This window comes from Ruegeria sp. ANG10 (assembly GCF_040705255.1).
In the GTDB taxonomy this organism is placed as follows: domain Bacteria; phylum Pseudomonadota; class Alphaproteobacteria; order Rhodobacterales; family Rhodobacteraceae; genus Ruegeria.
The window spans coordinates 1-115,343 of record NZ_JBFCVU010000004.1; the positions used below are offsets into that span (position 1 = coordinate 1).

Here is a 115,343-nt window from a genome sequence, read left to right on the forward strand (position 1 = left end):
GACACTGCTTATGCTCTCCCATGATCCCCATCGGATACTGGACAGGCATCTCCCAACCCGCAAAATCAACCAGCTTACCTCCCAACTCAACATGAAGATCGTAGAGAGGAGTGCGTTTCGGTTCGGTCATAGCTGTAGCCTTTCAATCAGCGGGACTGGTCACGGACAACCATGACGGTGCAATGCGCGTTGCGTACGACACGGGCCAGGTTCGGGCCAATCTCATAGTTTGGGAAATCGCCCTTGGTCGACGCCATGACGATCAGATCGAAGCCTTCCTTATAGGCAAGCTTCAGGATTTCGCGGTAGACGCTGCCTTCTTCGACATGCACAGGCACGTCTGCGGCGTCGGCATGATCCAGAATGGCCTGAACCGCATTGCGCACGTGGTCTTTGGCGCCCGCGCCATAGTTGGCGGGTAGGTTCGGCAACTGGATGATCTCGGGGATGACGGCGACAGCATGCAGTTCGGCACCGTAGAACTTTGCTTGTTCCAATGCGGTCGGCAGGGCCAATTTCCACGAGCGTTCGTCAGTGTGGTCAATAGGCAGCAGGATTTTCGTGGCCATCACGTCTCTCCTCGAGATATGGAATTCTGTTTCAAAGGCGGGGGGCCGGGCTGGCCCCCCGTTTTTTCTCGGGGCCGGATTACTCGGCTGGCGAGCCGCCCGGTTCTTCTGATTTGCCGCCTGAGGCAAAGAACTCTTTCGTCAGTTTGAAGACGATCGGGCTCAACAGGGCCAAGGCGATCAGGTTCGGGATGGCCATCATGGCGTTCAGCGTATCCGCCAACAGCCACACAAAGCCCAGATCCGCAGTTGCGCCGAAGTAGATCGCGACGATCCACAGGATGCGGTAGGGGAGCAGGGATTTGACGCCCAGCAGGAACTCGACGCATTTCTCGCCATAGAACGACCAACCCAGGATGGTGGTGAAGGCAAAGATCGACAGCGCGATTGCGATCAAGTGACCGCCGCCCGGCAAAGAGGTCGCAAATGCCAGCGAGGTCAGGGCAGCGCCCGATTCACCCGAGGTCCATGCGCCGGTCGAGATGATTGCCAGACCGGTGATCGAGCAGACAATGATGGTGTCGATGAACGTACCCAGCATCGCGATCAGGCCCTGATTGACCGGACCTTTGGTCTCGGCTGCTGCGTGTGCGATCGGGGCCGAACCAAGACCGGCTTCGTTCGAGAACACGCCCCGTGCCACACCAAAGCGGATCGCGGCCCATACGGCTGCACCGGCGAAACCACCTTCGGCCGCTGATGGAGTGAAGGCATAGGTGAAGACCAGCGACAGCGCGTTGCCAATCTCGCCGATGTTGATGATCAGAACCAGCAGGCCAGCGATGATGTAGGCAATTGCCATGGCCGGAACCAATTTACCGGCAACTGCACCAATGCGAGTGATGCCGCCCAAGATAACGGCTGCGGTCAGGACCATCAGAACAACACCGGTGACAGAAGTGTTCACACCGAAGTTCGATTCCAGAACCTGTGCCACACCGTTGGCCTGCACGCCGTTACCGATGCCGAAGGCCGCGATTGCGCCGAACAGGGCAAATGCAACGCCCAGCCAGGCCCATTTTGCGCCGAGGCCGTTCTTGATGTAGTACATCGGGCCGCCGACAAAGTTGCCCAGCTCATCTTTTTCACGGTATTTCACCGCGCAGACGGCTTCGGCATATTTGGTGGCCATGCCCACCAGGGCGGTCATCCACATCCAGAACAAGGCGCCCGGACCGCCCAGGAAGACAGCAGTGGCCACACCGGCGATGTTACCCGTACCGATGGTCGCCGACAGCGAGGTCATCAGCGCGTTGAACGGGCTGATCTGCCCATCGCCTTGACCTTCACGGCCTTTGAACAGCAGGCTGAAGCCCGTGCCAATGCGCAGGATCGGCATAAATTTCAGCCCCACCTGCAGGAAGAAGCCGACGCCAAGGATGAGAACCAGCATCAACGGCCCCCATACGACGCCATTAATGGCCCCTACAATTGAATTTAACGCTTCCATGGTTTCCCTCCCAATAGCGTTAGGTTTATGCCCCGGCAGCAATGGCCCGCTGGCGGGCTTGCTTGAGGGCGGCAAAGTCTTCGTCCGCGTGGAACGAGGAACGGGTCAACGGAGTGGCTGACACGTGCAGAAAGCCCTTGGAGCGTGCGATTTGCTCCAGTTGGGCGAATTCGTCCGGAGACCAGAAACGATCAATCGGGTGGTGTTTCGCGGTCGGTTGCAGGTATTGCCCGACCGTCAGAAAATCGACCTGAGCCGCGCGCAAGTCATCCATCACCTGCCGCACGTCGTTCAGAGTTTCTCCCAACCCGACCATCAGGCCGGACTTGGTGAAAATTTCGGGGTTGGCGCGCTTGGCATCGTCCAGCAATCGCAGCGAGGCATAGTAGCGCGCGCCAGGACGCACCGACGGGTACAGGTGCGGAACGGTTTCCAAGTTGTGGTTGAAGACGTCCGGGGCGGCGTCGAACACGACATCCGCCGCATCGCCTTTGCCCAGAAAGTCGGGGGTCAGAACCTCAACCGTTGTGCCCGGATTTTGGTGGCGGACGGCCCGGATGGTCTGAGCGATATGTTCAGCCCCGCCATCGGCCAGATCGTCCCGGTCCACGGAAGTGATCACCACATGGCGCAGGCCCAGCTTCTTCACCGCCGCTGCGACGCGGCCCGGTTCAAATGCGTCCAATGCATCGGGACGGCCGGTGGCAACATTGCAGAAGGAGCAACCGCGAGTGCAGATCTCGCCCATGATCATCATGGTGGCGTGGCGTTTGGACCAGCACTCGCCGATATTGGGGCAGGCGGCCTCTTCACAGACGGTCGCCAGATTGTGGTCGCGCATCAAGCGACGCGTTTCGTAATATTCGGCGCTGTCGCCCTTTTTCTTACGAATCCACTTGGGTTTGCGCGGGATGACACTGTCTGCCTTCTTGGCCTTTTCGGGGTGGCGTGGGCGAAGCTGGATGGTCATCTGGCAGGTCCCTTTTAGGCGTGGATTGCGCGACCCATGGCGTCAAGGCAGGCTTCTTTGACCGCCTCGCCCATGGCTGGGTGTGCATGACAAGTGGTTGCGACCTCGGCGACGGTGGCGCCCTTGGTCATGGCCAGAACCAACTCGGCAATCAGGTCTCCTCCGTGAGCACCACAGATGTGGGCGCCCAGGATTTTGCCGCTTGGGTCCGCCAGAACCTTGACTGCGCCATCGGTATCACCAGTCGAACGGGCGCGCGAGTTGGCCATGAAGGCGAACTTGCCAACCGAATACTCGGTGCCAGCCTCTTTCAGCGCTTCTTCGGTCAGACCCACCGAGGCAACCTCGGGGTCGGTATAAACGACGCCCGGCACAGTGTTGTAATCAACGTGACCAACTTGACCTGCCAGAGTTTCCACGCAGGCGACGCCGTCTTCTTCGGCCTTGTGCGCCAGCATCGGGCCGGGCACGCAGTCGCCGATGGCGTAGATGCCGGGAACCGAGGTTTGGAACGTCTTGTCGACCTCAATGAAGCCACGCTGGCTTACTGCAACGCCCAGCTCTTCCAGGCCCAGCCCACGGGTGACCGGCCGGCGGCCAACGGCGATCAGCACCTTATCAGCCTCGATCGCTTCTTCCTTGTCCTTGCCGACGCGATCAACGGTCAGCACCAGACCGGTATCGGTCTTTTCGACCGTTTTCAGCGCACGACCCAGCTGGAATTTCAACCCGCGCTTGGACAGAGCGCGCTGCGCCAGCTTGGCGATCTCACCATCAATGCCGGGCAGAACGCGGTCTAGATACTCGACCACGGTGACCTTTGCGCCCAAACGGGCCCAAACCTGACCTAGCTCCAGTCCGATCACACCTGCGCCGATCACGACCAGATGCTCCGGTACGCTTTCCAACGCAATCGCACCGGTCGAGCTGAGGATGTCCTGCTCGTCGATCTCGATCCCAGGCAGCGAGGTCGGTTCCGAGCCGGTGGCGATCAGAATGTCTTTCGCCTGATAGACATTATTGCCTACTTTGACCTGCCCGGCGGCGGGGATGCTGGCCCAACCTTCGATATGGTCTACACCGTTCTTTTTGAACAAAAACGCGATGCCTTTGGTCAGGTCGCCTACGATCTTGTCCTTGCGCCCCATCATCGCGGGTACGTCGATGCTGGCCCCCTCGACCGCAATGCCGTGGGAGGAGAGATGTGCAAGTTCGGCATACTTGGCCGAGGAGGTCAGCAACGCTTTGGAGGGGATGCATCCCACGTTCAGACAGGTCCCGCCAAGTGCCCCGCGCCCTTCGACACAGGCCACTTTCAGTCCAAGCTGAGCCGCGCGGATCGCAGCGACATAGCCGCCCGGTCCGCCCCCGATGACAATCAGATCGTAGGTCATGGCGTTCTCTTTCAGTAGATCGGGTGGCTCGCGCAGAGCGCGCGCACTTTTGCACGGGTCGCTTGTTCAACGGCTTCGTCCCCGCCGGGGTTCTGCGCCAGCGCGTCCAGAACGTCACCGATCAGGTGGCCGATCTGCTTGAATTCTTCGGGGCCAAAGCCACGGCTGCAACCGGCCGCAGTACCCAGACGAATACCGCTGGTGATGGTGGGTTTTTCAGGGTCACCGGGCACGCTGTTTTTGTTGCAGGTAAAACCGGCACGCTCCAGCGCGGCTTCGGCGTCTTTACCGGTCACGCCAACTGGGCGCAGATCCACCAGCATCAGATGGTTTTCTGTGCCGCCCGAGACGATGTCGCAACCGCGCGCCATCATTACGTTGGCCAGAGCCGAGGCGCTGTCGACCACGCGCTGCATGTACTCTTTGAACTCGGGCTTCTGTGCTTCGCCAAAGGCGACTGCCTTGCCTGCGATCACGTGCATCAGCGGGCCGCCCTGCAAGCCGGGGAACACAGCCGAGTTGATCTTTTTCGCCAGCGCTTCGTCGTTTGTCAGGATGATCCCACCGCGTGGACCGCGTAGGGTTTTATGCGTGGTCGACGTTACGATATGCGCGTGGCCGATGGGCGAGGGGTGCAGGCCGGTCGCAACCAGCCCGGCGATATGGGCCATGTCTGCCAGCAGCCAGGCACCAACCTCATCCGCAATCGCGCGGAAACGGGCAAAGTCGATTTTCTGTGAATAGGCCGACGCGCCTGCAATGATCAGTTGGGGCTTTTCGGCCTTGGCCAGTGCTTCGACCTGATCATAGTCGATCAAGCCGGCTTCGCTCAGGCCATACTGGATCGGACGGAACCATTTGCCGGATTGCGCCGGTTTCGCGCCATGGGTCAGGTGGCCTCCTGCGTCCAACGACATGCCCAGAATAGTGTCGCCGGGGCTGAGCAGCGCTAGCTTGACCGCCCCGTTTGCCTGCGCGCCTGAATGGGGCTGCACGTTCGCATATTCGCAGCCAAACAGCTGCTTCAACCGGTCGATGGCTTCCTGCTCGACCTCATCCACATATTCACACCCGCCATAGTAACGGCGACCGGGATACCCTTCGGCATACTTGTTGGTCAGCACCGAGCCCTGAGCGTCAATCACAGCCTGAGAGACGATGTTTTCAGATGCGATCAGCTCGATCTGTTCGGCCTGACGTGCGCCCTCGCGTGCAATCGATGCAGCAATGGTCGGATCGGCCTGTGTAAGCGACGTTTTGAACATGGTCATCTCCTCTGATTTCGAATCTCCGGTCCGAAACTAAGTTTCCTATAGTGGAATTGATTCCCTTAAAGCAACATAAATTTCTTATTCGTGAAGTTGCGTGCAACTAAGGGAATATGTAACCTTTGATAGAACGGGGAGATTTTTATGGGCGAAGACCAAAGAAACGAAGGTGTTACACCAGAAGAGCTGGATGACGGTGCGGCCTTGGGGCGTTCCATCCGCGACGCGCGTCGGGAAAAAGGCTGGACACTGGAAGAAGCCGGGCGGGCGGCAGGTATCGGTCGGTCGACCCTGTCGAAGATCGAAAACAATCAGACCAAACCCAGTTTCGAGATCGTACGGCGGCTGACGCAGGCGCTGGATCTAAACCCGCCACAGCTTTTTCTTCAGTCGGGCCAATCAGGCATAAACGGCCGACGGGACTATACCCCCAAGGGGCAGGGTGAGTTCCGCGAGACTGCAACCTATCTGCATGAATTGCTGTGTTCGGATCTGACAAGCAAACGCATGCTGCCTTATGTTGCCACGATCCGGGCCCGCGATATTTCGGAGTTTGACCCTTGGATTCGCCACTCGGGCGAAGAATTTATGTATGTGCTGAGCGGTGAGTTGATTTTCATCTCGGAACACTACCGCCCTCTGCTGATGAAAGCGGGTGATTCACTGTATTATGACAGCAGCATGGGGCATGGCTGTGTGTCGACCAGTGAAGAAGACGCTCAGGTTCTATGGGTGTCGCTGGAATAGGAGACGCATTTAGAAAACCTGGCGTTACCGCAGTTTATTACCTTTCCGGTGTGGCTTAGGTTTCGCACGCGGAAGAACTAAAAACCCAGCTTATGGAAATTTCAATTTTGGGATCAGACGTCTTGGGATGGACCGCTAAAACCTGCTGTGATCCTATGCTGTCGCGGTTTATGAACAATCTATGCGGTCAACTTCGTATATTGTTATTTTCTTAGCGGCCACTGCCGCCAGCATCGGCCTGTATCTGGTGTCCTACCAATACTTCCTATCCGAGGAGCTTTCGAAAGCGCAGGGTCGGCTTTCTCTCTACCACAGCTCGGTGAACGGCGAACTCGACCGGTTTTCCCATCTTACATATGTGCTGTCGCAAGATTCCTATGTCATCGGAACGGCCGAAGGAGACAGCACCGGAACTTTGAACCGACGGTTCGAGGATTTTGCGGCGCAGGCGGGGCTGGATGCGATCTATCTGATGGATGAAGACGGGATCACCATTTCCGCATCGAACTACCGCGACATCGGCAGCTTTGTGGGACAGAACTATGCCTTCCGCCCCTATTTCCAAACCGCCCTCGCGGGCGAGCAAGGTCGGTTCTATGCGATTGGCGCGACAACCGGATTGCCGGGCTACTTCATCGCCAATGTAGTGCTGGATAGCGGGGCCGATCCAACTGGCGTAGTTGCCATCAAGATTGACTTTTCCGACCTTCAGGAAAGCTGGAGGAATTCTGGCGAACAGGTCTTGCTGGCAAATGAGGACGGGGTTGTTCTTTTGTCTTCGAACCCGGATTGGCAGTACAGCGTGCTAAATCCCCTGACGCAGCAGCAACAAGACAAGATCCGGCTGGCGAGACAGTTTCCGGGACAGACCCTTGACCCATTAGATTGGACCGAATTGCCGGGTGATCAAGTCAGGATTTCGGGCGCAAGACGCTTGCATCTGGCCACCACCGACCTGCCGCATGGGTGGTCGCTGCACTATTTTGCTAGTGACGACCGTGCTGTAGCGCGAAGCTGGCTTGTGACGGCGATTTTTGTCCTTTTGGCCGGGCTCGCCTTTATCTTTTTCCAGATACAACGCGCGCGGCGCGTGAGCTTGGCCCTGGCGCGGTCCGAGCAAGAAGAAGCAATGCTGCGCGAGGCGAATGAACGGCTTGCTGTCGAAGTTGAAGACCGCAAAACAGCCGAGCGGCGTCTCAAACGCACGCAGGGAGAGTTGGAGCGTGCAAGCAGATTGGCCGCCCTGGGGCAGCTCTCGGCCTCTGTCACTCATGAACTGGGCCAACCTATTGCCGCCATGCGCAATCATCTGGTTGCAGCCGAGATCGGGGCGTCCGGCCAATCCACGCTCACGCGGAAAATCGGCAATCTTGTTGATCGAATGGAGGGTATCACGCGCCAACTGCGGTTCTTTGCGCGGTCAGAAAGCGAAGTTTTCGGCGACGTGGAACTTTGTAACTCTGTCAATGCTGCGCTGGCCCTGATCGCTCCAAATATCGAGCAGGGAAAGGTGAGAATATCGCATGATACACCGCACGGTCCTGTTCTTATCCGAGGTATTGCCCTGCGCGTAGAACAGGTCATCACCAATCTTTTACGCAATGCCATAGATGCAACCGAAGCAACGGAAGAACCTGAAATCCATATCAATGTGTCGGTTTCCAATGATGTGGCTGCGCTGGAAATTCAAGACAATGGGCACGGATTGGGGGGTGCAACGCTGGCTGAGCTGCAGGAGCCATTTGTGACCACAAAAGAAAGTGGGCGTGGTATGGGCTTGGGGCTGGCCATTTCCGCCAGCATTGTCAAAGATCACAACGGCACCATCACGGCCCGGAACCGGGATGGCGGCGGAACCGTTTTCCGTGTCACCTTCCCAATGGCCTTGAGACCGGAAGAACCGAAAGAATGACACTGCAGCAACCCTTCAATGTTCTGGTCGTCGACGATGACAAGTCGATGCGGCAATCTCTTGTCGAGCTGCTTGAAGCTGCGGGTTGGACAGTCAGCGCCGTGTCGCGGGCAACGCAGGTTGCCGAATATCTGACCAATGCCACGCCAGATGCCATCCTTTCGGATGTGCGAATGCCTGGCATGTCAGGCCTTGAGTTGTTGGCCAGCTTGGACAAACGGGTCGCGCCACTGGTGGTTCTCATCTCAGCACATGGCGATATACCAATGGCGGTGCAGGCCATTCAGGACGGTGCATATGGGTTTATCGAAAAACCCTATGAACCGCGGCGACTGCTTACCGTCCTGACGCACGCGGCCGAGCAAAATCGCATGCGCAAAAGCAACGCACGGCTGAAGGACAGGCTTTTAAAACTGTCCGGGCTGGATCGCATTCTGCTTGGCGAGACGGACGCTATTGCAGCATTACGGCAAGAGGTTCTTGATCTTGCGGATACCTCTGTCGCTGTCCTGTTGCAGGGGGATACTGGAACCGGAAAGGAACTGGTTGCCCATGCTTTGCACGATTTGGGTGGTTCGCCAGATGCGCCGTTTCTTGCCCTCAATTGCGCAGCTTTGTCGCCCGATACGTTCGAGGCCGAAATGTTTGGCGTCGTGGGCGTATCGGATGGACGGCTGGTGGCGGCGTCAGGCGGAACCTTGTTTCTGGATGAAATCTGCTCATGCCCGCTTGCAGTACAGGCCAAGTTGCTAAGGGTCCTCGAAGACCAACACGTGCTGCCTGTGGGCGCAGTCACCCCCACGCCGGTGAGCTTCCGGGTTATTTCAGCGACTAACGAAGACGTGGAATTGGCGGCCGAGGAGGGGCGATTGCGCCAGGACCTTTTGTTCCGGTTGAATACGTTCGTTTTGACCTTGCCCCCGCTGCGCCAGCGAAGGGATGATCTGGTTCTTTTGGCAACGCATTTTCTGAACGAATACGCTCAGGTTTACGAGATTGATGCGCCCGAACTTACTCAGGACGATCTGGCCGCCCTGCTTGCACATGACTGGCCGGGCAATGTGCGTGAGCTACGCCATGTCTGCGAGCGACGCGTTTTGACCGCCCGCCGCGGCAGCGGGTCGCTGACGCAGGCAATCCAAAGCGATCAGCACTTTGAAGATGTCCCGGATACATTGCGCGAAGCGGTTGCCGCTTTCGAACGCGAGCTTATCGGTAAAGCTATCAAGGCGCATAAAGGCCGTATGGACGCCGCCGCCGAAGCTCTTGGGATCGGACGTCGCACGCTCAATGAAAAGATCGTCAAGCTTGGCTTGGACAAAGAGGCGTTGTTGTAGGCGAAACCACCCTGCGGAAATCCGCAGGGCACTTGGAATACTGCCCGCATTTTCCTTCATAGTCAGGCTGCACCGCGTTCTGAATACTCCGCCCAAACGAATTGCGTGATCTGGGAGGAGCCACTATGCGCAAACACCTTAACCGGGCGGCCATCGCCGCCCTGTCGCTGACCGTCGCATCCGAAGCACTGGCTGTTGAATGGAATGTTTCCCTGTGGGGCAAGCGCCGCGCCTTTACCGAGCATGTCGAGAAACTTGCCGAACTGGTAAACGAAAAGACCAATGGCGAGTTTACCCTGAACATCAGCTATGGCGGATTGTCGAAGAATAAGGAAAACCTCGACGGTATCTCGATCGGGGCTTTCGAAATGGCCCAGTTCTGTGCCGGGTACCACCGCGACAAGAACCCTTCGATCACCGTTTTGGAGTTGCCGTTTCTGGGCGTGACTTCGCTGGAACAGGAGGTCGATCTGTCGATGGCCGTCTATCAACACCCGGCCGTGGTCGAGGATCTGGCACGCTGGGACGCGACTCTGCTGATGCCGTCGCCTTTGCCGCAATACAACCTTGTGGGGGTTGGTGAAGCGCCGAAATCTCTGGCCGATTTTGAAGGTCTGAGCGTGCGTGCCACTGGCGGCATCGGTAAGGCGATGGAAACCGTCGGCGCGGTTCCAACGTCGATGTCTGCGTCCGAAGTGCGACAGGCGATGGACAGCGGCATTGTCAAAGCCGTCAGCTTTGCGCCCCATGCGCATATGTCGTTTGGCACCATCGAAAACGGCACGTGGTGGACCACAAACCTGAACCCCGGCACCGTCAACTGCCCGGTTGTGGTGAACACGTTGGCGCTTGAAGACCTGTCTGCTGAGCATCGTGAGGCGCTGATGGGATCGGTTGAAGAAGCACTGAATCATTACGTGGACCATTACCAGAGCAAAACGATGGAAGCCTGGGGCCCCGAGCTTGATCAGCGCGGTATCGAGCGAGTGACATTCAGTGACGAAGAAATCGCCGCCTTCAAAGAGGCCGCAGCATCACCCGCTGCGGAGGCCTGGATTGCCGAGAACACCGAACGCGGCCTGCCGGCACAAGAACTCTATGACCTGGTGACAGGCAAGATCGCCAGCGGCAGCTAATCCACTCACTTCCCGGCGGCGGCCAAATTGTCGCCGGGAACCTGTTTTTCTGACAGCGGAGCATTACGATGGCCGGGTCCTCTTTGGTACTGTCCGACGACAGCCTACTCAGCAATCTCGATCAACGCCTTTACAAGCTGGAAGGCATCCTGGCCCTGATAAGCGGTTTTGCGGTGTTTTCGCTGATGTTGATGGCTGTGGTCTCTGTCGGCGGCAGGAATTTCGCCAATGCCCCACTTCCAGGGTATGTCGACTGGATCGAACAGGCCATGCCGCTGATTGCGTTCATGGGCATATCCTACACGCAGCGCGATGGCGGCCATATTCGAATGGATATGGTCGTGGGCTCGCTTAAGGGGCGGGCGCTGTACATCGTCGAGTTTGTAACGACTGCTATCATTCTGGCGCTTATCGTTTTGCTGATCTGGGGAAGCTGGGCGCATTTTGCACGCAGTTTCGACTTCGGCGCCCCGCTATGGAGCCGCGACAGTTCCATCGATATCGGCATCCCCCTGTGGCCAGCTAAATTGTTGGCGCCGGTGGCCTTCAGTGTTCTTTGTCTAAGGCTTGTTCTTCAACTTTGGGCCTATGCCCGCGCAATCCGCCATCCTGAGCAGTCGCCTGTCGCCGTCCCGCTTATCGCTGATGCCGCGACCCAGGCCGCAATGGAAGCCGAGCATGTCTCGGGCCACGACAACTGAGGTAAATTCTGATGGAACCCATTGAAATTGGTCTGATTGTATCGGGTGGTATGCTTGTTCTTGTGGTGCTGGGGATGCGCGTGGCCTTTGCCGCGGCGACTGCTGGCATGGTTGGTTTGATCTGGATCTTTTGGGCCAAATTTGGATACGACCCGGCGCGGTTCGGCAAAGCGGTGACCGTGGCTGTCAAAACCGCCGGGCAAGTACCGCATTCCAAAATCTCGAGCCAGGCGCTGAGCCTTATCCCGACCTTCATTCTGATCGGATACCTCGCCTATTACGCGGGCTTGACCAAGGCACTGTTCGAAGCCGCCAAACGATGGTTGGCTTGGGTGCCCGGTGGGTTGGCGGTATCAACCGTATTTGCAACCGCCGGGTTCGCAGCAGTGTCGGGGGCTTCGGTTGCCACTTCGGCTGTGTTTGCCCGCATCGCCATCCCCGAGATGTTGAAGATTGGCTACGACAAGCGCTTTGCAGCAGGCGTTGTCGCGGCCGGTGGAACCTTGGCCTCGCTGATCCCGCCCTCGGCCATTTTGGTCATCTATGCGATCATCGTGGAACAGGATGTGGGCAAGCTGCTGTTGGCTGGTTTTATTCCGGGCATGTTTTCAGCTGTGATCTACGGTCTGCTGATCATTGGCATGGCCGTAGTGATCAAAGATTTTGGTCCAGCCGTCAAAGGCTTTACGTGGAAAGAACGGTTCCTGTCGCTGCCGCCTGCATTGCCCATCGTGATCGTCGTCGTGACCATCATCTTCTTTGTCTACAACCCATTCGGAGGGGATGCCTGGGGCACGCCGACCGAAGGCGGCGCAATCGGAGCTTTCGTGGTGTTCCTGATGGCGCTGTACCAGGGCATGCGCTGGTCTGAACTGAAAGATGCACTGTTAGAAACAGCCAAGCTGAGTGTCATGATCTTCACCATCATCTGGGGCGTGCTGGTCTATGTTCGTTTTCTGGGATTTGCAGAGCTGCCAAATGCGTTTTCCGACTGGATAACCTCGCTTGAGATGTCGCCTATGCTGATCCTGATCTGCATCCTTCTGGCTTATGCTGTTCTGGGCATGTTCATGGACGCGATTGGGATGTTGTTGCTGACACTGCCGGTCGTTTACCCAGCTGTCATGGCGTTGAACGGCGGTGAAGCTGTCAGCGCTGCTGAAAGCACATTCGGGATGTCCGGCCCAATGTGCGCGATCTGGTTTGGCATTCTCGTGGTCAAAATGGCCGAGTTCTGTTTGATCACGCCGCCCATCGGATTGAATTGTTTTGTTGTTGCCGGGGTGCGCGACGACCTGAGCGTTCAGGACGTTTTCAAAGGTGTGACCCCGTTCTTTCTGGCAGACGCAGCGACAATCGCGTTATTGGTTGCCTTCCCGGCAATCGTTCTGTGGCTTCCCGGTCAGGTTTGAGCGGCCATTGAATTGGATGCGGCAGGTGTTCGCCTGTGAAATCGGATGCAAATGCAGCCTGCTGGTATAGCAGGCTGCGTCGGCTTCGGTTCTGCAACAAAATGAGCTTTCGCCGCGATTGAACGCAACTCGGCTTATCTGAATTCTTAAGCCGAAAGGGGTTTGCTCTCGCCAGTTTAGTTTTCGCCTTTTTTGCGGTGCTATGGAGTCTTTTGAGCCCAAGGTTGGCGCCTCATACGCCTTCAAATACGCAATTGACAATTTTGGACGCGGTTTTACAAAATTGGCCATGACGCAGCCAATTGACCGTAAGCTAGACATCATTGTTTTGGTGAGCCCGCATTTCAATGTTTCGGCGACGACGTCATTTGTAGATCCTTTCAGAGTCGCGAATTACCTAACGGGATCGTCTCGATTTTCTTGGACTTATGCCTCAGACGCCGGCGGCTTGGTTGAAACCAGCAGCGGATTGGTCGTTGAAACCATCCCATTGGCTGACGTGATGGGGCGCAAGCCTTGGCTAGTTCTTGTAAGTACCAGTTGGACACCTGAACGTCATGGAACACCTCAGTTCAAGGTCGCGCTTCAGAAATGGGAGGCAGGTGGAGTAATCGTCGGTGGTTTGGATACCGGTGCGATTGTTCTTGCGACGGCTGGGTTGCTCAAAGGCAAAACCGCGACGGTTCACTACGAACATATCGATGCCTTTGCAGAAATGGCCCATGACACGACCGTTTCAGAGAATATGTTTGTTACGGACGGCAGGATTTTCACGTGTTGTGGGGGATCGGCTGCAACCGATCTAGGGTTGCGATTTGTACATTCTGTCGCGGGTGAAAGTATTGCCAATGCGTCTGCGCGATACCTGTTTCATCATAATGTGCGCGGTGAAGGCCAGTCTCAGAACCCCAAAGACGCAGAGCCGTTGGGCTATGTCACCTCTGATTTCGTCCGGGATGCGATTGATCTGATGGAGGCGCATTTGGAAGCCACTTTGTCGATCCCTGAAATCTCGGCGCAATTGAAGATCTCGCAACGACAGCTAAGCAGATTGTTCCGGCAATACGTTCAAAAGTCGCCGGTCGAGTATTACCGTGACATTCGCCTTGATCGCGCGCGTGGATTGGTGACGCAAACCGAGCTGAAGTTCAGCGAGATCGCAGAAGCATCCGGGTTCAACGGGCAGGTTCACTTCAGCCGGGCCTATCGCAAGCGCTTTGGCCTGACGCCAAGTGCCGACCGCGTTGAAGGCCGTACGCCGTTTGAGTTTCGCGCTTGGCCGATGTTCAAGCCTGACATCAAGTCCGAAGGTGTTGAGTAACCTTTTGCATGGCTGTCAGCATCTTGTCACGTTGTACTGACAACTCTTCTGTGCTTTGCCCTTGTGCTTGTGCTGTGATGCCGTCGACCAGTTTTTGAATTACTTCCTCATCAAGACGAGGATCGCCCAGATCATCCCACCAGCTGTTGAACGTGTCTTTGAAATGGTCACAAAAGGCCTGCAATCCACCGTCACCTGCGCCCAAATGAAACAAGGTCGTCGGACCCATCGCTGCCCACCGTAATCCCGGTCCGGCCCACATTGCCGTATCGATGTCTTCGACACTGGCGACACCTTCGACCGCCATATGCACGGCCTCGCGCCAGACTGCGGCTTGCAACCGGTTCGCGACATGCCCAGGCATGCCCTTCTTGATCCGGATCGTGACCTTGCCAATGTCTTTGTAGAACGCCTCGGTGCGGTCCAAAATATCCGAACCTGTGGCGGCGTTTGCTGTCAGTTCGACCAGTGGGATAAGGTGAGGTGGGTTAAACGGATGACCTAAGATCAGTTTTCTTGGATCGCGCCATCCTTCTTGCAAAGCTTCCAGCGTCAGACCTGAGGTCGAGCTTGAAACTATTGCGTCACAGTTCAACTCTGGCTCGATCTCCGCATAGATCGAATGCTTGATCGGCAACCTCTCTGGCACGTTCTCTTGAATGAATTGCGCGTTTCGCACCGCCTCGGCAGCGGTCGGCACAAAAGTGATCGCATCACGGGTGGCGCGGCCAGTTTGGCTCAAATCCTCTAACGCAGGCCACGCCTTTTCGATGTATTTGCGGACCGATGCCTCGGCGTTCGGATCGGGGTCAAAGACAGTCACGCTTCGGCCTGAGGCGAGAAACAGCGCCGCCCAACTAGCTCCGATGACGCCAGCGCCAAGGATAGCAGTACTTTGAATTTCTGACATCAGAATAGTCCTGGATTAAGGGGCGAGGCCGCCGTCATGCCGCCGTCCACAGTGAACAACTGTCCGGTCGCAAAAGACGATTCGTCAGAGGCCAACCACACAGCCATCGCAGCAACATCGGCAGGTTTGCCAAAGCGTTTGACCGCGTGGCGAGCCAGCGCATCGGCTTTAGCCTTTGCCGGGTCTTGGGCGAGGTCGAACCCTGCGTCCAGCATTCCCGTCTCGATCCATCCCGGGCAGATCGCATTGCAGCGCACCGCTGGTCCATGGTCTACTGCAATTGAACGAGTGAGCCCATGAACAAAGGCCTTTGACGCATTGTAGAGCGCCATTGACGGGTCCGCGACATTGCCCGAAATCGAACCGATGTTGATGATCGAACCACCCTGAGACATTTCTGGAATAAAGGCGCGGCAACAGTTAAAAACGCCTCGCGCGTTTACGCCCATCACCAGGTCCCAATCCGCGTTCGAGCTTTCGGTCACAGTTTTTTCGACCTGAACGCCGGCGTTGTTTACAAGGATATCGGTCCCACCGACAGTCCAGACGATCTGTGCAACTGCTTCGGGGTCGCAAACATCCAGACTGTACCAAATCACGCTGTCCGACAGATCATCTGGTCGGGGGCCGCGCCCGCAGGTGGTGACAGCAGCCCCTTCAGCCACGAACGCCTCAACAATGCCGCGTCCAATCCCTTGTTTGCCGCCTGTCACAAAGGCGCGTTTACCAGCCAACCGCATCAGTGTGCTACCATCACATGACGGATCGCGGTGTAAGCATCCAGCGCATAAATCGACATATCACTGCCCGTGCCCGAACCTTTCATCGCGGCCCAGGGCATCTCGGGGGTTGCAACCCCGTGCGTGTTGACCCACGTAAACCCGTAGCGCAGTTTGGACGTCATTTGCATCGCGCGCCCGACATCTCGTGTCCAGACCGATGAGGCCAGCCCATAGGGCCCGTTGTTGGCGATCTTCAGCGCCTCTTCTGCGTTAGAAAAACGCGATACCGTTATTACGGGGCCAAAGACCTCATTGCAGGCAATCTCTGCGTTGTTGTCGACATTGGCGATAACAGTGGGCTGGTAGAAAAACCCATTTTCGTCCCCATTCGCCCCGCCGGAAACGATTTCAGAACTGCTGCGCGCGCGGTTCACAAAACCCGCAACGCGGTCCCGCTGAGCGGCAGAGACAAGGGGGCCCATTTCTGTTCCTTTGGCTTTCGGCGCACCGATCTGGATCTGACTGACCTGATCGGCAATGGCGGCCACAAGCTTGTCGTAGACATTTTCTGCAACCATCACGCGGCAAGGCTGTGCGCAGTCCTGACCGGCGTTGAAGTAACTGCCAAATCGGATCGTCTCGGCCACAGCCTCAAGATCAGCATCATCAAAGACTATAACCGGCGCTTTGCCGCCAAGCTCCAGATGAACATGTCTAATCTGCTGGGATGCAGCCTGCATTGCAGCCATGCCAGTCGCCGGAGATCCCGTAACGCTGATCCCTTCCATCTGTGGGCTGTTCATCAAGGCATTCCCGACGTTGGGCCCGCGACCGTGGATCACGTTCAGCACGCCTTTTGGCACAACGTCTTGCAACAATTCAGCCAATCGCAGAGTCGAGAGAGGCGTGATCTCGGACGGTTTCAACACAACAGAACATCCCGCCGCAATTGGTGCGGCAATCTTCCAGGACGCCATCATCAGCGGGTAATTCCAGGGCGCGATCGCCGCAACGGGGCCAATCGGATCACGCCGGATCATCGACGTATGACCCGCGACATACTCACCAGCAGCAGACCCCATCATGGTGCGTGCAGCACCGGCAAAAAAGCGAAACACATCAATCGTCAGCGGCATCTCATCATCAAGAGCTGACGGCCAGGGCTTGCCCACATCAAGGCTTTCAAGTTCGGCCAACTCCTGACTGTTCGCCTCGATAACATCGGCTATTTGTAGCAAGATCGCAGCGCGTTCTGCGGGGGGCGTGGCCGAAAAGGTCTCAAATGCCTCTGCTGAACCGCGCACTGCTGCCTTGATCTGTTCATCGTTGGCTTCATTTACCTTTCCGATAACTTCGCCCGTTGCAGGGTTCAGGACATCCAAAGCCTCTCCTGCACCTTCAACCACTTCGCCGTTGATCAACATTTTTGTTTGCATATGCGTCTCCTCAGAACCCGACCTGATCGCCGCCTTTAAGCGCGAGCCGCGCGCGCGCCTCAGCCGGAGTGGCGACCGTAAGACCAAGGCTTTCAATGATTGTTCGGATGCGCGTGACTTGTTCGGCATTGGATTTTGCCAACTCACCCTTGCCGATGAACAGGCTATCTTCGAGTCCCACGCGTAGGTTGCCGCCCCGCATGGCGCTTTGGGTCGCAAAAGGCATCTGGTGACGTCCAGCGGCAAGAACCGACCATTCGTAATTCTCTGCACCGAACAGCTTGTCGGCCGTGTTGTGCATGTGGGTTAGATGATCGGCATCCGCGCCAACACCACCCAAGATGCCGAACACCATCTGAATGAAAAAAGGCGGTTTGATCAGGTCCTGATCGACGAACCATTTGACGTTGTAGAGATGGCCAAGGTCATAGCATTCGAACTCGAATTTGGTGCCATGATCTCCACCAAGTTTTTCGATGGCGTAACGAATGGTTTTGAAGGTGTTGGGAAAGATAAAGTCTTCCGTCATCTCCAAAAATGGCTTTTCCCAATCGTGCTGAAACTCGGTGTATTTTTGCAGCATCGGAAAGATGCCAAAGTTCATGGAGCCCATGTTGAGCGATGCCATTTCTGGGCTTGTTGAGGTCGCCGCCAACAGCCGCTCGTCCATCGACATGCCCAAGCCGCCGCCGGTCGAGACATTCATCACCACATCGGTGGACTGCTTGATTACAGGCAGGAATTGCTTGAACAGCTCAGGTCGTGGGTCGGGTTTTCCAGTTTCCGGGTGCCGCGCGTGTAAGTGGATGATCGAAGCACCCGCTTGTGCCGCTTCAATACTGGCCGTCGCGATCTCGGCTGGCGTAATCGGCAGATAGGGGGACATTGACGGGGTATGGATGCCGCCCGTTGGCGCACAGGTGATGATTACGGGTTTGGGCATCAGAGCTTCATCTGCTGCACTTGTGCAGACAGCCCCCCATCCAGAACCCACAACTGGCCAGAGGCGTATCGCGCTTCGTCCGAGGCAAGCCAGTTGACCAGGTTTGCAATATCCGTAGGTGTCCCGTAGGTGCGCGTCGGATGAACATCGCGCACGGCCTGTTGCAGCGTTTCAATATTGCCGCCGCCACCACCAGATCCATCCCCGTTAAAGAAGCTCTGCAGCATTGGGGTGTCGATATAGCCGGGGCAAATGGCGTTCACACGGATACCTTCAGGACCATGGTCACAGGCCATTGCACGGGTCAACGCGTGTACCGCACCTTTCGTTGCGCAATAGGCCGCAAGGCCGGGATCTGCAATGAACCCATCGTAGGACCCGAAGTTGATAAGGCTTGCGCTGTTCCCCGTTTTCGCCGCTTCGCGCATCAACGGGATGGCGTATTTCGAGGTCAGGAACGTGCCAGTGGAATTTACCGCAAAGCTTTGGTTCCATTCCTCCAGCGTGGTTTCCTCAACCGTTTTTTCGATCTCGATCCCGGCCGCGTTCACAAGAATGTCCAGTTTGCCATGTGCCGAGCGCACATGATCCATTGCGGCAATCGCGTCTGACTCTTGCGTCACATCCAGTTTTACAAAATGGCTGCCATCGTCGTCATGTTGGTCCAATGACCCTTCCGGTGTCAGGTCAGCGGCAAATACAGTTGCACCTTCTCTTAGGAATCGCGCGACAATCGCACGCCCGATACCTCCACGCGCGCCAGTCACAAGGGCGATTTTTCCGTTCAGCATCATTGGTTTTAATCCTTCAGCGGCGGATAGCGATAGCGGCTCGCGGCCACCGTCCAATCCATATTGTTGCGTACGTACTGCTGGCTGGCGTCTGACGGCGGGTTATAGTCCCAAGGCTCGCTGGCACCGGCCTCCATCGCCGCATGCAGCGCGCGGCGCGATTTTTGCGTTGCAATTATCTTGTCGCGCAAATCACTGCCGTCCCAACGTTCGGTGACTTCGGTAGCAAACCGAGTGGCTGCGTCCGCATAGTCAGGATCCGAAGCGACGTTTTTCGTTTCCATAGGATCAGCGCTTAGGTCGTAGAGTTGAGGTGGATCGCTGTCGCAGTGAATATACTTCAAGGGACCGCGCCGGATCATGATCACGGGATAGCCCGTCATTTCAGCACAATATTCACCGATAGCTTCATCGACCGGGTCGTCTTCGCCCCGTGCCAAAGGCATCAAGCTGCGACCGTCGATCGGTTCTCCGATCATAGTCTCGTCACCACCACCAATGTCGATAAATGTCGGTAGTAGATCGACAAGCGACACGGCATTCTGCACGGTCCCAACAGCAATGCCCGGTCCGGCCATGACCAGTGGAACGCGTGCCGAATGCTCGAAGAAGTTCATTTTGTACCAAAGCCCACGCTCGCCCAACATGTCGCCGTGGTCGGCCGTGACAATCACAATGGTGTTGTCCAACTCTCCGGCCTCTTCGAGGGTTTGAACCAGCTCTCCGATTTTGCTGTCGAAGTAGCTGACATTGGCCAGATACGCACGGCGCGCGCGGCGTATTTCTTCGTCGGTCAAGGGCACATAAGACGCTTCAATCCCATCCATCAAACGGCGCGAAAACGGGTCCTGATCCTCCAGCGCGGGCACAAAGGTGGGCATGTCAATGTCGTTGTCCGCATACAGATTCCACCATTCTGGTCGGGTCACATACGGATCATGCGGGTGGATAAAACTTGCCACCATCGCAAAGGGCGCATCGTTCCCAAGCGCCTTGTCGCGGGCCAAATCAAAAAGCCAACGTTTGGCAGCAAAGCCCACCTCGTCGTCATAGTCGATCTGGAAGGTTGCATGGGCCAAGCCGCTTTCCTTGACCGTCTGCATATTGTGATACCACTTGTCGATCCGCTCGTCGGGGGCCTCCCAATCTGGGGTCCACGCGAAATCTGCCGGGTAGATATCGGTCGTTACCCTGTCTTCGAACCCATGCATCTGATCCGGGCCAATGAAATGCATTTTGCCGGAAAGGCAGGTGCGGTAGCCCAGCGATTTGAGGTAATGCGCAAAGGTTGGCACCGATGCCTTGAATTCGGATGCGTTGTCATAGGCTGCAATGCGGCTGATATGCTGACCCGACATAAAGGCAAACCGTGAAGGCGCGCAGAGTGGGGAATTGCAGTAGGCGGCATCAAAGCGCATGCCGCGTGCCGCCAGCGCATCAAGATGCGGTGTATTGGCGATCTTATGCCCATAAGCCCCAGTGAAGTGCGGAGCCAACTGGTCCGCCATGATCACGAGGATATTTGGCCGCGTCACGCAGCACCTTTTGCATAAGCATCCAGGACCAAACCATGGAAGTGATGTACGGCGTGCTCAGACTTGCCGGACCCATCAGGGTCATTGACGATCCGACCTTGGGTGAACGCAGGTGTGTTCATCCCGCGCTGCACACTTTCGACAAGGCTTATGTCTTCGACCTGAAGAACTTCGTCCAGATAGCGAATTGCATCCAACTCCATCGCGTCAGGTTCTGGCGTCTCAAGGAAGAAGTCGTAGGTTTCTAGCGTTCGGTCTGGCCCGACAGGGATGATGTTCAGCACGATCATGCTGGACCGTCCCGGATACCGCATCAGGCAGGTGGTTGGGTAAAGCCACCACACCGCATGGGTTTTGACAGTGGCATTCGACACGTCATAAGCGGTATTTGGGCTGGTGCCCGCGTCAGCCATGTGGCTGGAGTAAATACCGTAGGTTGTGACCTTGTAGGTATCCATATCCACGAGGTCACAAAAATCCTTATGTGCCGTAGGGCAGTGATAGCATTCCAGGAAGTTGTCCACGACGTTCTTCCAGTTCGACTTGATGTCATAGGTCAGACGGTGGCCAAAAGTGAGTTTATCCACATCCGGCGCCCAGTGACGCACCTCGGTTTCCAAATTTCCGGATTGGTCTGACAAAGAGGCAGCCGTCGGATCCAAATTGACGAAAACAAAACCGCAAAACTCTTCGACTTGCACTTCGTCGAGACAAATCTCGTCTTTGCTGAAGTCTTCGAGGTTTTCGGTATGTGGCGCACGTGCCAATTGCCCGTCAAGCTTATAGACCCAAGCATGATAGGGGCACATGATCCGTGTGGTATTGCCTTCGCCAGACAGCAATTCGTGCGCACGGTGCTTACAGACATTGTAAAAGGCGCGAAGTTTGCCTTCTCTATCACGCACAACGGCAATGGGTTGGCCGGCAATATCCACCGTTACATACGATCCTGGCTCACGCGTTTTCTCGACATGACATACCCATTGCCAGGTTCTGGACAGGATTGAGCGAAGGTCAGCGTCAAACCATTTGCCCTCGGTATAGGCAGCAGCCTGCAACGAAAACGAGCGTGATGGATTAGCGTGATAGCCAAATGAAATCGTTTCTGAATCAGTCATGTCGCCCCTCCCAAGGTAGGTTAATCCTACTTCAGGTGAATTTTGGAGTTATGCGAAATTAGCCGATTTTTTGATTTTATTCGCCAGAGCAGGATAGGCTGCATCCTTGAGTGACAGGTACTTGGATCAAGGCAAAGTAAACGACGGGCATTGGCGTTCGGGGCGCTGGTAAAATCTGTCGCGAGTTGGGGTGGTTTGGCAACCAAGTGCCAAGTTGCCTGGGGCGTTTTCTGTGAAGTCGCATCCAAATTTGCCATCGGATCTGGTCAGCCGAGTACGGTTGACCAAGAGAAGAGCAAATCATTTTCGGAAAAGGTGGCTGGGGTGGTAGGATTCGAACCTACGATACACGGTACCAAAAACCGCTGCCTTACCACTTGGCTACACCCCAACGGTGAGGCGCTGTCTACGATTGTTGGTTGGAGGGTTCAAGGGCTTTCGAGTGAAAAAAACTGACTTGGAGCAAAATTTTTTTGCCACGCTCCCGACGGTTCAAATTGGAGAAAATTCCGGTCATGGATTGCCTATCTGGAAAAGGATTTATTGGTCACAAAGCCAATGGGAAAGGCCAGAAACCGTTGAACACGGCCTTTCTGTCCGAGGGGCGGCGGGTCTTTCACCCACGCTCTGAGCAGCGTTTTGAAGCTGGGAAACACATTGATCCGGAAATTCACCCCGGAATTGCAAACGCCTTTCATTCGCAGAAAATAACATCTAAAATATTGAAATTAAATTATAAAAATAACCAATCAGGTTGCAGGATTTCTAGAAAATACGTAGCAATGCAAATGCACTGGTACCCCGCGTTACAGGAGACGAAGATGAAGCTGAACCCGAATGTCGCAGAAGCACTGAACCGTCAGATCAACAGTGAGCTTCAGGCATCTTATATCTACCTTGCCATGGCCGCATATTTTGAATCGCAGGACCTGCCAGGATTCGCGCAGTGGTTCCGCGGCCACTCGGATGAAGAACAAACACATGCCATGCGTATCTTCGATTTTTTGGCGCAGCGCGGCGGGAGAATCGAACTGGAGGGTATCGACAAACCCAAGATGGACTATGACTCGCCGGTCGAGGCACTGGAATATGCGCTTGCCAATGAAGAAAAGGTCACAGGTCAGATCAATGCGCTGTTTGAACTGGCGCACGGGGTCAAGGAATACAGCACGCAAAACATGCTGAACTGGTTTTTGGCCGAACAGAACGAAGAAGAAGACTTGTTTGGCAAGATTCTCGACAAGACCAAGGCCGCCAATGGCGATCGGTGGAACCTGTTGCTGTTGGACAAGGATATGGGCGCACGACCCGCTCAGGCTACGGATTAGGCGGCGGGGCGGCTGCGGTCGCCCAGTTACTCGCGGATTTCAGAAGGGTCGACTCCCCACAGGCTCGATTTCCGGGCCCAGCCGCGATAGCCGCCAGCAGAGATTTGGCACCAGTCCAGGCTGCAACTGCCCAGGCGCGCCACCACCCCGGATTCAAATTGGGCACTGACCTGCGCGTTTGGATCGGGGCTGGCATAGACAGGCAGCATTTCGGATTCGATCAATACAGTGCGCACGCCGGAAAGGAGGGCATAGTGAACCCATCCGCCGGCACCGTCACGGTCCTGAACCTTGCGCCAATTGCCGTATTCAGCCGTGATTTGCAGCGGCATGCCGCGCCGTTTGAACACCCAGTCGATTCGATGTGTTAACGAAGGACCACGCCGAACATTGCCCTCGGCGGCTTTCATCGAAACATATCTTGGCAATGGCAGGTTGGTCACAGGGCCGCGCGCATCCTGTGCACTGGCGGCCAAAGTGCCCAGCACAAACAGAAATACGGACAAAACCACCAGAAGGCGGCGTTTTACCGATAGAAAACCACTCACTGACTGCCTGCTCTTGTGCCTGTTGATTTGGTTCCGAAAAAAGGTCGTCTCAATGCGTTGGGGTTCTTGTGCCCCGCCTTATCCTGCGCCACGATGCCATGGCGCGCGAAGGTTTGCAAAGCGATGGGAGGGCGAAAGTGCCAAGAGAACGTCTGAGTGTTGTTGTAACGCGACGGTTGCCCGAGGCAGTGGAAACCAGACTGAGCGAGTTGTTCGATGTCCAGCTGCGCGAGGAAGACACCCCCATGTCGCGCGAAGAGCTGGTCGCAGCAGTTCAGGGCGCAGATGTCCTTGTCCCGACGGTTACCGACACAATTGATGGCGGTTTACTGGGGCAGGCGGGTGAAAACCTGCGTTTGATCGCCAATTACGGGGCCGGTGTCGACAATATCGATGTGTCGACGGCGCGGCAGCGAGGCATTCTTGTTTCCAACACCCCCGGTGTGCTGACCGACGATACGGCCGATATGACCATGGCATTGATCCTTGCGGTCACGCGGCGTTTTCCCGAGGGCGTTGGCGTGATGCAACGGGGAGATTGGAGCGGCTGGGCGCCGACCGCGCTGTTGGGCGGGCGGATCGGTGGTCGACGCCTTGGTATTCTGGGCATGGGTCGGATCGGCCAGGCCGTGGCGCGCCGTGCCCGTGTCTTTGGAATGCAGGTGCATTACCACAACCGCCGCCGACTGCGCCCCGAGATCGAGGACGAGTTGGAGGCCACCTATTGGGAAAGCCTAGATCAGATGGTCGCCCGTATGGACGTCCTTTCGATTCATTGCCCGTCGACCCCGTCGACCTTTCATCTGATGAACGCGCGTCGGTTAAAGTTGCTGAAGCCCTCGGCGGTTGTCATCAACACCTCTCGGGGTGAAGTGATTGACGAGAATGCGCTGACGCGTCTGATCCGATCGGGTGATATTGCAGGCGCAGGGTTGGATGTTTACGAACATGGCACTCAGGTAAACCCGCGGTTGCGGCAATTGCCCAATGTTGTTTTGCTGCCTCATATGGGATCGGCCACGTTGGAAGGGCGGATCGAGATGGGTGAGAAAGTTATTATCAATATCAAGACCTTCGAAGACGGGCATCGCCCGCCGGATCAGGTTGTGCCATCCATGTTGTGACGCAGCCGCGCCGAAGGAACATTTTTTCAGGAGGATACGATGCGACAAAATCTGATTTCGGGATTGTTTGTGACGGCGTTGACCTTTGGCGGGGCGTCCTTTGCGCAGGAAACAGCAGATGCGGTAGCACCAGAGGGTGCCTCGGAAGGTCAGGTTCAGGGTTTGACCGACGAAGTGATTGCCTCGCTTGAGGCGAAGATGGCCGGTCAACCGGTGACCTCGCCGAACTGGATGGTTGCTGCGGCGAACCCGTTGGCTGTTGAGGCCGGTGCCAAGGTTCTGCGGGCCGGAGGTTCGGCGGCGGATGCAATGGTCGCGGTGCAAGTCGTGCTGGGGTTGGTCGAGCCGCAATCCTCGGGCCTTGGCGGCGGCGCGTTTCTGGTTTGGTATGACGCGGCAACTGGCAAGTTGACCACGCTGGATGGACGAGAGACGGCCCCGCTGGAGGCAAATCACCGGCTGTTCCACGATGAAAATGGCGAACCCTTGCAATTCTACGATGCCGTGGTGGGCGGACTTTCAGTCGGTACGCCCGGTACGCCTGCGTTGCTGGAAGAGGCGCACCGGCGTTGGGGACGCAGTCCGTGGCCCAGCCTGTTTCAGGACGGCATCACACTGGCGGATGAGGGGTTCCTAGTATCTCCGCGATTGGCCACTTTGGTCGAGGCAGATGCTGAGAGGCTATCGCGTTTTCCTGTGACGGCCGAATATTTCCTGCCCGGTGGTGAACCATTGCAGCAAGGTCAACGGCTGATGAACCCGGGCTATGCGGACACGTTACGGCTGTTGGCCAGCGAAGGCTCTGCCGGATTCTACAGCGGTGAAATCGCCGCCGGTATCGTCAGCACGGTGCGCGGTGCGCCGGGCAATCCCGGCGTTCTCTCTGGCATCGACCTAGCGCTTTATCAGGTGATCGAGCGGGAGCCAGTCTGCGCGGCCTATCGCACCTATGATGTTTGCGGCATGGGCCCACCTTCGTCCGGTGCGCTGACGGTTGGCCAGATCCTTGGCATGTTGGACGGGTATGATCTGGCCGCGATGGGCCCCGAGGAAGCGCGTGCGTGGCATTTGATTGGTGATGCGTCGCGTTTGGCCTTCGCGGATCGCGGTCGGTACATGGCCGATCACGACTATGTGCCGATGCCCACGCAGGGTCTGGTCGATCCCGCCTATCTGTCTGAACGCGGGCAACTGCTGGGCGGCGAGGGCGCGCTGATCGAAGCGACCCCGGGCAATCCAGAGTTCGACCACGCGTCGAACTGGGCGGATGATGTCTCGCTCGAGTTGCCCTCGACCTCGCATATCTCGATCGTCGACCAATATGGCAACGTACTGTCGATGACCACGACGATTGAAAACGGGTTCGGCTCACGGTTGATGACCAACGGGTTCCTGCTGAACAACGAACTGACCGATTTCTCGTTCAAAACCCACAGCGATGGTGTGCCGATTGCCAACCGGTTAGAGCCCGGCAAGCGTCCGCGCTCGTCGATGAGTCCCACGATAGTCATGCAAGATGGCAAGCCGGTGCTGGCCATCGGATCACCCGGCGGCAGCCGCATTATTGGCTATGTAGCCAAGTCGATCATCGCCTGGGCCGATTGGGATATGGATGTGCAACAGGCGCTATCACTGCCGCATCTGGTCAATCGCTTTGGAACTTATGATGTGGAACAGGGCACCGCAGCCGAAGGGTTCTCGGACCCGCTGATCGAATTGGGGTTCGAGGTGAACCCGCGCGATCTGACGTCGGGCCTGCATGCGATCGAAATCGGAGAGGTCCTGACCGGCGGTGCCGATCCGCGCCGCGAAGGCATCGCGCTGGGCGAGTAAAAGGAAAAATACATGGTGCAGGCAGCAACGTTGCCGCGAAACGAGGCCGGGATTGAAACGGCTGTCGGTATTCTAAAGCAGAAATTCGGTGACCGCCTGCAAACTGGCGAGTCGGTCCGAGAACAGCACGGGCATACGACAACCTGGATCAACAATCAGGCCCCGGACGCGGTGGTTTTTCCCCGTTCGACCGCGGAAGTATCCGAGATTGTCAAAACCTGTGCCCAGCACAAGGTGCCGGTGATCGCCTTTGGCACCGGCACATCGCTGGAAGGGCATGTGAACGCCCCGGCGGGTGGTATCTCGGTCGACCTGAGCCAGATGAATCAGGTGCTGGCCGTGCATGCCGGCGATCTGGATTGCGTTGTGCAGCCGGGTGTGACGCGCGAAGACCTGAATACCCATCTGCGCGATCAGGGTCTGTTCTTTCCCATCGACCCCGGAGCCAATGCGTCGCTGGGCGGGATGGCGGCAACGCGGGCCTCGGGCACCAACGCGGTACGCTATGGCACGATGAAGGACAATATCCTCAGCCTTGAGGCGGTGATGCCCGATGGGCAGATCATCCGCACCGGCCATAGGGCGCGAAAGTCGTCAGCTGGGTATGACTTGACCCGCCTGTTGATCGGGGCCGAAGGTACGCTGGGCATCATCACCGAACTTACCCTGCGCCTGCAGGGCATCCCGGAGGCGATCACCTCGGCCCGGTGTTCCTTTCCGACTGTTGATGCGGCCTGTCAGGCGGTGATGATGACGATCCAATACGGCGTGCCCGTGGCCCGGATCGAGTTGCTGGACGAACTGTCGGTCAAGGCCGCCAACGCCTATTCCGGGCTTAGCCTGCCAGAAACGCCTTTGCTGCTGTTGGAGTTCCACGGATCGGAATCCGGCGCGGTTGAGCAGGCCGAAACCTTTGGTCAGATCGCCGACGAGTTCGGTGGTACGGATTTTGCCGCGACCTCAACAACGGAAGAGCGCAACAAGCTGTGGCAGGCCCGGCATGATATGTACTGGGCCAGCCTGCAACTGCGTCCCGGAGCGCAGGGGATTTCAACCGACGTCTGCGTTCCGATATCGCGCCTGGCAGAATGCGTCACCGCGGCCCGGGATAAGGCTGAAGAGCTGGGCCTGATGGCACCGATTGTGGGGCATGTGGGGGACGGGAATTTTCACACTCTGCTGTTGATCGACATGGACAACGCCGATGAGGTGGCGCGGGCGGATGGGTTTGTCGGGTGGCTGAACGATCTGGCCATCTCGATGGAGGGCACATGTACTGGTGAGCATGGAATCGGTCAGGGCAAGCGGCCCTATCTGATCAAAGAACTGGGTGCGGCGGTCAGCTATATGGATGCAATCAAAAAGGCACTGGACCCGGACAACATCATGAATCCGGGGAAAATCCTGTCGAATGCAGATTTCGACCATCTTTAAAATTTCGGACTGAAAGCCACAAGGCTGCCCAAATTCCATTCTATCTTTCGCAAAAATGAGCAGCGATTGATTTTGGATTATCAGATGGGCATTTTGCGGATTTTTGGTTTTATGGTGGTTGTAATTTCGACTATTGCAGGCCTTGATTATTACCAACAGGGCAAAAAGCATGAAGGCACTTTGTCTGTCAGTGGTTATGTCGAAACGATCAAGCAACGTTTTGCGCAACAACAGGAAGAGCGTGAGGCCAAAGCCGTCGAACGTGACCGGAAGAAACGCTGGAAAGCTGGGTCGAAATCTCATCTTCCAGCGGTCGGTGCAGGTTGGGCACAGTACGAGTTGACCGAGACGGGCAGCGATGCGGTCGATACTGTGATTGTGGGATATAGTCCGGCTCCTCTGATGAGTTCGATAACGGACACGGCTGAGCTGATGCGCCTGAGAACTGCGGGCAAAGAAGGGATTTTGCGCAAGCTCAGCGAAACGGGGTTGGTCTATGCCAAAGGCGGCGAGGTCGCCTGGTTCGACATCAGCCTCAAGCCAAAATCGGCGCGCAATACGCTGGCGGGCATGGCCCTTTCGCGGCAGCAAAATTTCATGTCGCTTACCGCGATCAAAAAAGGTTTTGCGGTGATTGACGGTGTCGCATTCGTGGAAATCATTCAAGACATGACCGATCCCACCGACGCTTTGGACTATCGCAAGATCACCGGACGGATCGGGATCGACGAAGAGGTCGTGATCCGGATGAACACCAATGCCAGTGACGCCACGATCCTAGAGCTTTTGGAGGCCGTCGACTATGCTGCCCTCAATTCTTTGCTGACCTACCCATCGCTTGTGGTAGGGCAAGGCGTCTCGGTCTCGAAAGAGCGTCAGCCCGAAGTCGCCGAAAAGATGGATCAGCTTTATACCGAAATGAAGCTGGTTCAGGAAAAAACCACCGATGAAAAGCTCAAGAATCTGGATGTCGCTGCGGTGATGGTTAACTCGTTGACGGCCTCGGATTTCAACAGCGATGGCATCATGGATATTACCGGGGGTGAGGTGTTCGAAAATCAGGACATCCTGCAAATCGGGTATAGCCGGGCGCAAAAACTGCTGTTGGAATCTGATCAGCGTCAGGCGGCATTGGCAGAAGAGGACGAGGCCGGAGGGGCGGGGTTTTTCAACAGGCTGAAAAACAAGCTGCCAGCTTTCGCGGCGCCTGAGTACAAGGATACGGCAGTGAAACCGGCTCCGAAAAAAACCTCGCAACCAGTGCGCGTGCACAAGGGCGGGTTGGGGACGTCTTGCGCGCAGGTTGGCAGCATCAAGCGGTGTTCAGCCTCGGGGCAATAACGCCAATCACGAGGATTCCGCAGTCTGTTTACAGCAGCGGGTCGTTTTTTTTCTCTCACTGGTCGGATGAATGTCGCGCCGGGTGCTTCAAATGCGCCATATGGTGTCAACTGAATTCAAGGGGAGACGCCCGGTTATGAAAACCCAAGTCAAAGCATTGGTTGTTGGCGGCGGCGCCGTTGGGACCTCGATTGCCTATCATCTGGCCAAAGCGGGTTGGGATGATGTGATGTTGATAGAACGGGATGAGCTGACGTCCGGCTCCACCTGGCATGCCGCTGGCCTGCTGCCACTGTTCAATATGTCCTATGCGACAACTCACATCCACAAGTACTCGGTCGATTTTTATAAGCAGCTTGAGGAAGAGACCGGCCTGAACGCGGGCTTCGCCGTTGTTGGCAACCTGCGCATGGCGCAGACGCAGGAACGTATGGACGAATACATGCTTTATGCGTCCACCGCCGAGACCTGCGACGTTGCATATGAATGGCTGACCCCGGACCAGATCAAGGAACGCTGGCCGCTGATCGAGACCTCGGACCTGAAGGGCGCGATCTATCATACCGAAGACGGCTATATTAACCCCGCCGATGTTACACAGGCCATGGCAAAAGGCGCCCGCCAGCGTGGCGTCGACATCGTGCGTAAGATGCAGGCCGATGCCTTCCATTGGAACGGCAGCCATTGGGAAGTCACCTGCACCAAGATGGTGGAAAAGGGCGGCAACCTCATTCCTTCGGATGAGCAGATTGTTATCACCGCCGAGCATGTCGTGACCGCTTCCGGAAACCATGCGCAGCGCACAGCCAAGATGCTGGGCATCAAAATGCCCGCGATCCCAGTCGAGCACACCTTTATCGTCATGGACAAAGACCCCGAGCTGGTCAAATGGCGTGAAGCTGGTAACCCCGAACACCCTGTTGTCCGTGATGCTGACAACGAATCTTACGCTCGCGAGGAACGTGGCGGTTGGATTCTGGGTATCTACGAACACGGCGCGCCCGCGCAGTTCGAACACGGCGTTCCGGACAGCTTCCGCGCGGACCTGTTCCCGCTGGATCTGGACCGCATTGCTGATCAGTACATGGCGATGGCTGAGCGTGTGCCATCCTGTGCCGAATCCGGCCTGAAAGACGATTTCAACGGCCCGATCTGCTATACCCCCGACGGCAACCCGCTGGTTGGCCCCGCTCCGGGTCTGCGCAACATGTGGCTGGCTGAAGGTTTCTCGTTCGGTATCACCGCGGCCGGCGGCACCGGCTATTATCTGGCGCAGATGATGGTCGATGGCGAGGCCGAAATCGACATGGCCTCGCTGGACCCCAAACGTTACTCGTCCAACTGGATGACCACCGAGTTCGCGGCCCGAAAAAACGAAGAGTGCTATGAGCACGTCTACATCCTGCACCACCCTGATGAAGAGCGTGAAGCCTGCCGTCCGCTGCGGACCGTTCCGGCCTATGATCGCCAGAAGGCGCGCGGCGCGCAGTTCGGCTGGGTCAACGGCTGGGAACGCCCGAACTATTTCGGCCCGCTGGACGCGCCGGACAACTTTGACAAGGAAAGCCGTAGCTTCCGCCGTGGTGGTTGGTGGCAATATGCCGTCGAAGAGGCCAAGGCGATCCGCGAAGGCGTGGGTCTGGTCGACGCATCCGCGTTTACCAAGCATGTCGTCAAAGGCCCGGGTGCGACCCAGTTCCTGGATTGGTTCACCTGTAATAAGCTGCCTAAGGTTGGTCGGATCAACCTAACCTACGCGCTGACCTCGCAAGGCACCACCCGAACCGAATACACCATCGTCCGCAATGGCGAGAATAACTATTACATCGTCTCCGCCGGTGCCTGGACCGAGTATGACGCCGACTATCTGCGCAAGGCGGCCGAGGACAAGATGGAGGAGTTCGGTTACATCGAGATTCAGGACGTGACCACGCAGTGGGGCGTTTTTGCCATCGCCGGACCCAAGTCGCGTGACGTTCTGAAAGATGTCATCAAGGACGCCGATCCGGAAACCGCGCTGTCCAACAAACGTTTCCCGTGGCTGTCGGCGCGACAGATCGAACTGGGTATGTGCCCGGTCAACGCGATCCGCGTGGCTTATACTGGTGAGCTGGGTTGGGAACTGCACCACCCGATCGAGATGCAGAACTACCTGTTCGACCTGCTGGAGAAAGCCGGTGAGAAGCACGGTATGAAGCTGGTAGGTGCCCGCGCCCAGAACTGGCTGCGTCAGGAGAAATCCTATCGCGCCTTTGGTACCGAACTGGGCCGCGACGCGACCCCGCTGGAAGCTGACCTGCCGCGTTTTGTCGACCTGTCCAAGGATTTTCACGGCAAAGCCAAGCTGGAAGAAACTGGCGTACGCGTCAAATGCTGCACCTTGCTGATCGACGGACCGGACGATGCCGACCCGTGGGGCCGCGAGGCGCTTTATACGCCAGAAGGCGAGCGTGTGGGTCGACTGACCTCGGGCGGTTACTCGGTGGCGTTCGAGAAATCCATCGGCATGGGCTATGTGAAGCCTGAGATGGCGGTTGAAGGCACCAAGCTGAAGGTCAAAATTCAGGACAAGCTGTGGGATGCGGTCGTGACCTGCGACAGCCCCTATGATCCGAAAAACGAAACTATCCGCAAGGACGGTTAAACCAGAAAAACAACAGGCGGCGCGAAGGTGCCGCCTGTTTTACTATTGGCGCGGCTTTTCCGCGATAAAGGCTAGATTGTTCGCAGGCATCTCGACAATCTCGACAACGGTCAGGTTCTGCGCGCGCATAAACCCGGCAACGTCGTCGTCATTCTTGTACCCGATCTCAGCGTCTTGCTGGACCAGAGCGTCATGGAAGCGCTGGTCGCCATCGCTGGTCAATTGTCCGGAACGTTTGAACGGCCCGTAAAGGATAAACCGCCCCTCGGGGGCCAGCGCTTGCGCGGCCTCGGACACCAGCGTTTGTGTTTCCGGCCAGCTGATCAGATGCACCAGATTAATTAGGACGATCAGGTCCTGACCTGGGAAGTCTGCGTGCCAGCCTTGCGCTGTAGCGTCCAAAGCCACCGCGTCCACAACGTTGGGCAGATCGGCAGCATAGGCGTTGACGCTGGCGCGTCGTTCGGCCTCGACCTCGGTCGGTTGCCAGGTGAGATCGGGCAAACAAGTAGCAAAAGCGCTGACGTGCTGGCCAGTTCCGCTGGCAATTTCCAATGCTTTGCCTGCCTTGGGGGCCCATTCCATCAGTAGATCACTCAATACCTCGGCATTGCGGGTCGCGGCAGGGGCGATTAGCCGCCCGTCCTGACCTTCGGTGGCAACGCTGGCGTTTGAGGGGAGGGTTCGTTTGCTCATCGACGCAACCTTTCCGGGCTGAGGGCAGCTATGGTTTCAGGGTCCAGTTCAGATGTCGCGCCGGTCGTCAGATTAGAAACCAGTTGCGACGCGGCCGGAGAGGTCTGGAACCCATAGCCACCCTGACCCGCAGACCAGACAAAGGACGGATCAGACGGATCGGGCCCCAAGACCAAAATACCATCGGGTGCAAAGCTACGCAGTCCGGCCCAGTTCGTCTCAACCCGGGTGACAGGCTCGGTGACCATCTCTTCGTACCGGGCCAGACCTTCGGCCAGCACCATATCATCGGCATAAGCATCGTGTGGCGGTACGGGGTCGGCCTCGGACGGGGAAACCAGCAGCTTGCCTGCATCTGGCTTGGCATACCATGTCTCGCCCGCACCCAACATCATCGGCCACCCGCGCACGTCATGCCCCCCCGGGGCGGGCAGACGCGCCATAGATCGGCGCTTGGGAACGATCCCGATCGGGGCGATCCCGGCCATCGCGGCGACCTCGTCAACCCACGGACCGGCAGCATTGATCACAACGCGGGCCTCATAAATTTCCCCGGCCTCGGCGACCCAGTGTTTATCCTTGCGAATGGCGGTAACCTTGGTCTTGGTCAGCACGTCCCCCCCATTGCCGCGAATGGTCCGGGCGAAATCTTGTAGCAGCCGATCCGTGTCGATATCGAACGCCCCGCTGCTGAGCGCTGCAAAACCAAGAGTATCTGGGTTCAAGATAGGCACGCGGTCAAACGCCTGAGCCGTGGGGATCACTTGCATGGACAGCTCGACGGCGTCGCGTTCAAAGATGTCGCCCTGATCCTTGTGACCAACCAGCATCAGGTCACGGGGCGTCAGATAACCGCCATTCTCAGCCCGCATAAACGCCGCACTGGCCCTGTTCAGCGCGACCACCGAGGGTGGGCCATAACTTTCCTCGAACAACGCCGCGGACCGGCCCGAGGTGTGATAGCCCAGAGCCTCCTCAGCCTCGAGAACGGTCACCTGCCCGTGGTAAGACAGGCGCGCGCCGGCGCTCAGACCGGCGATTCCGCCGCCTATGACAAGGAAATCAATCATATGCCTCCTTTTGACCGCGTACATTTTGCGATGTTTACCAGTGCGATGCGGTCGTCCGAACTCTAAGCAGGCTTGAATTTGCGCATCAACCCATCCAAACAAGTAACTAGCAATAACAGGAGGGCAGGGTGAGTACCGCAGATCTACACCCGATGGCCACGGGGCATATTCCGTCCTACGTGACCCAGGCGGACGGCAGTGATTTTCTTTTGACGTTCATGTTTGTTTTTACCGTTTTGGTGATTGTTCTGATCGGGGTTGGATATTTCACCCTGCATTCGATTCCCGAAAAGATAGCGCATGAATCCAACCACCCTCAGTTCCAGTTGGTCGGTATTCTGGCCCTGTTGGCGCTGTTCACCCATAACGGATTGTTCTGGGTCGCCGCCATTTTGGTGGCCGGCTTCCAGTTCCCCGATGTGGCCGCGCCCCTAAGGGCAATCGCGGATGCAATCCGATCTCTGGGCAATCAACGCCCCGAGGAAACTGACCCAACCCAATCCACCGAAACCACCGCGCAGCAGGAGCACTAAGATATGCTTGAGACATTGATGTGCGCGCTGGTGACGGTGCTGCCCGATTACCTGTTCCGACGCTATGTGCAGGGTAAACGGATCGGGCATGAAATCACCCTGTTCACCATGTGGTACGAACTGCGCTGGGGTCTGACCACTTGCGCCATTCTGGCGCTGACGGTGATCACCACGCTGTTTTATTTCCATCCGGCCAGCAAAACCGCGGCCTCGTATTTCCGCACCGTGACGATCCTGCCGCAACTGGGCGGGCGTGTATCCGAGGTCTATGTGAAGAACAATGAAGCGGTGACAGCCGGACAGCCGATCTTCCGGATTGAGGATTTCACACAGAGAGCCATGGTCGAGGCCGCACACGCTGAAATTGCCCAGGTTCAGGCGTCGCTCAGGGTGGCGCAGACCGATCTGGCCGAGGCTGAGGCTGGCATCGCTGGAGCGCGGGCTTCGCTGGATCAGTCGCTTGAGGATCTTGAACGCAACACCACACTGCGGGACGAAGGGTCCAGCGCCGTGCGTCTGGCCGAGATTGACCGGTTGGAAAATCTGGTTGCCGAGCGTGAGGCACAATTGCGGGCCGCCGAGTCACAGCGCGCAGCAGTCGTGCAGCAGATCGAGGAGTTGATCCCCGCTCAACTGGCCAGCGCCAACGCTCAGCTGGACGCTGCCCTGACCGAGCTGGACAAAACCGTGATCAGCGCCGGGGTCACTGGCCGGATTGAACAGTTTGGCCTGCAGGTCGGCGACTATGTCAGCCCTCTGTTGCGTCCGGCAGGTATCTTGGTGCCGTCACACTCGGGCCATGATCGGTTTCAGGCCGCGTTCAACCAAATGTCGGCGCAAGTCATCAAACCAGGAATGATCGGAGAACTGGGTTGCATGACGAAGCCCTTTACCGTGATCCCGATGGTCGTGGTTGAGGTGCAGGATGTTATCCCCTCGGGCCAAATCCGCCCGTCGGACGAACTGCGGGATGTGCAGGCCAATACCAATCCCGGATCAATCCTGGTGTATATGGAGCCTCTGTACAAAAGCATGGCCGATGACATCCCGCCGGGCAGCAACTGTCTGGCCAATGTCTATACCGACAATCACGAACGGTTGGAGCATGAGGATCTGGGTTTCTGGAAATCTGCGACGCTGCATGTGATCGACACGATCGGCGTTGTTCATGCCGCAGGCCTGCGCCTGCGTTTGATCCTGATGCCGGTGAATACGCTTGTGCTGACCGGTCATTAAACCAACCCCGGTCGCGCCTTCAGTTAGATGCGCGGCCGGGTGTTTTCGTCTCGGTTAGCGAGGCGTAGGAATAGGCCAGAACGCAAGCTGCGAAGCCTGCCACAAACCCGAATACCATGGTGTATGAGTTGCTGAGGGCATAGACGGAACTGCCCAAGGCCATGCCAACCGTGCCACCCAACAGTTGAAACGTCATGGATATCCCGCTGGCCTGCCCGTGCAGATCCTGTGGCACGGCAAGCATGATGGCCCGTCGGGGTGGGACAAACAGGAACGGTACGCAACACCCCCACAAAACATAGCCAGCGAAGATCGGCGCGGTGACTTCTAGATGCATTCCCAACGCAACCAGTACGATGGCCAGTGTCCCCAACGCCGTGCCCGTCAGCGATGGGCCGCGCGTGCCAAACCTGTCGGCCACCTTACCGGCCAATGGGGCCACGAAGATCTGCGGAAACGCGATTGGCAAAAGGGCGGCCCCGGCGGCCAGCGGTGAAAAGCCAAGTTTGGTTTGAAAATACGACGCGCCGAACACAAACAGGGCAATCTTGCCGAACTGCGCGGTGAACAGGATCATGTTGGACGCAGCGAAACCAGGTTTGGCGAACAAGGAAATGACGATCAGCGGTGTGCGAATGCGTCGTTCCACCTGAACAAACAGGGCCAACGCCGAAAGGCCCACAAGCAGTGCCATAATCACCTCGGGCTGGGCCCAGCCCCGATCTGGCCCCTCCATGATCCCGAACACCAGCGCAGCCAGACCCGGCACCAGCAACAACAGACCCTTCCAGTCAAACCCAACTTCAGGCTGGTGTGGTGGATCACGCCAGTTGGCCCAGGCAATCGCGGCAACAACCAGAACAATTGGGGGGTTGATCCAGAAAATCCAGCGCCACGACAGGTATTCGGTCAGTATGCCTCCAACCAGTGGCCCCAATGACAGAAAGACTGTCCCGATGCTGCCGTACAGACCAAGGGCGAGACCGCGTTCCTTTTCATCGAAGGATTGGATCAGCACCACCATCGACAAGGGAAAGATCAGCGCAGCACCAATGCCCTGAACCGCGCGTGCGGTCAGCAGCGCCAGGCCGCTTTCGGCAAAACCTCCCAACGCTGAGGACAGGCCAAAGATTAAAAGGCCCACGCTCAGCAAAACCCGGATGCCCAAAATGTCGCCCAATCGTCCCGCAGCGCCGGCAAAACAGGCCAACACCAAAAGGTAAATATTGACCACCCAATGCGCATCCAACCGCGACAGGTTTAGTTCGGCCCGGATGGTGGGCAGCGCGACACTGACCACTGTTTCATCCAGCAATATGACTCCAAGAATGGCCCCCATCGCGCCAAGTATCCACCAGCGGCTGCGGTCTTGTGCCTTGGTTTGCATCGGTTTTTCGTTCCGCCGTTGATGGATCACTGGCCCCATCAGGTCTGGTGCCGACGCGTTCGTCAAGGCGCACTCCAACAAAAAAGGGCCAGCCAAATGGCCAGCCCTTCGGTGTGAGTGTAGTTTGGTTTACTGCGGAATGTCGCCTTCCAGCCCTTCGACATAGAAGTTCATGCCCGCCAGCGTACCGTCATCGGCGGTCTCGCCCTCGGCCAACCAGTCGCTGCCGTCCTGCTTTTTCAGCGGACCCGTGAAGGGGTGGTATTCACCTGCGGCCATGGCGGTCTTCATCGCCAGTGCTTCTTCTTTGACGTCGGCGGGAACGGCGTCCGAGATTTCGCCAATCTCAACCATGCCTTCCTTGATGCCGTCCCAGGTGTTTACGGTTTCCCACGACCCATCCATGACAGCCTGGGTGCGCGCGATGTAGTAGGGCGCCCAGTTGTCAATGATCGAGGATACGCGCGGCTTGGGGGCGTATTCGCTCATGTCCGAGGCCTGCCCGAAGGTGATCACGTTGCCCGCCTCTTGCGCGGCCGCCTGTGGCGCGGTCGAGTCGGTGTGCTGCAAGATCACGTCAGCGCCCTGTTCGATCAGAACGGTGGCGGCATCCGCCTCTTTGGCGGGGTCAAACCAGGTGTAGGCCCAGACGATTTTGAATTCGACGTCCGGGTTTACCTTTTTGGCGTGGACATAGGCCGAGTTGATGCCGCGGATCACTTCGGGGATCGGGTAGGACCCGATGTAGCCGATGATGTTCGACTCCGTCATTTTACCAGCGATGTGGCCCTGTACGGCGCGGCCTTCATAAAAGCGGGCCGAATAGACCGAGACATTGTCGGCTGTCTTGTAACCAGTTGCATGCTCGAACTTCACGTTCGGGAACTTCTTGGCCACGTTGATGGTCGGGTCCATATAGCCGAACGAGGTGGTAAAGATCAGGTCAGCCCCTTCAAGAGCCATCTGCGTCATCACACGTTCGGCGTCGGGCCCTTCGGGCACGGATTCCACGAATACGGTCTCAACCTTGTCGCCAAAATGCTCTTCGACGGCCAGACGGCCCTTGTCGTGTTCATAGGTCCAGCCGCCGTCGCCGACGGGGCCGACATAGACGAAACCGACCTTGGTTTTGTCTTCGGCCAAGGCGCTTGTCGCCAGACCCAGCGCCATGGCGGCGCTTGTCAGAAGTGTAGTGAATTTCATGTGTTACTCCCCAGATTGGTTTGGTTGGCCCCTAGTGCGAGGCATGGAAGGTTCGGCCCAGTGAGGCAGGTGCGCTGCTCTTGTCGGCCGAAAGGATCACAAGCACAAGGATCGTGATGATATAGGGCGACATTGCCAGATACTCGACTGGAATGGCAACGCCCGCCGCCTGCAAATTAAGCTGCAACACCGTGATTCCGCCGAACAAATAGGCACCCAGCAAGGCGCGCCATGGCTTCCAGCTGGCGAAGACCACCAGCGCCAGGGCGATCCAGCCGACACCGGCCGTCATGCCCTCGGTCCACTGCGGGACGCGGATCAGGCTGATATAGGCTCCGCCGAGGCCCGCGCATGCGCCACCGAACAGGATCGCCATGATGCGGATCTTGATGACCTTGTAGCCCAAAGCATGCGCCGCATCGTGGTTTTCGCCCACCGCGCGCAAGATCAAACCGACGCGGGTGTATTTCAGAACGGCCCATACGGCGGCCGTGAGCGCGATACCGACATACAGGATCGGGTCATGCTGGAACAGGATCGGGCCTATCACCGGAATATCGCTGATCAGTGGGATGTGGACGTCACCCATGCTGGGCGGTTTGATACCCACATAGCTTTGGCCCAGTAGGGCGCTGAAACCCAGGCCAAACAGGGTCAGCGCTAGACCACTTGCAACCTGATTGGCCAGCGCGAACTGCGTCAGAAGGACAAACAACAGCGACAGTACGGCGCCGCCGATGGCTGCCGCAATGAACCCCAGCCAGGGCGAACCGGTTTCGACCGAGATCGCAAAGCCGCTGATCGCACCCACGATCATCATGCCTTCGACGCCAAGGTTCAGGACGCCTGCTTTCTCGACCACCAGCTCTCCGATTGCAGCCAGCAGCAACGGGGTTGCGGCCACCATCAGCGAGGCGATCAGAAGTACGGGATTGATTTCACCTAGATCCATGGGTCACGCCACCTCGCTATGGGCCGCACGGATGCGGTAGTTGGTCAAAAGGTCGAAAGCCAGCAGGAAGAACAGAAGCATCCCCTGAAACACCTGAATGGCAGCGGCGGGCAGACCCAGCTGAGACTGCGCGATTTCACCGCCGATATAGGTCAGCGCCATCAAACCTCCAGCCAGCAGAATTCCAACCGGGTGCAGACGGCCCAGAAAGGCCACGATGATCGCGGTAAAGCCATAGCCGACGTTAAAATCGATGCTGACCACGCCCGATGGGCCGGACACTTCGAACATCCCAGCAAGCCCTGCCAGCGCGCCGGACAGACCCAGACAGAACAGGATCAGTCGCGCCGGGTTCACACCTGCGAATTTCGCAGCCCGGGGGGCCTCGCCGGTCAGGCGGATGTGGAAACCCAGCATATGCCGGTTCAGCAGGACATAGGCAAAGATCACAGCGATCAGAGCGGTCACAACGCCCCAGTGCATCCCTGATCCGGCGATCAGTTCCGCATTATGTGCGCTTTCATAAGACTGCAGGTTGCGCGAGCCGGGAAAGCCGAAGCCTTCGGGGTTTTTGAGCAGGCCCAGCGAGACCGAGGCCAACATTTGTTCGGCCACATAAACCAGCATCAGCGAAACAAGGATTTCATTGGTGCCGAAACGGACCTTTAGAAAGGCCGGAATGGATGCCCACAGCCAACCACCAAACGCGCCGGCGATTACCATGATCGGAAAGATGTAGAATGCGTCCAGCGGATAGAAGGCTAATCCGGCCCCGGCGCCAAAGATGGCGCCCATGATGTATTGGCCCTCGGCTCCGATATTCCAGATACCTGCGCGGAATCCCAGCGACAGGCCAATGGCGATCAGCACCAAAGGCGCGCCTTTTACCAGCAATTGCGGACGGTAATAAAAGGCGAATTCTCCGAACAGAGGTTCCCAGAAAATGGTGCCGATGGCTTCGATTGGGTTCTTACCCAGAATGGCGAACAGAATGCCGCCAAACACCATCGTTGCCAGCACCGCTACCAATGGGGTGGCATAAGACCACGCCTTGGACGGCTGCGGCCGTTTCTCCAACACAATCATCCGCTCATCCCCCTGATTTCTTTATTTTGTAATGGGTTAGACATGGGCCACCTCCATGCCATGTGCGCCGCCCATCATCAGGCCGATCTCATCCACGGTCAGGCCAGTTGTGGTGCGCGGTGCGCTCAGGCGCCCTTCGTTGAGGGCGGCAAAGCTGTCCGAGATTTCCATTAATTCATCCAGATCTTGGCTAATGCAGATGACTGCGGTTCCCTTGGCTGCCAAGTCCAGAATGGACTGTCGGATCGAGGCTGCAGCCGCCGCATCCACGCCCCAAGTGGGCTGATTCACCACCAGAACGTCGGGGTTCTGCAACACTTCGCGTCCAATCACGAATTTCTGCAGGTTGCCACCAGACAGCGACCGCGCCGCATTCTCTGGCCCCGGTGTGCGGACGTCGAAGGCACTGATGATCTTTTCAGCGAAACTTTTGGTTTCCGACCACTTTAGAAATCCGTTGTTTTCCAACCCTTCGCGCACCGAACCGGTCAGCAATGCGTTTTCGGTCAGGCTCATGTCTGGTGCTGCAGCATGGCCCAGCCGTTCTTCGGGTGCCGTCAGCACGCCAAGCTTGCGTCGGGCCGTTGGCCCCAGCTTACCGATCGGCTGGCCGTTAAACTTGATGGCATCTGCTGTTGTCTGGATTTCACCGGACAGCACGCCCAGCAGTTCATCCTGACCATTGCCAGCCACACCGCCGACCCCCAGAACCTCGCCCTTACGGACTGTCATGTGAACGTTTTTCAAGGCCGTGCCGAATTCCGACGGCGATGGAACCGACAGCCCGCTGACATCCAGCGCTACGTCGCCAAATTCACGACCCGAGCGTTCCGGTGTCTGTAATGTTGAGCCGACCATCATCTCGGCCATATCCCGCGCCGAGGTTTCAGCAGGCACACACTCACCCACGTTCTTGCCCAGACGTAGAATGGTAGCGTGGTCGCACAGCGTACGGATTTCTTCGAGCTTGTGCGAGATATACAAGATCGAGGTGCCCTCGGACCGCAATTTGTTCAGCGTTTCGAACAGGATTTCAACCTCTTGCGGGGTCAGAACCGAGGTCGGCTCATCCATGATCAGAAGCTTGGGGTCTTGCAACAGACAGCGGATGATCTCGACCCGTTGACGTTCGCCTGCAGACAAGTCACCGACGGTGCGGAACGGGTCTAACGGCAGACCATAGGTTTCCGATACTTCGCGGATACGCGAGGCCAGATCGCCCATCGGCGGCGGGTTCTCCATCCCCAGCGCGATATTTTCGGCCACGTTCAGCGCGTCAAACAACGAGAAGTGTTGGAACACCATTGCGATCCCGTCGGCCCGCGCGGCGCGGGGTTCCGGTGGCGCAAACGCCTGACCGCGCAGCAGCATCGTGCCACTGTCGGGCTTGACCAGCCCATAGATCATTTTGACCAGCGTGGATTTGCCCGCGCCGTTTTCGCCCAGCAGGGCGTGAACTTCACCCTCACCGATGTCAAAGGACACCTGATCATTGGCCACGACGCCGGGATAGGCCTTGGTCAGCCCCTGTAAGCTTAGCAGTGGAGTGGTCACGCGCTCAGGTCCTTCTTCAATTCGTTCTGCCGAGTGGGACGCAGCAGGTCTGCTGCAACGCCAACGGCGATCATTTGCGGGTGTTTGCCCAAACCGGGGTCGCCGATTGGGCAGGTGATCCGGTTAATTCGTTCGGGCATATGCCCCAGCGCCGCCAGCCTGGACCGGAATCGCGCCCATTTCGTAGCCGAGCCGATCAGTCCCGCAAAGCGGAAATCGTGTGAAAGCAGCCGGTTGCACAATTCCAGGTCCAGATTGTGGGAATAAGTCAGCACAAGATGTTCGGCATTGGGTGGCGCGTGGCGTACCAGTTCGGCGGGTTTTGCAGCCGGAACCGGTGTTACGCCTGCTGGGATCGTGTCTGGAAAACGCTCAGGCGCAGTGTCGACCCATGTGATGGCAAGGTCAGGCAGCGGGTGCAGAACATTCACCAGCGCGCGACCGACATGGCCTGCGCCCCAGATCCACAGATTGCGGGCCGGTTTGTGTACCGGTTCAACCATCCAGCCGTCGACCAGTTGCGGTTCGGGCGCGATGCCCTGACCGCGCGCAGCCGCCAGCAGGCGTTTGACGGACAGGGGCATGTCACCTCCCGCTGCCGTTCTTGCGATGACCGTACCGTCCAGCGCGTCCACCGCGTTGGCGTCAAAGACTTCGCTAAACAACGAGACCGCGCCGCCGCAGCACTGCCCCATGTCTGGGCCAAGCGCATGATGCGTCAGGCGCGAGGATACGATTTGGGTTCGTGCGGCCTGGGCTGCTTCGTATTCAAGTACGCCACCCCCGATTGTACCGCTTTGCCCATCCTTCCAAACCAGCATAGCGGCCCCTACCTCGCGCGGGGATGATCCCTTGATCCCGGCGATGACCACCCGGACTACTGTTCCGTGAGTTTTGACCGCCTCCCTCAAAGCCTTCAGGTCGAATCCCATCAGATGCCTCCCTTCACCCTTTGGACGCCGCGCCAGACTTCTTCGGCCGTGGCGGGCGCATCCAGCGCCGGGTAGCTGTCGCCACAGGCCGCCACCGCATTCGACAGTGCAAGCCAGGCGGAAATGCCCAACATAAAGGGCGGCTCACCCACTGCTTTTGAGCGATAGATCGTGTCCTCGCGGTTCTGACCGTCCCAGAGTGCTACGTTGAAGATGTCGGGCCGATCCGAACAGGCGGGGATTTTGTAGGTTGACGGCGCGTGTGTGCGCAGGTTGCCCTTGCCATCCCAGACCAGTTCTTCGGTCGTCAGCCAGCCTGCGCCTTGCACATAGCCGCCTTCAACCTGCCCGATATCCAGTGCGGGGTTCAGCGACGCACCCGCATCATGCAGAATATCGGTGCGCAGAATGCGGTTCTCTCCGGTCAATGTGTCGACAGCAACCTCGGTGACCGAAGCACCATAAGCAAAGTAGTAAAACGGACGGCCCCGGCCCTTGATCCGGTCCCATTCGATCTTGGGCGTCTTGTAGAACCCGGTTGCCGACAGACTGATCCGCCCTTGATACGCCAATGCAGCGGCTTCGGCGAAGGTATAACGCTCTTCGCCGACCGAGACATGGCCATCCGTGAAGATAACGCTGGACGGATCAGCCTGATGCCGTTCGGCCAGATAGTCAGCCATTTGATCGCGGATCGTGTCGCACGCGGCCTTCACCGCCATGCCGTTCAGGTCACTGCCCGAAGACGCTGCCGTGGCAGAGGTATTCGGCACCTTGGCCGTGTCTGTGGCGGTGATCTTCACCAACTCGAGCGGGATGCCGAAGCGCGAGGCCGCAACCTGCGCCACTTTCTGGAACAAACCCTGACCCATCTCGGTGCCGCCATGGTTCAAGTGGACCGAACCGTCCTGATACACATGCACCAGAGCACCCGCCTGGTTCAGGTGGGTTAGTGTGAAGGAAATCCCAAACTTGACCGGAGAGAAAGCGATGCCTTTCTTGACCACGCTGTTTTTGGCGTTCCATGTTTCGATAGCCGCTTTGCGCGCGGCATAGTCGCTGGATTTCAGCAGCGCTTCGGTCATGCCGTGCAGCTCGAAATCTGTGACTTCCATGCCGTAGGGCGTTGTATTTCCGCCTTCCGGCACCGGGCGGACGGGCGGAGCGGTCTCAACCTGTTCGACGGCACCCAAGCTTGTCAGATCCTCGTGCGGATCGACGCGTTCCAAAGGACGCTTCGCCAGATGTTCAGGTTCCATGGATGGGGTATGGGCGGGGTCGTAATAATTCCGGCGGCGCAGTTCGATCGGGTCCAGACCCAATTCATAAGCGGCATGGTCCATGACCCGTTCAATCGCGATCATGCCCTGCGGACCGCCAAAGCCGCGATAGGCGGTGGCGGATTGGGTGTTGGTCTTCAGCCGGTGGCTTTCAATCCGTGCGTTGGGCAGCAGATAGGCATTGTCCGAATGCAGCATGGCACGATCTGCGACCGGCAGGGACAGGTCCTGCGCCCAGCCGCAGATGGCGTATTGCAGAAAGGATACGCCCTGAATATGGCCATGCTCATCAAACCCGGCGCGATAGGAAATCCGGAACGCATGGCGCTTACCAGTGATGACCATGTCATCGTCGCGGTCATAGCGCATCTTGCAGGCCTTGCCGGTTTCACGCGCGGCAATGGCACAGGCCACGGCCAGCGCGTTGCCCTGGCTTTCCTTGCCACCGAACCCCCCGCCCATCCGGCGGGTTTCGACCCGGACGGCGTGCATCGGAATACCCAGAGCATCGGCAACCTTGTGCTGAATCTCGGTTGGGTGTTGGGTCGAGGAATGCACCAGCATATCCACGCCTTCGTTCGGCACGGCCAGTGCGGCCTGACCTTCCAGATAGAAATGTTCTTGCCCGCCGAGTTCAAAGCCGCCTTCGATCACATGGGCCGCGCCTGCGATAGCGGCATCAGCATCGCCCTTGGCATAAATGCGCGGGCCTTCCTCAAACCGGCTGTCGGCGGCAAGCGCCTCTTCGACTGTCAGGATCGGGGTTTCTTCGTCAAAGTCGATCTTGCCCAGCCGCGCGGCCTTGCGGGCAGCCAGATGGCTGGTGGCGACCACCAGAAAAACGGGTTGGCCGATGCAATGAACGGTGCCGTCCGACAGTAGAGGCTCATCATGGATCGAGGGCGAGACATCGTTGGCAAAAGGCAGGTCTTCGGCCGTCATGACCATCTCGACGCCTTCGGCTGCTTTGACCGCAGACAAATCCATCGCGGTGATCTTGCCCTTGGCAATCGGGCTCAAACCAAACGCCAAATACAGCGTTCCCTTAGGTGTCGGAATGTCGTCTACGTAGCGGGCGGTGCCGGACACATGTAGCGGCGCTGCATCGTGGGGGAGGGGTTTTGTCACGCTCATGCCGACACCTCCAGCACGTTGGTCACGTGGCCCTGATCTTCAAGGAAGTACCTTTCCAGCAGCGCCTTGGCCGTCTCAAGCCGATAGGTGGCCGAGGCGCGCATATCCGTCATTGGCGTGAAGTCATCGTCAAACGCCACCATCGCGGTTTGCACCGTTTCACGTGTCCATGGCTTGCCGTTCAACGCGGCCTCGACATGTGACGCCCGTTTTGGGACGCCCGCCATGCCGCCATAGGCAATGCGCGCCTGATCGACGACGCCATCTGAAACGGTGATGTTGAAACATCCACACACGGCCGAGATGTCCTGATCGAACCGTTTGCTGATCTTATAAGCTTTCAGGCGATCCGTCTGACGGGGGAAGCTGACGGCCTCAACAAATTCGCCGGGGCTGCGGTCTTGCTTACCGTAGTCGATGAAGAACTCCTCGAGCGGTATCGAACGGCGGTCGTTGCCCTTGCGCAGATGCAGGGTGGCATTCAAGGCAATCAGCGCGGGCGGGTTGTCCCCGATGGGTGAGCCATTGGCGATGTTGCCACCAACGGTGGCCGCGTGGCGCACCTGAACGCTGGCATAACGGCGGATCATCTCGGCGTACGAGGGATGCAGATCGGTCAGCGCCTCGCCCATGCGGTTCATATCGACCATTGCCCCAAAACGAATTTCATCGTCCGTTATTGTGACTTCTTTCAGATCGTCGCAGCGGTTCAAGAAGATCACCGGATCAAGATCGCGCAATTGCTTGGTGACCCACAGACCTACATCGGTTGCGCCCGCGACCAAAGTGGCATCTGGGTGTTCGGCATAGACCGCGGCCAATTCGTCAGACGAACTGGGCAGCATGGGCATCGTGGCAGGCGTAGAAACAGGTTCGTCCTTGACCCAGACGGGCACGGGGTGTTCTTCGGCGGCTTTGGCCGCGCGGATGATCGGGGCGTATCCGGTGCAGCGGCACAGGTTCCCCGCCAACTGCGTGTCATGGTCCTTTGCGCCGCTTGAATGACTGGCCACCATCGACATCACGAAACCGGGGGTGCAAAAGCCGCATTGCGATCCATGCAGATCCACCATGGCCTGTTGCACCGGATGGGCTTCGCCATTGGGGCCGCTTGCACCTTCTACTGTGCGTACTGCTTTGCCGTGCAGTTGCGGTAAAAACAGAATGCAGGAATTCAGCGCCTTGGCACCGCCTTCATCTGTGACCATGACGGTGCAAGCCCCGCAATCACCTTCGTTGCAGCCTTCCTTAGTGCCGGTCAGGCCTCGATCCTCGCGCAGCCAATCCAGCAGGGTCGCTGTCGGATCAACGTCCGCCAGTTCCACTGTCTCTCCGTTCAGAAGAAACGTGATATTCATTCGAGAAACCCGTCGCCTTACCCAGTTGCGCCCCTGTGGCCCTCCTTCGATGCGACGTAGAAAGAGTGGCGGGCGGAAAGCTTGCCATTAGATGTTAGAAACAGGGCAGGTTCTCTGGCAAGAAAAACCGCCTATAGGATATACCATTAGGACCGTTTTGCGAAAAAATACCGGGTTTCTGTAGTATTCAGACGTCTGAAATTAAAGTGTTTTCTGTCAATCCAATGAATTTCTGCCCGAAGCACCTTCTGTAAAAACCGAACAATCGGTTTTGATTTTTTAAGCTTCCAAAAGCATCGGTTCCCGCTTTTGCCGCGCCGCTGGCTGGGATAGCCTAGGCGGTATGAGCAGCACCACACGATTCATTCACCTCCGCGTTCACACCGAATATTCCCTGCTGGAAGGCGCCGTTCGGCTGAAAAAACTGCCCGCGTTATGCGAAAAAATGGAGATGCCAGCCGTCGCCGTGACCGATACGAACAGCATGTTCTCGGCTTTGGAGTTTTCGGTCACTGCAAGCGGGGCAGGGGTGCAGCCGATCATGGGGTGCCAGGTTGATCTGACCTATGTGCAGGCGCAGCCAGGTGAAAAGCCGAAAATCCCGGCTCCGCTGGTGCTGCTGGCGCAATCCGAGATTGGCTATGAAAACCTGATGAAGCTGAGTTCCTGTCTTTACGTGGACAAGGGCGGACAGCTTCCGCAGGTCACCTTGGAAGAACTGGCACAGCACTCGGACGGTCTGATCTGCCTGACAGGCGGGCCGGACGGGCCGGTGGGTATGTTGCTGCAGCAAGGCCAACTCCCGGCCGCCGAGGCTTTGGTGGATCGGTTGGCGGGCATGTTCCCGGATCGTCTTTACATCGAGTTGCAACGCCATCCGGGCGAGGGCGGTCAGCCCGAGGCCGAACACCTGACCGAGCGTGGGCATGTCGAAATGGCCTATGCCAAGAACCTGCCGCTGGTTGCCACCAATGATGTCTTTTTCCCCACCTCGGACATGTACGAGGCGCATGATGCGCTGATCTGTATTTCCGAAGGGGCGTATGTCGATCAGCAGGACGGACGCCGCCGTCTGACTGCGCAGCATTACTTCAAATCGCAGCAGGAAATGGTGACACTGTTCGCCGATTTGCCCGAGGCGATCGAGAATACGGTGGAAATCGCCAAACGATGCGCCTTTATGGCCTATCGCCGCGACCCGATCCTGCCGAAATTTGCTGATGACGAGGTTGCCGAACTGCGCCGCATCGCCAACGAGGGCCTGCAAAAACGTCTGGCAGTGATCCCTCATGCGGTGGCGCCCGAGGAATATCAGGAACGGCTGGATTTCGAACTGGGCATCATCGAAGGGATGGGTTTCCCCGGCTACTTCCTGATCGTTGCCGATTTTATTCAGTGGGCCAAGGATCACGATATCCCGGTGGGGCCGGGGCGGGGTTCGGGTGCGGGCTCGTTGGTGGCTTATGCGCTGACGATCACAGACCTTGATCCGCTGCGCTATTCGCTGCTGTTCGAACGGTTTCTGAACCCAGAACGGGTTTCAATGCCCGACTTCGATATCGACTTTTGCATGGATCGCCGCGAAGAGGTGATCCGTTACGTGCAGCAGAAATATGGGCGCGACAAGGTGGGGCAGATCATCACTTTTGGTGCTTTGCTGTCCAAGGCTGCGGTGCGCGATATCGGGCGGGTGTTACAGATGCCCTACGGCCAGGTAGATCGCCTCTCCAAGATGATCCCGGTCGAGGGTGTCAAACCCGTCTCCATCGAAAAAGCGTTGAAAGACGAACCTCGCCTGCGCGAAGAGGCCCGCAGTGAAGAGGTTGTTGATCGTCTGCTCACCTATGGCCAGCAGGTCGAGGGTCTGCTGCGGAATGCTTCGACCCACGCGGCGGGGGTCGTGATTGGGGACCGTCCGCTGGATGCGCTGGTGCCGCTGTATCAGGATCCGCGCTCTGATATGCCTGCGACCCAATTCAATATGAAATGGGTGGAACAGGCCGGGTTGGTCAAGTTCGACTTTCTGGGTCTGAAAACGCTGACCGTAATCCAGAACGCAATGGATATTATCTTCAAGACCGGGCGGCCCCTGCATGTCGCGGCAGACGGTACTGAACTGTATGAGCCCGCCGAGGGGGCCGAAAACCAGATCAACGCCATCCCGCTGGATGATGAGGCGACGTATAAGCTCTATTCCGCGGCCAAGACGGTGGCGGTGTTCCAGGTGGAATCTTCGGGCATGATGGATGCGCTGAAGCGCATGAAGCCGGATTGTATCGAAGACATTATCGCCCTCGTCGCGCTGTACCGTCCCGGCCCAATGGAGAACATTCCCAAGTTCTGTGAGGTTAAGAACAAGCTGAGCGAACGGGACACGCTGCACCCGTCCATCGACCATATTCTGGACGAGACCCAAGGCATCATCGTCTATCAGGAACAGGTGATGCAGATCGCTCAGGAAATGGCGGGTTATAGCCTTGGTGGGGCGGACCTGCTGCGCCGGGCAATGGGTAAGAAAATCCAAGAGGCGATGGACGCCGAACGGCCCAAATTCCTCAAAGGTGCCGCCGAGAACAACGTGGACGAGGCCAAGGCGACCGAGGTCTGGAACCTGCTGGACAAGTTCGCCAACTATGGTTTCAACAAATCTCACGCAGCGGCCTATGCGGTGGTCAGCTATCAAACCGGCTGGCTGAAGGCGAACCACCCGGTCGAATTCATGGCGGGTGTCATGAACTGCGATATCCATCTGACCGACAAGCTGGCCGTGTATTTCGAAGAGGTCCGCAAGGGGTTAGAGCTGCCATACGTGCCGCCCTGCGTGAACCGATCCCTGTCAACATTTGATGTGGTCGACGGGCAGTTGGTCTATGCGCTGGGCGCGCTCAAGAACGTGGGCGTCGAGGCCATGACCCTCGTGGTTGATGGCCGCGGTGATAAGCCATTCGTCAACCTGTTCGACTTTGCCCGCCGGGTCGACCTGAAGAAAGTCGGCAAACGCCCGCTTGAAATGCTGGCTCGGGCTGGGGCATTCGACCAGCTTGATAAAAACCGCCGCCGTGTGTTCGAAAGCCTTGATCCCTTGGTGCAGTACTCGGCGGCGATCCACGACCAAAAGAATTCGAACCAGGTATCATTGTTCGGCGAAGCAGGCGATGACCTGCCCGAACCCCGCCTGTCGCAGACGCCGGACTGGCTGCCTGCAGAGCGCCTGAGCGAAGAATTCAAAGCAATCGGTTTTTACCTGTCCGGCCACCCGCTGGACGATTACATGCCCGCGCTGAAACGCAAGAAGGTCATGACATTGGATGAGGTGACGGAACAGGCACGCTCGGGCCCGTTCATTGCCAAGATGGCCGGTGTGGTCTCTGGGCGGCAGGAACGCAAATCGGCCAAGGGCAACCGCTTTGCCTTTGCGCAATTGTCTGATCCAAGCGGGGCGTATGAGGTCACGCTGTTTTCGGAAACCCTGGAGAAATCGCGCGAATTTTTAGAGACCGGGTCGCAAGTGGTGCTGACCGTCAAAGCCGAATTGGAGTCCGATCAGCTCAAGCTGCTTGCGAATTCTGTTGGGCCGGTGGATTCTGTAGTTGCCGAAGCAGGCGCGACCGGGTTGCGGATATTTGTTGACGTCCCCGAGGTGCTGCCGACAGTCGCCAAGGTTCTAGAAGACGCGGCTGGTGCAGCCAAGCGCGCGGCCAAAGGGCCGATCCACATCTGTCTGTTGGATCCCGGCCTGCCGGGGGATGTCGAGATGGATCTGGGGCAGGATTTCCCGATCAACCCGCAGATCAAAGGGGCCATCAAATCTTTGGATGGCGTGACCATGGTCGAGGAAATCTGACCCACCCTTTTGTTGCCACAGTGTTTTTGCGCCGCTAGGCTGAACTTATGCCCCGTTTGGGGCGTGTCACAGGAGGGCACAGCTATGGCAATTACAGCTATTGGGTTCAGAACATTTGCGTTGGCAGCCGCCGCGTCGCTGGCGATGGCGTCCGGGGCGTTGGCCGATGACAAGGATGACAAGAAGAAAAAGCAAACGATCGAAGGCGCTTTGATCGGCGCGGGCGTGGGTGCGTTGATCGGCGACGGCAAGGGTGCAGCCATCGGCGGCGTGGCCGGAGCCATTATCGGACATAACTGGAAGTGATTGTGATGCGGTTTATTGGACTCAGAATACTTGTTTGCACCGCAATCCTAGCGGCCCCGTGTGTGGCGACGGCCGATGAGGCTGCTGAACAGATGGTGCAGGACGCATTGCCTGTGATGCACTATACCTGCGCCTCGATTGCTGAGGAGGCGGACGGGGATGAAGCCTTTGTTGTAGAGGTCGTTGGTAAGATGACGGCTCTGTCCCTCTATAATCGTCAGATCAATATCGAAGATCACGCGACCACCGACGAGGAAAAGGCCCAGCTGCGCGAAGCCTTCATTGCCGCGTTGTCGGAAGGCTGCGCCGCGGATAAGGATGCCTTGCTGGGCGGAGTGGTCGACAACGCAGTGAAAACAACGCTGGGTCTGTGATCAACGGTTTTCCGTATCTCTGACCCGAATTCTGGGTTGAGAATTCAATCGGGTGACCGCAGCGCGGGCAGCCCGACGCCAGTGCTCTCGAACCCGCCATCGGACGCAATTACCTGGCCTGTTACATAGCTGGCCTTGTCCGAGCAAAGAAATAAGATCACCTGAGCGATCTCTTCTTCCGAACCATACCGGTTCAGCGGAATGGCGTCGTGATACGCTGCGATGATTTCGGGTGTATGAACGGCCATCGCCAGCTTGGTGCGCACCGGGCCCGGACAGACGCAATTGGCTCGAATCCCGTATTCTCCCAATTCTGCGGCTTGCTGTTTGGTCAGGTGGATGACGCCAGCTTTTGAAGTGCCGTACGCAACACGTAGGGTGCTGGCCCGCAGTCCCGAGATAGAGGCGATATTGACAATAGCCCCTCGGCTTTCGCGAAGGGCTGGAATTGACGCCTGTGAAACCAGAAACACACCGTCAAGATTGGTTTCCATGACGCGGCGCCACACCGCAAAGTCGTGTTTCTCGATTGGTCCAAATTCGGCGATGCCCGCATTGTTCACCACGGCGTCAATTCGTCCAAATTTCGACATAACGGCCTGAATTGTATCGTCCACCTGATCCGGATCTGAAACATCGGCAACAATCGGCATCGTGCCATCAAGGCCGCTGGCCGTCTCGGTCAATGCTTCCGTATCACGATCGACCATCGCGACATGCCACCCGTCCTGCAGAAACAGTTTTGAAGTAGCTAACCCAATGCCACGTGCGGCGCCGGTAACCAGAGCGAGTTTTTGGGCCATAGAAATTCTCCGGTCATTTGGTTGCGGTGAATGCAACCCGTTTCACCAATGAGGCTGAAGAAATAGAAATTCAGCCTCTTGATAAAAAGGGAGCGCAAAAAGCGCTCAATAATGCGGTGGGCGTTCGTCGCCGAACACGACCCCGCCCGAGCCTTCCTGTGCCCGTTCAGCCTCGCGTTGCAACAGCATCTCGACCCGACGAGTCAGGCGGTCGATCTCGTCCTGTTGCTGGGTGACGACCGTGTTTAGTTCTTCGACCGTGCGGGTCAGATGGGCGATCTGTTCTTCCAGGTGCTGCATGGGGGACTCCTGTGTCTTGTGCTGGTCATAGCGACCCTGTGACACCAAGGCCAGCGAAAGCGCGCCTTGCCCCGATGCGGGCCATGGGATAGACCGCGCGCGGAACACTAAACGCCCAAGGACGCCCCACATGGCCAAGCCCAAGAAACAGCCCCGCCCCAAGGCAGTAACGCCAAAAGGGTTCCGCGACTATTTCGGCCAGGAAGTCACGCAGCGCACCGAGATGCTGCGGGCTATTGCGGATGTCTATCATCGATATGGGTTCGATGCTCTGGAAAGCAGTGCTGTTGAAACCGTCGAGGCCCTGGGCAAGTTCCTTCCCGACGTGGATCGCCCGAACGAGGGTGTGTTCGCGTGGCAGGAAGTGGACGAGAATGACAAGGGCGACTGGATGGCCCTGCGCTATGACCTGACCGCGCCGCTGGCCCGCGTCTACGCGCAGCACCGCAATGATCTGCCGACACCTTATCGCCGCTATGCGATGGGTCCGGTCTGGCGGAACGAAAAGCCGGGGCCGGGCCGCTATCGCCAGTTTTATCAGTGTGATGCGGATACGGTGGGCACGGCCTCGATGGCTGCTGATGCCGAGATCTGCGCGATGCTGTCAGACACGCTGGAAACCGTGGGCATTCCGCGCGGCGATTATCTGGTGCGGGTCAACAACCGCAAGGTTCTGAACGGCGTATTGGAGGCGATGGGTCTGGGCGAAGACGCCGCCGCCCGCGACAACGTCCTGCGCACCATCGACAAGTTCGACAAGGTGGGTGAGCAGGGCGTGCGCGAGTTGCTGACCAAAGGCCGTCTGGATGCCTCGGGGGCGTTTATCGACGGCGTGGGCCTCAGCGACGATCAGGCAGAGCCGGTGATTGCTTTCCTGACGTCGAAAGCTGCGGATACCGCCGGAACTCTGGCCAACCTGCGTGCTGCGGTCGGCGACAGCAAGATTGGTGCCGACGGAATTGCCGAACTGGAAGAGATCGGCGCGTTGCTGGATGCGGGTGGATATGGCGCGAACCGGATCGAGATTGACCCCTCGGTCGTGCGTGGCCTCGGTTACTATACCGGGCCGGTTTATGAGGCCGAGTTGACCTTTGAGATATTCGACGAGAAAGGCCGCAAGCGGCAGTTCGGGTCGGTCTCTGGCGGCGGTCGTTACGACGATCTGGTCAAGCGCTTTACCGGGCAAGAAGTGCCTGCGACGGGTATTTCCATCGGTGTTGACCGTTTGCTGGCCGCCCTGCGCGAAAAGGGTCGGATCGCGGCGCAGGCCACCGGCCCAGTCGTTGTCACGGTCATGGATCGCGACCGTATGGCCGACTATCAGGCCATGGTGGCCGAACTGCGCAATGCGGGTATCCGGGCCGAGGTCTATCTGGGCAATCCCAAGAATTTTGGCAATCAGCTGAAGTATGCGGATAAACGGAACTCTCCGATCGCGGTGATCGAGGGTGGGGATGAAAAGGCCAATGGCATCGTACAGATCAAAGACCTGATCCTGGGTGCGAAAATTGCCGAAAGCGCCACGCTGGAGGAATGGAAAGAACGCCCCAGCCAGTTCGAAGTGCCACGCGGTGATCTGGTCGCCAAGGTGCGCGAAATTCTGGACAGTCAGGACTGACCATGGCCAACCGTTCCCAGATACAAGCCCGCGCCGCGATGATGCGGATCCGGTTCGAGGCTGCTGGCGCGCAGGTCGTCGACCCGCCCCTATTGCAACCAGCCGAAACGCTGCTGGACCTTTATGGCGAAGATATCCGTGCCCGCGCCTATGTGACCTCGGATGCGCTGCGGGGCGAGCAGATGTTGCGCCCGGACTTTACGCTGCCTGTGGTGCAGATGCACATGAGCGATGGGGCTGAACCCGCGCGCTATACTTACTCCGGTGAGGTGTTCCGCCGTCAGGAGCACGACCCGGATCGGTCAAACGAATATATTCAGGTGGGGTACGAGGTCTTTGACCGCGATGATCCCTCGGGCGCAGATGCCGAGGTGTTTTCGCTGTTCGCCCTGCAACTGCGCGGGCTGCCGCTGCGCGCGGCGACCGGCGATATTGGTATCCTGATAGCTGCGGTTCAGGGCCTGCGCACCACAGATCGCCGCAAGGCGGCGCTGATGCGGCACCTTTGGCACCCACGTCGTTTCCGCAATCTGCTGGATCGGTTTGCGGGTCGTAAGCAAGCGCCCGAAGGCCGTGACGCATTGCTGGATTCGCCGGACCCGCTGGCCATTGACGTGCCGATGATTGGCAAACGTCGCGCCAGTGAGATCGAAGCACGGATCGAAGCCTTGCGCGAAGACCGCGACACGCCTCCGATTTCCGACAGCGAACTGGGCGGGTTGGAAACACTGCTGAATGTACGCGAAACCATGCCCTTTGCATTGGAGCAATTGCGTGATGTCGCGGTGGACTTGCCGCAGATCACCCCGGCGCTGGATCGGCTTGAGGCGCGCGTGGCCGCCCTGCAGGCGCGCGGCGTGGATGTAGAACGGTTGGATTTTGAGGCCGCCTATGGCCGCACATCCATGGAGTATTACGACGGGTTCGTCTTTGGCTTTTATGCCGAGAGACGCCCGGACCTGCCTCCGGTTGCCACAGGCGGGCGGTATGATGCGCTGACCCGGCAATTGGGCAATGGTGCTGAAATCCCTGCCGTGGGTGGCGTGCTGCGTCCTGACCTGATCCTGGAAATCGAGGAGGGCGCGCAATGAGCCTCAAACTGGGCGTGCCCTCGAAGGGCCGGTTGATGGAAAAGACCTTCTCGTGGTTTGAAAAGCGCGGCATCACCTTATCGCGCAGCGGATCGGACCGTGAATATGCGGGTAAGGTCGAAGGGATTGATGGCATTTCGCTGATCCTGCTGTCCGCTGGGGAAATCCCGCGCGAACTGGCTGCGGGGCGCATCCATCTGGGGGTCACCGGAATTGATCTGGTGCAGGAAAAGCTGCCGCGCTGGGAACAGCAGGTGGAAGAGGTATCGCAGCTGGGGTTCGGCAAGGCTGACCTGATCATTGCGACACCGGCCTGCTGGGTGGATGTCGACACGCTGGACGATCTGGACGCCGCTGCGGCGGCCTTTCGCAAGACCCACGGTCACCGCTTGCGGATTGCCACAAAGTACCACCGGCTGGTGCGCGAGTTTCTGACCGATGCGGGCGTCGCCGATTACACCTTGGTGGATAGCCAAGGCGCGACCGAAGGCACGGTGATGAATGAAACGGCCGAAGCGATTGCCGATATCACCTCGACGGGTGAAACACTGCGCGCCAATCACCTGAAGATTCTGTCTGACGGGGTGATCTTGCGGTCGCAGGCGACGCTGTGGCGCAGCCGAGTGCCCAACTATTCAGCCGATGACAAAGCGGTTCTATCCAACTTGCTAGATCACCTGCGCTGATCAAAGAACACCGATTTCCGCCAGCGCACGGTTCAGATCATCGGGCAGGGCGTCGTCCTGCGCGCGCCCTTGTGGCAAATCGGCGGGGGTGTCTTCGGGTTTCAGGTAGCGCCAGCCCTGAAACGGGCGCTTCAGGGCGGTCTGGGTGCGGTGTACCTCAGGATCAAGCACGATGGCGCAACGGCGGATGCCATCTTCTCCGCGTACTTCGTCCAGCCGCAGTATGCGCTGACGGCATTGGATCACGCCCTTGATCACCCAATAAATTGACCCGCCGTTCAGAATCTCGGCTTCGCGCTTGGGCCACATGCGGGTGACATGGCGCGGGCACCCATCCTCGTACAGCGGTTTACGGCTGTCCTGCCACGCGATCAGCGTGTCGACGCTTTCCGATCCGACCGAGAGTTTTATCAGGTTTACGTACTTATCCACAGCTTTCCCACAGAGTCGTCCCAAGGCCCACCTTTATATTGTAGCCTGATGACCGGCGTCATCAAGGTGTTGTGGTGGGCATGTGATTTAGGATAGTCTGGATACCTCTTTCAGTACAGGGAATCACCAATGAGCCGCTTTGCCGCCCCCATCGCCGAGCAGATCTGGGACATGAAATACCGCTTTAAACAGGCGGATGGCACACCGATTGACCAGACAATCGAAGACAGCTGGCGGCGCATTGCCCGCGATTTGGCACGGGTGGAAAAAGATCAGGGGCATTGGGAGGATAAGTTCTTTGAAGCGCTGGAAGATTTCAAATATCTGCCCGCTGGCCGTATCACCGCGGGCGCAGGAACAGCGCGTCAAGTAACCCTGTTCAACTGTTTTGTCATGGGAACCGTGCCCGACAGCATGGGTGGTATCTTTGACATGCTGAAAGAGGCTGCGTTGACCATGCAACAGGGTGGGGGGATCGGCTATGATTTCTCGACCATCCGCCCGCGTGGGGCTGATGTGCATGGGGTTGCCGCCGATGCCTCGGGGCCGTTGTCGTTCATGGATGTGTGGGACGCGATGTGCCGCACCATCATGTCCGCAGGCTCGCGTCGTGGGGCGATGATGGCAACCATGCGCTGCGATCACCCGGATATCGAACAGTTCATCACAGCCAAATCCGACCCGGCCCGCCTGCGCATGTTTAATATGTCGGTGCTGGTGACCGACCCCTTCATGGAAGCCGTCAAAGCCGACGGCCCGTGGGATCTGGTCTTTGGCGACAAGGTCTATCACACCGTTCAGGCGCGCGATCTGTGGAACAAAATCATGCAGGCCACCTATGACTATGCCGAGCCGGGCGTGATCTTCATCGACCGTATCAATCAGGCCAACAACCTGAATTATGTAGAAACCATTGCCGCCACCAACCCATGTGGTGAACAGCCCCTGCCGCCATATGGCGCGTGTCTGCTGGGCTCGATCAATCTTGCGCGATTGGTAGCTGAACCTTTCGAGGATGCAGCACATCTGGATGAGGCCGCGTTGCAGGACCTGGTCGCAACCGCCGTTCGTATGATGGACAATGTGGTCGACGCGTCGAAATTCCCGCTGCCGGAACAGGCAGCCGAGGCGCAGGCCAAGCGTCGTATCGGGCTGGGTGTGACGGGGCTGGCAGATGCGCTGTTGATGAAGGGCCTGCGCTATGGCTCGGACGAGGCGGCGCGTCAGACCGAGCGCTGGTTGCACGCGATCGCCCGCGCCGCGTATCTGGCGTCGGTGGACTTGGCGAAGGAAAAAGGCGCGTTCCCTCTGTTCGATGCCGAAAAATATCTGGCTAGCGGCACTATGCAGCAGATGGACGAGGATGTGCGCGATGCAATCCGAGAACATGGCATCCGCAACGCTTTGCTGACTTCGATTGCGCCCACGGGGACGATTTCCCTTTATGCTGGGAACGTGTCTTCGGGGATCGAACCGGTCTTTGCTTATGCCTATACACGTAAAGTGCTGCAGAAAGACGGCTCGCGCACCGAAGAAGAGGTGGTGGATTATGCCGTGCAGATGTGGCGCGACAAGTTCGGGGATGTGGAATTGCCCAACTATTTCGTCAATGCGCAGACGCTACCACCGTCCGATCACGTCAAGATGCAGGCCGCGGCGCAGAAATGGATCGACAGTTCGATTTCCAAGACGATCAACTGCCCTGAGGACATCAGCTTTGACGCGTTCAAGGACGTTTATATGCAGGCGTGGGATCAAGGGTGCAAAGGCTGCACCACCTATCGTCCGAATGACGTGACCGGATCGGTGCTGACCGTTTCAGAAAGTGCAGACACTGCGCCGGGTGAAAATGCCGCTGCGCCGCACGAGGTCGATGGAGGCGAAGTCGTTTACATGTCCGAGCCGCTGGATCGCCCGCAGGCATTGGAGGGGTCGACCTATAAATTGAAATGGCCCGATAGCGAGCACGCGATCTATCTGACTATCAATGACATTGTCATCGGCGGTCGCCGCCGCCCGTTCGAGGTGTTTATCAACTCGAAGAACATGGAACACTACGCTTGGACGCTGGCGCTGACCCGGATGATCTCGGCCGTGTTCCGGCGGGGTGGGGATGTGTCCTTTGTAGTTGAAGAGTTGAAGGCTGTGTTTGACCCGCGCGGTGGAGCCTGGGTTCAGGGCAAATATATCCCGTCGATCCTGGCCGCGATTGGTGGCGTGATCGAACAGCACCTGATTAATATTGGCTTTCTTGAAGGGGAAGGCATGGGTCTGAAATCCGACCCTCAGGCGCAGGTGGTGAATATGGATGCGCCACGTGGCAAAGCCTGCCCGTCCTGCGGCCAGTTCGATATGGTGATGATCGAAGGCTGCATGACCTGCCGCAGTTGCGGGCATTCAAAATGCGGCTGAGATAGAAACGCTAAATCGGCAACAGTGTGAAAGCCTGCATCAGTTTGCAATTTAACCAGCCCAAACTGCAACTTTGACCATAAAAACTTTGCCGCTGCTTTTGAGGCGGTGGCGTATCCAAGGGAATTGGAATGCCTTTGGGGTAGTCAGCGCCTTGGCGCGCGCGCTCTCCAAAAAGCTGGCGTGTGCCAAGGCGCGTTGGTCCGTCAGGACCAAACCAAGCTCTGGGTTGTTTCCTTGATTCTATTCGACCTTGTGTTGGAGGAACGGATATTATGTGAAGCGATCTCAGGTTGTATCTGCCTGCCAGCGGGCCAACCACCGTTGTAACGGGCAGGGGCTCTGCCTGAGTTATCTGTAGGTTCGGGCATGACTATGCATTTCGGCGCGAACGCTCGGAGAGCCAAGACCATGGCAATGCTCAGGTTAGTAGAAGCGGCTGGCGCAGCACTGGCGAGTCGGGCGGAAAGTGTGAATTCGCTGCTTTGCAGCGGGGACTTACTGAAACCGCCAAAGCGGACCTTCGACACCGGGATATCTGGTCGGTCCTGTTCCGAGGCAGTTCTTCAGGAACGACCGACACTCAGTGAGAGATTCAAGCGCCCGCTATCTTTTCACTTCCCTAAGTCAGCGCCAAGCCAAGTTGACTGCGTTACACGTATTGCGAACAATCGACAATTTAACAGCATGTCATTGGCTTCTGAAGAAAGGGTGTTTTCACGTGAACTATCGTTCGGTTGTTCATGCTTGCACTTAGACTAAGGTAACACTGATGAAATCACCATCAATCAGCTATAAACGTTATCGATTTCCTCTTCAGATCATCGCTCACGCGGTGTGCGATCTGGTTGCTGACAAGATAGTTCACGTTGATTTTGTCGTTGTCGGTGCGCTTGAACTTTAGAATTTCGTCGGCGTCGGTTCCCAGCATAGGCGGGCCTATCAACAGGCTCGGCACGATGCCCAGCGGACGGCCCTTTTGACGGGCATATCTCGTGCCCTTCGTCGTCTGTGAAAAGGGCAAGCCAACGGTCAGGATCAGATTTCGATCCAGACCTTGCCGCACTCGATGTCGAGAACGACGCCAGCCTTTGACCGCGCCCCGCCAACATCGGTCTTGGTTACCGTTTCGTCGTCGACCAGAAAAAAATCTGCACCGATGTCAGCGGCGGCGCAATTGTCGAGCTGGAAGGTTCCGCGACGGCCATTGACCTTTGCGTCCCCCATCAACAGCTCACTCCCTTGACCCAATAATCATTTCACCAACCAATGGCGCATCATACACATTTCGCCCGGTGACATTTGCGAAGACTAAAGAGTTTCCAGTTCCCAGGGGGCATGCCGCTAACTTCATCGCCTCGCTTGCGAGTTGAACATTTTGGTAAACAGCGCCAACCTCTTTGAGGGCCAATGAGTATGCCAATGCACCGTAGGCGGTGCGGGTGGTCGCCATGTCAGCAGATAGAAGCAGCAAAATTTGTGTTTGCGAAACACAGTTGGCTGACGCGGTCGCGTCTTTCAAAAGACTCTTGAGAGCAGGAATGAATTTGCTAACCCTTGTGAGGCCGTGACGTTTGCAATCGTAGGCATAAAGCCCTGGTACCAAACCGTCGCAATGATTAACAACAAGATACGCAGTCAATGGGTGTATGCCACCACCACTGGGATAGGAGCGGTGACCATTCTCTTGGTAGAAACATCGGAAAAGCAACTCGTTAAGCTGCACAAGACTGATCGGTGTGCGACCTTGATCGCGGCGACTTCTTCGACGGCGGGACACCAGCATATGCGGCGGGTCGCTTGCAATAATGTCCGCGATATCGGGAAACGGCAGCGCAATGTCCGGAACATGTTTGACTGGGTGTTCAGATTCATGCGATTCCCCCGTTTTTCCGAGTATACCCCTTGCGAAACCGAGGCGTGTTTGGCTGTGGAAAAGCGCTTCATGCACAGGCAGTTTAGGTTCCGCAGTGCCTTCCAGCAAATCGCACCACGTAAAGAGCTGAATCAAAGCCTCGAAAGCAGGGGGTTCAAGACCCGGCACGCAATTTTGGGCCTGCGCCGCCTCAACCCCCTCGGCCAGCTTAAAGAGCAATGGGCCAATCTGTGGGTCCAACAGATCCACGGTCGCCCAACTTCCCGGAGCCAGCGCTCTGAGCCCTTTTTGTCGGGGCTGCAAAAGTGTCTGTTGAGAAAGCCGAATAGTAGCATCCGGTTCGAATTTTGGAAGGCTGCTGACGGGCGCGCGTTGTGGGGTACAAACAGCGATAGGCTGAGCGTTCTGCATGACGAAACGACGGAGAAAGCCGCGCTGATCCAGGCGCAACAAGAACGACGCACAGTTTACCTCTGCATCTGGACTTGGGTCGAGGCAAGCCGTCAGTTCCTCCTCACTCAAACAGCCTTGGGCGAGTTTCTTGGCAAGCGTTATATGGGCATCGACGGTAACAGATATCGATTCAGTAGCGCTGCGCAATCTCGCAACTTCGTCGGTCTCGTCGAGCATGACGTCGGGAGCCAACCCATATGCACAAATATTTGGCTGGTTCATCACGAATACCCTTGCAGGACGTCAAATTGACTTTGCCGCCCGGACCGGTCGGTCCCCAATATGCGCGGCTCAATGCGAAGTTTTTTCACCGCAGCCCGTTCGACTTCCTCAGTCAGTTGGCGGATACGTATGGAAACGTTTCGAGTTTTGATCTGGGCACCGGACCGATCACCTTTGTAAATGATGCTGACCTTGCCCGGAACCTTTTTCGCTTTCACGAGGCAGATCTGCGCAAGCCTGTGTTTTTGCGGGCCTCGAACACTGGGTATTGGGGCGACGGGCTGACAACGCTGGACGATCCTGAAATCTGGCGCCAGCGTCGCCAACTCTTGCTGCCGCTCTTTCGTGCTGTGTTGCGTGAACCTCGACTTTTTTTGACGGGAGAAATCACGGAGTCGATTACTGCCCATTGGGCGGACAGGAAACCGATTGACCTTGCGCATGAGTTTCGATTGTTGATTGCCCGCATCGCGCTGCGCACAGTTTTGGATGCCGATCTTGAGTTTTGGGGGGCTGCTCAGGAACGCAGTGCCCTTGTGCCTTACCTTGAGGGCTATGGAGAGAATTTCACTGCGACTGCGGGCGGTACCGAAGGAGCGGTGCAAATGACGCGCCCGCGGGCACCCAGAAATATGGATGGGGTCCTGGCCATCATCCGCGCTCGTTTTGAGGAATTTGTTGATCGAGGTGACGTTCTCTCGGCCTTGGTGAGGGCGCATCACATGGCTCCCGACGTTCTTTCCAAACAAGACGTCGTGGGGGAAATTGTTCAGATGCTTTTTGCAGGCCATCTAACTATGCCATTCGCTTTAACGCAGTTCTGGACAGACATTGCCGCCTATGATCTGGACTGGCAACTGGTCGATGAGACAGGGGCCCTTGATGATGCCGAACGTTTCTGTAATGCGACGCTTGGCACAAGCCGAACAATGGCGATTTTGCGAGAGTCGATGCGCATGACGCCCCCGGCACCAATTCTTTATCGTGAAGTGGCGCGCGGGTTTCGGTTGGGTGACCACCAGCTGGCTGAAGGGCATGGAATTTGGGTCTGCCCGGGTCTGCTGCATCGAGATCCTCGTTACTTTTCGCAGCCTTTTGAGTTTCAACCTGAACGCTTTGCCGAAGGTCGTATTCCACCTGTTTCGGCCAAGGCTTATATGCCTTTCGGGGCCGGTCCAAGGGTTTGCATTGCGGCAGCTCAATCCTTGTCACAAATGGTCGTCATCATCCAAACAATAGCGCGCCACTTTAGGTTGGAACCCGTTCCAGGCGCGCCCAATAAATTCGAAGTCCGGCGTCGGCCAGCCTCCGGAAACTACACAAGTCCGTAATGTATGCGCTTTATTTAGGTTAACTCTTAGTGGAAAGGCCCGCTTACAACTTGATCGTGTCTTTTGCTTGTGTGACAAGGTTAATAAAAAGCAGCAAATCGGTACAAATGCGCAGACGGTAATCAACCAACGGAGGAAATTTCAATGACAGCACCGACGAATGAAGACTGGGGCAAAATGCATGCAAAAGCCTGGAAAGATCCGGAATTTCGGACGCTGCTCGAGCAAGACCCAACAGCGGCAGTAAAGGCATATGGCGAAGAAATCGGCAAGACTTTTTCAAAGATCGTGAATGTCGGAGACAAACCCGACGACGTGCACGATGATGATCTCCACGAGCATGATACTGCTGTTGCACCACCGGCCTGCTGCTGAGGGCAAGCGCTCTTATGTATGACAGTGCCATTGCGGCACCACGGTTCAAATCCAGCATCAAGGCAATCGTAGTTCCCGAAGAAGGCTTGTACTTGTTCAACGAGCAAGGTCACGACTGCCTGAAGTCTACGATTTTTTCCGATCTGGCACCTTTTCTAGACGGAACGCAGTTGGTCGAGGATATCTTCGACCAACTGTGTCAAAGCTATGCCAGCGCCGACATTCTCTCTGCTCTGGACCTGCTCAAAAAGCGTGGATTCCTGGCCGAAGACAGTTCGGTGATGCCGCGCGACCAGCAGGCCTTTTGGGAGTTGGCGAGGGTGAACCCTGTTGAAGCGGCAGAGCGTGTGAAAAACACGCCGGTAGATGTCGTCTGCATTGGTCGAATTGGCGACAATCTGCGCGCGCTTCTCGAAAAAAACGGGGTGCGCGTCGTTGATCGCGGCGAGCTGAGCGTTGTTGTAACCAACAACTATCTTGCCGCTGAATTGGACGTGTTGAACAAGCGGTTTGTTGCAGAAGGTCGGCCGTGGATATTGGTCAACCCAGGCGGTATTCAAAGCTGGCTAGGCCCTGCATTTCTTCCCGGTGAAACAGCGTGCTGGGAATGTCTTGCACATCGTCTGAGATGGCACCGCCGCGTCGAAACCCATATCGGCAAACTTTCAGGTTTGGCCGGCACCCGGCTCGCCCCAGAAGCCAATAATGACACTTCACAAACCGCAGCACTGGCAGAACTCGCTACTGAAGTGACCCGTTGGATCGGTGTCGGCGGCCCGTCGGTGTTGGCTAACCGGGTGATCAGCACGGACCATCTGTCGATGGAACGGCAGGAGCACATTCTAACACGCCGACCGCAATGCCCGGTATGCGGTGACAATTTCACCATGCCCGAAACGCCACCTAAACCAAATCTACAGCCGCGACCCAAAGTTCGTGGCTCAGATGGTGGGCATCGGTCCTGCCACACCAATGATGTTCAGGCTATTCTGGACCGAAATGTAAGCCCGATCACCGGTATTGTTGGCTCACTCGACCCGGGTGCTCGGGGTGGGTTTTCCAGCCAAGGGTCTTGGATCACGCCAACCTATTCCGCCGATCACAACTTTTCTGACGTGCATGACACACGGTTTTTCCTGCGTGAAGGACTTCGGCGGCGATCAGGCGGAAAAGGTCGCAGCCCAGAGCAGGCTCGTATCAGTGCGGTGGCTGAATCCCTGGAACGCTACTGTGGCGTTTTTGACGGCACCGAGCCTCGGCGCCTTGCCCCGCTCAAGGACCTAGAAGCACCGGTCATTTTACCGAACGAATGCCAGGGCTACAGCGCTCAACAATATGCAGATCGTGCTGCGCTTAATTGCAAAGACCACAAAGCATACTGGGTACCGGAGCCATTTGACCGGGAAGCCGAAATCGAATGGACACCGCTTTGGTCGCTGAGTGATGACACCATGCGATACCTGCCGACATCAATGTGCTATTTCGGCTATCAAGGCACCGGCTCCACCTATGGACGTGCGGATTCCAACGGCTGCGCCGCTGGCGGCACACTGGAAGAAGCTATTCTGCAGGGTTTGCTGGAGCTGATTGAAAGAGATGCGGTCGCGATTTGGTGGTACAACCGACTAATCCGCCCTGGTGTCGATATACCAAGCTCCAGTGACACATATGGGCGCGATTTATCGTTGCATTACAAGAAACTAAACAGAAACCTGCGGGTGATAGACGTAACAAGCGACATTGGCATACCTACCTTTGCGGCCATTTCGGGCAGAATAGACAAGTCCGAAGAAGACATTATTTACGGGTTTGGCTGTCATCTCGATCCCGAGGTGGCTCTGTCGCGGGCACTTACGGAAATTAATCAATCTCTGGAAGCCGTTCCAAAAACAGGCGGTACGGCCGTCGACACGACTCATCTTGGCAGTTCCGAAGCGATAAGTTGGTGGCGAACAACGCGCCTTTCCAAAGCAGATTATCTTGTGCCCGACACCAGGCAACCGATGCTAAAGCTGGATGAAAGCGAAAGTCTGGCAAGTGGCGACATTCTCTCGGATATCGAAGCCTGCGTATCGCGCTTAAAAGACAATGGCATTGATGTCTTTGTTCTCGACCAGACTCGGCCAGATGTGAATTTTCCAGTGGTGCGCGTTGTGGCTCCGGGCTTGCGCCATTTCTGGGCTCGGTTTGGCCCTGGGCGCCTTTATGACGTACCCGTGCGTCAGGGATGGCTTTCTACGCCAACCCGTGAGCAAGACCTGAACCCCCACGTGATACAATTTTGACTCATTGAGTGAGGAACCCCCAGATGACTAGCAGCTATTTCGACTATGCCCGTCCATTCGACATCATGATTGGAATGTGGACTGGTCATTCAATCGTTTATGACAACAAGGGGAAGTACCTCTACACCGGACCCAGTATACTAACGATCGACTGGAAAGAACCCGGGAAAGTAATGCACTACAGGCAGGAAGACCTTGGAAGCCTGGACGAGCTGATACAAGAGCACGAACATGGTAAGGCGCTTAAAGATTTGTTTGTGCTGCGTGAGTTTGAACTGCAAGTCGACGGCAAGTCCTGCGACTCGATCACCGGTGACATCAAAGTCCACGGTGTCGAGAGTTCCCCCGGAACCTACCTGTTTCATTTGAACTTCCCGACCGGGGACTACTACAACAATCAGTATTTCCTCAATCCCAATCAGCGCCGGATAATCGGTCCATTTGTGCCCCGCGATGCAGAAGGAAGGACAGACGGTTTCCAATTTGTCGTCTCGCAAACCTTTGAGCGAATTTCCTACGACGTTCCCGAAAACGCGTTCTGACTCCCGTGCCAAACCCAGCCGTTCCACAGCCAACTAAGCCACGAATGAAAGGCGACCAAGCGCTTGTCATTGGTGGGGGTATTGCGGGACTGCTTTGTGCAAACATGCTAAAGGACCGTTTTGCCAATGTTACGGTTCTGGAACGGTCAAACTACGTGGAACCTTCGGATGGCGCACCCGCAGCACGCCCCGAAGTGCCGCAAAGCCACTGCCTGCACATGTTGATGGGAGCTGGCGCCCAAGCTTTTGACGAACTGGTTCCGGGTTGGCGCGATGTATTGATTGCACGCGGTGCGGTGGCTTATGACGCGGGTGCAGATGTTGCCATGCGAGTGGCCTCAGGTTGGTTGCCGAGGGTTGAAACTGGCATAATCCTCTATGGCGCTTCACGCGGGCTCATCGAAAGCGCGCTGCTAGCAGTGTTACGCGAAGCCCGCAATGTGACGATTCAAACGGTCCAGCGCGTCATCGGGCTTGAGGTCTCGCGGGGTGGCGAACGCCTATGTGGTGTGAGGCTTCAGTCGACCAACGGCGCTTTGCAAGTTTTAAACAATGCTGATGTGGTCGTGGATGCCAGCGGTGCCGCCTCGCGTCTGCCACGCTGGCTTGCCCGAATTTATGGCGAACAGCACCGGATCGCCCTGACCGAAATCGCACCGGGTCGGCAGTATGTTTCACGTTGGGTGCGGCTGGCACCAGATCAAGCCCCGGACTGGCAAGGCCTTGCGTTGGCACCGACCCATGGATGTGCAGGAATGATGATGCGGGCGGAGAACGATCTGTGGGGGGTGGTGCTGCAAACTCCCAAAGATGTCCCATTGCCGACCAATGTCGAGACCTTTCTTGCATTGGCGGCGATGCTACCAGCCACAGAACTTTATGACGTCCTGAAACGCGCAGTGCCGGTGACGCCCCCGCATCTGTTTGGTCGCACCGCAAATCGCCGTCGGCACTACGAACAATACTCTTTCTGGCCAGACAATCTGTTTGCAATTGGTGACAGCGTTTGTGCTCTTGACCCCTATGCCGGGCTGGGTATGACGGCGGCAGCCCGAGGTGTTCAGTTGCTGCAAGGTTATCTGGATCAGCCAGACCAAAACATGACCAACACGGCAAACCGCTTCCAGTCTCAACTTGCCAAGCATAACCAGTTGCCCTGGATGATCGCAACGAACGATTGGACAACAGCTGCGTCGCAACCCGGTTTGGCGGATCAGATCAACAGCCTAATACGGGCCGCCCCTTTTGATCCTTCTTTGGCCATAATGTTGTTGGAACTCCAGCATATGCTGCGCACACCGGAAACCTTAACAAATGAGGCTGTTTCATGAAAATTGCTGTACTGGGCGGCGGAACGGCCGGTTTCATTGCCGCAGCCCACATGACTCGCTATTTCCCGAAGGCTGAGCTGTGTCATATTTACGATTCCCGCATCCCGACAATCGGTGTCGGAGAAGGAACAACACCACGCTTTCCTTTGTGGCTGGACGAGGTCACAGGCATCGGACCCGACGAACTGGGCGCGCGTTGTGGCGCGACAGTAAAGCTTGGGTCACACTATGAAGGATGGGGATCAAATAGCGCGGATTTCGTGAACAGGTTTCAGCCACCGCGTCTTTTCGGATACCACTTTGACGCCGGTCGTGTGACAGGGATTATTAGTGATCATGTGCGGGCAAAGCAGCTTGATGCCCGGGTTGTGTCCCTTGAGGCTCTGCCCAGCGGCGTAGCCATCGGTTTTGAGGACGGTAGTCAACTGGACTGCGACTATGTGTTGGACGCGCGGGGATTTCCTGCGGGAGCTTGGACGCAAGCGCCAGAAGATCCCGAGATCATTCGCATGGATTGGATACCTACTGGCCGCGCGATGGTGCGCCGTCTGCCTCCCAGTACCGAAACCAGCATGTCCCGCTTAATCGCCCGACCGCATGGGTGGATATTCCAAATCCCACTGCGGGACTGGACCTCCTGCGGGTATGTCTTCAATCCTTCACTCAGCAGCGACGAAGACGTTCTGGCGGATTTCGACGTTTTTCTCAAAGAAGAGCAGGTCGAACCAACGGAAATCCGTGTTCGCGTCAGTTTCCCGAACTTCATGCGCCGCAACTGGTTTGACGGTCGCATTTTCACCATTGGCAATGCCGCATCATTCGTCGAACCACTTGAGGCCACGGCCATCGGTGCCACGATCATGCAAGTCCGCATCGCGCAGCGCTGGATGACGGATCACCACCCGCAATGCGCGCCGGACGCGGGTGCCGTGGAACACGCGAACCGGACCATGCGCTCTTATGTCCTGCGCAACTCACTGTTTATTACCTGGCACTACGCGCGTGGATCGCGATGGGACAGTCCGTTCTGGAACTTGGCGTCCCGCAGTCTTGAGCGCGCGCGCGGGCATGACTACTTGGCGGGCCATATGAATGCGATGACCGATTTTCTGGACGTTGGGCGCGACTTGCCCGGCACAGAAATCGGGACCTGTACAGAACAGGAAAAGTGGGAGCGGGAAATACTGCCGAAGCTGACGAAATTCATCCCGTTTGGCAACTTTTCGGAACTCAATTTTGCACAAGTCGGCCATGGTATAGGATACTATAGTGCAAACAAAATGTCGGTGGGTGATAGCGCAAATGGCTAACGTGCAGATGTCTTTTGTTCCTGGCTTCCAATTGTCCGAGACTCTCTATGAAAGCGCCAATTCGTTCGTGTTCCGCGCAACGCGCAACTCTGATGGTGAACGCGTTGTCATAAAAATCCTCAAAAGCGATTTTCCCAGCGCCAGCAGGCTTGCGCGCTTCCGCAGCGAGTTCGAGATTACCAGCGGTCTGAACCTACCGGGCGTGATCAGAGCTCTGGACTTACAGCGCCATGACAAGTCGCTCATGATAGTTCTGGAGGACTTCGATGGAATCTCTGTTGCGGATCTGTTGTCGTCCCGAGCGCTCTCACACGAAGAATTCCTTGAGACTGCTATTCAGATTGCCCGCTCTGTTGACGGCATTCATCAGGCGCGCGTGATCCACAAGGATATTTCGCCTCAAAACGTTCTCATCAATCCGGGAACTGGCGAGGTGAAACTAATTGACTTCGGGATTGCAACGCAGTTTTCGACCGAACATCCAATCCTGAAAAGTCCCGAGGTTCTGGAAGGCAGCTTGTCCTATATTTCACCCGAACAAACCGGACGCATGAACCGAACGCTTGACCATCGCACTGACTTCTATTCGATGGGCGCGACCTTCTACGAGATGCTCACAGGTGTGCCGCCTTTCGAGGTTGACGACAAACTGGAGCTTGTACACTGCCACGTCGCTCGCGAACCTGTTCCGGCCCATAGGCGAAACCCGAACGTATCGCCAGCGCTGTCCAGGATTGTCCAGCGAATGATGGCCAAAAAGGCTGAGGATCGCTATCAAAGCGCTCTTGGCATCATTGCAGACCTTGAAGCCGTACGGCTTGGCGTCGATCTCGACCGGTTTGTACCGGGTCTCAAGGATCGTGCTGAGCGTTTTATGGTCCCTGAACGGCTGTATGGTCGCGATCACGAAGTGCACATATTGCTCGAAGCATTTGAAAGGGTACGTCATGGACCAGCCGAGATGATGCTGGTGTCCGGCACTTCAGGTGTCGGAAAGACTGCTCTGGTGAACGAAGTTCATAAACCGATCACCCGGGCGCGTGGCTATTTCATCAAAGGTAAGTTTGAACAGTTCAAGAAAAACGACCCATATTCAGGCCTTACGGTCGCCCTGCAGGACCTGGTGCGGCAATTGCTTACTGAAAGCCAGACGCGTCACGCGACCTGGCACAAGGAACTCAATGACGCTTTGGCGCCGAACGCATCGGTCCTACTGGATGTTGTGCCGGAGCTTGAGTTGATCATCGGGCCGCAGCCTGCTGCACCAGAGCTGGACGCCACTGAGGCCATGAACAGGTTCAACCAAACCGTTCGCCGGTTTTTGCGCGCGCTTTGTGCGCACGACCGTGTTGTCGTCCTGTTTCTGGATGATCTTCAATGGGCCGACGGCGCGACGCTGGGGCTTTTGAAGGTTGTTTTGACCGACGATCAGATTGGGCGGCTGCTTTTGATCGGATCGTATCGCAGCAACGAAGTGGACGCGATGCATCCCATGTCGCGGGCACTTGAAACGGTTCGAGAGGCTGGGGGGCGTCTGTCCAATTTACCGCTTGCCCCGCTGGGTGTGCCCGATATCGTAAATTTGATTGCGGACACGTTTCATTCGGACGCTTCACATGTGGTCGAGCTGGCGCAACTCGTGGTGCAAAAGACCCAAGGCAACCCGCTTTTTACACGGCGGTTTCTGATGGACCTGCATCACGAAAAGCTGATTGTACAAAAGACAGTAGACTCCAACGTATCCACGAAATGGACATGGGATATTCAGGCGATCCGCGCGGTACAGATCACTGACAATGTGGTCGACCTTCTGTTGGAAAAACTGCGCAGGTTGGAACAGGGCACACAATCCGTCCTGCAAATTGCGTCCTGTATGGGCAACCGTTTTGACATCGACACACTCGCGCTGATCTTGAAAATCGAACCTGAGGAAGCGTTCGAACGCCTGCTGCCGGCCATTCAGAAAGAGATGATCCAGCCGCTCTCTGATCTGGTCGTGACAGAGACGGATAACGTCTTGTCCCCGCTTGTCGTGCGGGACTTTGAGTTCCAACATGACCGTATTCAGCAGGCGGCCTATGATCTAATCGACACTGACGGTCACAGCAGCGTCCATCTTGCCATTGGGCGCCAGCTCAGAGCCCGGTTGACAACGGAAGAGTTGAATGACCGAATTTTCGAAGTTGTCGACCAACTCAACATCGGGCGGGACAGAATGGAAGACCGTGCCGAGCAGCTCGATCTTGCGCATCTTGACCTGATTGCCGCACGCAGGGCTTTTGACTCGGCTGCCTATGAGGCCGCGCTGTCTTTCGTGAACACCGCGTCAGAGCTTTTGGGTCCGGACGGCTGGGACGAAAACTATGAGCTGATGTTTGAAGCTCAGCGCCTGTCCGCAGCGCTCGAATACTTGACCGGCAATTTCGAGCGATGCACCGAAATTGTGACCACTACGTTGGCACACGCACGAACTGACCTTGAAAAGGCGGAAATCTACTTCACGCGTATTGCGCAGCATACTTTGCTGATGGAATTCGACGAAGCCATTGATGCTGGTATCAAGGCCCTGGAGCTTGTCGGCGTCCAGATGAGCCTCGACAATCTGGAAGAAGCTGGCCAAAACGCGATCGGTCAGGCTGCGGCGATGCTTGGGGCCACAAACCCGGCAGCGCTTTTTGACAACGCAGATGTCGACAGCCCTGAAATCGCGCTGGCGCAACGCAGCTTGCGGCATCTAACCATCGCAGCGTTCCTGAACAACCAAGAGCTTTTCCCGCTGATTGTCGGCACTTCGGTGCAATTGTCTTTGAAGCACGGTAACGCGCCGGAATCTGCACTGTTTTTTGCCAATTTCGGCCTGATCCTCGGCGCGTTCATGGGCAAGTACCGCGAGGGTGCGGCATTCGGTGAGCTGTCCTTGCGGCTCTGCGACAAGTTTGGTGCACGTGCCCCGACAGCAACTGTGTGTCTGGTTACCGGCGTGGAGCTCATCCCGTGGGTGCAACATGTACGTAATGCGATACCCGTGATCGAACGGGGTTACCGCGAGGGGATGGATTCAGGCGACATTCTTTGGGCGGGTTATCTGGTAATGTACCGCGTCGTGATTGACAGCTTCGCGGGCAAACCGCTTGAAGACGTACTGGATGCAATGCCAGCCCAGTTGGACACCATCCAACGCGCGCAAAACCATGGTGCTGCTGCTGGTGTTAACGCGTATCGGCTGGTGCTTTCAACGCTGGCGGGACGAACGCAATCCAGCACTGATTTTTCTACCGAAGATCTGGACGAAGCAACATTTCTGGCCGGGTGTGAAGAGAACCAGATGTCCATGGCCATCTGTTTCTATAGAATTCTAAAAGCCCAAGCCCTTTATGTGTTCGGACGACCGCAAGAATCGCTTGCTGAGACGCGTTTGGTGGAGCCGATCCTCAGCTTTGTCGTCAACCATCCCTGCCTTGCCGACCACCTTCTCTATCAATCGCTTTCGATCGCAGCGCTTCTTCGGGATGGCAAGCCCGATCCCGATATGCAAAGCCGTCTGGAAGCAAATCACGAAAGGCTGAACCAATGGGCGGAGTCCGGTCCGGACAACTTCCTGGCTAAAACCCTTATGGTGAGGGCGGAAATTGCGCGCCTGAACGGCAATGATGCAGATGTGCTGGACCTGTTGGACGCGGCCATTGATGCAGCACAGAAGGGCCGGTTTCTACAGGAAGAGGCTCTGGCGTGTGAACTGGCCGCGCGACACGTGATTGAGCGTCGACCCAGCGCTCGGATCGGTTCGATGTACCTACGCGATGCCCGGCATGCCTACCGTTTGTGGGGCGCGCATCGCAAAGTGGAGGAGCTGGAACTGGAGTTCCCTCAACTCCTCACCGAACATCGTGATCGTCGCGCAACCACGCAACAGATCACTGAAAACCTGACCTCAACTACCGAAAAAGCGACCAATCTATTCCTGGGACAGGACCTTGACCTGAATACGCTGCTGAAAGCGGCTCAGACGATCTCAGCGGAAGTGGTTCAGGGTCGGCTTCTGGATCGGTTGCTTGGAATTCTGATCGAAAACGCAGGTGCTCAACGCGGCGTGCTTTTGCTTGCAAATGGCGACGAATTGATGATCGAGACAGAGGTCAGCGTTACATCCGAGGTTGGTACATTCCAGAATCCCGTTCCTCTCGACTCCGATCAAGGATCCAGAATTCTCCCGACCAGCGTAATCAATTTCACGGCGCGAACGCACGAGGTCGTTCTGGTGGACGACGCTCAGCTTGACGAGCGTTTCATGGTTGACCCCTACGTACAGCAAAACGAAACGCGTTCCGTTCTGTGTCAGCCTATCCTCCACCTGAACGAATTGATTGGCCTGGTCTATCTGGAAAACAACCTGGTGAGTTCGGCTTTCAAACCGGAACGAGCGCAACTGCTGTCGCTGCTGTCAGGACAGATTGCCGTTTCAATGCGCAACGCTGAGATCGTTGAACATCTGGAAGAAAAAGTTCGCGAGCGAACCGAGCAGCTTGAGGTTCACGCAAAATTTCTTGAACAGACGTTCGGTCAGTTTCTTGCCACGGAAGTTGTGGACCAGTTGTTGAAATCGGCGGATGGAGTGGACTTCAGCGGGAAGAAAACCACGGTTACCATGTTGATGTCAGATCTGCGGGGGTTCTCGACCCTTTCTGACGAGTTGCCACCGGAAAGCATCGTGGCAATGCTGAATACATACCTCAGCGAAATGACCAACGTCATCCAGAAATACAATGGCACAATTGATGCCTTCATCGGCGACGCGATCTTGGTGGTGTTTGGCGCCCCCTTGCAACGGCCCGACGATGCTGACCGCGCTTTGGCCTGTGCGCTGGAAATGCAGCAACGGATGGGTTGGGTTAACGAATGGAATACCAGAAACGGCTTCCCGGAAATCGAGATGGGCATCGGTCTGAACACGGGTGAAGTCGTCGTTGGCAATATCGGTTCTGATAAACGCGCCAAGTATAGCGTTGTGGGTAGAACAACCAACCTGGCTGCAAGGATCGAGAGCTACACTGTCGGTGGCCAGATACTGATCGCAGATAATACGCGCGAAGCCGTCAAAACGCCTATTGAACTAGGGGCGATGCGCACGGTTGAACCCAAAGGTTCTGGCGATCCTTTGAAGATTTATGAATTGCTTGGCATGGGGGGCACCTATGCGATCACCCTTTCATCGCAATCTGTGGAGATGGCAGACGTAAATTTGCCCGTTGCGCTCTCGTACAGAGCGGTTGTCGGTAAACAGGTTGTGGGTATGGCGCAGCACGGCCAGCTTCTGAAGCTTTCCCCCGTCGCAGCGTGCATACAATCCGAGACAGCACCAAAGCCTTTCAGTGATCTTCAGTTCCAGATCAAGTGGCAAGGCGGGTCTGACAGCAATCTGACGCTTTATGCTAAAGTAATGGACCAGCATCACGACGATGGTTGTTTTATGGTGCGCTTCACTGCGGTGTCGCCGGATGCGCGCGCGGCACTTGGCGAGATAATTGAGAAAAACAGAATGTTTCGCAAAAGTTCCTGAACTCTTGAGATAGGTTCGACGACTGAATCCGTGGCAAAGGTTTAACCGTTTGCGTTTGCTCGGTTATGCGGACTGAAGATGCAGCATTGCAACATCCAATCGAGTTTCCGGTTTGGGTCGCCAATCTGTTCGAACTCGCATTGATGCTGCGGGCTCTAAGAACGACATCGCGGTCTCACAGTTTAATGCGCATTGTGTCGTTTAGAACGAGAATGAACTCATCAGAATCTTCATGGTTATGCCAGTTGAACTCGCCTTTTGCCACCCATTGAACTGCGATACGATCTTCATACTCCAATATTCTGAAAAAATAGAGAGCTTCTCTGCTAAGCTTACTGCATCACCGGTCTTTCTTGTCTCCTTTTCGTCAATCACCGCCAAAAGCGGTGTTTCGATTGATGCGTTTCTGTTGAAGTAAAGCCGTTCTAGCGAGAGTGCTGCTCATGCCGTCGTGCCAGTCATAATTCGTTCCGCTTTCAGCGAAAATGAATTGATATCCTCTCAGGGGGAGTTCGCTGGTTTCTTTGCCTTCAGCTCCGTTAAACGCAAATGGCAGAACCTTGCGTTCAAAAAATGAGACGCCAGCCGCGGTTTCCTGATTGTGAGTATAAGTTACACCATCCAGTTCGTTGCCCGGCTTTGACACCCTCCGATCGACTGCAAGCTCACTCTCCAATGCTATTATTGTCGGAAAAAAGGGCCTGCCGTCCACTGCGTGACTTGCGTGTCTCTCTCCCCAAGTATCTTCTGTTTGGAGGATGTCATCTGGGCGAAAGATACGTTTTTCACCGGAGCTTTGCGCGGCTTTTTTGTTGTCGAGCGAAAATCCAGTCGCAGACCTTTGCTGGGTAAAAATGCAAGGTAGGCGGCAAATCCGACCAACGCTCGGTTAAAACTAACTGGTTTTGATTGGGTGGGTTTGTCCGAGTTGCAAACAGTTGCCGGATTCAACAAACAGATGGACCAATCTGTCGGAAAAACACCCCGCCAGAAGTCAATAGCTGAATCTCAAAGGCCACAATTTCGTTAACATTACATTAACGTCTCTTTTCCGCCTTAATTTACGTTGATAAGGGTAGCCTAGTACGCAGTGATGGGTTTAAGGGTACAGGCGGTAATATGAGAACCGGACAAAGCGGTCGTATAGCCATTTTTTGGAGGCAGACGGAAATCGACGGACTTGAGGCGGCGCCCTTGTCCTTTTTGAGCGTCGGAGCTGCCTGGTCATGGCGCGGACAGGCACGATTTTTGAAGAATTCCTCTGTGCAGATGCTGGAAGGAGCCGAAGGCATTGGTTCCGACTCAGCGACGCTGAGCCATTGCGTGCATGTTCAAAACCTTTCAGGGGAAGCGAGCGGCCTGCTTGTGCTGACCAACGGTGCGCAAACTTTCACAGCGGCGTTGTTACCAATTGCTGGCGAATCAGCTCCGATGCTGGTCTTCGAAGGGGATTGCCCAGAGCGGGATCAAGATTTCTGGATTAGTGAAATCACCGAATCTGCGGGCCAGGGGAGCGAAACAACAGGGATGGATGAGACTGTCATAGCGTTCCCATCCCGATCCACTCCGGTCCGGGATAATCAGGATCAGCAGAGGGCGGTTTCTGTCGGACGCAGGGCCGACTGACCCGTAGGTAAACCTCGATTTCAATGGAAATTCCAATGCTGCGTGGCCTGGTGTGTTGACTCTGCCGGATTCACGGATATAAGCGCGGCTTCATTGGTGTTGGTGGCCCCCGCAAGGGGATGCCTGTCATGGGGGAAACCTCAAGAGGACAACGCCCTTCATAGTGGCCTGTCAGGGCCTCGACCTTAAGAAGGAGATCAGCCGTGACCAAACGCACGTCTGCCAAGCACAAAATCGACCGCCGGATGGGCGAAAACATCTGGGGTCGCCCGAAATCCCCGGTCAACCGTCGTGAATACGGCCCCGGCCAGCATGGTCAGCGCCGCAAAGGCAAACTTTCGGACTTCGGTCTGCAGCTGCGCGCCAAGCAGAAGCTGAAAGGCTATTACGGCGACCTGACCGAGAAACAGTTCCGCCGCATCTACGCCGAAGCCGTACGTGTAAACGGCGACACTGGTGAAAACCTGATCGGTCTGCTGGAGCGCCGTCTGGACGCTGTTGTTTACCGCGCCAAATTCGTGCCGACCGTGTTTGCAGCACGTCAGTTCGTGAACCACGGCCACGTCAAAGTGAACGGCAAGCGGGTCAACATCCCCAGCTACCGCGTCAAAGAAGGCGACGTGATTGAAGTACGTGACAAGTCCAAGCAGCTGGCTGTTGTTCTGGAAGCTGTTGCTCTGGCTGAGCGTGATGTGCCTGACTACATCGATGCTGACCACTCGAAAATGACCGCGACTTTCGTGCGCGCACCGGGTCTGGGCGATGTGCCGTACCCGGTCATGATGGAGCCGAACCTGGTCGTCGAATTCTACGCGAAGAACTAATCTTCGCCGAGACGCAAAATTTAAAGGGCCGCGCTTTCAGCGCGGTCTTTTTTGATTGCAGGGGCTCTGCCCCCAGTCGCTGCGCGACTCCCCCGAGATACTTTTGGCCAGATGAAGAAGCGGATCAGATCGGCAAGGGGCGACCTTCGGCGATTGCTTCCATCGCGAAATACGAGGTCACGCTGTCCAGTTCGACCTTTTCGATCAGGCGTTGATAGACCTTGTCGTATGACGCCATGTCCTCGGTCACGACCTTCAATTGATAGTCATAGTCGCCACCGATCCGGTGGAAATCCACCACTTCGGGGATGGTCAGTACGTGGCTGCGAAATGCTTGCAACCAGTCGGCCGAGTGATGTCGGGTGCGCAGCATGACAAAGACAACAAGGCTTAGCCCCAACTTCTCGCGCGCAATCCGTGCAGTTGAGCCGGTGATCACGCCATCCTCATTCAATGCCTTCAGCCGCCGCCAACAGGCGTTCTGCGACAGCCCGACCCGATCGGCCAGTTCGCGTTGGGACAAGGTCGCGTCTGTTTGCAACTCACGCAGGATGCGTTTATCAATTTGATCTATTTTTTCCGTCATTCTTGATCATATGACACGAAATTTTAAAAATCCATCAAAAGAAAGGTGAAGTTTCCTCGGCTCAAAGCAATCACATTGGTAGGGCAATACGGAGACTATGCCATGACCCTGTCCAAATTTCGCGCAGACATCCTGTCCACCACTCGCAATTCAAGCCTGCGCGACGGGCTGATCGGAGAAAACGTACTGATCCCGGGTCTGCATGGTGACGTGCCGCTGGTTTATGCGGATTACGTCGCTTCGGGCCGTGCGCTGCGGCAAGTCGAAGATTTTGTCACCGAACAGGTGCTGCCTTTCTATGCCAACAGCCACACCGAGGCCTCCTATTGCGGTTCATACATGACTCGGCTGCGCCGCGAGGCGCGTGTAGAGATTGCCCGCATCGTTGGCGCGAGGGGAGAAGACGCGGTGATATTCACCGGGTCCGGCGCTACTGCGGGTCTGAACCGGCTGGTCAGCTTGTTGGGTGTGGATGCGGCTGACCGGCCGGTCGTTTTGATCGGGCCGTACGAGCATCATTCGAACATTTTGCCGTGGCGTGAAAGCAAGGCGCAGGTGATCGAGATTCCAGAGGCCGCAGAGGGTGGGGTTGATCTGACGGCGCTGGAGCAGGTGCTGATCGACAATACTGCATCGGATCTGATCATTGGGTCGTTTTCGGCTGCGTCGAACGTGACCGGTATTATTACCGACCCGGACTCGATTACTCGGATACTCAAAGCGCATGGGGCTGTTTCGATCTGGGATTACGCAGGTGGTGGGCCGTACCTGCCGATGGACATGGGGCCAGTGGATGCGCGCAAGGATGCCATCGTTGTGTCTCCGCATAAGTTTCCGGGCGGGCCGGGGGCGTCGGGTGTTCTGATCGTCAATCAGACCGCCGTGCGCCGCACATGCCCCAGTTGGCCCGGCGGTGGCACGGTCAGCTTTGTATCGCCCTGGCGGCACGACTACAGCGAGGACCTGGCCACGCGCGAAGAAGCCGGAACGCCCAACGTGGTCGGAGATATCCGGGCGGCGCTTGCCTTCATCGTCAAGGATGTTGTCGGCACTGATGAGATCGCCGAAAAAGAGGCGCAGTATAACCGTATGGCCCTGGACGGGTGGGGTGACAATCCTAATCTGACCTTGTTGGGCGTCGAAAACCCGCACCGCTTGCCAATCTATTCTTTCCTGGTGCGAGATAACTCTGGCCAGCCGGTTCACCAGCAGCTGTTTACCCGGATGCTCAGCGATATCTATGGCATTCAGGCGCGCGGCGGCTGTGCCTGTGCAGGGCCCTACGCGCACCGTCTTTTGGGTATTGACCGGGCAACCTCGGATGAGTTGCACGCGGCGTTGTCCGGGGGGGAAGAGATGAAGAAACCCGGCTGGGTGCGGCTGAACTTCTCGTACTTGATGAGCGAGGACACCGTTCAGTTCATCATCGACAGCGTCAATGACCTGTCCCGTCGGACCGAGGAATTCGCACCATTTTACAACGCCGACCCGGCGACAGCCCGCTTCAAAGCAGCGTGACGGAATTGCCGCTTTTCTCAACGCGTTGAGACGGGTATGAGGGGCTCCAATTAACGGAGCCTCTTATGACCAAGATCACCCCTCAACCCGGCATTATGGACATCGCGCTGTATCGGGGCGGCCAGTCGCATGTGGCCGGGGTCGAGCATGTGATCAAGCTCAGCTCGAATGAAAACCCGTTCGGGCCCAGCCCCAAGGCGATTGAGGCGGTGCGCGATAGTGCCGCGACCTTGCATCGTTATCCCAGCACCGACCATGCCAGCCTGCGCGCCGCGATCGGAGACCGGCTCGAGTTGGACCCGGCGCGGATCATCTGCGGTGTGGGCAGTGACGAGGTATTGCAGTTCATCGCTCAGGCCTATGCTGGGGTGGGGGATGAGGTCATCTATACCGAGCACGGATTTTCCATGTACCCGATCATCGCCCGCATGGCCGGTGCGACGCCGGTTATGGTGTCTGAACGGGATCGTCACGTGGACGTGGACAACATCCTTGCCGCCGTCACTGCGCAGACGCGTATCGTGTTCGTCACCAATCCGGGGAATCCGACCTCGACCATGATCCCCGAAGCCGATCTTGTGCGGCTGGCCGAAGCTTTGCCACAAAGCTGTCTGATGGTCATCGACGGTGCCTATGCCGAATTCGTTGCCGGGTTCGATGGTGGTGCGTCATTGGTGGACCGGTTCGAGAATGTGATCATGACCCGTACGTTTTCCAAGATCTATGGGCTGGGCGGAATGCGGGTCGGTTGGGGCTACGCCGCACAATCAATCATTGATGTGCTCAACCGTGTGCGCCAGCCATTCAACCTGTCTCTGACCGCGTTGGCTGCGGCCGAAGCGGCGGTGAAAGACGACGATTACCTTACCTTCTGTCACGGCGAAAACGCCCGGCTGCGCGTTTGGCTTTCGGAAGAACTTGCAAAGATTGGCGTGCCCTCGGATGCGTCCTGCACCAACTTCATTCTGGCCCGTTTCACGGATCAGTCCGAGGCCGAGGCGTGTGACGATTACCTCAAGACGCAGGGTTTGATCGTACGCCGCGTGGCGGGCTACAACCTGCCCAACGCTTTGCGGATTACCGTGGGCGACGAAGAGGCATGCCGCCGCGTCGTCGCGGCTATCACCGCATTTAAGGGGGGCGCCGCATGAGCCGGGTATACGACCGCGTCGCACTGATCGGGCTGGGCCTGATTGCGTCGTCCATGTTCTGGGCCATCAAACGCGCGGGTCTTGCGGGTGAGGTTACCGGCTATGCCCGGTCCGAGGCCACACGCGGCACTGCCCGTAGGATTGGCCTGTGCGATCACGTCTGTGACACCGTGCAAGAGGCGGTAGAGGGCGCGGATTTGGTGGTGCTTTGCGTACCCGTCGGCGCAATGGGGACGGTCGCGCAAGAAATCGCACCGGTCCTGAAACCGGGCGCGACGGTGACCGATGTAGGCTCGGTCAAGCGGAACGTGATTGAGGCGGTCTCGCCCCATATTCCCGAAGGGGTGCATTTCATCCCTGCGCACCCGCTGGCCGGGACCGAGCATTCCGGCCCTGAATCCGGGTTTGCCGAATTGTTCGACAATCGCTGGAGTCTGCTGGTCCCGGTCGAAGGATCGGACCCGGACGCCATCGCTCGCCTGCGCGCGCTGTGGGAGGGGATGGGCGCCAATGTGGATGAGATGGACGCGGACCACCACGATCTTGTTCTGGCCGTGACCTCACATGCGCCGCACCTGATTGCCTATACGATGGTGGGGGTTGCAGACGATCTGCGCCGCGTCACCGATAGCGAGGTCATCAAGTATTCGGCCGCTGGTTTTCGGGACTTCACCCGCATCGCGGCGTCGGACCCGACCATGTGGCGCGATGTGTTCCTGACCAACAAGGACGCGACCCTGGAAATCCTCGGGCGCTTTACCGAGGAGCTTTTTGCGCTGCAACGTGCTATTCGCACCGGCGATGGTGAACATCTGTTTGACTATTTCACTCGTACCCGCGCGATCCGGCGTGGGATTATCGACGCGGGTCAGGATACGGATGCGCCCGATTTCGGACGGGGAAAGGCAAACCCATGAGACGTGGCTGGAGGTTTCTTGCGATTGGATATTTGGCGGTCTGCGCCACAGTGTCCAACGCTGCGCCTCCTGAACAGTCGCTCGTTCCTATGGCGCGGCCCGCAACGACCGCTGTTCTGGCTTTTGCCAGCCCGTTGCCCAATGTGAAGACACGGCCTGCATTGCGCCCTGAGTCGCCGCAGGTCTTAGCCGTGGCAGCGCGCTCCTCGGAATTGCCGTTGCTGGGGCCGGATACCTCGTTGATGCCGTATCTGCGGCCCAAGGAATTGGAACAGGAGGCGTTGTTCAAGAAACGCAAACTGCGCAAAAGTTCTGTATGCGGAGATATTGCCATTCAGGGCAAGCCTGTCGGAAATGTGCCCGGTCGTATCAAGGCCTGCGGCATCAAGGATGCTGTGCAAATCACCTCGGTTTCAGGTGTGGTGCTCAGCCGTCCGTCGACGATGGATTGTGGTACGGCTATAGCGTTGAACAAATGGGTCGATAAGACGGTCAAACCCACCTTCAAACGGCGCGGTCCGGTGGCCGAGATTCAGGTCGCCGCCCACTATGCTTGCCGAACCCGAAACAACCGCAAAGGCGCAAAGATTTCAGAACACGGCAAAGGTCGGGCGATCGACATCTCGGGCTTTAAGATGGCGGACGGAGAGGTCGTGACCGTTCTGAACGGCTGGCGCAAGAACCCGTCAAAACGTCAGCTGACCAAAGTCTGGCGCGGGGCGTGCGGTCCGTTTGGCACGGTTCTGGGGCCGAATGCGGACCGGTACCACCGCGATCATTTCCATCTGGATACGGCACGCCACCGTCGTGGGCCGTATTGCCGTTAATGCAGGATCAGACGCGGGGCGGGGCCTAAAGGGATTGGGCCCAAAGCTACAAACCCATCGCGGAAATTCAATTGCACGTCCAACGCATTGGGATTGCCGCCAAGCCCGGCTAGAAAGTTCAACGTCGTTGTCACTGGGTCTACCGCCTGATCGGGCAGGGCGCCTGCCGCGTTGGCCATGGCGATCATGTCGCGCCAGTTTTCGGCCCGGATCGCGATTTCTCCGGTGGGAATGCCCTGCGGGTCCACGTCCAGCTCACCGGTTGCGAACAGGCGCAGCGCGCCCCATTTCATTTCAGCCAGGCGCAAGTCCAGCTTAACCGGTTGCGGTCTGCTTTGTTCCAGCGCGGATCGGTCCCAGGCCTTGTTAAATGTGGCCGTCAGGTCCAGCTCCAGCGTTTCAAACGCCTGCGGCAAGGTGGTGGCCGAGCGCATTAGCTCGCGCAGGTCATCGCCGGGAGTGAAACCGTCTGCCTGCGCGCTTATAACATAGGCCTCGGGAGTGGCGGTCTGTTCCATCACAAGAGCCAACGTGTTGCCCCCGGCCAAAGCCTCGGACTCATCGGTGATGGACCACGGCCCGGCGGTCAACGCCATCTTTTCCAGCACAAGCGCCGCGCCGGGTTGCAGTTGCAACTCTGCTTGCAGGTCGGCGGCCTGAATGGTCGCGGTTTGATCGAAATAAGACAGGCGCTGCGGCGTGTCGGCAAACCGCAACACCTGCCGACCGGGCCAGATAGCCGGGCTTTGGAATTCGATCCAGTCCGCGCTCCAGGCGGTGCCATTTACCGGATCGGCCAGCGCCGGATTGTTCAGGCGCGTCATGTGGTGCAAGGGATACCCGGCGGTTTCAACGTCTGAAAAATCAGCCTGCCAACCCTGTTCCTGCTGTTTGTCGAACCATGTCGTGATCGCATTGCGCAGGCCGAAACCGGCGACGAACCAATAGACGCTCCAAATTACAGCGATGAAAATGATTACCCGTATCAGACCGCGCATGGAAGTTCGCCCTTTTTCCCACCTCGGAATTGATGTTTATAGACGCAAACGGGCAAGGACCAGTGCTATGACGATGTGGGTTTTCGGATATGGATCGCTGCTGTGGAATCCGGGCTTTCCGGTGGCCCGCAGCGAACGCGCCACGCTGAACGGTTATGCGCGGTCCTTTTGCATGAGCTCGATCCACCATCGCGGCACCGAAGATCATCCCGGTTTGGTTCTGGCACTGGACGAGCAGGCCGACGCCCATTGCAAGGGGCTGGCTCTGGCAGTCGAGGCAGGACACGAAGAGCGCACCCTGCATGAATTGCGCGAGCGCGAGCTGATCTCATCAGCCTATGTCGAAAAGATGTTGGATCTGAAACTGGACAGCGGCGAGGTTGTGAATGCCGTGACCTATGTGATTGACGCAGATCACGTGCAGTATTGCGGCGGTATCCCGCTGGAAGAGCAGGCTCAGATCATCGCCCATGCCGTTGGCGGACGCGGGCCAAACACGGAATACCTCTATAACACTGCCGAACATTTGGCGGAGATCGACCTGCGCGACCCCGATCTTGAGTGGTTGGCGCAACGGGTGCGTGATATCACCGCATAAACCCTTGGCGTCACCGGTGTAATTTCGCTAGATTCAGCGCAGAGCAGGCAAAAACCGGGAACCACGCGCATGGCGCAGGCACATCAGGGCGCGAGACCTCATTTCTCGCATCCCATTCGACAGATTGTGATGATGTTGGTCGCAATAGGTCTGGCCGGGCTGGGCGTCTTCATGGCCTTGCCCTATGTGATGCCGGTGATTGAGACCAATCCTTACCTGAACGGCTTTATCATCCTGGTGTTCATTATCGGTGTGTTCGCCTGTTTCTTTCAAGTAACCCAACTGATCGGCTCAGTCCGCTGGATCGAGGCTTTTGTGGGCGGTGTTGTCCGCGAAGACGCCCGAACTCCGCAATTGCTGGCACCGCTGGCGTCCCTGCTGCGCGAACGAGGCGCGCGGTCTCAGATCAGCTCGACCTCGACGCGGTCCATTTTGGATTCGGTGGCCGAGCGGGTCGAGGAAGAACGCGAGATCACCCGTTATATCACCAACGTCCTGATCTATCTGGGTCTTTTGGGTACGTTCTTCGGGCTGGCCACCACGGTTCCTGCCATCGTCGACACGATCCGCAGCCTTAACCCGCAAGAAGGTGAAGAGGGGTTGGCAGTGTTCAACCGCCTGATGGTCGGGCTGGAATCGCAGCTACAAGGCATGGGTGTGGCCTTTGGGTCCTCGCTGCTGGGTCTGGCCGGGTCGCTGATCGTTGGCCTGCTGGAATTGTTCGCGGGCCATGGACAGAATCGGTTCTATCGCGAGCTTGAGGAATGGTTATCCTCGATCACCCGCGTTGGGTTCGGGGCCAGCGATGAAGGTGGCGCTGAACTGGCGGTTCTGACGCCAGTGCTGGATGCCATGTCCGAACAAATGAACGCGTTGCAGGATTTGTTTTCGGCACAGGAGGCTGATCGCGCTGCGGTGTCGTCCAAACTGGGCCAATTAGCGGATTCGATCGGTGAAATGAACGTGCGTCAATCCGATACTGAGGGCGTGACAGCTGCCCTTGAACGTGTCGCGCTTGGGCAGGATGCCCTGCTAGACCACATGCGCGAACAGGGCGCTGGTGATGGGATAGACGCCGAAAGCCGTATGCGCCTGCGCTCGATGGATGTACAGTTGCTGCGCATCCTCGAAGAAATTTCGGCCGGCCGTCAGGAAAGCATGAGCGAGCTGCGCAAGGATATCGAACTGCTGGTGAAAGCTCTGACCTTACCCCGAGGCGCCGTGCGCACCGCTCCGGAAGGAGAGTAATCCATGGCTCTGTCCCGACGCACAGGTCAGCGGTTCCAAGGCTCGGTCTGGCCTGGTTTCGTGGATGCGATTACCGGGCTGCTGATGGTGCTGACCTTTGTGCTGACGATCTTCATGGTCGTTCAGTTCGTGCTGCGCGAAACTATTTCCGGGCAAGAGGATGAACTGACCGCCCTGTCGGATGAGGTTGCGGCGTTGGCCGGGGCCTTGGGCTTGGAAGAACGGGAAAACAGCCGGTTGCAGGCGCGGTTGGGGGTGTTGAACTCGACACTGTCGCAGGTCGAGAACGAACTGGTGCAAGCACAGATTCAACTGACCGATTTTGAGGCTCAGGTCGCGGCTCTGCTGGTCGAGCAAGAGCGCGCACAGGGTCAAATCGCCGAGTTGGTTGATGAACAGGACGCGTTGAACCTGGCCTTGGCGCAAAGCCGCGCCGAGATCGATGAACAGACCGAAGCCGCGCGTCTGGCCGCTGCGCAACGCGAAGCTCTGGAAGCCTTGGTTGCTGATCTGGAACAAAACGAGGCGGTGCAGTCCACGCAGATTACCGAGCTTGAAGAACAACTGAGCGCCGAAGAAGCCGCCAAGCTGGCAGAGGCCGCCGCCGCCGAAAACCTGCGCAACCGACTGTTGAACGCAGATGCTGAACTAACAGCCATGACCTTGGCATTGGAAGCGCAGCGCAACGAGGCTGAAGAGACCTTGACCCTGCTGGCCGCTGCACAGGCTGCAAAAGCCGAACTGGAACGGCAGTTTGGGGCCTTGAACGCAGAAGATTTGCGAGCCCAGCTTGAAGCAGCCTTGGAAGCCCGGACCGAGGCACAGGCCGAGGCGCAGGAACAACGCACTTTGGCCGAAGAACGCGCGGCCTTGCTGGCCGTAGCGCGTGATACGCTGTCGAATGAACAGGCGATCTCGGAAAAGGCGCAGCGCGAAACGGCATTGCTCAATCAGCAAATGGCAGCACTGCGCGAACAACTGGGTGGGTTGCAGGCGTTGCTGGACGACTATCAAGAACGCAATGCGGCAGCTGACATCCGTATCCAGACGCTGGGGCAGGATCTGAACGCAGCCCTGGCGCGGGCTGCGTCGGAAGAACGTCGCCGTAGGTTGTTGGAAGAGGCCGAGCGCGTTCGTCTTGAGGCTGAAGCCGAAGAACTGGCCGCACAGGCCGAGGACCTGCAGCGTTACCGTTCTGAATTTTTCGGCCGTTTGCGCGAAGTTTTAGGCAATGAAGAGGGCGTACGGATTGAAGGGGACAGGTTCGTTTTCTCATCCGAAGTGCTGTTCGACACGGGATCGGCTGTTTTGTCGCCGGTCGGGCAGCAAGAGGTCGCCAAGGTGGCCACTATCCTGCGCAGTGTGGCGGCAGAAATCCCCGAGGGTCTGAACTGGGTCATCCGGGTCGATGGCCACACGGACAACGTACCTCTGGCCGGGACTGGCCGGTATCGCGACAATTGGGAACTCAGCCAGGGCCGGGCGCTTTCGGTGGTGCGATACATGGTCGAAGCGCTGGGTATTCCGCCGAACCGGCTGGCCGCCAACGGGTTTGGTGAGTTCCAGCCTGTCAATCCCGCCGATACCCCCGAAGCCCGCGCCCAGAACCGCAGGATCGAGTTGAAATTGACTGAACGTTAGATCGCTACAATGGGCTTTTTTCAGGCGGACGAAAGTGGCTTCGATCCGCCGCAATTTTAACTCGCGCTGGGTGAAAGGCGAGTGTGACGCCCCTATATCTGCACCATAGGTTGAGCAGGTATGGATTTGAACAAATTGGCACTTGAATTGCAAAGCGCGGTTGATGAGGCCCTGCAAGCACCTTATCGGCGTGTGGCCCGGTTTGAGACCTTAAAAGGAACCCCGTTTTGGGTGAAGCGCATTGAGCGGTCTGCGCCTCTGCTTTGGCTGGTAAAGGGAACTCCGAATATGGCGTTCGACCGGGACCGGCGTTCACACCATTTCCTGTGGCACAGCGGTGTGCCAGTCCCGGCAATTGTGACCGAAGGTACGGGTTACTTTGTGCTTGAAGATGCTGGCGCCAGTCTGACTGACATCTGCAAGTCTGACTCTTTGACCGCCGAGGATAAAGAAAAGGCATGTCATGCGGCGGGGCAAGCGTTGGCGCGCTTGCATTCAATCGACCTAGCCCACGGGCGCCCGGCTTTTCGCGATATGTGCTGGGACGGGCAGCGAATTCGTTTCATTGATCTCGAATACTTTGTGCAAACCAGGGCCGGGCGCATTCGCAAAGCCAGGGACGTTGGAATCGCGTTGGTGTCCGCTTTGTCTCAGAGTTTCGACGGGCTGCGTTATGCTCAAGTCTTTCTGTCGGCCTATCGGGCTTCACGGGGCCGTCGATCAGAGTATTTTCACAGCCCGCATCCACAGCGCACCAAATAAACACAAAAAAACCCGCCATTGAAGGCGGGTTTCTTTCTGTATCACGATGCAATCAATCCGCGGTCAGCAGCGGGGGCTTGTCCCCCGGAATGCGCGGCTGATCGGGGCCGAAGATTTCCAGGTTCAACTCGCCCTTCTTGACCGAGACACGGACCACACCACCCTTGGCCAGCTTGCCGAACAGCAACTCCTCGGCCAGAGGTTTCTTGATGTGTTCCTGGATCACCCGGCCCAGAGGACGCGCGCCCATCTTGTCGTCATAGCCCTTGTCGGCGAGCCATTCGGCGGCTTTGGGCGTCAGATCGATGGTCACGTTGCGATCCAGCAATTGTGCCTCAAGCTGCAGGACGAATTTCTCGACCACTTGCAGGATGACCTCTTTCGGCAGCGGCGCGAACGAGATAACGGCATCCAGACGGTTGCGGAATTCCGGCGTGAACATGCGTTCGATCGCGGCAGTATCCTCGCCCTCGCGTCGGTCACGGGCAAAGCCGATGGCGGCTTTGGCCTGTTCCTGCGCGCCCGCATTCGACGTCATGATCAGAACCACGTTGCGGAAGTTCACCGTTCTGCCGTTGTGATCGGTCAGCTCACCGTGGTCCATCACCTGCAACAGGATGTTGAACACGTCCGGGTGGGCCTTTTCGATCTCATCCAGCAGCAGCACGCAATGCGGATGCTGATCCACGCCGTCGGTCAGCAGACCACCCTGATCGAACCCGACATAACCCGGAGGGGCACCGATCAGACGGGAGACCGCGTGTTTCTCCATATATTCCGACATGTCGAAGCGCAGCAGTTCCACGCCCAGCGTATCTGCCAGTTGTTTGGCCACTTCGGTCTTACCCACACCGGTTGGACCAGCGAACAGATAGTTGCCGATGGGCTTTTCTGGCTCGCGCAGACCGGCGCGGGCTAGCTTGATTGCACTGGCGAGCGCCTCGATTGCCTCGTCCTGACCAAACACCACTCGTTTCAACGAAGTTTCCAGATCTTTCAGAACCTCTGCATCGTCCTTGGTGACGTTTTTGGGTGGAATGCGCGCGATCTTTGCAACCACGGCCTCGATCTCTTTCACACCAATGGTCTTGCGGCGTTTGCTCTCAGCAACCAGATGCTGCGCGGCACCGGCCTCATCTATCACGTCGATGGCCTTGTCGGGCAGTTTGCGGTCGTTGATATAGCGTGCCGACAGTTCAACGGCGGTTTTGATCGCATCCGCAGTGTACTTGATCTCGTGATGCTTCTCGAAATAAGGCTTCAGACCGCGCAGGATTTTTACGCTGTCTTCGACCGAAGGTTCATTCACGTCGATCTTCTGGAACCGGCGGCTGAGCGCGCGGTCTTTTTCGAAGTGCTGACGGAACTCTTTATAAGTGGTCGAACCCATGGTGCGAAGCTTGCCGCCCTGCAGGGCAGGTTTCAGCAGATTGGACGCGTCCATTGCGCCACCCGAAGTGGCACCGGCACCGATCACGGTGTGAATTTCGTCAATAAACAGCACAGCGTCGGGGTGATCTTCCAATTCGGTCACGACCGCTTTCAGCCGTTCCTCGAAATCACCGCGATACCGGGTGCCCGCAAGCAGCGCGCCCATGTCCAGCGAATAGATGGTGGTGTTGGACAGCACATCAGGGGCTTCGCCGCCCACGATCTTGTGGGCCAGACCCTCGGCAATGGCAGTTTTGCCCACGCCCGGGTCACCCACCAGCAGCGGGTTGTTTTTGCGGCGGCGGCACAGCACCTGAATGCAGCGTTCCACTTCATCGGCGCGACCGATCAGGGGATCGACATCGCCTGCACGCGACTTGGCGTTCAGATCGATGCAATATTTCCCCAGCGCGCTTTCTTTCTGATCACCGTCAGTGGTGCTGGATTGAGCCTCTTCCTCGACCTGATCCGCGCCGGAAACCGAACGGTTTTCGCCGTACGCCGGGTCCTTGGCGACGCCATGTGCGATGAAGTTGACCGCGTCATAGCGCGTCATGTCCTGTTCTTGCAGGAAATAGGCCGCGTTACTTTCGCGTTCGGCAAAGATGGCGACCAGAACGTTGGCTCCGGTCACTTCGGTGCGGCCTGAACTTTGCACGTGGATCGCGGCGCGCTGAATCACACGCTGGAAAGCGGCGGTCGGCACGGCCTCGGACCCATCAATGTCGGTGACCAGATTGGACAGGTCTTCGTCGATGAATTCGACCAAAGTGCTGCGCAATTCTTCCAGATCGACGCTGCAGGCTTTCATGACGCGGATGGCATCGGGTTCTTCCAGCAGCGCTAGCAGCAGATGTTCCAGCGTTGCAAATTCATGTCGCCGTTCATTCGCAGCCGCAAGGGCCGCGTGGATGGCTTGTTCTAAAGTGCTCGAGAATGAAGGCACGCGGGTGCTCCTCTGTCTTGGGTCGAAAGGGGCAGGATGTGGCCCCGGTTCAACCATGTCCTCATACTATTAGAGTTTGGTTGATCGTGGCCCGGCTTCAAGGGTTTTCTTTCACTTGACAGTCACATTTCCTGTGACCGTGGCCGTGAAGAGGGCGAAATAGGCATTAGAAGCGGTCTTTTCTAGCCCTGATTTCGGCAAAAACGACAGCCGGTTCGGCGTTTTCCATGCCCAAATGGTCCTGAATCGCCGGATCTGTGGCACGCAGGAAGGGGTTTGTGGCCTTTTCCAGCGCGAGACTCGAGGGAACCGTAGGTTTTCCGGCGGCGCGGGCGGCGTCGATATCTGCCATGCGTTGCTGCAATGCGGCGTTGTCCGGATCGACCGTAATGGCGAATTTGGCGTTGGATTGCGTATATTCGTGACCCGAATACACGATTGTTTCTTCGGGCAGCGCGGCCAGTTTGGAAAGAGACTCCCACATCTGCGGCGCGGTACCCTCGAACAGGCGACCGCAGCCCAGGGACATCAGGCTGTCTGCGGTGAAAACGGCAGCACTTTGCGGCATGTAGAATGCAACATGGCCGATCGTGTGGCCTGACACATCCAGCACTTGCACTGGTTCGCCGCCAATTTCGAACGAGTCGCCCTCAGCCACTTGCTGGTCCAGTGGGGGCAGGCGGTGGGCGTCGGCGGCGGCGCCGATGACCGTGGGGGCGTGTTTTTCCAGAATACCGGCCAACCCGTCCACATGATCCCAATGATGATGGGTCAGCAACACGTGGCTTAGGGTCCATCCGCGCGCGTCCAGTTCCGCCAGAATCGGCCCTGCCTCGGGTGCGTCGATCAATGCGGTGTTGCCGCTAACGGCGTCATGCGCCAAAAAAGCATAGTTATCGCTGAGGCATGGGATGGTGACGATCTCAAGAGGCATGGCCTTTTGCCCTTTCGTTGCTAGACTGCGCCCAGCTAAGCCGATTGACCGGGTGTCCGCAATGCATCTTGATGTGCAGGATTTGAGGAACTTCTACTACCGCAGCACATTGGGTCGCGCGGCACAGGCGGCTATTCGTGGTCGGCTGACGCAGCTGTGGCCCGAAGCCAAGGGCCAGACCGTTGCGGGCTTTGGTTTCGCAGTGCCGCTGTTGCGGCCGTATCTAGCGGATGCGCGGCGGGTGATTGGGCTGATGCCGGGGCCGCAAGGGGTGATGCCCTGGCCTGCCGGGATGCCCAATGTCTCGGTGCTGACCGAAGAGACGCTCTGGCCCATTGAAACCGGGCACGTGGACAAGTTGGTGGTGATGCATGGGCTGGAAACCTCGGGTCAGCCCAGTGAATTGCTGAACGAATGTTGGCGGGTTCTTGGGCCGGGTGGGCGTGCAATTTTCATTGTGCCGAACCGAGCCGGGCTGTGGTCGCGATCAGACCGAACGCCTTTTGGCTTCGGGCGCCCCTATTCGGCATCTCAACTGGAAAGCCAGCTCAAGGCGCATCACTTCATTCCCGAAGGTCATTGCTCGGCCCTCTACATGCCGCCCTCGTTTCGCCGGTTCTGGTTGAAATCGGGCAGTTTGATCGAGAAAACCGGTCAGCGCATGCCAACGGTGATGGCCGGAGGTGTACTGATGGTTGAGGTCACCAAGCACATCCGTCCCCCTAGCGGCAGCGTCACAAAAGACACTGAACGCCGCCCGATCAAAGCGCTAGATGGGTTGTTGAAGCCGGCATAGGAACTTGTATCGGCTTGCGACGTTTCAAAGCGTGAAATTGCGGGAAAAAGGTCACAGGAATCGCAAAAACCTACACTTTCGTAACATTTTTCCCCCCTTCCAGCCGGACAAAAGGGTCGCACCTAGCGTAAGCTGCTGAAATAAAACGTTTTGTGGATAAAGTGCTTACCGTGATAATATATTGCGAGGTTGGTTCGGCTCTGCTACATCCCCGGTGATTTTGATCCCCGGCCGTCTGGGCGGGGTTTCCTCACGCCCCCGTGGTAGCGGCCGCTACTCAAAATCGGGGCCTCAAATATCGGAAGGGTGGACGTGTCCGAACCAGCTTCGATTTCCACTGGCATTGCTGAACGCTATGCCACAGCGATCTTTGAGATCGCCAAAGAGAATAATGACCTTACAGGTCTGGAAACCGGCATCAACGATTTGGCAGCAGCTTTGGGCGAAAGCGCCGACTTGCGCGACCTGATTGCATCGCCGCTGGTATCCCGCGCCGAACAGGAAGCAGCGATTACCGCGATTGCCGACAAGATGGGTCTGCATACCATCCTGCGCAACACGCTGGGTCTGATGGCCGAAAAGCGCCGCCTGTTTGTTATTCCGCAACTGGTGCAGGTTCTGCGCGACATGCTGGCAGACGAACGCGGCGAAGTGACCGCCGATGTCGCCTCGGCCAAGGCGCTGACCAAGACGCAACTGGATAAACTGTCCAAAACGCTGTCCGAGCGTGTGGGCAAGACCGTGACAATCAATGCGACCGTTGATGAAAGCCTCATCGGCGGTCTTGTCGTTAAAGTGGGCTCGAAAATGATCGATAGCTCGATCCGTTCGAAGCTGAACTCCCTACAGAATGCAATGAAAGAGGTCGGATAAATGGGAATCCAAGCTGCAGAGATTTCTGCAATCCTGAAGGACCAGATCAAGAATTTTGGTCAGGAAGCCGAAGTGGCCGAGATCGGCCGCGTGCTGAGCGTCGGTGACGGGATTGCCCGTGTATACGGCCTGGACAACGTGCAAGCCGGTGAGATGGTCGAATTCCCCGGTGGCATCATGGGCATGGCGCTGAACCTGGAAAGCGACAACGTCGGTGTTGTTATCTTCGGTTCTGACCGTGACATCAAAGAAGGTGACACCGTCAAGCGCACCAACTCGATCGTGGACGTTCCGATCGGTGACGAACTGCTGGGCCGCGTTGTTGACGGTCTGGGCAACCCGCTGGACGGCAAAGGTCCGATCAACGCAACCAAGCGTGGCGTTGCAGACGTTAAAGCACCGGGCATCATCCCGCGTAAATCGGTTCACGAGCCGATGGCAACCGGCCTGAAATCGGTTGACGCGATGATCCCGATCGGCCGTGGCCAGCGTGAGCTGATCATTGGTGACCGTCAGACCGGTAAAACTGCCGTTGCTCTGGACGCGATCCTGAACCAGAAAGTTTACAACGACGCAGCAGGCGACGACGAGTCGAAGAAACTATACTGCGTTTACGTTGCGATCGGTCAAAAGCGTTCGACCGTTGCGCAGCTGGTGAAGAAACTGGAAGAGTCCGGCGCGATTGAATACTCGATCGTTGTTGCCGCGACCGCGTCCGACCCGGCGCCGATGCAGTTCCTGGCACCTTACGCCGCGACCGCGATGGCAGAATACTTCCGTGACAATGGCCGCCACGCTCTTATCATCTACGATGACCTGTCGAAGCAGGCTGTGTCCTATCGTCAGATGTCCCTGCTGCTGCGCCGTCCGCCCGGACGTGAAGCTTATCCTGGCGACGTTTTCTACCTCCACTCGCGCCTGCTGGAGCGTTCGGCGAAGCTGAACGAAGATTTCGGTGCGGGTTCGCTGACCGCTCTGCCGGTTATCGAAACTCAGGGTGGTGACGTTTCGGCGTTTATTCCGACCAACGTGATCTCGATCACCGACGGTCAGATCTTCCTTGAAACCGAACTGTTCTACCAAGGTATCCGTCCTGCTGTGAACACCGGTCTGTCGGTTTCGCGTGTGGGTTCGTCGGCTCAGACCAACTCGATGAAGTCGGTTGCCGGTCCGGTTAAGTTGGAGCTGGCTCAGTACCGCGAAATGGCTGCATTTGCGCAATTTGGCTCCGACCTGGACGCCGCGACCCAGCAGCTGCTGAACCGTGGTGCGCGTCTGACCGAGCTGATGAAACAGCCGCAGTACTCGCCGCTGACCAACGCTGAAATCGTCTGCGTCATCTTCGCCGGTACCAATGGTTACCTCGACAAGATCGACGTGTCCGATGTCGGCCGTTACGAAGCTGGCCTGCTGGCGCATCTGCGTGGCAAGCACGCGGATCTGCTTCAGTGGATCACGGACGAAGATCCCAAGATCAAGGGTGACGCTTCCGACAAGATCAAGGCTGCGCTGGACGAATACGCCGCAACCTTCGCTTAAGGGAGAGGCGGGCATATGCCAAATCTTAAGGACCTTAAAAACAGGATCGAGTCGGTCAAATCGACCCGCAAGATCACCAAGGCCATGCAGATGGTCGCGGCTGCAAAACTGCGCCGCGCCCAGGAATCTGCCGAAGCCTCGCGCCCCTATGCCGAACGGTTCAATGCCGTGATGGCGGGGCTGGCGGCGTCGGTCGGGGGCAGCGACAGCGCCCCCAAGCTGCTCCGTGGTACGGGTAGTGATGATGTCCATCTGCTGGTTGTCATGACAGCTGAACGCGGCCTGTGCGGCGGCTTCAACTCGAATATCGCCAAGCTGGCTCGCCAAAAGGCGGACGAGCTGCGCGCCAAAGGCAAGACGATCAAAGTTCTGACCGTCGGCAAAAAAGGCCGCGACGCGCTCAAGCGTGATTTTGGCGATCTGTTCGTTGGACATATCGACCTGAGCGAGGTCAAGCGTCTGGGTTATACCAACGCGCAAGACATCGCGAAGGACGTCCTGTCGCGCTTTGACGGGGGTGAGTTCGACGTTGCCACGATCTTCTACTCGAAGTTCGTCAACGTTGTGACCCAGATCCCGACGGCACAGCAAGTCATCCCCGCCTCGTTCGAGGAAACCGAGGGTGACGACAGCGGTGCTGTTTTCGACTATGAGCCCAGCGAAGAGGCCATTCTGGCCGACCTGCTGCCCAAGGGGGTTGCGACCGCGATCTTCTCGGCCCTGCTCGAAAACGGAGCCTCGGAACAGGGTGCACGGATGTCCGCAATGGACAACGCGACACGCAACGCGGGTGAAATGATCGACAAGCTGACGATCCAGTTCAACCGCTCGCGTCAGGCCGTGATCACCAACGAGCTGATTGAAATTATTTCCGGCGCCGAAGCGCTGTAAGAAAACCGGAGACAACAATATGGCGAATGCAAAAGGCAAAGTCACACAGATCATCGGGGCGGTCGTCGACGTGCACTTCGAAGATCAGCTGCCTGAAATCCTGAACGCGCTGGAAACCGAAAACAACGGCAAGCGTCTGGTACTGGAAGTTGCCCAGCACCTGGGTGAAAACACTGTCCGCACCATCGCGATGGACGCGACCGAAGGTCTGGTCCGTGGTGCAGAAGTTACCGACATGGGCGCACCGATCTCGGTTCCGGTTGGTAACGCCACTCTGGGCCGCATCCTGAACGTTGTTGGCGATCCCATCGACGAGAAGGGCCCTGTTGAGGCAACCGAATCCCGTGCGATTCACCAGCCTGCACCGACCTTTGCAGAACAGTCGACCGAGTCGGAAGTTCTGGTCACCGGCATCAAGGTTGTGGACCTGCTGGCCCCTTACGCCAAAGGCGGTAAGATCGGCCTGTTCGGCGGTGCCGGCGTTGGTAAAACCGTTCTGATCATGGAACTGATCAACAACATCGCAAAAGTGCACTCGGGCTTCTCGGTGTTCGCGGGTGTTGGTGAACGGACCCGTGAAGGGAACGACCTGTACCACGAGATGATCGAGTCGAACGTGATCAAGCCGGACAACCTGTCAGAATCGCAGGTGGCCCTGGTTTACGGTCAGATGAACGAACCTCCGGGAGCACGTGCGCGTGTTGCTCTGACCGGTCTGACCCTGGCCGAGCAGTTCCGCGACCAGTCCGGTACCGACGTTCTTTTCTTCGTCGACAACATCTTCCGCTTTACGCAGGCGGGTTCCGAGGTTTCGGCTCTGCTGGGTCGTATTCCTTCGGCGGTGGGCTATCAGCCGACGCTGGCGACCGACATGGGTGCCCTGCAGGAACGCATCACCTCGACCAAGTCGGGCTCGATCACCTCGGTGCAGGCGATCTACGTGCCTGCGGACGACCTTACCGACCCTGCTCCGGCAACTTCGTTCGCTCACTTGGATGCGACCACCGTTCTTAACCGTGCGATCTCGGAAAAGGGTATCTACCCGGCCGTTGACCCGCTCGACTCGACCTCGCGTCTGCTTGACCCGGCTATCGTTGGAGAAGAGCATTATCAGGTTGCAACCGACGTTCAGCAGATCCTTCAGCGCTACAAGTCGCTGCAGGACATCATCGCCATCCTCGGCATGGACGAACTGTCGGAAGAGGACAAACTGACCGTGGCACGTGCCCGTAAGATTGAACGTTTCATGTCGCAGCCGTTCGACGTGGCACAGGTCTTCACCGGTTCGCCGGGCGTTCAGGTTCCTCTGGATGTCACCATCGCGTCGTTCAAGGCTGTTGTGGCTGGCGAATACGATCACCTGCCCGAGGCAGCCTTCCTGATGGTTGGCGGCATCGACGACGTGATCGCCAAAGCGGAGAAGATGGCCGCAGAAGCCGCCTAAGGAGCACACCTGATGGCAAACACGATGCAATTCGACCTGGTCAGCCCCGAGCGGAGCCTCGCTTCGCTCAACGCGACCGCGGTCCAGATTCCCGGCGCGGACGGGGACATGACGGCGATGCCCGATCATGCCCCAACCATCACCACGATGCGCCCGGGCATCCTGAAGGTCGAGGCACCCGAAGGGTCCAGCGAATACCTGGTCACCGGTGGGTTTGCTCAGATCAATGGCGATGGCCTGTCGGTTCTGGCCGAAAAGGCCATTCCGGTTGCCGAAGTGACACGTTCACACCTGGACGATCTGATCGCCGAGGCACGCGCGTCGCACGAGGCAGCGAAGGAAGGCGATGATCAGTCCATCGTCGACGACGCCGCCAAGCTGCTGGCCGATATGGAAGCCCTTGGAACGCATATGAGCCTGTAAGGCTCTGGCAACTCTTGTCATTTAGAACGGCTCCGCCAGCGCGGGGCCGTTTTTTTGTCGTGATTTTGTCGAAGCCGCGCGATAGGTGTAAGGGATAGATAGACAAAGACATCAAAATGAAGACTTTTCAAACCCACCCCATTGGTATCGACCAAGGCGAGGCAGTGCTGTTTTCCGATTTCGCTGATGGCGGCGAAATGTGGACGGGCGAAGGCCCGCGCGAGCGACGGTCCGCCATCACCTTTAGTCAACCGTTCCGAACCGCACCGGTTGTTCAGATTGGGGTGTCTTTATGGGATGTGGACACGTCCTCGGCCCTGCGCGCCGAGGTGACGACAGCGGACATTACCCCCGAGGGTTTCATTGCCGTATTCCGCACATGGTCAGATACACGGATTGCCCGGATACGGGTGACCTGGACGGCAATAGGCGAAGTAGCGCATGAGGACGATTGGGATATCTCGTGAAGTTCGAGTTGTCATCAATTTGAAAAGTTGGAGGCGCAGCGTCAGGCGCGATTGAATAGGGAACTCACATTGCCGTTCCTTGAACAAGACTTGATTGTCACAGCAAGGGTGGGGCGTGAACACCTAATTCTAATCAGCGCGGTTCAGCAAACGAGGCACTGCGTGCAACGGTGTCTGGGATATCTGGTGGAATTCCCATGCCAACATTGTGACGTGGCTAGATACGGATGTCGGGGCCATTTGCCAATAGGCTGCCGTCACTTGCGAACCAGTTGAAAGAAATTGTCAGTCTTCAATCATATCCACGCGTGTCGCGTGACGGCCGCCTTCGAACTCGGCGGTCAGAAAGGCATCGACGATATCCAGGGCCTGGCCTTCACCGACAACACGCGCACCGATGGACAGCATGTTGGCATCGTTATGCTGACGGATCATCCGGGCGGAGAACGCGTCGGAACAAACGCCACAACGAATGCCGGGGACCTTGTTGGCCGCCATCATGATGCCCTGTCCGGTGCCGCACAGAACGATGCCCAGCTGACACTCGCCCGAGGCCACGGCCTGTGCTGCGGATTTTCCGTGAATGGGGTAGTGCGTGCTTTCGGGGGTCGTAGGGCCGATGTCCACCACTTCCCAGCCATTTGCCGCAACATGGGCGGCAACGGCCTGACGCAGATCAATGGCTGCGTGGTCACTGGAGAGAACGATGCGTTTGTTGACTGTCATGAGGCTTTCCACAGAAGACCACGCTGATTTTCGTGGCAGGTTGATTGCGGGCGCGGACGCCTGCAAAGGGAAGGGCGGCCCAAAAGGTCCGCCCGATCCGGATTTAGTCCATGTGGTACATAGACTCGTAGATCGGGATCAAGGTCTTGTCCTCGAATAGCGACGACACGCTGGTACCGTTCCAGATATTCAGGATCGCCTGCGTGAAGATCGGAGACGTTGGTACGATGCGAATGTTCTTGGCTTTGGCGATCTCTGGGGTTGGCTGGATCGTGTCAGTTAGCACCAGCGACTTCATTACCGAATTGGTTACGCGTTCGACGGCCGGGCCGCTCATGACGCCGTGTGTGATGTAAGAGTGAACCTCTTTCGCACCGTTATCCATCAGCACCTGAGCCGCTTTGCACAACGTGCCAGCGGTGTCGCACATGTCATCCACGATCAGGCAAATCTTGTCTTTGACATCGCCGATCACGGTCATTTCTGCGACTTCGCCAGCCTTTTCGCGGCGTTTGTCAACAATCGACAAGGGGGCGTTGATGCGCTTGGCAAGCTCACGTGCACGGGCCACACCGCCCACGTCGGGCGAGACAACCATAAGCTCATCCAGGTTGTCCTTGAACTGGTGTTTTACATCCAACGCAAAGATCGGCGAGGCATAGAGGTTGTCGACCGGCATATCGAAGAACCCCTGAATCTGCGCTGCGTGCAGGTCCATGGTAAGGATCCGCTCGATCCCTGCACCGGTCAGCATGTTGGCCACCAGTTTGGCGCTGATCGGCGTGCGGGCCTTGGTGCGGCGGTCCTGACGGGCATAACCGAAGTAGGGGATAACGGCGGTGATCCGTTGGGCCGATGACCGGCGCAGCGCGTCGGCAATGATCAGCAGTTCCATCAGGTTGTCATTGGCGGGGTTCGACGTCGGTTGGACGATGAACATATCCTCGCCACGTACGTTTTCGAACACTTCGACGAAAATCTCGCCATCATTGAACCGTTCGACCCGCGCATCGACTAGACCCTGATCGACGCCGCGATACAGGCTCATGCGGCGAGCAATGGATTCGGCAAGCGGAAGATTGGCGTTCCCAGCGATAAGCTTGGGTTCGTTGAGTGTCGGCATCGGCTGAGGTCCCCGGGCAGCAAAGGCAAATGTGACAGATTCGTGATGTTGACACCGCTTAGCATGGCCTTACCGTCCAGCAAAGGTAACGCAGCGGAGAAAGTGCACATGGCCCAGATTGACTACTATTTTGCGACAATTTCGCCATTCACCTATTTGGCAGGTGAGCGGTTAGAGGAGGTCGCGGCCAAGCATGGCGCGACGATCAATTACAAACCGCTGGATATCATGGCGCTGTTCGGGCGTACGGGGGGAACGCCGCCAAAGGATCGCCACCCGTCGCGCAATGAATACAGGGCGCAGGAATTGCTGCGCCAATCCAAGAACCTGGGAATAGAATTCAATCTGCAACCGGCGCATTGGCCGACCAATATGGCGCCGTCGTCCTATGCGGTGATTGCAGCGATGAAGGATGGGTCAGGGGATGTAGGTAAACTAGTCCAGTCCTTGCTGCGGGCCTGTTGGGCCGAGGAAAAAGACATCGCACAGGATGATGTGATCCGCGATTGCCTGACGCAGGCGGGCTTTGACCCAAATCTGGCTGACAGTGGCCTGCTGGTCGGTGCCGAAACCTATGCCGCCAATCTGGAAGAGGCCGTTGAACGCGGTGTTTTTGGCGCGCCGTTCTACATTACCGAGGACGGCCAGCGGTTCTGGGGGCAGGACCGTTTGGATGATCTGGATCGGCACCTGACCGAGGCCAAAGACTGACGGGCGCGCTAGTCAAAGCAGGTCGAGGAACCGGTCTATTTCGTCGCCACTGATCGACCAGTCACAGACCAGACGGCAGGCGAGCGTTTCTTCGTCACTCGCTCCGTCAAGTTCGGCCCCCCATAGGTGATAGACCGCCCCGGCCTCGTGCAGTTGCTTATGTCGGGCGCGGGAAAACTGGGCGAATACCATGTTGGCCTGCGGTTCGTGCAGGAAAGTCGCGCCCTTGGCGCGTAAGCCGTCGGCCAGGTGGGTACAATTGGCGTTGGCCTTACGTGCCAAGGTCAGCCACAGGTCATCCTGCAAATAGGCTGCCATCTGGGCTGACAGATAGCGATGTTTTGAAAACAGATGCGCACCGCGCTTGCGACGCAGTTCAAACTCCCAGGCTTTGGATTCGTCGAAGAAGACAACCGCCTCGACCCCCATCAACCCGTTCTTTGTTCCGCCAAAGCTGACGGCGTCCACACCTGCCTTCCACGTCATTTCGGCCGGGGAGCAATTCAGTGCGACCAATGCGTTGGTGAACCGCGCGCCATCCAGGTGGACGGGCAGGTCATACTCCTTTGCTACGCCGCACAATGTCTGCAACTCCGCCAGCGAATAGACTGAGCCGCGCTCGGTCACCTGTGTGATCGACACCGGCCCGCGTTGCGGACCATGCACACCGCGGGTTTCTTCGGCCAGAATGGATCGGCGCAGCGCTTCGGGATCCATCTTGTCGCCGCCGGGCACCAACGTCAGCTTGGTGCCGCTGTAGAATTCCGGCGCGTTGCATTCATCCTCGTGGATATGGGCGACGGGCGAACAGAACACCGTCTCCCACGGTTGTGCCAGGGTCGCCAATGCCAGCGAGTTTGCCGCCGTTCCGGTGGCCACCAGATACACTGCCGCACCAGGCGCTTCAAAGATGCCGCGAATACGATCCCGCACCTCATTCATCAGCGTGTCGGCCCCATAGGCCATCTGATAGCCCTGATTTGCCTCGTTCAAAGCGGCCATGACCTGCGGATGAACCGGCCCGGAATTGTCAGAGGCAAAATACATCAGCTGGGCTCCTCGATGATATAGTCTTCCCATTCTTCGATGGGTGTTTCGAACTCTGATACAGTGCGCCCCTGAATTGACATTCCGGCGGCATGCACACTGTCCGCTGTACCTGATATCAATGGGTGCCAGTCGTAAAGAGGTTTCCCTTCCCATAGCAACCGATAGGCACAGGTCTGCGGCAGCCAATAGGCGTGATCGTCAATATTGTCGGGCTTCATCACGATACATTCCGGCACGAACTGGTGGCGGATATCGTATTGCGTACAGCGGCAGCTTTCGTCATCCAGCAGACGGCAGGCGACGCAGGTCAGCGCGACCTCGCCTGTGTCTTCATCTTCAAGCTTGTTAAGACAACACTTGCCACAACCGTCGCAAAGCGCCTCCCACTCGTGCTGGTTCATTTTGGTCAGCGGTTTGCGTTCCCAGAACCGGGGGCTCAGGCCAGAGCGGTCAATCGGGTCGGTTGTCATAGTGCAGCAAGCACGGCGCGGGCCTTGCCGCAATCGGCATCCATCTGTGCGATCAACCCATCCAGATTGTCAAAGGTCAACTCCGGCCGCAGATATTCAACCAGAGCGATCGAGAGGGTCGCGCCATAAAGATCACCCGAGAAATCGAACAGGTAGGTCTCGATATTGGGCACTTCGCCCTTGAACATCGGCCGCACCCCAATCGAAGCCGCGCCCTGATAGCTGCCTTGATGCGGGCCGTCCAACACATCGACTAGCACGGCGTATACGCCAAATTTTGGCGGATGCAGTCCTTCAATGGACATATTGGCCGTGGGGAAGCCCAGCTCGCGGCCACGCTGCTCGCCACCGATTACTGTTCCTTCGATCCGGTGCCAATGGCCCAGCATTGTTGCCGCATCGCCGGGGCGGCCTTCGGTCAGGGCGGTGCGGATCGCGGTGGACGACACGATATTCTCGGACCGCTCCATCAAAGGTGCGATGGTGACGCCAAAGCCCATTTGTTGACCGAAGCGAACCAGATCATCCGCCGTACCGCTGCGCCCTTTGCCGAAACAGAAATCGGCACCGACAACCACATGCGACAGACCCAACCCATCGCAAATCACGTTCGACGCGAAATCTTCCGGGGTCAGCCCGGCAAGGGCGGAATTGAAGGGCAGTTCATATAGTTTCTTGACACCCAGCTTTTCCAGCCGGTGCGCGCGGGCATTGCACCGCATCAGGCGAAAAGGCGGGGCGGCGGGTGCAAAATATTCGCGTGGGTGCGGCTCAAAGGTCATCACCCCCAAGGGCGCATCTGGTGCGGCATTGCGGGCCAGTTCGATCACTGACTGGTGGCCGATGTGGACGCCGTCAAAATTCCCGATCGCCACGCTGGCGCCGCGGTCCTGAGGCTCGATGAACTGAAAATCACGGATGATGCGCATAGCATCTGCCTAACGGGACTGCGGGTCGGGTTCAAGCACGTGATTGCGCCAAAAGGATGCAGGCCATCCGACCAGAAACAGCCTAAGCCAGTATTGGTTCAATACACCCAACGTTGAAGCAGTCCTTTCCGGCGTGTCGCGCACTGCGTTTCGGCCTGCATCCAGTTTGACCGGGTTCGGTCGTTGCCTGGGATTGCACAACGAACGTGACTGCCGAAACGATTCACGCCCCGGGATTTGCACCGGGCCGGTGAACGAAACAAGGTGGGTAAAGCCGTGCTTTGGATCAGTCGAATTTACGCGACGGGGCCAGAACCATTGCTTCGCCGACCAGAACCTTTTTGCCATCTACGGCGCAGTGGCAATCCAGTTTCACTCGACGCTTGGCAAAGTCGATGTCGATCACTTTGACCTCGGCATAGACCATGTCGCCGGGGCGCACAGGGGCCAGGAATTTCAGCGACTGACCCATATATACGGTGCCGTGGCCGGGCAGTTGTTCGCCAATGACGGCCGAGATCAGGCCTGCCGTCAGCATCCCATGGGCGATGCGCCCTTGAAAGATCGTGTCGCGGGCATAGTCATCATCCAGATGCACCGGATTCCGGTCGGTCGAAACCTGCGCAAACATCTCGATATCTTCGTCGGTCACCACTTTGCGCAGGTGACGGGTCATGCCCATTTCGATGTCTTCAATACAGATCGTGCCGCGCGGAAGATTGTCCAACATGTCGCCCTCACTAGAATCCGTTAAGCAACAAAAGGATCAATGTTGCCCGTGTTCGGCAACTTTATTACTTCGCAGGCGCAGAAAATCAAGCCTTTTCTGCTTATCTCAGGCGACCGATTGTATAGGTGGGATTTATTTTTTCCCTTGCGATGTAGTCAGTTAGCGATTCGTGGTGCGGATGGTGCTCAGTTTTTGTTTCCGCAGCAGCCAATCCGCCCGAGATAAACAGAGAATCAATCCCCTCACCCATGCCGCCCAGAATGTCGGTATGGGGGCCATCACCGATCACCAAAATGTCGCCATCGGGGATGTCGTGGCCCAGTTCTTGCAGACGGCGGCGGGCCAGATCATAGATCGGGGGGTGGGGTTTGCCGAAGTACAGGCTTTCGCCTCCCATCTCGGTATACAACTTGGCCAGCGCACCGGCACACCATTCGCGAACCTCGCCCCGGTCGACCACGATATCGGGATTGGCGCACAGCAGCTTCATGCCTTTTTGCTTGGCATACAGGAAATCTGCGCGGTTGACGGATGGGTCCGCCATCGGATCAAACGGACCGCAACAGACGATCCCCTCGGCCTCATCCAGCGAGACCCGTTCGATGTGGATCGGGTGGTGCAGTATTTTAAGCGGCTCAAAGAACCCTGCATCGCGCTGCCATTCGCCCATGAAATAGACCTTTTCCCCGACGGCGCCTCGGAACATCGCCGACCGCGCAGAATCGCCGCTGGTAGCGATGGTGTCGTAAGCATCTGGGGGGACATTGAACTGGCCCAATTGCTCGGCCACGCCCGCGCGAGGTTTCGGAGAGTTCGTCACCAGCACGACAATCCCGCCTTTCGCCCGATAGGCTTTCAGGGCAGCGACGGCCTCGGGGAAGGCGGTGATGCCGTTGTGAACACAGCCCCAAAGGTCAACGAACAGTGCTTTGTAGCGGTTGGATATGTCGGACAGCGCATGGACGATCTGAGTCATTGAGGGCCTCGGGCGAGTTGAAAGCAAGGTTGCGTCAGCTATTGCAAAGCTGACGGGTTTTGACCATCCCGCAATGCCACTTGCCGCCTTTAAATGGCTGTGTTGGTCAGTTTTCTTCGCTGATCTCGTCGACATCCGGCGCTTGCTGGACGGCATCGGTGCCCAGAATGACTTGCGCGCCAATCCTGTTTTGGAACCGCACAACCACCAGATAGCCTGGACCCAACTGATCCTGTAGGACATTGACCAAAGGTGTCTCGCGCAGGCTTTCTGGCAGCAATCCAGCGACCGAGGAGACTTTGTAGGCCGCTTCAATCGGCAGGTCGACGATCAGCCAGATATCCGCCTGTTTGCGTTTGGCGTTTACGTCAATGCGGATGACCTCAACTGACACCGGGTCTGCCCAATCGCGGATGGCTTGCGCAACCTGCGCCTCGGTCCGGGTTTCGAGATAGCGATTATAGGTGGATTTGCCCAACTGCAAAACGACAAGGGCCAGAAAGGCCAGTGTCACCGTCACGCTGGCAGTAAAGTTCAGTTTCCGGCGACCTTTGCTGAATACCATCGAACGGGCCGCGTAAACGATATAGACCGCGCAGGCGGACAGGATGATCGCACCAAGGTTGGTGGCGAACAACAACCCGGCCTCATACGCCTCGCCCGGTTCGCCGAAATACAACAGAACGCCCGAGGCGGACAGGGGTGGCACCAGTGACACGCCGATGGCCGCGCCAGGCAGTAAGCTGGCTTCAGAGCGGTTGATTTGCACGTATGCGCCGGCGACGCCTGCGGCCAGGGCAACGATCAGGTCTTCGGTTCCGGGGTCGGTCCGGGCCAAGACTTGATCGGGGATCAGGATGCCGCGCGGGACATCGGCGACATAGACCAAGAGCCACGCGAGCAAAACGCAAAGAATGGCCGCGCCGCAGACAATCAGAGCCAGATTGAACGCACGTCCCAGCCACCCCATGACCATAGCCGCCGCCACGCCCAGAATCGGGGTCATCAGTGGCGCCACCAGCATTGCGGCAATCACCACCGCGCCTGAATCGCGCAGCATACCCATCGTAGCGATTATCACTGACAGGGTCAGCAACATCGCAAAGCGCCGCCAATAGGCGGCTTTGTCTGTGCCTTCAAACCGCAGAATACTGCGCGTTGTGCTGAACTTGCGCGTACTCATATACCGGATCTGATCCGCTGTTTACTCATCTGACCAGACTAGCAATGGATATGACGCTCGCAAATCCTTAAGCGAAATGAAAAAAGACGCCCGGGGTGGGCGTCTTTGCCTTCAGTCCGATTGTTCAGCTGCAATCGGGTAGAAGTAATACATCGATTGCGCGAGATATTATTTTGCAGCAACGGCCACGCCTGTGCCGGAACGTGAGCCCCAGCTAAGCGGAGAAACTCTGACGGAAGAAATCTGCGTTTCCACGACCGCGCTTGCTCCAAGCTTTGCCGCGTCTTCGCGCAGCTTCTGCTCGACCTGCTGTACTGTTGGATCCGCATTGAACGCAGTCGTCTTGTTGACGGTCACTTTCAACTCGCCAAGCTTGACTTGGGTTGCCGGGTCAAATGCAGCACCGGTCAATTCAATCTCATCCGTGGCAACTGCGTCGACCGCTTGATCCCTCACGTCTTTGGCAAGGTTGGACGTATCCCAAGAGGTGGAGCAGGCCGCCATTGGCAAAATCAGGGCGCCAACGAGCATAGACTTTCTTAGCAATGAACTTTCTCCGTCTTTTTCATTTTTCGCGGCTGCACCTTGTTTTTTCAACCTTGGGCGCAACCTGCAATGAGAAATTCGGTGAAAGGTTGCATTGTCTTCGTTGTCAATGTGACGAAAATTATGCTCGCCGGCCCCTAACTTGCTATGGCAATGAACAGGTAATAGCCCCGTTTCAGACCTTGAGGTTCGGAATGATCTGCTTTTTGCGGCTCATGATGCCCGGCAGGACCACGGCGTCGCCGTTGACCGATGCGCCAAAGCTTTTCTCGGCCACGCCTTTGACCAGATCGTTCGGCACCAGCAAGGTGGCTTCTTCGTTCAGAATGTCGACCACGAACAGCAGCACCTGATCGACGCCGTCCTCGCTGGCCACGCTGACCATCGAGTCCGCCAGGCTGGCTTTGCGGTCCAGCACGACGCCGGGGGCCGTGGTTTCCAGAACCGAGACGCGGAACTTGGTGCCGTCGACCTCGTATTCCTTGCTGTCCATACGGATCAACTCTGCGTCCGAGAACGACGATACATCCGATTTTGCCGCGAACATGTCGGCGGCATAAGCCGATACGTCCAGGCCCAGTTCAGCAGCCAGTTTCTCGGCCACTTCGCGATCATGCGCAGTGGTGGTGGGCGAGCGGAACTCTAACGTATCCGACAGAATGCAAGTCAGCGCCGCGCCTTTGATGGCGTCGGGCATCTTGGCTGCGTCGTCGCCCATCAGGTCGACCATGATGGTGGCGGTGCAGGCCAGCGGGCGAACGGTAATATCGATCGGGCCTTTGGTTTCCAGACCGCCAACCAGCTTGTGGTGGTCGATGATGGCTTGGATATCGGCGCTGTTGATGCTGGCGGGCAACTCGGCCGGGTTGTTGGTGTCCACGATGACAACCGGCGCGTCCGCTTCAACGTCGTCGATGATGCGCGGCTTGGGCAGGTCCCAGCGTTGCAGCATGAACGCTGCTTCGGTGTTGGGTTCGCCCAGCAGAACGGGCTCGGCCTGTTCGCCTTTGACTTCGTTCAGGTACCATGACCACAGGATGGGTGATCCTGTGGAGTCGGTGTCGGGAGATTTATGGCCAAATACAAGGGTTGTCATGTCAGCGTCCTGAGAATGATAATTTGCGCGCCTTATAGGGCGGCCCGCCGGGGATGTCACCCGGCAGAATCCCCGCTGCGACGGTTGGTCTGTCTTTCGCCATGGCAGTCAGAAAGGCGCGCGGGTCAGGGTATATCCAGCCTGCTGCAATTGGTTCAGCAACCCGTGTGTGCCGCTAAGATGTCCAGCCCCCACGGCGATCACTGCGGTCTGATCCTGGATCTCCAGAATCCGCGGCATCCAATTGTTGTTGCGCCCGACCAGCAAATGCCGCTCGAAGGCTTGCCATTCTTCGTCAAACACCTCGGGCGACATGCCAGAATGCTCTCGCGCCAAAATACGGCCCAGCTCGATGGATTGTGCGTGATTTTCTTCGAAATATGCGTTTGCAATGGTGGCCATCTGGTCGTCGCTGGTTTCGTAGGAATTGGCCCACCGCGCCAACGATTCCGCCTGTTCCTCGATCGAGTGGATTTCAAACATAGTCATCAGTTCCTCAATGCTCTCCAGCGAAAATTGAGGGATGCCTTGATCTTCGGCTAAAACGGTTAGACGCGCGTCCAGCCCATGATTGGCGTTCGGGTCCTGAAGTAGGCATGTAGGCATGGCCAGCGTCATGCCCAGAAACCAGGGGCGCATTTTTGCTCCCATCCAACTGGGTATGCCGCGTTCGGCCAGCGCGGATGACAGGGTTGTCCAGGCCTCTTCGGGCAGCAGGTCGATCAGGGTGGGGCCGGACGTAATCAAGATCGGGCTCGGGTCCAGAGCCAGTTCCTTTTCCCAAGCCTTCATCTCGTCCTGGGTCACTTCGAAATAAAAGGCGTCGGCTTGGCTAAGTGTTGGCGTCAGGTTTGCGACAATCGCATCCATGCGCGGATCGTTCAGGTGCATCGTGCCTATCAGGTGCAGCACCGTTGTGCCCTTTGTTGCGATCCAGTGGTTGCCTTCTGCAAATGGGACGTTGGTCAGGGTTTCTGAAAGTTCGGCGTGGGCTGCAGGTGACAATTCGCCCTTTAGATCGCGCCCCTCGCAAGCTGCCTGAACCGTGACGGGCAGCAACAGGCAGATCACCAGCAGAATTATGCGCATGTGGAAATTTCCTTGGAAATCAGAGTTGCTGAAACACTGCCTCGGCAGGTGAATAGGTGCAAGGCCGATTGGAAACCTATGCCTGGCGTCTGGCATTCCGCCGCAAATCGCATAGCATGCAATCATGAACCGCGAGCAGGATCTCTATCCCCCCATCAAAGCGCTGTTAGAGCGTCAGGGTTATTCCGTCAAAGGCGAGGTTGGAGCGGCTGATATCGTGGCCGTGCGGGATGGCGAAGAACTGGTCATCGTCGAGCTTAAGCTGCGGTTTTCGCTGGCATTGTTTCATCAGGCGATCACACGGCTGAAAGTGACGGATCAGGTTTACATCGGGGTGTGCAAGCCCAAAGGCCGCAGCGCGCGTCGGGCGCTTAAGGACAATTTGGCGCTGTGCCGCCGGCTGGGGTTGGGTCTGATCACCGTGCGGGCGGATGGCAAGGTCGAGGTGCAATGTGATCCGGGCCCGTACGCACCGCGCAAGTCCAAGCCCAAGACTGCGCGCTTGTTGCGTGAATTCGACCGGCTTGAGGGCGATCCCAACGCGGGCGGTGCCACGCGGCACGGGATCGTCACGGCCTATCGTCAGGACGCCCTGAAATGCGCGGCGCATCTGGCGGAGTTCGGGGCGACCAAAGGGGCCGTAGTCGCCAAGGCAACCGGCGTTCCTGAGGCCACTCGCCTGATGCGCGACAATCACTACGGTTGGTTCGGTAAGGTGGAAAAGGGCGTCTACGACCTGACCGCCGCCGGGCAGGACGGTCTGAAACACTGGGCTTACAGCTGGGAACAGCCTGACTGAGCCCGGTTGCAAAAAATCCATCACAGCTTGTTGACTCGGGGATTTGGACCCCCTAGCTATGCGTCGTTATCACTCTCATATCCTGAGTGCTAACGCCTCGCCATCCGGCGAGGGGAGGATAAACAAACTTTGAGCCCAAGGAGCTGCAAAGATGGCATTGAAACCGCTTCATGACCGCGTGTTGGTTCGCCGTACCGAAAGCGAAGAGAAAACAGCAGGCGGGCTGATCATTCCTGACAGCGCAAAAGAAAAGCCCAGCGAAGGCGAAGTCGTTGCAACTGGCGAAGGCGCACGCAAGGACAGCGGCGAGTTGATCGCAATGGCTGTATCCGCTGGTGACAAGATCCTGTTCGGCAAATGGTCGGGCACCGAGGTTCAGGTCAACGGCGAAGAGCTGCTGATGATGAAAGAAAGCGACATCATGGGGATCATCGAGTAAGCAGCGCGCTTTCTCTGATCTTCATTTCCAACTTATTTCTCAAGGAGAGACAATATGGCTGCTAAGGACGTCAAGTTCGACACCGATGCCCGCAACCGCATGCTGTCAGGTGTGAACATCCTGGCCGACGCTGTAAAAGTAACCCTGGGCCCCAAAGGCCGCAACGTGGTTCTGGACAAATCCTTCGGCGCACCGCGCATCACCAAGGACGGTGTTTCGGTTGCCAAGGAAATCGAACTGGAAGACAAGTTCGAAAACATGGGCGCGCAGATGGTGAAAGAAGTCGCCAGCCGCACCAATGACGAAGCCGGCGACGGCACCACCACCGCAACCGTTCTGGCCCAAGCCATCGTTCGCGAAGGTCTGAAGCAGGTTGCAGCGGGCCTGAACCCGATGGACCTGAAGCGCGGCATCGACCTGGCAACTGCCAAGGTTGTTGAAGGCATCAAAGACGCCTCGCGCGAAGTCAAAGACTCGGCAGAAGTTGCACAGGTTGGCACCATCTCGGCCAACGGCGAAGCCGAAATCGGCCAGCAGATCGCAGACGCGATGCAGAAGGTTGGCAACGAAGGCGTCATCACCGTCGAAGAAAACAAAGGTCTGGAAACCGAGACTGATGTTGTCGAAGGTATGCAGTTCGACCGTGGCTACCTGTCGCCTTACTTTGTCACCAACGCAGACAAGATGATCGCAGAACTCGACGACTGCATGATCCTGCTGCACGAAAAGAAACTGTCCTCGCTGCAGCCGATGGTTCCGCTGCTCGAGCAGGTGATCCAGTCGCAAAAGCCGCTGCTGATCATTGCCGAGGATGTTGAAGGCGAAGCGCTGGCAACTCTGGTTGTCAACAAACTGCGCGGCGGCCTGAAAATTGCTGCTGTCAAAGCACCGGGCTTCGGCGATCGCCGCAAAGCCATGCTGCAGGACATCGCGATCCTGACCGGCGGTCAGGTTATCTCGGAAGATCTGGGTATGAAGCTCGAGTCCGTCACCATGGACATGCTGGGCACCGCCAAGAAAATCGAGATCACCAAAGACGAAACCACCATCGTCGACGGTGCTGGCGAGAAAGCCGAGATCGAAGCACGTGTTGCTCAGATCCGCACTCAGATCGAAGAAACCACCAGCGACTACGACCGTGAAAAGCTGCAAGAGCGCGTTGCCAAACTGGCAGGCGGTGTTGCCGTTATCCGCGTCGGCGGCATGACTGAAGTTGAAGTGAAAGAGCGTAAGGACCGTGTGGACGATGCTCTGAACGCAACACGCGCTGCTGTTCAGGAAGGCGTTGTTGTCGGTGGTGGTGTTGCTCTGGTTCAGGCCGGTAAAGCACTGGAAACTCTGGAAGGTGCAAACGCTGACCAGAACGCTGGCATCAACATCGTTCGCAAAGCCATCGAAGCGCCGCTGCGCCAGATCGCCGAGAACGCAGGTGTTGACGGTGCGGTTGTTGCGGGCAAAGTCCGTGAATCTGCTGACGCAGCATTCGGCTTCAATGCACAGACCGAAGAATATGGCGACATGTTCTCGTTCGGCGTAATCGACCCGGCCAAAGTTGTCCGTACCGCTCTGGAAGATGCAGCATCGGTTGCTGGCCTGCTGGTCACAACTGAGGCAATGGTTGCCGACAAGCCCGCCAAAGAAGGCGCGGCACCTGGCGGTGGCATGCCCGACATGGGCGGCATGGGCGGCATGATGTAAGCACGTCGATTTCGCTCCGGCGAATTCCGACGATCCCGACAGGCGCTTGGCCTTATGGCCAGGCAGCTTAGAGGGACCGCCATAAAACTTACTGACGGGGTCGCCTTAGGGCGGCCCCGTTTTTTTTGCAACCAGGTCGCGCTGGAAAGTGAGTGTGCAAACGCCCGCGATACCGCTATGCGGTTGATATGCGTTTGTTTCTGCTCACCACCCTGACCATGTGCGCCTTTGCGGCGAATTCGATCCTGAATCGTCTGGCCATAGACAGCGGGGCCAGCGACCCCGCCGGGTTTGCCATAATTCGCGTGATGTCCGGGGCCTTGGTGTTGACCGGTCTGGTTTGGCTCAGGTCGGGGCATCTGCCTTTGCGCAACAGGCGCAGGATTGCCGGGGCTGGATCGCTGTCACTCTATATGATCGGGTTTTCCATTGCCTATCTGACGTTGGATGCGGGCCTTGGGGCGCTGATCCTGTTTGGCGTTGTGCAGATCACAATGTTCGCAGTGACGTCGTTAACCGGCAATGCTCCGAGTGCGCGACAGATGGGGGGCGCGGCAATTGCCCTTATGGGGCTGGCCTATGTCCTGTGGCCGTCCGAAGCAGTACCGGTCGACCCGATTGGCGCAGCTCTGATGACAGCTGCCGGGGTCGGATGGGCAGTCTATTCGCTGGTTGGGCGGTTTGAGCCTGACGCCCTTGCCGGAACGGCGGCCAATTTCGTTATAGCCCTGCCAGTCACTGCGCTAGCGTTAATGCTGACCGTTGGGGGGTGGCAGATGAGTGGCGCTGGCTACCTGCTGGCCGTCCTTTCCGGAGGTGTGACCTCGGGGATGGGCTATGCCGTATGGTATCGGGTATTGCCGCAACTAGCGCCAAGCACGGCGGCGGTGGTGCAATTGAGCGTACCAATCATCGCAATCCTCGCTGGCGTTTTGTTGTTGGGAGAAGTCGCTAGTTTGCGCCTGATCTTTGGCGCGGCGCTAGTTCTGGGCGGCATCGCGCTGGCTGTCCTGCGCCTGAAGCCGCGCTAGGGGTTTCAACGCAATCGGATAACGCTTATCTGGCGGCTATGAGATATCTGCTTGCCCTGTTTCTGTTCCTTTTTCCCGCCGTGGCCCAGGCCAAATGCGTGGTGCTTTTACACGGGCTGGCGCGGACCGAGGCGTCTTTCACTGTGATGGAACAACTTTTTCAGGCGCACGGGTACACCGTTGTCCGACCTGGCTATCCATCGACCGATTTGCCGATACCTGAGCTGGCGAACCAGACATTACCAGACGCCTTCGCGGCCTGTGGTGATGAGACCGTGAACGTGGTGGCGCATTCGATGGGTGGCATCCTGCTGCGCTATTGGTTGCAGGATCATCACCCAGAAAATCTGGGCCGAGTGGTCATGCTCGGCCCGCCCAATCAGGGCAGTCAACTGGTGGATGAACTGGGCGCTTATGAGGTGTTCGGCATGCTGCATGGTCCCGCCGGGCTGGCCTTGGGCACAGGCCCCGAGGGTATACCGCGCAAGCTGCCACCCGTTGATTTTGAGGTGGGCGTCATCGCTGGTGAGAACTCTTTGAACCCGCTGTTTTCCTCTCTGATCGACGGCAAGGATGACGGCAAGGTCTCGATTGAAACGACAAAAGTGGACGGCATGACGGATCACATCGTCCTGCCGGTGACTCATACCTTTATGATGAACAATCCCCGCGTCATGGCGCAAGCGCTGCATTTCATCGAATTCGGGCAGTTCGATCCGCAGATCACCTGGTTGGATGGGGTGATGGATATCATCAACGAAATCTGTATCGGGCAGGATTGCTCGGAACCCGAGTCGGAGCCCACGCAATGACCGTATTGAACCTGACCTTGACCGGCGCAGAGGTGCTGCTGCCGGAGTATGGCCTTGTGCCCGCCGATCTATCTTTGGCGGATGGCATCATTCAAACGGATCAGACCGGGCGTCAGATCGACCTGTCCGGCTTTCTAGTTCTGCCCGGCATTATCGACCTGCATGGGGATGGGTTCGAACGCCACATCGCGCCACGCCGCGGGGCGATGAAACAGATGAACGAAGGCATTCTCTCGGTCGAGGCTGAACTGGCTGCGAACGGTATAACCACTGCAGTTCTGGCCCAGTTTCACAGTTGGGAGGGCGGGGTGCGTGGCCCGGAATTCGCGGATCAGGTGTTTCGCGCCATAACCTCGGTCAAGGATCGTGTCGTGACCGACCTGATGCCCCAGTTGCGGTTCGAGACACATATGCTGGATGACTATTCGGACCTGCCCGGCCGTATCGCGGACTGGCAGGTGCCCTATGTCGTGTTCAACGACCACCTGCCGCATGACCGTCTGGCCGAAGGGCGCAAACCGCCGCGTCTGACCGGACAAGCACTGAAAGCCGGGCGCAACCCGGACGCGCATTTTGAGATGCTGCTGTCCATGCATGCCCGTCGTGACGAAGTGCCAGCGGCGCTCGATGCGTTGTGTGCGACTTTGGACTCACAGCAGGTGCGCATGGGCAGCCATGACGACGCGACACCACAAATACGGGCCGATTGGCGGGCGCGCGGAGCGCAGATCTCGGAATTTCCCGAAACGCTGGAAGCTGCCGAGGCCGCGCGTGCCGCCGGGGATTACATCATATTAGGGTCGCCCAACGTAGTGCGCGGTGGGTCACACAAGGGTAATGTCAGCGCGCTGGATCTGATCACGATGGGATATTGCGATGCGCTGGCCTCGGATTATCATTATCCCAGCCCACGCCGCGCGGCGCTGATGGTGGCGAAGTCCGGCCTGGTGGATTTCGCCGGGGCCTGGGCGCTGGTGTCATCCGGCCCAGCCCGTGTCCTTGGTTTGCAGGATCGGGGCACGCTGGCCCCCGGCCAACGCGCCGATCTGGTAATACTGGATGCAGAGAACCACCGTGTTGCCGCCACGCTGGCAGGTGGGCGGGTCAGCTATATGTCAGGTGATATTGCGGCGCGGTTCGTCGGCTAACTCACCGCGCAATGCGGTTGAAATGCCCCATCTTGCGGCCTGCCTTGACCTCGGCCTTGCCATAGAGATGCAGCGCCACGTCGCGTTCCTGCGCCAGTTCGGGCACGCGGTCCATGTCCGCACCGATCAGGTTCTCCATAACCACGTCTGAATGCCGCTGACCGTCACCCAAAGGCCACCCAGCCACGGCACGGATATGCTGTTCGAACTGATCCACGGCGCACCCATTCTGCGTCCAGTGGCCCGAGTTATGCACGCGCGGCGCGATCTCATTCACAATCAGACCGGCGGGTGTCACGAACAGTTCGACGCCCATAACGCCGACATAATCCAGAGCGTTTAGGATATTGGCGGCCAGCAGAACCGCATCTGTACGCTGCGCTGGACGCAGGCGGGCAGGGACTGTTGTGGTGTGCAGGATACCGTCTCGGTGCACGTTCTCGCCGGGATCGAAACAGGCGACCTGACCATCCAGCCCGCGGGCCGCGATGATCGAGACTTCGTGGCTAAACTCCACAAACCCCTCAAGGATCGCAGGTGCACCGGCCATATCAGACAGCGCGGTCTCGGCATCCTCGGGCGCGTGCAGACGGGCCTGTCCCTTACCGTCATAGCCGAACCGGCGGGTTTTCAGGATTGCGGGCGTACCGATCTGCTCGATCGCGGCATTCAGGCTGTTCAGATCGGTGATATCCGCGAAGGGCGCGGTTTGCAGGCCAAGCCCCTGCAGGAAATTCTTTTCAGTCAACCGATCCTGACTGACGCGCAGCGCCTCGCGCCCCGGACGGATCGGGCAGTGCGCTTCAAGCAGGTCCAGCGCTTCGGTCGGGATGTTCTCGAACTCATATGTGATGACATCAACCGACCCGGCAAACGCCTTTAGCGCGTCGATATCGTCATAGGCGGCGGTGGTCACGCGGTCGACCACTTGCCCGGCGGGCGGGTTGGCACCGGGTTCGAAAATATGGGTCACAAACCCCAGACGAGACGCTGCCACAGACAGCATCCGGCCCAGTTGACCGCCGCCCAGAATTCCGATCCTGGCACCGGTTTGCAATGCGTCACTCATCGACGGGCTCCTCGGGGATCGACGCCGACAGAGCGTCGCGCCATGCGTCCAGTCGTTGCGCCAAAGCGTCGTCCTGCAAAGCCAGAATTCCAGCCGCCATCAGACCCGCGTTGGCACCGCCCGCCGACCCGATGGCCATTGTGGCAACGGGGAAGCCTTTGGGCATTTGCACAATGGAATATAGCGAGTCGACGCCGGACAGCGCCCGCGTCTGTACCGGAACGCCAATCACCGGCACTCGGGTCTTCGACGCCATCATGCCGGGCAGATGCGCGGCCCCACCGGCCCCGGCAATGATCACATGCAGCCCGCGCGAAGCGGCGGTCTTGCCATAATCCCACAAGCGATCCGGTGTACGATGCGCCGAGACGATGCGTTTTTCGTACGCAATGCCCAGCTCATCCAGAATGTTCGCGGCTTCTTTCATCGTGGGCCAGTCCGATTGGCTGCCCATGATGATCCCCACTTTCACATCGCTCATCCGCTTGTTTCCCTGCCGTCCGAAAGAGCGCGCACTATAGCTAAATCGGTCCCAGAGGCAATGTGGTTTGGCGACCGTATCGCCCGTCTGACGTCCTGCTGAAAATACATTCGAATGAGTGTATACTTGATCGCGGGACAGTGGTCCCCGAGGAGGTACCCATGACAGATACAGTTTTGAAAAACCGGGACGGACAAGCCGTGCCGCCAGACAGTATTGAGGCATTCAAATCGCAAATTCGCGGGGCACTGATTTTGCCCAGTGACCCCGAGTATGACAGTGCGCGCAGTATATGGAACGCGTTGGTTGACAAATATCCCGGTGCAATACTGCGGTGCCACGGCACCGCCGATGTCGCGGCGGCTGCCAGGTTCGCGTTTGAAAACAACATACTGGTATCGGTAAGAGGTGGCGGTCATAACGTGGGTGGGCGCGCTGTCTGCGATGATGGTCTCGTCATAGACCTGTCCGGCATGCGGGCGGTACATGTCGACCCAGAGGCCCAAACCGTACGCGCTCAGGGCGGGGCCACGTTGGGGGATGTAGACTGCGAAACACATCTTCACGGCCTCGCTGTGCCATTGGGCGTCGTCTCGCAGACAGGTATTGGCGGATTGACGACCGGTGGAGGATTCGGCTGGCTGGCTCGAAAATACGGACCAACCTGCGACAACGTTATCGAGGCCGAAGTTGTAACGGCGGACGGTTCGATCAGAACCGCCAATGCGAACAGAAACCCGGATCTCTACTGGGGGATCTGCGGCGGCAGTGGCAATTTCGGCATCGTGACGTCTTTCCTTTACCAGGCCTATCCTCTGTCCACGGTGTTGGGGGGCATGATTGCATATCCCCGTGCCGCTGCCGCCGAAGTGCTGCGCGGTTTTCGGGATATCGTTTCGCGGGCACCTGATGAACTGACGGTCTATGCAGGGTTGTTGTGGGGACCGGATGGAACGCCGCTGACAGCTTTGGTGCCATGCTGGATCGGTGACGATAAAGAAGCCGGGCGTCAAGCAATCCAACCCCTTACGGAAATCGGAGAACCGCTGGTCGTTGATTTGCACGAAATGCCATTCCCGGCCAAGCAAAGCATGCTGGACGGGGCCTATGGGCCAGGCAGCCGGAACTACTGGAAGTCCGCGTATCTCAACGCGCTGCCGGATGAGGCCATTGATACGATCGTTGCACAATCCGAAGGGATGACAATACCCGGTTCGGGCATTTTGATCGAACATTGTGCAGGTGCAGCAAAGTCCAAATCAAACGGCGACAACGCCTTTGCGCAACGCGGTCATGACTATCTG

At 57.5% G+C, this 115,343-nt stretch carries 101 protein-coding genes, 1 tRNA gene and 1 pseudogene (1 of these 103 running past the window's edge); 54 read left to right on the top strand and 49 right to left on the bottom strand.

What is annotated here, in order from left to right:
* The 6 genes and pseudogenes from gcvT to glyA form a co-directional block, all read right to left on the bottom strand.
* Positions 1–130: pseudogene (gcvT, locus tag AB1A64_RS09920) on the bottom strand (glycine cleavage system aminomethyltransferase GcvT); the annotation flags it as partial.
* Positions 131–146: 16 nt separating this feature from the next.
* Positions 147–569 (bottom strand): universal stress protein, encoded by a 423-nt coding sequence (locus AB1A64_RS09925; protein WP_366551263.1) that lies wholly within the window; start codon positions 567–569, stop codon positions 147–149.
* Positions 570–648: 79 nt separating this feature from the next.
* Positions 649–2,019, bottom strand: coding sequence for a sodium:alanine symporter family protein (locus tag AB1A64_RS09930; protein WP_366551264.1), 1,371 nt, complete (start codon positions 2,017–2,019; stop codon positions 649–651).
* A gap of 25 nt (positions 2,020–2,044) precedes the next feature.
* Positions 2,045–2,989 carry a lipoyl synthase gene (gene lipA / locus AB1A64_RS09935; RefSeq protein WP_366551265.1) on the bottom strand — a complete coding sequence of 315 codons (945 nt, stop codon included), beginning with the start codon at positions 2,987–2,989 and terminating at the stop codon, positions 2,045–2,047.
* A gap of 14 nt (positions 2,990–3,003) precedes the next feature.
* Positions 3,004–4,383, bottom strand: coding sequence for a dihydrolipoyl dehydrogenase (gene lpdA / locus AB1A64_RS09940; protein ID WP_366551266.1), 1,380 nt, complete (start codon positions 4,381–4,383; stop codon positions 3,004–3,006).
* 11 nt (positions 4,384–4,394) lie between these two features.
* Positions 4,395–5,648 carry a serine hydroxymethyltransferase gene (glyA, locus tag AB1A64_RS09945; protein WP_366551267.1) on the bottom strand — a complete coding sequence of 418 codons (1,254 nt, stop codon included), beginning with the start codon at positions 5,646–5,648 and terminating at the stop codon, positions 4,395–4,397.
* Positions 5,649–5,795: 147 nt separating this feature from the next.
* Between glyA and AB1A64_RS09950 the strand changes: the two genes are divergently transcribed.
* The 7 genes from AB1A64_RS09950 to AB1A64_RS09980 all read left to right on the top strand — a co-directional run bounded on the left by AB1A64_RS09950 (position 5,796) and on the right by AB1A64_RS09980 (position 14,217).
* Entirely contained in the window at positions 5,796–6,398 is a 603-nt protein-coding gene (locus AB1A64_RS09950) for an XRE family transcriptional regulator (protein ID WP_366551268.1), read from the top strand.
* A 181-nt stretch (positions 6,399–6,579) separates the two neighbouring features.
* The gene (locus AB1A64_RS09955) at positions 6,580–8,310 is read left to right on the top strand and encodes an ATP-binding protein (protein ID WP_366551269.1); all 1,731 of its coding nucleotides are present in this window, start codon (positions 6,580–6,582) and stop codon (positions 8,308–8,310) included.
* A complete protein-coding gene (locus AB1A64_RS09960; protein ID WP_366551270.1) occupies positions 8,307–9,647 on the top strand; it encodes a sigma-54 dependent transcriptional regulator in 1,341 nt (446 codons plus the stop codon). The genes AB1A64_RS09955 and AB1A64_RS09960 overlap by 4 nt, the downstream gene beginning before the upstream one ends.
* Positions 9,648–9,772: 125 nt before the next feature.
* On the top strand, positions 9,773–10,783 hold the full coding sequence (dctP, locus tag AB1A64_RS09965; protein WP_366551271.1) for a TRAP transporter substrate-binding protein DctP: 1,011 nt from the start codon (positions 9,773–9,775) through the stop codon (positions 10,781–10,783).
* A 68-nt stretch (positions 10,784–10,851) separates the two neighbouring features.
* Positions 10,852–11,484 carry a TRAP transporter small permease gene (locus tag AB1A64_RS09970; RefSeq protein ID WP_366551272.1) on the top strand — a complete coding sequence of 211 codons (633 nt, stop codon included), beginning with the start codon at positions 10,852–10,854 and terminating at the stop codon, positions 11,482–11,484.
* An 11-nt stretch (positions 11,485–11,495) separates the two neighbouring features.
* Positions 11,496–12,896, top strand: coding sequence for a TRAP transporter large permease (locus AB1A64_RS09975; protein WP_366551273.1), 1,401 nt, complete (start codon positions 11,496–11,498; stop codon positions 12,894–12,896).
* 448 nt (positions 12,897–13,344) lie between these two features.
* Positions 13,345–14,217 (top strand): helix-turn-helix domain-containing protein, encoded by an 873-nt coding sequence (locus AB1A64_RS09980; RefSeq protein ID WP_366551274.1) that lies wholly within the window; start codon positions 13,345–13,347, stop codon positions 14,215–14,217.
* On the opposite strand, the gene AB1A64_RS09985 is transcribed toward AB1A64_RS09980, so the two are convergent.
* From AB1A64_RS09985 to AB1A64_RS10020, 8 genes are all read right to left on the bottom strand, one after another.
* Positions 14,195–15,127, bottom strand: coding sequence for a 3-hydroxyacyl-CoA dehydrogenase NAD-binding domain-containing protein (locus tag AB1A64_RS09985; protein ID WP_366551275.1), 933 nt, complete (start codon positions 15,125–15,127; stop codon positions 14,195–14,197). The genes AB1A64_RS09980 and AB1A64_RS09985 overlap by 23 nt on opposite strands.
* A complete protein-coding gene (locus AB1A64_RS09990) occupies positions 15,127–15,867 on the bottom strand; it encodes an SDR family oxidoreductase (protein WP_366551276.1) in 741 nt (246 codons plus the stop codon). The genes AB1A64_RS09985 and AB1A64_RS09990 overlap by 1 nt, the downstream gene beginning before the upstream one ends.
* On the bottom strand, positions 15,867–17,285 hold the full coding sequence (locus AB1A64_RS09995) for a gamma-aminobutyraldehyde dehydrogenase (RefSeq protein ID WP_366551277.1): 1,419 nt from the start codon (positions 17,283–17,285) through the stop codon (positions 15,867–15,869). The genes AB1A64_RS09990 and AB1A64_RS09995 overlap by 1 nt, the downstream gene beginning before the upstream one ends.
* 10 nt (positions 17,286–17,295) lie before the next feature.
* Complete coding sequence (locus AB1A64_RS10000) at positions 17,296–18,228, bottom strand: 3-keto-5-aminohexanoate cleavage protein (protein WP_366551278.1); 933 nt, start codon at positions 18,226–18,228, stop codon at positions 17,296–17,298.
* Positions 18,228–19,022, bottom strand: coding sequence for an SDR family oxidoreductase (locus AB1A64_RS10005; RefSeq protein ID WP_366551279.1), 795 nt, complete (start codon positions 19,020–19,022; stop codon positions 18,228–18,230). Before AB1A64_RS10005 ends, AB1A64_RS10000 begins: the two co-directional genes overlap by 1 nt.
* Before the next feature lie 5 nt (positions 19,023–19,027).
* Positions 19,028–20,554, bottom strand: coding sequence for a choline-sulfatase (gene betC, locus AB1A64_RS10010; protein WP_366551280.1), 1,527 nt, complete (start codon positions 20,552–20,554; stop codon positions 19,028–19,030).
* Positions 20,551–21,672: a ring-hydroxylating oxygenase subunit alpha gene (locus AB1A64_RS10015; protein WP_366551281.1), complete on the bottom strand. Its 1,122-nt coding sequence runs from the start codon at positions 21,670–21,672 to the stop codon at positions 20,551–20,553. Before AB1A64_RS10015 ends, betC begins: the two co-directional genes overlap by 4 nt.
* A 316-nt stretch (positions 21,673–21,988) precedes the next feature.
* Positions 21,989–22,063, bottom strand: a tRNA-Gln gene (locus AB1A64_RS10020).
* Positions 22,064–22,169: 106 nt separating this feature from the next.
* Between AB1A64_RS10020 and AB1A64_RS10025 the strand changes: the two genes are divergently transcribed.
* Positions 22,170–23,000, top strand: coding sequence for a ferritin (locus AB1A64_RS10025; RefSeq protein WP_366551282.1), 831 nt, complete (start codon positions 22,170–22,172; stop codon positions 22,998–23,000).
* 26 nt (positions 23,001–23,026) lie between these two features.
* On the opposite strand, the gene AB1A64_RS10030 is transcribed toward AB1A64_RS10025, so the two are convergent.
* A complete protein-coding gene (locus tag AB1A64_RS10030) occupies positions 23,027–23,506 on the bottom strand; it encodes an SH3 domain-containing protein (protein WP_366551624.1) in 480 nt (159 codons plus the stop codon).
* 179 nt (positions 23,507–23,685) lie between these two features.
* Here AB1A64_RS10030 and AB1A64_RS10035 point away from each other — a divergent pair, with 179 nt between their 5' ends.
* The 5 genes from AB1A64_RS10035 (at position 23,686) to AB1A64_RS10055 (ending at position 31,924) form a co-directional block, all read left to right on the top strand.
* Positions 23,686–24,672, top strand: a complete 987-nt coding sequence (locus AB1A64_RS10035; RefSeq protein WP_366551283.1) for a D-glycerate dehydrogenase — start codon at positions 23,686–23,688, stop codon at positions 24,670–24,672.
* 39 nt (positions 24,673–24,711) lie between these two features.
* Positions 24,712–26,505, top strand: coding sequence for a gamma-glutamyltransferase (gene ggt / locus AB1A64_RS10040; RefSeq protein ID WP_366551284.1), 1,794 nt, complete (start codon positions 24,712–24,714; stop codon positions 26,503–26,505).
* Positions 26,506–26,517: 12 nt separating this feature from the next.
* Positions 26,518–27,939 carry an FAD-linked oxidase C-terminal domain-containing protein gene (locus AB1A64_RS10045; RefSeq protein WP_366551285.1) on the top strand — a complete coding sequence of 474 codons (1,422 nt, stop codon included), beginning with the start codon at positions 26,518–26,520 and terminating at the stop codon, positions 27,937–27,939.
* 66 nt (positions 27,940–28,005) lie between these two features.
* Positions 28,006–29,280 (top strand): hypothetical protein, encoded by a 1,275-nt coding sequence (locus tag AB1A64_RS10050; protein WP_366551286.1) that lies wholly within the window; start codon positions 28,006–28,008, stop codon positions 29,278–29,280.
* A gap of 136 nt (positions 29,281–29,416) precedes the next feature.
* Positions 29,417–31,924, top strand: a complete 2,508-nt coding sequence (locus AB1A64_RS10055) for an FAD-dependent oxidoreductase (protein ID WP_366551287.1) — start codon at positions 29,417–29,419, stop codon at positions 31,922–31,924.
* 42 nt (positions 31,925–31,966) lie between these two features.
* On the opposite strand, the gene AB1A64_RS10060 is transcribed toward AB1A64_RS10055, so the two are convergent.
* Positions 31,967–32,620, bottom strand: a complete 654-nt coding sequence (locus AB1A64_RS10060) for a DUF938 domain-containing protein (protein ID WP_366551288.1) — start codon at positions 32,618–32,620, stop codon at positions 31,967–31,969.
* Positions 32,617–33,690 carry an FAD-dependent oxidoreductase gene (locus AB1A64_RS10065; RefSeq protein ID WP_366551289.1) on the bottom strand — a complete coding sequence of 358 codons (1,074 nt, stop codon included), beginning with the start codon at positions 33,688–33,690 and terminating at the stop codon, positions 32,617–32,619. The genes AB1A64_RS10060 and AB1A64_RS10065 overlap by 4 nt, the downstream gene beginning before the upstream one ends.
* Positions 33,691–33,818: 128 nt before the next feature.
* Between AB1A64_RS10065 and AB1A64_RS10070 the strand changes: the two genes are divergently transcribed.
* Positions 33,819–34,223, top strand: coding sequence for a hypothetical protein (locus tag AB1A64_RS10070; protein WP_366551290.1), 405 nt, complete (start codon positions 33,819–33,821; stop codon positions 34,221–34,223).
* Between the two features lie 3 nt (positions 34,224–34,226).
* Positions 34,227–35,459, top strand: a complete 1,233-nt coding sequence (locus AB1A64_RS10075) for a biotin/lipoyl-binding protein (protein WP_366551291.1) — start codon at positions 34,227–34,229, stop codon at positions 35,457–35,459.
* 19 nt (positions 35,460–35,478) lie between these two features.
* On the opposite strand, the gene AB1A64_RS10080 is transcribed toward AB1A64_RS10075, so the two are convergent.
* The 8 genes from AB1A64_RS10080 to xdhA all read right to left on the bottom strand — a co-directional run bounded on the left by AB1A64_RS10080 (position 35,479) and on the right by xdhA (position 46,345).
* Positions 35,479–36,912, bottom strand: a complete 1,434-nt coding sequence (locus AB1A64_RS10080; RefSeq protein WP_366551292.1) for an MFS transporter — start codon at positions 36,910–36,912, stop codon at positions 35,479–35,481.
* A 63-nt stretch (positions 36,913–36,975) separates the two neighbouring features.
* Complete coding sequence (locus tag AB1A64_RS10085) at positions 36,976–38,049, bottom strand: BMP family ABC transporter substrate-binding protein (protein ID WP_366551293.1); 1,074 nt, start codon at positions 38,047–38,049, stop codon at positions 36,976–36,978.
* A gap of 31 nt (positions 38,050–38,080) precedes the next feature.
* On the bottom strand, positions 38,081–39,001 hold the full coding sequence (locus AB1A64_RS10090) for an ABC transporter permease (RefSeq protein WP_366551294.1): 921 nt from the start codon (positions 38,999–39,001) through the stop codon (positions 38,081–38,083).
* 3 nt (positions 39,002–39,004) lie between these two features.
* On the bottom strand, positions 39,005–40,087 hold the full coding sequence (locus AB1A64_RS10095; protein WP_058279979.1) for an ABC transporter permease: 1,083 nt from the start codon (positions 40,085–40,087) through the stop codon (positions 39,005–39,007).
* A gap of 36 nt (positions 40,088–40,123) precedes the next feature.
* Positions 40,124–41,641, bottom strand: a complete 1,518-nt coding sequence (locus AB1A64_RS10100) for an ABC transporter ATP-binding protein (RefSeq protein ID WP_366551295.1) — start codon at positions 41,639–41,641, stop codon at positions 40,124–40,126.
* Entirely contained in the window at positions 41,638–42,573 is a 936-nt protein-coding gene (gene xdhC / locus AB1A64_RS10105; RefSeq protein ID WP_366551296.1) for a xanthine dehydrogenase accessory protein XdhC, read from the bottom strand. Before xdhC ends, AB1A64_RS10100 begins: the two co-directional genes overlap by 4 nt.
* Positions 42,573–44,987, bottom strand: a complete 2,415-nt coding sequence (gene xdhB / locus AB1A64_RS10110; RefSeq protein WP_366551297.1) for a xanthine dehydrogenase molybdopterin binding subunit — start codon at positions 44,985–44,987, stop codon at positions 42,573–42,575. Before xdhB ends, xdhC begins: the two co-directional genes overlap by 1 nt.
* A complete protein-coding gene (gene xdhA, locus AB1A64_RS10115; protein WP_366551298.1) occupies positions 44,984–46,345 on the bottom strand; it encodes a xanthine dehydrogenase small subunit in 1,362 nt (453 codons plus the stop codon). The genes xdhB and xdhA overlap by 4 nt, the downstream gene beginning before the upstream one ends.
* A gap of 343 nt (positions 46,346–46,688) precedes the next feature.
* Here xdhA and dnaE point away from each other — a divergent pair, with 343 nt between their 5' ends.
* From dnaE to AB1A64_RS10130, 3 genes are all read left to right on the top strand, one after another.
* Positions 46,689–50,189, top strand: a complete 3,501-nt coding sequence (gene dnaE / locus AB1A64_RS10120) for a DNA polymerase III subunit alpha (RefSeq protein WP_366551299.1) — start codon at positions 46,689–46,691, stop codon at positions 50,187–50,189.
* Positions 50,190–50,273: 84 nt separating this feature from the next.
* Positions 50,274–50,495 carry a YMGG-like glycine zipper-containing protein gene (locus AB1A64_RS10125; RefSeq protein WP_366551300.1) on the top strand — a complete coding sequence of 74 codons (222 nt, stop codon included), beginning with the start codon at positions 50,274–50,276 and terminating at the stop codon, positions 50,493–50,495.
* A 5-nt stretch (positions 50,496–50,500) separates the two neighbouring features.
* The gene (locus AB1A64_RS10130; protein WP_366551301.1) at positions 50,501–50,869 is read left to right on the top strand and encodes a hypothetical protein; all 369 of its coding nucleotides are present in this window, start codon (positions 50,501–50,503) and stop codon (positions 50,867–50,869) included.
* A 44-nt stretch (positions 50,870–50,913) separates the two neighbouring features.
* On the opposite strand, the gene AB1A64_RS10135 is transcribed toward AB1A64_RS10130, so the two are convergent.
* A complete protein-coding gene (locus tag AB1A64_RS10135) occupies positions 50,914–51,672 on the bottom strand; it encodes an SDR family oxidoreductase (protein ID WP_366551302.1) in 759 nt (252 codons plus the stop codon).
* Between the two features lie 105 nt (positions 51,673–51,777).
* Entirely contained in the window at positions 51,778–51,972 is a 195-nt protein-coding gene (locus AB1A64_RS10140; protein ID WP_366551303.1) for a SlyX family protein, read from the bottom strand.
* 130 nt (positions 51,973–52,102) lie between these two features.
* Between AB1A64_RS10140 and hisS the strand changes: the two genes are divergently transcribed.
* The 3 genes from hisS to hisG are packed head-to-tail and all read left to right on the top strand — an operon-like array spanning position 52,103 to position 55,367.
* The gene (gene hisS / locus AB1A64_RS10145; RefSeq protein ID WP_366551304.1) at positions 52,103–53,590 is read left to right on the top strand and encodes a histidine--tRNA ligase; all 1,488 of its coding nucleotides are present in this window, start codon (positions 52,103–52,105) and stop codon (positions 53,588–53,590) included.
* 2 nt (positions 53,591–53,592) lie between these two features.
* Positions 53,593–54,681, top strand: coding sequence for an ATP phosphoribosyltransferase regulatory subunit (locus tag AB1A64_RS10150; protein WP_366551305.1), 1,089 nt, complete (start codon positions 53,593–53,595; stop codon positions 54,679–54,681).
* Positions 54,678–55,367, top strand: a complete 690-nt coding sequence (gene hisG / locus AB1A64_RS10155; RefSeq protein WP_366551306.1) for an ATP phosphoribosyltransferase — start codon at positions 54,678–54,680, stop codon at positions 55,365–55,367. The genes AB1A64_RS10150 and hisG overlap by 4 nt, the downstream gene beginning before the upstream one ends.
* On the opposite strand, the gene AB1A64_RS10160 is transcribed toward hisG, so the two are convergent.
* Positions 55,368–55,799 (bottom strand): DUF1489 domain-containing protein, encoded by a 432-nt coding sequence (locus tag AB1A64_RS10160; RefSeq protein ID WP_366551307.1) that lies wholly within the window; start codon positions 55,797–55,799, stop codon positions 55,368–55,370.
* Positions 55,800–55,928: 129 nt separating this feature from the next.
* Between AB1A64_RS10160 and AB1A64_RS10165 the strand changes: the two genes are divergently transcribed.
* Entirely contained in the window at positions 55,929–58,211 is a 2,283-nt protein-coding gene (locus AB1A64_RS10165) for an adenosylcobalamin-dependent ribonucleoside-diphosphate reductase (RefSeq protein WP_366551308.1), read from the top strand.
* A 784-nt stretch (positions 58,212–58,995) separates the two neighbouring features.
* Here the strand turns inward: AB1A64_RS10165 and AB1A64_RS10170 are convergent.
* From AB1A64_RS10170 to AB1A64_RS10180, 3 genes are read right to left on the bottom strand one after another with little or no spacing between them, the layout of a single operon-like run.
* Positions 58,996–59,277, bottom strand: a complete 282-nt coding sequence (locus AB1A64_RS10170) for a Mu-like prophage major head subunit gpT family protein (protein ID WP_366551309.1) — start codon at positions 59,275–59,277, stop codon at positions 58,996–58,998.
* Entirely contained in the window at positions 59,250–59,438 is a 189-nt protein-coding gene (locus AB1A64_RS10175; RefSeq protein WP_366551310.1) for a hypothetical protein, read from the bottom strand. The genes AB1A64_RS10170 and AB1A64_RS10175 overlap by 28 nt, the downstream gene beginning before the upstream one ends.
* A 7-nt stretch (positions 59,439–59,445) precedes the next feature.
* On the bottom strand, positions 59,446–60,762 hold the full coding sequence (locus tag AB1A64_RS10180; RefSeq protein ID WP_366551311.1) for a SagB family peptide dehydrogenase: 1,317 nt from the start codon (positions 60,760–60,762) through the stop codon (positions 59,446–59,448).
* A 26-nt stretch (positions 60,763–60,788) separates the two neighbouring features.
* On the opposite strand from AB1A64_RS10180, the gene AB1A64_RS10185 reads away from it, so the two are divergent.
* The 7 genes from AB1A64_RS10185 to AB1A64_RS10215 all read left to right on the top strand — a co-directional run bounded on the left by AB1A64_RS10185 (position 60,789) and on the right by AB1A64_RS10215 (position 73,493).
* On the top strand, positions 60,789–62,093 hold the full coding sequence (locus AB1A64_RS10185; protein ID WP_366551312.1) for a cytochrome P450: 1,305 nt from the start codon (positions 60,789–60,791) through the stop codon (positions 62,091–62,093).
* 144 nt (positions 62,094–62,237) lie between these two features.
* On the top strand, positions 62,238–62,468 hold the full coding sequence (locus AB1A64_RS10190) for a hypothetical protein (RefSeq protein ID WP_170518819.1): 231 nt from the start codon (positions 62,238–62,240) through the stop codon (positions 62,466–62,468).
* Between the two features lie 14 nt (positions 62,469–62,482).
* Positions 62,483–64,753, top strand: a complete 2,271-nt coding sequence (locus tag AB1A64_RS10195) for a TOMM precursor leader peptide-binding protein (protein WP_366551313.1) — start codon at positions 62,483–62,485, stop codon at positions 64,751–64,753.
* Positions 64,754–64,776: 23 nt separating this feature from the next.
* Positions 64,777–65,295, top strand: coding sequence for a hypothetical protein (locus tag AB1A64_RS10200; RefSeq protein ID WP_366551314.1), 519 nt, complete (start codon positions 64,777–64,779; stop codon positions 65,293–65,295).
* Between the two features lie 44 nt (positions 65,296–65,339).
* Positions 65,340–66,626, top strand: coding sequence for a hypothetical protein (locus tag AB1A64_RS10205; RefSeq protein ID WP_366551315.1), 1,287 nt, complete (start codon positions 65,340–65,342; stop codon positions 66,624–66,626).
* Positions 66,623–67,936, top strand: coding sequence for a tryptophan 7-halogenase (locus tag AB1A64_RS10210; RefSeq protein ID WP_366551316.1), 1,314 nt, complete (start codon positions 66,623–66,625; stop codon positions 67,934–67,936). Before AB1A64_RS10205 ends, AB1A64_RS10210 begins: the two co-directional genes overlap by 4 nt.
* On the top strand, positions 67,929–73,493 hold the full coding sequence (locus tag AB1A64_RS10215) for an AAA family ATPase (RefSeq protein WP_366551317.1): 5,565 nt from the start codon (positions 67,929–67,931) through the stop codon (positions 73,491–73,493). The genes AB1A64_RS10210 and AB1A64_RS10215 overlap by 8 nt, the downstream gene beginning before the upstream one ends.
* 367 nt (positions 73,494–73,860) lie before the next feature.
* Here AB1A64_RS10215 and AB1A64_RS10220 read toward each other — a convergent pair whose 3' ends face one another.
* Positions 73,861–74,139: a hypothetical protein gene (locus AB1A64_RS10220; protein ID WP_366551318.1), complete on the bottom strand. Its 279-nt coding sequence runs from the start codon at positions 74,137–74,139 to the stop codon at positions 73,861–73,863.
* A gap of 473 nt (positions 74,140–74,612) precedes the next feature.
* Here AB1A64_RS10220 and AB1A64_RS10225 point away from each other — a divergent pair, with 473 nt between their 5' ends.
* Positions 74,613–75,119, top strand: a complete 507-nt coding sequence (locus tag AB1A64_RS10225; protein WP_366551319.1) for a hypothetical protein — start codon at positions 74,613–74,615, stop codon at positions 75,117–75,119.
* Between the two features lie 203 nt (positions 75,120–75,322).
* On the top strand, positions 75,323–75,943 hold the full coding sequence (gene rpsD / locus AB1A64_RS10230) for a 30S ribosomal protein S4 (protein WP_170347804.1): 621 nt from the start codon (positions 75,323–75,325) through the stop codon (positions 75,941–75,943).
* A 124-nt stretch (positions 75,944–76,067) separates the two neighbouring features.
* Here rpsD and AB1A64_RS10235 read toward each other — a convergent pair whose 3' ends face one another.
* Positions 76,068–76,529 (bottom strand): Lrp/AsnC family transcriptional regulator, encoded by a 462-nt coding sequence (locus AB1A64_RS10235; protein WP_366551320.1) that lies wholly within the window; start codon positions 76,527–76,529, stop codon positions 76,068–76,070.
* Positions 76,530–76,631: 102 nt separating this feature from the next.
* Here AB1A64_RS10235 and AB1A64_RS10240 point away from each other — a divergent pair, with 102 nt between their 5' ends.
* The 4 genes from AB1A64_RS10240 (at position 76,632) to AB1A64_RS10255 (ending at position 80,942) form a co-directional block, all read left to right on the top strand.
* Positions 76,632–78,047: an aminotransferase class V-fold PLP-dependent enzyme gene (locus tag AB1A64_RS10240; protein ID WP_366551321.1), complete on the top strand. Its 1,416-nt coding sequence runs from the start codon at positions 76,632–76,634 to the stop codon at positions 78,045–78,047.
* Positions 78,048–78,112: 65 nt separating this feature from the next.
* Positions 78,113–79,198 carry a histidinol-phosphate transaminase gene (gene hisC / locus AB1A64_RS10245; protein WP_366551322.1) on the top strand — a complete coding sequence of 362 codons (1,086 nt, stop codon included), beginning with the start codon at positions 78,113–78,115 and terminating at the stop codon, positions 79,196–79,198.
* Positions 79,195–80,115, top strand: coding sequence for a prephenate/arogenate dehydrogenase family protein (locus tag AB1A64_RS10250; protein WP_366551323.1), 921 nt, complete (start codon positions 79,195–79,197; stop codon positions 80,113–80,115). Before hisC ends, AB1A64_RS10250 begins: the two co-directional genes overlap by 4 nt.
* Complete coding sequence (locus tag AB1A64_RS10255) at positions 80,112–80,942, top strand: extensin family protein (RefSeq protein WP_366551324.1); 831 nt, start codon at positions 80,112–80,114, stop codon at positions 80,940–80,942. Before AB1A64_RS10250 ends, AB1A64_RS10255 begins: the two co-directional genes overlap by 4 nt.
* Here AB1A64_RS10255 and AB1A64_RS10260 read toward each other — a convergent pair.
* Complete coding sequence (locus tag AB1A64_RS10260) at positions 80,939–81,940, bottom strand: DUF2125 domain-containing protein (RefSeq protein WP_366551325.1); 1,002 nt, start codon at positions 81,938–81,940, stop codon at positions 80,939–80,941. The two genes, AB1A64_RS10255 and AB1A64_RS10260, sit on opposite strands and share 4 nt — an antisense overlap.
* A 67-nt stretch (positions 81,941–82,007) precedes the next feature.
* On the opposite strand from AB1A64_RS10260, the gene AB1A64_RS10265 reads away from it, so the two are divergent.
* From AB1A64_RS10265 to AB1A64_RS10280, 4 genes are all read left to right on the top strand, one after another.
* Positions 82,008–82,538 carry a gamma-glutamylcyclotransferase gene (locus AB1A64_RS10265; RefSeq protein WP_366551326.1) on the top strand — a complete coding sequence of 177 codons (531 nt, stop codon included), beginning with the start codon at positions 82,008–82,010 and terminating at the stop codon, positions 82,536–82,538.
* Between the two features lie 69 nt (positions 82,539–82,607).
* Positions 82,608–83,786 carry a biopolymer transporter ExbB gene (locus tag AB1A64_RS10270; RefSeq protein ID WP_366551327.1) on the top strand — a complete coding sequence of 393 codons (1,179 nt, stop codon included), beginning with the start codon at positions 82,608–82,610 and terminating at the stop codon, positions 83,784–83,786.
* A 3-nt stretch (positions 83,787–83,789) separates the two neighbouring features.
* Positions 83,790–85,427: a peptidoglycan -binding protein gene (locus tag AB1A64_RS10275; protein ID WP_366551328.1), complete on the top strand. Its 1,638-nt coding sequence runs from the start codon at positions 83,790–83,792 to the stop codon at positions 85,425–85,427.
* Positions 85,428–85,547: 120 nt separating this feature from the next.
* Positions 85,548–86,189, top strand: a complete 642-nt coding sequence (locus AB1A64_RS10280) for a phosphotransferase (protein WP_366551329.1) — start codon at positions 85,548–85,550, stop codon at positions 86,187–86,189.
* 52 nt (positions 86,190–86,241) lie between these two features.
* Here the strand turns inward: AB1A64_RS10280 and clpA are convergent, their stop codons facing one another.
* A complete protein-coding gene (clpA, locus tag AB1A64_RS10285; protein WP_170347815.1) occupies positions 86,242–88,566 on the bottom strand; it encodes an ATP-dependent Clp protease ATP-binding subunit ClpA in 2,325 nt (774 codons plus the stop codon).
* Positions 88,567–88,732: 166 nt separating this feature from the next.
* Positions 88,733–89,500 (bottom strand): hydroxyacylglutathione hydrolase, encoded by a 768-nt coding sequence (gloB, locus tag AB1A64_RS10290; RefSeq protein WP_366551330.1) that lies wholly within the window; start codon positions 89,498–89,500, stop codon positions 88,733–88,735.
* A gap of 61 nt (positions 89,501–89,561) precedes the next feature.
* Between gloB and AB1A64_RS10295 the strand changes: the two genes are divergently transcribed.
* The 7 genes from AB1A64_RS10295 to AB1A64_RS10325 all read left to right on the top strand — a co-directional run bounded on the left by AB1A64_RS10295 (position 89,562) and on the right by AB1A64_RS10325 (position 95,933).
* Positions 89,562–90,296: a class I SAM-dependent methyltransferase gene (locus AB1A64_RS10295; RefSeq protein WP_366551331.1), complete on the top strand. Its 735-nt coding sequence runs from the start codon at positions 89,562–89,564 to the stop codon at positions 90,294–90,296.
* 312 nt (positions 90,297–90,608) lie between these two features.
* Complete coding sequence (locus AB1A64_RS10300) at positions 90,609–91,169, top strand: F0F1 ATP synthase subunit delta (RefSeq protein ID WP_366551332.1); 561 nt, start codon at positions 90,609–90,611, stop codon at positions 91,167–91,169.
* Positions 91,170–92,708, top strand: coding sequence for a F0F1 ATP synthase subunit alpha (gene atpA / locus AB1A64_RS10305; RefSeq protein WP_170347819.1), 1,539 nt, complete (start codon positions 91,170–91,172; stop codon positions 92,706–92,708). It begins immediately after the preceding gene.
* A gap of 15 nt (positions 92,709–92,723) precedes the next feature.
* Positions 92,724–93,599 carry a F0F1 ATP synthase subunit gamma gene (locus AB1A64_RS10310; protein ID WP_058280013.1) on the top strand — a complete coding sequence of 292 codons (876 nt, stop codon included), beginning with the start codon at positions 92,724–92,726 and terminating at the stop codon, positions 93,597–93,599.
* Between the two features lie 19 nt (positions 93,600–93,618).
* Positions 93,619–95,043 (top strand): F0F1 ATP synthase subunit beta, encoded by a 1,425-nt coding sequence (gene atpD / locus AB1A64_RS10315; protein WP_366551333.1) that lies wholly within the window; start codon positions 93,619–93,621, stop codon positions 95,041–95,043.
* A 12-nt stretch (positions 95,044–95,055) separates the two neighbouring features.
* Complete coding sequence (locus tag AB1A64_RS10320) at positions 95,056–95,466, top strand: F0F1 ATP synthase subunit epsilon (RefSeq protein WP_366551334.1); 411 nt, start codon at positions 95,056–95,058, stop codon at positions 95,464–95,466.
* Between the two features lie 116 nt (positions 95,467–95,582).
* Positions 95,583–95,933, top strand: coding sequence for an H-type lectin domain-containing protein (locus AB1A64_RS10325; RefSeq protein ID WP_366551335.1), 351 nt, complete (start codon positions 95,583–95,585; stop codon positions 95,931–95,933).
* A gap of 285 nt (positions 95,934–96,218) precedes the next feature.
* Here the strand turns inward: AB1A64_RS10325 and rpiB are convergent, their stop codons facing one another.
* On the bottom strand, positions 96,219–96,659 hold the full coding sequence (gene rpiB / locus AB1A64_RS10330; protein ID WP_366551336.1) for a ribose 5-phosphate isomerase B: 441 nt from the start codon (positions 96,657–96,659) through the stop codon (positions 96,219–96,221).
* Between the two features lie 103 nt (positions 96,660–96,762).
* Complete coding sequence (locus AB1A64_RS10335; RefSeq protein ID WP_366551337.1) at positions 96,763–97,782, bottom strand: ribose-phosphate pyrophosphokinase; 1,020 nt, start codon at positions 97,780–97,782, stop codon at positions 96,763–96,765.
* A 108-nt stretch (positions 97,783–97,890) separates the two neighbouring features.
* Between AB1A64_RS10335 and AB1A64_RS10340 the strand changes: the two genes are divergently transcribed.
* Positions 97,891–98,493 (top strand): 2-hydroxychromene-2-carboxylate isomerase, encoded by a 603-nt coding sequence (locus tag AB1A64_RS10340; RefSeq protein ID WP_366551338.1) that lies wholly within the window; start codon positions 97,891–97,893, stop codon positions 98,491–98,493.
* 12 nt (positions 98,494–98,505) lie between these two features.
* Here AB1A64_RS10340 and AB1A64_RS10345 read toward each other — a convergent pair whose 3' ends face one another.
* The 9 genes from AB1A64_RS10345 to AB1A64_RS10385 all read right to left on the bottom strand — a co-directional run bounded on the left by AB1A64_RS10345 (position 98,506) and on the right by AB1A64_RS10385 (position 106,562).
* On the bottom strand, positions 98,506–99,540 hold the full coding sequence (locus AB1A64_RS10345) for a beta-eliminating lyase-related protein (protein WP_366551339.1): 1,035 nt from the start codon (positions 99,538–99,540) through the stop codon (positions 98,506–98,508).
* A complete protein-coding gene (locus AB1A64_RS10350; protein ID WP_366551340.1) occupies positions 99,540–100,013 on the bottom strand; it encodes a YcgN family cysteine cluster protein in 474 nt (157 codons plus the stop codon). The genes AB1A64_RS10345 and AB1A64_RS10350 overlap by 1 nt, the downstream gene beginning before the upstream one ends.
* Positions 100,010–100,942 carry a bifunctional riboflavin kinase/FAD synthetase gene (locus AB1A64_RS10355; RefSeq protein WP_366551341.1) on the bottom strand — a complete coding sequence of 311 codons (933 nt, stop codon included), beginning with the start codon at positions 100,940–100,942 and terminating at the stop codon, positions 100,010–100,012. Before AB1A64_RS10355 ends, AB1A64_RS10350 begins: the two co-directional genes overlap by 4 nt.
* A gap of 286 nt (positions 100,943–101,228) precedes the next feature.
* The gene (locus tag AB1A64_RS10360) at positions 101,229–101,672 is read right to left on the bottom strand and encodes a MaoC family dehydratase (RefSeq protein WP_170384816.1); all 444 of its coding nucleotides are present in this window, start codon (positions 101,670–101,672) and stop codon (positions 101,229–101,231) included.
* A 100-nt stretch (positions 101,673–101,772) separates the two neighbouring features.
* A complete protein-coding gene (locus tag AB1A64_RS10365; protein WP_366551342.1) occupies positions 101,773–102,648 on the bottom strand; it encodes a TIGR01459 family HAD-type hydrolase in 876 nt (291 codons plus the stop codon).
* 106 nt (positions 102,649–102,754) lie between these two features.
* Complete coding sequence (locus tag AB1A64_RS10370) at positions 102,755–103,831, bottom strand: DUF389 domain-containing protein (protein WP_366551343.1); 1,077 nt, start codon at positions 103,829–103,831, stop codon at positions 102,755–102,757.
* Between the two features lie 168 nt (positions 103,832–103,999).
* Entirely contained in the window at positions 104,000–104,428 is a 429-nt protein-coding gene (locus AB1A64_RS10375) for a hypothetical protein (RefSeq protein WP_366551344.1), read from the bottom strand.
* A gap of 124 nt (positions 104,429–104,552) precedes the next feature.
* Complete coding sequence (locus AB1A64_RS10380; RefSeq protein ID WP_366551345.1) at positions 104,553–105,473, bottom strand: manganese-dependent inorganic pyrophosphatase; 921 nt, start codon at positions 105,471–105,473, stop codon at positions 104,553–104,555.
* A 108-nt stretch (positions 105,474–105,581) separates the two neighbouring features.
* Positions 105,582–106,562, bottom strand: a complete 981-nt coding sequence (locus AB1A64_RS10385) for a TraB/GumN family protein (protein WP_366551346.1) — start codon at positions 106,560–106,562, stop codon at positions 105,582–105,584.
* A gap of 124 nt (positions 106,563–106,686) precedes the next feature.
* Here AB1A64_RS10385 and AB1A64_RS10390 point away from each other — a divergent pair, with 124 nt between their 5' ends.
* The 6 genes from AB1A64_RS10390 to AB1A64_RS10415 all read left to right on the top strand — a co-directional run bounded on the left by AB1A64_RS10390 (position 106,687) and on the right by AB1A64_RS10415 (position 112,489).
* The gene (locus tag AB1A64_RS10390; protein ID WP_366551347.1) at positions 106,687–107,361 is read left to right on the top strand and encodes a DUF2161 family putative PD-(D/E)XK-type phosphodiesterase; all 675 of its coding nucleotides are present in this window, start codon (positions 106,687–106,689) and stop codon (positions 107,359–107,361) included.
* A 151-nt stretch (positions 107,362–107,512) separates the two neighbouring features.
* Positions 107,513–107,800 (top strand): co-chaperone GroES, encoded by a 288-nt coding sequence (locus tag AB1A64_RS10395; protein ID WP_366551348.1) that lies wholly within the window; start codon positions 107,513–107,515, stop codon positions 107,798–107,800.
* Between the two features lie 54 nt (positions 107,801–107,854).
* Positions 107,855–109,498 carry a chaperonin GroEL gene (groL, locus tag AB1A64_RS10400; protein ID WP_366551349.1) on the top strand — a complete coding sequence of 548 codons (1,644 nt, stop codon included), beginning with the start codon at positions 107,855–107,857 and terminating at the stop codon, positions 109,496–109,498.
* A gap of 188 nt (positions 109,499–109,686) precedes the next feature.
* Positions 109,687–110,529, top strand: coding sequence for a DMT family transporter (locus AB1A64_RS10405; protein ID WP_366551350.1), 843 nt, complete (start codon positions 109,687–109,689; stop codon positions 110,527–110,529).
* A gap of 38 nt (positions 110,530–110,567) precedes the next feature.
* On the top strand, positions 110,568–111,341 hold the full coding sequence (locus tag AB1A64_RS10410) for an alpha/beta fold hydrolase (protein WP_366551351.1): 774 nt from the start codon (positions 110,568–110,570) through the stop codon (positions 111,339–111,341).
* Positions 111,338–112,489: an alpha-D-ribose 1-methylphosphonate 5-triphosphate diphosphatase gene (locus AB1A64_RS10415; RefSeq protein WP_366551352.1), complete on the top strand. Its 1,152-nt coding sequence runs from the start codon at positions 111,338–111,340 to the stop codon at positions 112,487–112,489. Before AB1A64_RS10410 ends, AB1A64_RS10415 begins: the two co-directional genes overlap by 4 nt.
* 1 nt (position 112,490) lies before the next feature.
* Here AB1A64_RS10415 and AB1A64_RS10420 read toward each other — a convergent pair whose 3' ends face one another.
* Together AB1A64_RS10420 and purE are read right to left on the bottom strand one after the other, a co-directional pair.
* The gene (locus tag AB1A64_RS10420) at positions 112,491–113,558 is read right to left on the bottom strand and encodes a 5-(carboxyamino)imidazole ribonucleotide synthase (protein WP_366551353.1); all 1,068 of its coding nucleotides are present in this window, start codon (positions 113,556–113,558) and stop codon (positions 112,491–112,493) included.
* On the bottom strand, positions 113,551–114,039 hold the full coding sequence (gene purE, locus AB1A64_RS10425; protein ID WP_366551354.1) for a 5-(carboxyamino)imidazole ribonucleotide mutase: 489 nt from the start codon (positions 114,037–114,039) through the stop codon (positions 113,551–113,553). The genes AB1A64_RS10420 and purE overlap by 8 nt, the downstream gene beginning before the upstream one ends.
* 161 nt (positions 114,040–114,200) lie before the next feature.
* Here purE and AB1A64_RS10430 point away from each other — a divergent pair, with 161 nt between their 5' ends.
* Positions 114,201–115,343, top strand: partial view of an FAD-binding oxidoreductase gene (locus tag AB1A64_RS10430; RefSeq protein ID WP_366551355.1) — the 5' portion only. It continues 243 nt past the right edge of the window; only the first 1,143 of its 1,386 coding nucleotides appear in the window; it begins with the start codon at positions 114,201–114,203; its stop codon lies beyond the right edge, outside the window.

Excerpts from the sequence above, each read along its gene's own strand:
- AB1A64_RS09925 (WP_366551263.1), bottom strand. The coding sequence starts at position 569 with ATGGCCACGAAAATCCTGCTGCCTATTGACCACACTGACGAACGCTCG.
- AB1A64_RS09930 (WP_366551264.1), bottom strand. The coding sequence starts at position 2,019 with ATGGAAGCGTTAAATTCAATTGTAGGGGCCATTAATGGCGTCGTATGG.
- lipA (WP_366551265.1), bottom strand. The coding sequence starts at position 2,989 with ATGACCATCCAGCTTCGCCCACGCCACCCCGAAAAGGCCAAGAAGGCA.
- lpdA (WP_366551266.1), bottom strand. The coding sequence starts at position 4,383 with ATGACCTACGATCTGATTGTCATCGGGGGCGGACCGGGCGGCTATGTC.
- glyA (WP_366551267.1), bottom strand. The coding sequence starts at position 5,648 with ATGTTCAAAACGTCGCTTACACAGGCCGATCCGACCATTGCTGCATCG.
- AB1A64_RS09950 (WP_366551268.1), top strand. The coding sequence starts at position 5,796 with ATGGGCGAAGACCAAAGAAACGAAGGTGTTACACCAGAAGAGCTGGAT.
- AB1A64_RS09955 (WP_366551269.1), top strand. The coding sequence starts at position 6,580 with ATGCGGTCAACTTCGTATATTGTTATTTTCTTAGCGGCCACTGCCGCC.
- AB1A64_RS09960 (WP_366551270.1), top strand. The coding sequence starts at position 8,307 with ATGACACTGCAGCAACCCTTCAATGTTCTGGTCGTCGACGATGACAAG.
- dctP (WP_366551271.1), top strand. The coding sequence starts at position 9,773 with ATGCGCAAACACCTTAACCGGGCGGCCATCGCCGCCCTGTCGCTGACC.
- AB1A64_RS09970 (WP_366551272.1), top strand. The coding sequence starts at position 10,852 with ATGGCCGGGTCCTCTTTGGTACTGTCCGACGACAGCCTACTCAGCAAT.
- AB1A64_RS09975 (WP_366551273.1), top strand. The coding sequence starts at position 11,496 with ATGGAACCCATTGAAATTGGTCTGATTGTATCGGGTGGTATGCTTGTT.
- AB1A64_RS09985 (WP_366551275.1), bottom strand. The coding sequence starts at position 15,127 with ATGTCAGAAATTCAAAGTACTGCTATCCTTGGCGCTGGCGTCATCGGA.
- AB1A64_RS09990 (WP_366551276.1), bottom strand. The coding sequence starts at position 15,867 with ATGCGGTTGGCTGGTAAACGCGCCTTTGTGACAGGCGGCAAACAAGGG.
- AB1A64_RS09995 (WP_366551277.1), bottom strand. The coding sequence starts at position 17,285 with ATGCAAACAAAAATGTTGATCAACGGCGAAGTGGTTGAAGGTGCAGGA.
- AB1A64_RS10000 (WP_366551278.1), bottom strand. The coding sequence starts at position 18,228 with ATGCCCAAACCCGTAATCATCACCTGTGCGCCAACGGGCGGCATCCAT.
- AB1A64_RS10005 (WP_366551279.1), bottom strand. The coding sequence starts at position 19,022 with ATGATGCTGAACGGAAAAATCGCCCTTGTGACTGGCGCGCGTGGAGGT.
- AB1A64_RS10015 (WP_366551281.1), bottom strand. The coding sequence starts at position 21,672 with ATGACTGATTCAGAAACGATTTCATTTGGCTATCACGCTAATCCATCA.
- ggt (WP_366551284.1), top strand. The coding sequence starts at position 24,712 with ATGCGACAAAATCTGATTTCGGGATTGTTTGTGACGGCGTTGACCTTT.
- AB1A64_RS10045 (WP_366551285.1), top strand. The coding sequence starts at position 26,518 with ATGGTGCAGGCAGCAACGTTGCCGCGAAACGAGGCCGGGATTGAAACG.
- AB1A64_RS10055 (WP_366551287.1), top strand. The coding sequence starts at position 29,417 with ATGAAAACCCAAGTCAAAGCATTGGTTGTTGGCGGCGGCGCCGTTGGG.
- AB1A64_RS10060 (WP_366551288.1), bottom strand. The coding sequence starts at position 32,620 with ATGAGCAAACGAACCCTCCCCTCAAACGCCAGCGTTGCCACCGAAGGT.
- AB1A64_RS10065 (WP_366551289.1), bottom strand. The coding sequence starts at position 33,690 with ATGATTGATTTCCTTGTCATAGGCGGCGGAATCGCCGGTCTGAGCGCC.
- AB1A64_RS10075 (WP_366551291.1), top strand. The coding sequence starts at position 34,227 with ATGCTTGAGACATTGATGTGCGCGCTGGTGACGGTGCTGCCCGATTAC.
- AB1A64_RS10085 (WP_366551293.1), bottom strand. The coding sequence starts at position 38,049 with ATGAAATTCACTACACTTCTGACAAGCGCCGCCATGGCGCTGGGTCTG.
- AB1A64_RS10090 (WP_366551294.1), bottom strand. The coding sequence starts at position 39,001 with ATGGATCTAGGTGAAATCAATCCCGTACTTCTGATCGCCTCGCTGATG.
- AB1A64_RS10095 (WP_058279979.1), bottom strand. The coding sequence starts at position 40,087 with ATGATTGTGTTGGAGAAACGGCCGCAGCCGTCCAAGGCGTGGTCTTAT.
- xdhC (WP_366551296.1), bottom strand. The coding sequence starts at position 42,573 with ATGGGATTCGACCTGAAGGCTTTGAGGGAGGCGGTCAAAACTCACGGA.
- xdhB (WP_366551297.1), bottom strand. The coding sequence starts at position 44,987 with ATGAGCGTGACAAAACCCCTCCCCCACGATGCAGCGCCGCTACATGTG.
- xdhA (WP_366551298.1), bottom strand. The coding sequence starts at position 46,345 with ATGAATATCACGTTTCTTCTGAACGGAGAGACAGTGGAACTGGCGGAC.
- dnaE (WP_366551299.1), top strand. The coding sequence starts at position 46,689 with ATGAGCAGCACCACACGATTCATTCACCTCCGCGTTCACACCGAATAT.
- AB1A64_RS10125 (WP_366551300.1), top strand. The coding sequence starts at position 50,274 with ATGGCAATTACAGCTATTGGGTTCAGAACATTTGCGTTGGCAGCCGCC.
- AB1A64_RS10130 (WP_366551301.1), top strand. The coding sequence starts at position 50,501 with ATGCGGTTTATTGGACTCAGAATACTTGTTTGCACCGCAATCCTAGCG.
- AB1A64_RS10135 (WP_366551302.1), bottom strand. The coding sequence starts at position 51,672 with ATGGCCCAAAAACTCGCTCTGGTTACCGGCGCCGCACGTGGCATTGGG.
- AB1A64_RS10140 (WP_366551303.1), bottom strand. The coding sequence starts at position 51,972 with ATGCAGCACCTGGAAGAACAGATCGCCCATCTGACCCGCACGGTCGAA.
- hisS (WP_366551304.1), top strand. The coding sequence starts at position 52,103 with ATGGCCAAGCCCAAGAAACAGCCCCGCCCCAAGGCAGTAACGCCAAAA.
- AB1A64_RS10150 (WP_366551305.1), top strand. The coding sequence starts at position 53,593 with ATGGCCAACCGTTCCCAGATACAAGCCCGCGCCGCGATGATGCGGATC.
- hisG (WP_366551306.1), top strand. The coding sequence starts at position 54,678 with ATGAGCCTCAAACTGGGCGTGCCCTCGAAGGGCCGGTTGATGGAAAAG.
- AB1A64_RS10165 (WP_366551308.1), top strand. The coding sequence starts at position 55,929 with ATGAGCCGCTTTGCCGCCCCCATCGCCGAGCAGATCTGGGACATGAAA.
- AB1A64_RS10175 (WP_366551310.1), bottom strand. The coding sequence starts at position 59,438 with ATGGGGGACGCAAAGGTCAATGGCCGTCGCGGAACCTTCCAGCTCGAC.
- AB1A64_RS10180 (WP_366551311.1), bottom strand. The coding sequence starts at position 60,762 with ATGAACCAGCCAAATATTTGTGCATATGGGTTGGCTCCCGACGTCATG.
- AB1A64_RS10190 (WP_170518819.1), top strand. The coding sequence starts at position 62,238 with ATGACAGCACCGACGAATGAAGACTGGGGCAAAATGCATGCAAAAGCC.
- AB1A64_RS10195 (WP_366551313.1), top strand. The coding sequence starts at position 62,483 with ATGTATGACAGTGCCATTGCGGCACCACGGTTCAAATCCAGCATCAAG.
- AB1A64_RS10200 (WP_366551314.1), top strand. The coding sequence starts at position 64,777 with ATGACTAGCAGCTATTTCGACTATGCCCGTCCATTCGACATCATGATT.
- AB1A64_RS10205 (WP_366551315.1), top strand. The coding sequence starts at position 65,340 with ATGAAAGGCGACCAAGCGCTTGTCATTGGTGGGGGTATTGCGGGACTG.
- AB1A64_RS10210 (WP_366551316.1), top strand. The coding sequence starts at position 66,623 with ATGAAAATTGCTGTACTGGGCGGCGGAACGGCCGGTTTCATTGCCGCA.
- AB1A64_RS10215 (WP_366551317.1), top strand. The coding sequence starts at position 67,929 with ATGGCTAACGTGCAGATGTCTTTTGTTCCTGGCTTCCAATTGTCCGAG.
- AB1A64_RS10225 (WP_366551319.1), top strand. The coding sequence starts at position 74,613 with ATGAGAACCGGACAAAGCGGTCGTATAGCCATTTTTTGGAGGCAGACG.
- AB1A64_RS10235 (WP_366551320.1), bottom strand. The coding sequence starts at position 76,529 with ATGACGGAAAAAATAGATCAAATTGATAAACGCATCCTGCGTGAGTTG.
- AB1A64_RS10240 (WP_366551321.1), top strand. The coding sequence starts at position 76,632 with ATGACCCTGTCCAAATTTCGCGCAGACATCCTGTCCACCACTCGCAAT.
- hisC (WP_366551322.1), top strand. The coding sequence starts at position 78,113 with ATGACCAAGATCACCCCTCAACCCGGCATTATGGACATCGCGCTGTAT.
- AB1A64_RS10250 (WP_366551323.1), top strand. The coding sequence starts at position 79,195 with ATGAGCCGGGTATACGACCGCGTCGCACTGATCGGGCTGGGCCTGATT.
- AB1A64_RS10255 (WP_366551324.1), top strand. The coding sequence starts at position 80,112 with ATGAGACGTGGCTGGAGGTTTCTTGCGATTGGATATTTGGCGGTCTGC.
- AB1A64_RS10260 (WP_366551325.1), bottom strand. The coding sequence starts at position 81,940 with ATGCGCGGTCTGATACGGGTAATCATTTTCATCGCTGTAATTTGGAGC.
- AB1A64_RS10265 (WP_366551326.1), top strand. The coding sequence starts at position 82,008 with ATGACGATGTGGGTTTTCGGATATGGATCGCTGCTGTGGAATCCGGGC.
- AB1A64_RS10270 (WP_366551327.1), top strand. The coding sequence starts at position 82,608 with ATGGCGCAGGCACATCAGGGCGCGAGACCTCATTTCTCGCATCCCATT.
- AB1A64_RS10275 (WP_366551328.1), top strand. The coding sequence starts at position 83,790 with ATGGCTCTGTCCCGACGCACAGGTCAGCGGTTCCAAGGCTCGGTCTGG.
- AB1A64_RS10280 (WP_366551329.1), top strand. The coding sequence starts at position 85,548 with ATGGATTTGAACAAATTGGCACTTGAATTGCAAAGCGCGGTTGATGAG.
- gloB (WP_366551330.1), bottom strand. The coding sequence starts at position 89,500 with ATGCCTCTTGAGATCGTCACCATCCCATGCCTCAGCGATAACTATGCT.
- AB1A64_RS10295 (WP_366551331.1), top strand. The coding sequence starts at position 89,562 with ATGCATCTTGATGTGCAGGATTTGAGGAACTTCTACTACCGCAGCACA.
- atpA (WP_170347819.1), top strand. The coding sequence starts at position 91,170 with ATGGGAATCCAAGCTGCAGAGATTTCTGCAATCCTGAAGGACCAGATC.
- AB1A64_RS10310 (WP_058280013.1), top strand. The coding sequence starts at position 92,724 with ATGCCAAATCTTAAGGACCTTAAAAACAGGATCGAGTCGGTCAAATCG.
- atpD (WP_366551333.1), top strand. The coding sequence starts at position 93,619 with ATGGCGAATGCAAAAGGCAAAGTCACACAGATCATCGGGGCGGTCGTC.
- AB1A64_RS10320 (WP_366551334.1), top strand. The coding sequence starts at position 95,056 with ATGGCAAACACGATGCAATTCGACCTGGTCAGCCCCGAGCGGAGCCTC.
- AB1A64_RS10325 (WP_366551335.1), top strand. The coding sequence starts at position 95,583 with ATGAAGACTTTTCAAACCCACCCCATTGGTATCGACCAAGGCGAGGCA.
- rpiB (WP_366551336.1), bottom strand. The coding sequence starts at position 96,659 with ATGACAGTCAACAAACGCATCGTTCTCTCCAGTGACCACGCAGCCATT.
- AB1A64_RS10335 (WP_366551337.1), bottom strand. The coding sequence starts at position 97,782 with ATGCCGACACTCAACGAACCCAAGCTTATCGCTGGGAACGCCAATCTT.
- AB1A64_RS10340 (WP_366551338.1), top strand. The coding sequence starts at position 97,891 with ATGGCCCAGATTGACTACTATTTTGCGACAATTTCGCCATTCACCTAT.
- AB1A64_RS10345 (WP_366551339.1), bottom strand. The coding sequence starts at position 99,540 with ATGTATTTTGCCTCTGACAATTCCGGGCCGGTTCATCCGCAGGTCATG.
- AB1A64_RS10350 (WP_366551340.1), bottom strand. The coding sequence starts at position 100,013 with ATGACAACCGACCCGATTGACCGCTCTGGCCTGAGCCCCCGGTTCTGG.
- AB1A64_RS10355 (WP_366551341.1), bottom strand. The coding sequence starts at position 100,942 with ATGCGCATCATCCGTGATTTTCAGTTCATCGAGCCTCAGGACCGCGGC.
- AB1A64_RS10360 (WP_170384816.1), bottom strand. The coding sequence starts at position 101,672 with ATGTTGGACAATCTTCCGCGCGGCACGATCTGTATTGAAGACATCGAA.
- AB1A64_RS10365 (WP_366551342.1), bottom strand. The coding sequence starts at position 102,648 with ATGACTCAGATCGTCCATGCGCTGTCCGACATATCCAACCGCTACAAA.
- AB1A64_RS10370 (WP_366551343.1), bottom strand. The coding sequence starts at position 103,831 with ATGAGTACGCGCAAGTTCAGCACAACGCGCAGTATTCTGCGGTTTGAA.
- AB1A64_RS10380 (WP_366551345.1), bottom strand. The coding sequence starts at position 105,473 with ATGACAACCCTTGTATTTGGCCATAAATCTCCCGACACCGACTCCACA.
- AB1A64_RS10385 (WP_366551346.1), bottom strand. The coding sequence starts at position 106,562 with ATGCGCATAATTCTGCTGGTGATCTGCCTGTTGCTGCCCGTCACGGTT.
- AB1A64_RS10390 (WP_366551347.1), top strand. The coding sequence starts at position 106,687 with ATGAACCGCGAGCAGGATCTCTATCCCCCCATCAAAGCGCTGTTAGAG.
- AB1A64_RS10395 (WP_366551348.1), top strand. The coding sequence starts at position 107,513 with ATGGCATTGAAACCGCTTCATGACCGCGTGTTGGTTCGCCGTACCGAA.
- groL (WP_366551349.1), top strand. The coding sequence starts at position 107,855 with ATGGCTGCTAAGGACGTCAAGTTCGACACCGATGCCCGCAACCGCATG.
- AB1A64_RS10405 (WP_366551350.1), top strand. The coding sequence starts at position 109,687 with ATGCGTTTGTTTCTGCTCACCACCCTGACCATGTGCGCCTTTGCGGCG.
- AB1A64_RS10410 (WP_366551351.1), top strand. The coding sequence starts at position 110,568 with ATGAGATATCTGCTTGCCCTGTTTCTGTTCCTTTTTCCCGCCGTGGCC.
- AB1A64_RS10415 (WP_366551352.1), top strand. The coding sequence starts at position 111,338 with ATGACCGTATTGAACCTGACCTTGACCGGCGCAGAGGTGCTGCTGCCG.
- AB1A64_RS10420 (WP_366551353.1), bottom strand. The coding sequence starts at position 113,558 with ATGAGTGACGCATTGCAAACCGGTGCCAGGATCGGAATTCTGGGCGGC.
- purE (WP_366551354.1), bottom strand. The coding sequence starts at position 114,039 with ATGAGCGATGTGAAAGTGGGGATCATCATGGGCAGCCAATCGGACTGG.